89 protein-coding genes, 6 tRNA genes and 1 pseudogene (1 of these 96 running past the window's edge) are annotated in these 115343 nt (G+C 70.3%); 57 read left to right on the top strand and 39 right to left on the bottom strand.

The window, feature by feature from the left end; genetic code table 11:
• The 6 genes from AB0G04_RS15700 to AB0G04_RS15675 form a co-directional block, all read left to right on the top strand.
• Window positions 1–647, top strand: the 3' portion of a protein-coding gene (locus tag AB0G04_RS15700) for a Pecanex-like protein 1 (RefSeq protein ID WP_360982487.1). It extends 577 nt beyond the left edge of the window; only the last 647 of its 1224 coding nucleotides appear in the window; its start codon lies beyond the left edge, outside the window; the stop codon is at window positions 645–647.
• A 257-nt stretch (window positions 648–904) separates the two neighbouring features.
• A complete protein-coding gene (locus AB0G04_RS15695; protein WP_360982485.1) occupies window positions 905–1807 on the top strand; it encodes a DNA-3-methyladenine glycosylase 2 family protein in 903 nt (300 codons plus the stop codon).
• Between the two features lie 57 nt (window positions 1808–1864).
• Complete coding sequence (locus AB0G04_RS15690) at window positions 1865–3142, top strand: hemolysin family protein (protein WP_360982483.1); 1278 nt, start codon at window positions 1865–1867, stop codon at window positions 3140–3142.
• Between the two features lie 47 nt (window positions 3143–3189).
• Entirely contained in the window at window positions 3190–3756 is a 567-nt protein-coding gene (locus tag AB0G04_RS15685; RefSeq protein ID WP_360982481.1) for a GAF domain-containing protein, read from the top strand.
• 26 nt (window positions 3757–3782) lie between these two features.
• Window positions 3783–3983, top strand: a complete 201-nt coding sequence (locus AB0G04_RS15680) for a hypothetical protein (RefSeq protein ID WP_360982479.1) — start codon at window positions 3783–3785, stop codon at window positions 3981–3983.
• Window positions 3984–4017: 34 nt separating this feature from the next.
• Window positions 4018–4929, top strand: coding sequence for a YegS/Rv2252/BmrU family lipid kinase (locus AB0G04_RS15675; protein ID WP_360982477.1), 912 nt, complete (start codon window positions 4018–4020; stop codon window positions 4927–4929).
• A gap of 137 nt (window positions 4930–5066) precedes the next feature.
• Here the strand turns inward: AB0G04_RS15675 and AB0G04_RS15670 are convergent, their stop codons facing one another.
• Complete coding sequence (locus AB0G04_RS15670) at window positions 5067–6164, bottom strand: MBL fold metallo-hydrolase (protein WP_360982475.1); 1098 nt, start codon at window positions 6162–6164, stop codon at window positions 5067–5069.
• A gap of 149 nt (window positions 6165–6313) precedes the next feature.
• On the opposite strand from AB0G04_RS15670, the gene AB0G04_RS15665 reads away from it, so the two are divergent.
• Both AB0G04_RS15665 and dgt read left to right on the top strand, forming a co-directional pair.
• Window positions 6314–6832, top strand: coding sequence for a hypothetical protein (locus tag AB0G04_RS15665; protein ID WP_360982816.1), 519 nt, complete (start codon window positions 6314–6316; stop codon window positions 6830–6832).
• A gap of 10 nt (window positions 6833–6842) precedes the next feature.
• Window positions 6843–8309 (top strand): dGTP triphosphohydrolase, encoded by a 1467-nt coding sequence (dgt, locus tag AB0G04_RS15660; protein WP_360982473.1) that lies wholly within the window; start codon window positions 6843–6845, stop codon window positions 8307–8309.
• Window positions 8310–8940: 631 nt separating this feature from the next.
• Here the strand turns inward: dgt and AB0G04_RS15655 are convergent.
• The 6 genes from AB0G04_RS15655 to AB0G04_RS15630 form a co-directional block, all read right to left on the bottom strand.
• Window positions 8941–9663 carry an SDR family oxidoreductase gene (locus tag AB0G04_RS15655; protein ID WP_360982471.1) on the bottom strand — a complete coding sequence of 241 codons (723 nt, stop codon included), beginning with the start codon at window positions 9661–9663 and terminating at the stop codon, window positions 8941–8943.
• A 41-nt stretch (window positions 9664–9704) separates the two neighbouring features.
• Complete coding sequence (locus AB0G04_RS15650; protein ID WP_360982469.1) at window positions 9705–11345, bottom strand: GMC family oxidoreductase; 1641 nt, start codon at window positions 11343–11345, stop codon at window positions 9705–9707.
• 40 nt (window positions 11346–11385) lie between these two features.
• The gene (locus tag AB0G04_RS15645) at window positions 11386–12984 is read right to left on the bottom strand and encodes a phospholipid carrier-dependent glycosyltransferase (RefSeq protein WP_360982467.1); all 1599 of its coding nucleotides are present in this window, start codon (window positions 12982–12984) and stop codon (window positions 11386–11388) included.
• 24 nt (window positions 12985–13008) lie between these two features.
• Window positions 13009–13437: a hypothetical protein gene (locus AB0G04_RS15640; protein ID WP_360982465.1), complete on the bottom strand. Its 429-nt coding sequence runs from the start codon at window positions 13435–13437 to the stop codon at window positions 13009–13011.
• A 107-nt stretch (window positions 13438–13544) separates the two neighbouring features.
• Window positions 13545–14324, bottom strand: coding sequence for a CDP-alcohol phosphatidyltransferase family protein (locus AB0G04_RS15635; protein WP_360982463.1), 780 nt, complete (start codon window positions 14322–14324; stop codon window positions 13545–13547).
• A 283-nt stretch (window positions 14325–14607) separates the two neighbouring features.
• On the bottom strand, window positions 14608–15609 hold the full coding sequence (locus AB0G04_RS15630) for an acyl-CoA desaturase (RefSeq protein WP_360982461.1): 1002 nt from the start codon (window positions 15607–15609) through the stop codon (window positions 14608–14610).
• A gap of 108 nt (window positions 15610–15717) precedes the next feature.
• Between AB0G04_RS15630 and AB0G04_RS15625 the strand changes: the two genes are divergently transcribed.
• Complete coding sequence (locus AB0G04_RS15625; protein ID WP_360982459.1) at window positions 15718–17004, top strand: sensor domain-containing protein; 1287 nt, start codon at window positions 15718–15720, stop codon at window positions 17002–17004.
• Complete coding sequence (locus AB0G04_RS15620) at window positions 16956–17594, top strand: response regulator transcription factor (protein ID WP_360982457.1); 639 nt, start codon at window positions 16956–16958, stop codon at window positions 17592–17594. The genes AB0G04_RS15625 and AB0G04_RS15620 overlap by 49 nt, the downstream gene beginning before the upstream one ends.
• On the opposite strand, the gene AB0G04_RS15615 is transcribed toward AB0G04_RS15620, so the two are convergent.
• The 3 genes from AB0G04_RS15615 to AB0G04_RS15605 form a co-directional block, all read right to left on the bottom strand.
• Window positions 17584–18621 carry an oxidoreductase gene (locus tag AB0G04_RS15615; RefSeq protein ID WP_360982455.1) on the bottom strand — a complete coding sequence of 346 codons (1038 nt, stop codon included), beginning with the start codon at window positions 18619–18621 and terminating at the stop codon, window positions 17584–17586. The genes AB0G04_RS15620 and AB0G04_RS15615 overlap by 11 nt on opposite strands.
• A gap of 18 nt (window positions 18622–18639) precedes the next feature.
• On the bottom strand, window positions 18640–18831 hold the full coding sequence (locus AB0G04_RS15610) for a hypothetical protein (RefSeq protein WP_360982453.1): 192 nt from the start codon (window positions 18829–18831) through the stop codon (window positions 18640–18642).
• A 302-nt stretch (window positions 18832–19133) separates the two neighbouring features.
• The gene (locus AB0G04_RS15605; RefSeq protein ID WP_360982452.1) at window positions 19134–20867 is read right to left on the bottom strand and encodes an alpha/beta hydrolase; all 1734 of its coding nucleotides are present in this window, start codon (window positions 20865–20867) and stop codon (window positions 19134–19136) included.
• A gap of 190 nt (window positions 20868–21057) precedes the next feature.
• Between AB0G04_RS15605 and AB0G04_RS15600 the strand changes: the two genes are divergently transcribed.
• The 3 genes from AB0G04_RS15600 to ligD are packed head-to-tail and all read left to right on the top strand — an operon-like array spanning window position 21058 to window position 25576.
• Window positions 21058–22845, top strand: a complete 1788-nt coding sequence (locus AB0G04_RS15600) for a sensor domain-containing diguanylate cyclase (protein WP_360982450.1) — start codon at window positions 21058–21060, stop codon at window positions 22843–22845.
• A 43-nt stretch (window positions 22846–22888) separates the two neighbouring features.
• Window positions 22889–24607 carry an acyl-CoA dehydrogenase gene (locus tag AB0G04_RS15595; RefSeq protein ID WP_360982448.1) on the top strand — a complete coding sequence of 573 codons (1719 nt, stop codon included), beginning with the start codon at window positions 22889–22891 and terminating at the stop codon, window positions 24605–24607.
• Between the two features lie 9 nt (window positions 24608–24616).
• On the top strand, window positions 24617–25576 hold the full coding sequence (gene ligD, locus AB0G04_RS15590) for a non-homologous end-joining DNA ligase (RefSeq protein WP_360982446.1): 960 nt from the start codon (window positions 24617–24619) through the stop codon (window positions 25574–25576).
• Between the two features lie 222 nt (window positions 25577–25798).
• Here the strand turns inward: ligD and AB0G04_RS15585 are convergent, their stop codons facing one another.
• The gene (locus AB0G04_RS15585) at window positions 25799–26842 is read right to left on the bottom strand and encodes a LacI family DNA-binding transcriptional regulator (RefSeq protein WP_360982444.1); all 1044 of its coding nucleotides are present in this window, start codon (window positions 26840–26842) and stop codon (window positions 25799–25801) included.
• A 303-nt stretch (window positions 26843–27145) separates the two neighbouring features.
• On the opposite strand from AB0G04_RS15585, the gene AB0G04_RS15580 reads away from it, so the two are divergent.
• The 10 genes from AB0G04_RS15580 to AB0G04_RS15535 all read left to right on the top strand — a co-directional run bounded on the left by AB0G04_RS15580 (window position 27146) and on the right by AB0G04_RS15535 (window position 41680).
• On the top strand, window positions 27146–28444 hold the full coding sequence (locus AB0G04_RS15580) for an extracellular solute-binding protein (RefSeq protein WP_360982442.1): 1299 nt from the start codon (window positions 27146–27148) through the stop codon (window positions 28442–28444).
• Window positions 28444–29370, top strand: a complete 927-nt coding sequence (locus AB0G04_RS15575; protein ID WP_360982440.1) for a sugar ABC transporter permease — start codon at window positions 28444–28446, stop codon at window positions 29368–29370. The genes AB0G04_RS15580 and AB0G04_RS15575 overlap by 1 nt, the downstream gene beginning before the upstream one ends.
• Window positions 29367–30212, top strand: a complete 846-nt coding sequence (locus AB0G04_RS15570; RefSeq protein ID WP_360982438.1) for a carbohydrate ABC transporter permease — start codon at window positions 29367–29369, stop codon at window positions 30210–30212. Before AB0G04_RS15575 ends, AB0G04_RS15570 begins: the two co-directional genes overlap by 4 nt.
• 49 nt (window positions 30213–30261) lie before the next feature.
• Window positions 30262–31785, top strand: a complete 1524-nt coding sequence (locus AB0G04_RS15565; protein ID WP_360982436.1) for an alpha-N-arabinofuranosidase — start codon at window positions 30262–30264, stop codon at window positions 31783–31785.
• A 199-nt stretch (window positions 31786–31984) separates the two neighbouring features.
• Entirely contained in the window at window positions 31985–33661 is a 1677-nt protein-coding gene (locus AB0G04_RS15560) for a beta-1,3-glucanase family protein (RefSeq protein WP_360982434.1), read from the top strand.
• A gap of 238 nt (window positions 33662–33899) precedes the next feature.
• Entirely contained in the window at window positions 33900–35372 is a 1473-nt protein-coding gene (locus AB0G04_RS15555) for an aspartate aminotransferase family protein (RefSeq protein ID WP_360982432.1), read from the top strand.
• Window positions 35372–36652, top strand: a complete 1281-nt coding sequence (locus tag AB0G04_RS15550; protein WP_360982430.1) for a SidA/IucD/PvdA family monooxygenase — start codon at window positions 35372–35374, stop codon at window positions 36650–36652. Before AB0G04_RS15555 ends, AB0G04_RS15550 begins: the two co-directional genes overlap by 1 nt.
• Window positions 36649–38844 (top strand): GNAT family N-acetyltransferase, encoded by a 2196-nt coding sequence (locus AB0G04_RS15545; RefSeq protein WP_360982428.1) that lies wholly within the window; start codon window positions 36649–36651, stop codon window positions 38842–38844. Before AB0G04_RS15550 ends, AB0G04_RS15545 begins: the two co-directional genes overlap by 4 nt.
• Window positions 38841–41198: a GNAT family N-acetyltransferase gene (locus AB0G04_RS15540; protein WP_360982426.1), complete on the top strand. Its 2358-nt coding sequence runs from the start codon at window positions 38841–38843 to the stop codon at window positions 41196–41198. Before AB0G04_RS15545 ends, AB0G04_RS15540 begins: the two co-directional genes overlap by 4 nt.
• A 32-nt stretch (window positions 41199–41230) precedes the next feature.
• Complete coding sequence (locus tag AB0G04_RS15535; RefSeq protein WP_360982424.1) at window positions 41231–41680, top strand: YdeI/OmpD-associated family protein; 450 nt, start codon at window positions 41231–41233, stop codon at window positions 41678–41680.
• A gap of 23 nt (window positions 41681–41703) precedes the next feature.
• Here AB0G04_RS15535 and AB0G04_RS15530 read toward each other — a convergent pair whose 3' ends face one another.
• Window positions 41704–42855 carry a hypothetical protein gene (locus AB0G04_RS15530; protein ID WP_360982422.1) on the bottom strand — a complete coding sequence of 384 codons (1152 nt, stop codon included), beginning with the start codon at window positions 42853–42855 and terminating at the stop codon, window positions 41704–41706.
• A 159-nt stretch (window positions 42856–43014) separates the two neighbouring features.
• Here AB0G04_RS15530 and AB0G04_RS15525 point away from each other — a divergent pair, with 159 nt between their 5' ends.
• Window positions 43015–43659, top strand: coding sequence for a SemiSWEET transporter (locus AB0G04_RS15525; protein ID WP_360982420.1), 645 nt, complete (start codon window positions 43015–43017; stop codon window positions 43657–43659).
• Window positions 43660–43724: 65 nt separating this feature from the next.
• Here the strand turns inward: AB0G04_RS15525 and AB0G04_RS15520 are convergent, their stop codons facing one another.
• The 5 genes from AB0G04_RS15520 to cbiE are packed head-to-tail and all read right to left on the bottom strand — an operon-like array spanning window position 43725 to window position 47734.
• Window positions 43725–44303, bottom strand: a complete 579-nt coding sequence (locus tag AB0G04_RS15520) for a hypothetical protein (RefSeq protein ID WP_360982418.1) — start codon at window positions 44301–44303, stop codon at window positions 43725–43727.
• Complete coding sequence (locus tag AB0G04_RS15515) at window positions 44300–45010, bottom strand: hypothetical protein (RefSeq protein WP_360982416.1); 711 nt, start codon at window positions 45008–45010, stop codon at window positions 44300–44302. Before AB0G04_RS15515 ends, AB0G04_RS15520 begins: the two co-directional genes overlap by 4 nt.
• A gap of 53 nt (window positions 45011–45063) precedes the next feature.
• Window positions 45064–45789 (bottom strand): cobalt-precorrin-6A reductase, encoded by a 726-nt coding sequence (locus AB0G04_RS15510; RefSeq protein ID WP_360982414.1) that lies wholly within the window; start codon window positions 45787–45789, stop codon window positions 45064–45066.
• On the bottom strand, window positions 45786–46529 hold the full coding sequence (gene cobM, locus AB0G04_RS15505; protein ID WP_360982814.1) for a precorrin-4 C(11)-methyltransferase: 744 nt from the start codon (window positions 46527–46529) through the stop codon (window positions 45786–45788). The genes AB0G04_RS15510 and cobM overlap by 4 nt, the downstream gene beginning before the upstream one ends.
• On the bottom strand, window positions 46526–47734 hold the full coding sequence (gene cbiE, locus AB0G04_RS15500) for a precorrin-6y C5,15-methyltransferase (decarboxylating) subunit CbiE (protein ID WP_360982413.1): 1209 nt from the start codon (window positions 47732–47734) through the stop codon (window positions 46526–46528). Before cbiE ends, cobM begins: the two co-directional genes overlap by 4 nt.
• 155 nt (window positions 47735–47889) lie before the next feature.
• Here cbiE and AB0G04_RS15495 point away from each other — a divergent pair, with 155 nt between their 5' ends.
• Genes AB0G04_RS15495 through AB0G04_RS15485 form a run of 3 tightly spaced genes read left to right on the top strand, consistent with a single transcriptional unit; the run spans window position 47890 to window position 50798 of the window.
• Window positions 47890–49482, top strand: a complete 1593-nt coding sequence (locus tag AB0G04_RS15495) for a ferric reductase-like transmembrane domain-containing protein (RefSeq protein ID WP_360982411.1) — start codon at window positions 47890–47892, stop codon at window positions 49480–49482.
• Window positions 49483–49518: 36 nt separating this feature from the next.
• Window positions 49519–50037: an FMN-binding protein gene (locus AB0G04_RS15490; RefSeq protein ID WP_360982409.1), complete on the top strand. Its 519-nt coding sequence runs from the start codon at window positions 49519–49521 to the stop codon at window positions 50035–50037.
• A gap of 32 nt (window positions 50038–50069) precedes the next feature.
• Window positions 50070–50798: an FAD:protein FMN transferase gene (locus AB0G04_RS15485; RefSeq protein WP_360982811.1), complete on the top strand. Its 729-nt coding sequence runs from the start codon at window positions 50070–50072 to the stop codon at window positions 50796–50798.
• 151 nt (window positions 50799–50949) lie between these two features.
• Here the strand turns inward: AB0G04_RS15485 and AB0G04_RS15480 are convergent, their stop codons facing one another.
• Window positions 50950–51546, bottom strand: a complete 597-nt coding sequence (locus AB0G04_RS15480) for a GNAT family N-acetyltransferase (protein ID WP_360982407.1) — start codon at window positions 51544–51546, stop codon at window positions 50950–50952.
• 108 nt (window positions 51547–51654) lie between these two features.
• Here AB0G04_RS15480 and AB0G04_RS15475 point away from each other — a divergent pair.
• The 3 genes from AB0G04_RS15475 (at window position 51655) to AB0G04_RS15465 (ending at window position 51924) form a co-directional block, all read left to right on the top strand.
• Window positions 51655–51726: transfer RNA gene (locus tag AB0G04_RS15475), tRNA-Gly, on the top strand.
• A 27-nt stretch (window positions 51727–51753) separates the two neighbouring features.
• A tRNA-Cys gene (locus AB0G04_RS15470) sits at window positions 51754–51824 on the top strand.
• 28 nt (window positions 51825–51852) lie between these two features.
• Window positions 51853–51924: transfer RNA gene (locus AB0G04_RS15465), tRNA-Val, on the top strand.
• 404 nt (window positions 51925–52328) lie between these two features.
• On the opposite strand, the gene AB0G04_RS15460 is transcribed toward AB0G04_RS15465, so the two are convergent.
• On the bottom strand, window positions 52329–53177 hold the full coding sequence (locus AB0G04_RS15460) for a DUF1028 domain-containing protein (protein WP_360982405.1): 849 nt from the start codon (window positions 53175–53177) through the stop codon (window positions 52329–52331).
• Window positions 53178–53293: 116 nt separating this feature from the next.
• Window positions 53294–53773, bottom strand: coding sequence for a hypothetical protein (locus AB0G04_RS15455; protein WP_360982403.1), 480 nt, complete (start codon window positions 53771–53773; stop codon window positions 53294–53296).
• A 60-nt stretch (window positions 53774–53833) separates the two neighbouring features.
• Here AB0G04_RS15455 and AB0G04_RS15450 point away from each other — a divergent pair, with 60 nt between their 5' ends.
• Window positions 53834–56977 carry a BTAD domain-containing putative transcriptional regulator gene (locus AB0G04_RS15450; RefSeq protein WP_360982401.1) on the top strand — a complete coding sequence of 1048 codons (3144 nt, stop codon included), beginning with the start codon at window positions 53834–53836 and terminating at the stop codon, window positions 56975–56977.
• A gap of 21 nt (window positions 56978–56998) precedes the next feature.
• On the opposite strand, the gene AB0G04_RS15445 is transcribed toward AB0G04_RS15450, so the two are convergent.
• A complete protein-coding gene (locus tag AB0G04_RS15445) occupies window positions 56999–57748 on the bottom strand; it encodes an ABC transporter permease (protein ID WP_360982399.1) in 750 nt (249 codons plus the stop codon).
• On the bottom strand, window positions 57745–58674 hold the full coding sequence (locus AB0G04_RS15440; RefSeq protein ID WP_360982397.1) for an ATP-binding cassette domain-containing protein: 930 nt from the start codon (window positions 58672–58674) through the stop codon (window positions 57745–57747). Before AB0G04_RS15440 ends, AB0G04_RS15445 begins: the two co-directional genes overlap by 4 nt.
• A 141-nt stretch (window positions 58675–58815) precedes the next feature.
• Here AB0G04_RS15440 and AB0G04_RS15435 point away from each other — a divergent pair, with 141 nt between their 5' ends.
• Both AB0G04_RS15435 and AB0G04_RS15430 read left to right on the top strand, forming a co-directional pair.
• Window positions 58816–59976: an oxygenase MpaB family protein gene (locus tag AB0G04_RS15435; protein WP_360982395.1), complete on the top strand. Its 1161-nt coding sequence runs from the start codon at window positions 58816–58818 to the stop codon at window positions 59974–59976.
• Between the two features lie 186 nt (window positions 59977–60162).
• Window positions 60163–61311, top strand: coding sequence for a dipeptidase (locus AB0G04_RS15430; RefSeq protein WP_360982393.1), 1149 nt, complete (start codon window positions 60163–60165; stop codon window positions 61309–61311).
• Window positions 61312–61349: 38 nt separating this feature from the next.
• On the opposite strand, the pseudogene AB0G04_RS15425 reads toward AB0G04_RS15430, so the two are convergent.
• A pseudogene (locus AB0G04_RS15425) lies at window positions 61350–63959 on the bottom strand (BTAD domain-containing putative transcriptional regulator); the annotation flags it as partial.
• Window positions 63960–64391: 432 nt separating this feature from the next.
• Between AB0G04_RS15425 and AB0G04_RS15420 the strand changes: the two are divergent.
• Window positions 64392–64814: an acyl-CoA thioesterase gene (locus tag AB0G04_RS15420; RefSeq protein ID WP_360982391.1), complete on the top strand. Its 423-nt coding sequence runs from the start codon at window positions 64392–64394 to the stop codon at window positions 64812–64814.
• A gap of 79 nt (window positions 64815–64893) precedes the next feature.
• On the opposite strand, the gene AB0G04_RS15415 is transcribed toward AB0G04_RS15420, so the two are convergent.
• The gene (locus AB0G04_RS15415) at window positions 64894–67182 is read right to left on the bottom strand and encodes an EAL domain-containing protein (protein ID WP_360982389.1); all 2289 of its coding nucleotides are present in this window, start codon (window positions 67180–67182) and stop codon (window positions 64894–64896) included.
• A gap of 278 nt (window positions 67183–67460) precedes the next feature.
• Between AB0G04_RS15415 and AB0G04_RS15410 the strand changes: the two genes are divergently transcribed.
• The 4 genes from AB0G04_RS15410 (at window position 67461) to AB0G04_RS15395 (ending at window position 68049) form a co-directional block, all read left to right on the top strand.
• Window positions 67461–67649 (top strand): hypothetical protein, encoded by a 189-nt coding sequence (locus tag AB0G04_RS15410; protein ID WP_360982387.1) that lies wholly within the window; start codon window positions 67461–67463, stop codon window positions 67647–67649.
• Between the two features lie 116 nt (window positions 67650–67765).
• A tRNA-Gly gene (locus AB0G04_RS15405) sits at window positions 67766–67837 on the top strand.
• Window positions 67838–67875: 38 nt separating this feature from the next.
• Window positions 67876–67946, top strand: a tRNA-Cys gene (locus AB0G04_RS15400).
• Window positions 67947–67974: 28 nt separating this feature from the next.
• Window positions 67975–68049, top strand: a tRNA-Val gene (locus AB0G04_RS15395).
• Window positions 68050–68287: 238 nt separating this feature from the next.
• On the opposite strand, the gene AB0G04_RS15390 is transcribed toward AB0G04_RS15395, so the two are convergent.
• Entirely contained in the window at window positions 68288–71836 is a 3549-nt protein-coding gene (locus AB0G04_RS15390) for an AAA domain-containing protein (protein WP_360982385.1), read from the bottom strand.
• The gene (locus tag AB0G04_RS15385) at window positions 71836–72207 is read right to left on the bottom strand and encodes a hypothetical protein (RefSeq protein WP_360982383.1); all 372 of its coding nucleotides are present in this window, start codon (window positions 72205–72207) and stop codon (window positions 71836–71838) included. Before AB0G04_RS15385 ends, AB0G04_RS15390 begins: the two co-directional genes overlap by 1 nt.
• Before the next feature lie 277 nt (window positions 72208–72484).
• On the opposite strand from AB0G04_RS15385, the gene AB0G04_RS15380 reads away from it, so the two are divergent.
• Genes AB0G04_RS15380 through AB0G04_RS15370 form a run of 3 tightly spaced genes read left to right on the top strand, consistent with a single transcriptional unit; the run spans window position 72485 to window position 79438 of the window.
• Window positions 72485–74365, top strand: coding sequence for a trypsin-like peptidase domain-containing protein (locus tag AB0G04_RS15380; protein WP_360982381.1), 1881 nt, complete (start codon window positions 72485–72487; stop codon window positions 74363–74365).
• A complete protein-coding gene (locus tag AB0G04_RS15375) occupies window positions 74352–75356 on the top strand; it encodes a MoxR family ATPase (RefSeq protein ID WP_360982379.1) in 1005 nt (334 codons plus the stop codon). Before AB0G04_RS15380 ends, AB0G04_RS15375 begins: the two co-directional genes overlap by 14 nt.
• On the top strand, window positions 75353–79438 hold the full coding sequence (locus AB0G04_RS15370; protein ID WP_360982377.1) for an SAV_2336 N-terminal domain-related protein: 4086 nt from the start codon (window positions 75353–75355) through the stop codon (window positions 79436–79438). The genes AB0G04_RS15375 and AB0G04_RS15370 overlap by 4 nt, the downstream gene beginning before the upstream one ends.
• Window positions 79439–79441: 3 nt before the next feature.
• Here the strand turns inward: AB0G04_RS15370 and AB0G04_RS15365 are convergent, their stop codons facing one another.
• Entirely contained in the window at window positions 79442–84304 is a 4863-nt protein-coding gene (locus tag AB0G04_RS15365; RefSeq protein WP_360982375.1) for a pentapeptide repeat-containing protein, read from the bottom strand.
• A 335-nt stretch (window positions 84305–84639) separates the two neighbouring features.
• Here AB0G04_RS15365 and AB0G04_RS15360 point away from each other — a divergent pair, with 335 nt between their 5' ends.
• The 6 genes from AB0G04_RS15360 to AB0G04_RS15335 all read left to right on the top strand — a co-directional run bounded on the left by AB0G04_RS15360 (window position 84640) and on the right by AB0G04_RS15335 (window position 90778).
• Window positions 84640–86481, top strand: a complete 1842-nt coding sequence (locus tag AB0G04_RS15360; RefSeq protein ID WP_360982373.1) for an SCO2524 family protein — start codon at window positions 84640–84642, stop codon at window positions 86479–86481.
• 1 nt (window position 86482) lies between these two features.
• A complete protein-coding gene (locus AB0G04_RS15355; RefSeq protein ID WP_360982371.1) occupies window positions 86483–87415 on the top strand; it encodes an SCO2523 family variant P-loop protein in 933 nt (310 codons plus the stop codon).
• Entirely contained in the window at window positions 87412–88443 is a 1032-nt protein-coding gene (locus AB0G04_RS15350) for an SCO2522 family protein (RefSeq protein WP_360982369.1), read from the top strand. Before AB0G04_RS15355 ends, AB0G04_RS15350 begins: the two co-directional genes overlap by 4 nt.
• Window positions 88427–89371, top strand: a complete 945-nt coding sequence (locus AB0G04_RS15345) for an SCO2521 family protein (protein WP_360982367.1) — start codon at window positions 88427–88429, stop codon at window positions 89369–89371. Before AB0G04_RS15350 ends, AB0G04_RS15345 begins: the two co-directional genes overlap by 17 nt.
• A 124-nt stretch (window positions 89372–89495) precedes the next feature.
• Window positions 89496–90305 carry a GNAT family N-acetyltransferase gene (locus AB0G04_RS15340; protein ID WP_360982365.1) on the top strand — a complete coding sequence of 270 codons (810 nt, stop codon included), beginning with the start codon at window positions 89496–89498 and terminating at the stop codon, window positions 90303–90305.
• Between the two features lie 89 nt (window positions 90306–90394).
• The gene (locus AB0G04_RS15335) at window positions 90395–90778 is read left to right on the top strand and encodes a hypothetical protein (protein ID WP_360982363.1); all 384 of its coding nucleotides are present in this window, start codon (window positions 90395–90397) and stop codon (window positions 90776–90778) included.
• On the opposite strand, the gene AB0G04_RS15330 is transcribed toward AB0G04_RS15335, so the two are convergent.
• Window positions 90769–91503, bottom strand: a complete 735-nt coding sequence (locus AB0G04_RS15330; protein ID WP_360982361.1) for a class I SAM-dependent methyltransferase — start codon at window positions 91501–91503, stop codon at window positions 90769–90771. The genes AB0G04_RS15335 and AB0G04_RS15330 overlap by 10 nt on opposite strands.
• A 138-nt stretch (window positions 91504–91641) precedes the next feature.
• Here AB0G04_RS15330 and AB0G04_RS15325 point away from each other — a divergent pair, with 138 nt between their 5' ends.
• The gene (locus tag AB0G04_RS15325; protein WP_360982359.1) at window positions 91642–92748 is read left to right on the top strand and encodes a glycoside hydrolase family 19 protein; all 1107 of its coding nucleotides are present in this window, start codon (window positions 91642–91644) and stop codon (window positions 92746–92748) included.
• Between the two features lie 158 nt (window positions 92749–92906).
• Here the strand turns inward: AB0G04_RS15325 and AB0G04_RS15320 are convergent, their stop codons facing one another.
• From AB0G04_RS15320 to AB0G04_RS15295, 6 genes are all read right to left on the bottom strand, one after another.
• Complete coding sequence (locus tag AB0G04_RS15320; protein ID WP_360982357.1) at window positions 92907–93461, bottom strand: phospholipase; 555 nt, start codon at window positions 93459–93461, stop codon at window positions 92907–92909.
• Between the two features lie 156 nt (window positions 93462–93617).
• Window positions 93618–94067 (bottom strand): SitI3 family protein, encoded by a 450-nt coding sequence (locus AB0G04_RS15315; RefSeq protein WP_360982355.1) that lies wholly within the window; start codon window positions 94065–94067, stop codon window positions 93618–93620.
• Window positions 94068–94079: 12 nt separating this feature from the next.
• Window positions 94080–94445: a hypothetical protein gene (locus tag AB0G04_RS15310; protein ID WP_360982809.1), complete on the bottom strand. Its 366-nt coding sequence runs from the start codon at window positions 94443–94445 to the stop codon at window positions 94080–94082.
• A 334-nt stretch (window positions 94446–94779) separates the two neighbouring features.
• Window positions 94780–95472: a hypothetical protein gene (locus AB0G04_RS15305; protein WP_360982353.1), complete on the bottom strand. Its 693-nt coding sequence runs from the start codon at window positions 95470–95472 to the stop codon at window positions 94780–94782.
• On the bottom strand, window positions 95469–95783 hold the full coding sequence (locus AB0G04_RS15300) for a type VII secretion target (protein WP_360982351.1): 315 nt from the start codon (window positions 95781–95783) through the stop codon (window positions 95469–95471). Before AB0G04_RS15300 ends, AB0G04_RS15305 begins: the two co-directional genes overlap by 4 nt.
• Window positions 95780–96166: a YbaB/EbfC family nucleoid-associated protein gene (locus AB0G04_RS15295; protein ID WP_360982349.1), complete on the bottom strand. Its 387-nt coding sequence runs from the start codon at window positions 96164–96166 to the stop codon at window positions 95780–95782. Before AB0G04_RS15295 ends, AB0G04_RS15300 begins: the two co-directional genes overlap by 4 nt.
• A 263-nt stretch (window positions 96167–96429) precedes the next feature.
• Here AB0G04_RS15295 and AB0G04_RS15290 point away from each other — a divergent pair, with 263 nt between their 5' ends.
• Window positions 96430–97782, top strand: a complete 1353-nt coding sequence (locus tag AB0G04_RS15290; protein ID WP_360982347.1) for an FAD-dependent oxidoreductase — start codon at window positions 96430–96432, stop codon at window positions 97780–97782.
• Window positions 97783–97833: 51 nt separating this feature from the next.
• Here AB0G04_RS15290 and AB0G04_RS15285 read toward each other — a convergent pair whose 3' ends face one another.
• Complete coding sequence (locus tag AB0G04_RS15285) at window positions 97834–100845, bottom strand: EAL domain-containing protein (RefSeq protein WP_360982345.1); 3012 nt, start codon at window positions 100843–100845, stop codon at window positions 97834–97836.
• A gap of 178 nt (window positions 100846–101023) precedes the next feature.
• Here AB0G04_RS15285 and AB0G04_RS15280 point away from each other — a divergent pair, with 178 nt between their 5' ends.
• On the top strand, window positions 101024–102646 hold the full coding sequence (locus AB0G04_RS15280) for a chitinase (protein ID WP_360982343.1): 1623 nt from the start codon (window positions 101024–101026) through the stop codon (window positions 102644–102646).
• 56 nt (window positions 102647–102702) lie between these two features.
• On the opposite strand, the gene AB0G04_RS15275 is transcribed toward AB0G04_RS15280, so the two are convergent.
• Together AB0G04_RS15275 and AB0G04_RS15270 are read right to left on the bottom strand one after the other, a co-directional pair.
• Window positions 102703–104589: an acyl-CoA dehydrogenase family protein gene (locus AB0G04_RS15275; RefSeq protein WP_360982341.1), complete on the bottom strand. Its 1887-nt coding sequence runs from the start codon at window positions 104587–104589 to the stop codon at window positions 102703–102705.
• Between the two features lie 115 nt (window positions 104590–104704).
• Entirely contained in the window at window positions 104705–105073 is a 369-nt protein-coding gene (locus AB0G04_RS15270; protein ID WP_360982339.1) for a hypothetical protein, read from the bottom strand.
• A 212-nt stretch (window positions 105074–105285) separates the two neighbouring features.
• Between AB0G04_RS15270 and AB0G04_RS15265 the strand changes: the two genes are divergently transcribed.
• The 5 genes from AB0G04_RS15265 to AB0G04_RS15245 are packed head-to-tail and all read left to right on the top strand — an operon-like array spanning window position 105286 to window position 110095.
• Window positions 105286–106134, top strand: a complete 849-nt coding sequence (locus tag AB0G04_RS15265; RefSeq protein ID WP_360982337.1) for a trypsin-like peptidase domain-containing protein — start codon at window positions 105286–105288, stop codon at window positions 106132–106134.
• A gap of 42 nt (window positions 106135–106176) precedes the next feature.
• Entirely contained in the window at window positions 106177–107169 is a 993-nt protein-coding gene (locus AB0G04_RS15260) for a MoxR family ATPase (RefSeq protein ID WP_360982335.1), read from the top strand.
• Window positions 107170–108054, top strand: a complete 885-nt coding sequence (locus AB0G04_RS15255; protein WP_360982333.1) for a DUF58 domain-containing protein — start codon at window positions 107170–107172, stop codon at window positions 108052–108054. It abuts the gene before it with no gap.
• On the top strand, window positions 108051–109022 hold the full coding sequence (locus tag AB0G04_RS15250; protein ID WP_360982331.1) for a VWA domain-containing protein: 972 nt from the start codon (window positions 108051–108053) through the stop codon (window positions 109020–109022). The genes AB0G04_RS15255 and AB0G04_RS15250 overlap by 4 nt, the downstream gene beginning before the upstream one ends.
• Window positions 109022–110095, top strand: a complete 1074-nt coding sequence (locus AB0G04_RS15245) for a VWA domain-containing protein (RefSeq protein ID WP_360982329.1) — start codon at window positions 109022–109024, stop codon at window positions 110093–110095. The genes AB0G04_RS15250 and AB0G04_RS15245 overlap by 1 nt, the downstream gene beginning before the upstream one ends.
• A gap of 335 nt (window positions 110096–110430) precedes the next feature.
• Here AB0G04_RS15245 and AB0G04_RS15240 read toward each other — a convergent pair whose 3' ends face one another.
• The gene (locus AB0G04_RS15240; protein ID WP_360982327.1) at window positions 110431–112278 is read right to left on the bottom strand and encodes a TIM barrel protein; all 1848 of its coding nucleotides are present in this window, start codon (window positions 112276–112278) and stop codon (window positions 110431–110433) included.
• Window positions 112279–112286: 8 nt separating this feature from the next.
• Window positions 112287–112940, bottom strand: a complete 654-nt coding sequence (locus AB0G04_RS15235; RefSeq protein ID WP_360982325.1) for a TetR/AcrR family transcriptional regulator — start codon at window positions 112938–112940, stop codon at window positions 112287–112289.
• Between the two features lie 104 nt (window positions 112941–113044).
• On the opposite strand from AB0G04_RS15235, the gene AB0G04_RS15230 reads away from it, so the two are divergent.
• Together AB0G04_RS15230 and AB0G04_RS15225 are read left to right on the top strand one after the other, a co-directional pair.
• Window positions 113045–113887 (top strand): shikimate dehydrogenase, encoded by an 843-nt coding sequence (locus tag AB0G04_RS15230; RefSeq protein ID WP_360982323.1) that lies wholly within the window; start codon window positions 113045–113047, stop codon window positions 113885–113887.
• Complete coding sequence (locus AB0G04_RS15225) at window positions 113865–115253, top strand: Nramp family divalent metal transporter (RefSeq protein WP_360982320.1); 1389 nt, start codon at window positions 113865–113867, stop codon at window positions 115251–115253. Before AB0G04_RS15230 ends, AB0G04_RS15225 begins: the two co-directional genes overlap by 23 nt.
• The last annotated feature ends 90 nt before the right edge of the window (window positions 115254–115343 follow it).

Here is a 115343-nt window from a genome sequence, read left to right as displayed (position 1 = left end):
AGGGCGGCAACAACCAGGGCGGCAACAACAACGGTGGTAACCAGGGCGGCGGGAACCAGAACCCGGCTCCCCAGCCCACCGCCACCACGCCGCCGCCCGGCGCCGGCCTCGGCATCCTCACCAACAGCTGCGACACCTCCGACCTGGAGGACCACGACGGCTTCCAGCGGGGCAACCGCTGCGTCTCCACCGAGTTCGGTGAGGTCGGTGCGGCCGCCAACAACCCCACCCTGCTGATCACCGGCGCGCCGCGCGTGGTGAACCGGAACCAGCCCTTCACCCTCCAGGTCAGCACCCGCAACCTGATCCGGGACCGCTTCCTCGCGGCCGGCCAGGGCGGTTACTACGTGGAGAGCAGCGTGCTGCAGGGCGGCCTGGTCCGCGGTCACTTCCACACCGCGTGCCGGATCCTGGACAACCGCAACGCGGCCCCCGCCGGTGACCCGGTTCCGGCGTTCTTCGTCGCGACCGAGGACAGCCGCGGTGGCGCCCAGCCGGACACCGTCGCCATCCAGGTGCCGGGCCTGCCCCAGTCCGGCGAGTTCCAGTGCTCCTCGTGGGCGGGTGACGGTTCGCACCGTATCCCGATGATGGAGCGCGCCAACCAGACGCCGGCCTTCGACTCGGTTCGTATCCGGGTCCGCTGACCGTCGATCACTGATCGCGGAGCCGTACGTCGCTCCGCCGGGAACCGAACCGGACCGGGTTCTCCCAACCTGGTCCGGAACCCCCCATCGGTACCGGCGGCCGTCCTTCCCCCTGCTGGACGGGACGGGCGGTTCCGCAGAGGGTGACCGGACCTTTCTCGGGTGTCCGGTCACGGCCCGATGGCCCTGACCCCGGAGCATGGTCAGGGCCATCGGCGTGCCCGCGTGAACCGGCCGCGGGGTGGCATAGTTGCGCGGTGACCGTGACCCGCCGGCTAAGCCTTCCGGAGCGCTACGCCTTCGGTTCGTCGGTGCGGCCGCTCCTCGTGCCCAAGCACGACCCGTGCGGCACGGTCCGGGAGGACGGTTTCTGGCTCGCCATGCGTACCCCGGACGGCCCGGCCACGCTTCATCTGACCCGCGACGCGGGGCAACTCGTGGCCACCGGGCACGGGCCGGGCGCGGGATGGGCCGCCGACCGCGCGGACGCGGTGGCCGGTCTCCGCGACGATGTGAGCGGATTCCCGGCGCTGGCGGCGCGGCATCCGCTGGTCGGGCGTCTGGCCAAGACCTTCTCCGGCGTACGGCTGCCCGCCACCGGCCTGCTCTTCCCCCGGCTGCTGCGGGCGATCCTGGAGCAGAAGGTCACCGGCAAGGAGGCCCACCGGTCGTACCGGGCGGTGTGCCGGCACTTCGGCGAACCGGCGCCGGGCCCCGCCGGGCTCGTGCTGCCACCGGACCCGGCCGCCGTGGCGGCCACCGCCTACTGGGAGTTCCATCCGTTCGGGGTGGAGCAGCGCCGCACCCAGGCGTTGCTGCGGGCCGCCCAGGTCGCTGCCCGGCTGGAGCGCTGCGCCGACGCGGCGGAGGCCACGGTTCGTCTGACGGCTCTGCCGGGGATCGGCCCGTGGACCGCCGCCGAGACGGTCCGGCACGCGTACGGCGACGCGGACGCGGTGAGTGTCGGCGACTTCCACATCCCGAACACGGTGGCGTTCGCGCTGGCCGGTGAGGCCCGCGGGAGCGACGATCGGATGCTCGAGCTGCTCGAGCCGTTCCGTGGCCATCGTGGCCGGGTGTGCGATCTGCTGGCGATGGGCGGGATCAGCGCCCCGAAGTTCGGCCCGCGGATGCCCCTGCGGTCGTTCTCCCGGTTCTGAACCCGTACGCTCGCTAAATTGTTCGGGAATGTGTCATTTGTCCCGAAAGGCGTCGTGATGGATGGCATCGGTGTGCCGGTCCTCCTGGTGTTCCTGCTGATCCTGGTCAACGCCGTGTTCACCGGCAGCGAGATGGCCCTCATCTCACTGCGCGACGGCCAGGTGCAGCGCCTGGAACGGGAATCCCGCTCCGGGCGGGTGCTGGCCCGCCTTACCCGGGACTCCAACCGCTTCCTGGCGACCATCCAGATCGGCATCACCCTCGGCGGCTTCCTCGCGTCCGCGGTGGTGGCCATCTACCTGTCCCAGCCGCTCGTCGAACGACTCGGCTTCCTCGGCGCCGCCGCCAACCCGGCCGCCACCTTCCTGACCACCGCGGTGCTGACCTTCGTCACCCTGGTGCTCGGTGAACTGGCGCCGAAGCGGATCGCCATGCAGCGCGCCGAGGGCTGGGCACTGCTCATGGCACGGCCGCTGGACCTGCTGTCCCAGATCTCCCGCCCGGCGGTCTGGCTGCTCGGCAGGGCCACCGACGGCGTGGTCCGGCTGGCCGGGGTCGACCCGCACGCCCAGCGCGACGAGGTCACCGCCGAGGAGATCCGCGACCTGGTCGCGGCCCAGCAGGAATTCTCCGTCGAACAGCGGACCATCATCTCCGGCGCGTTCGAGATCGCCGACCGCATCCTGCGGGAGATCCTGGTGCCCCGCCGCGACGTGCTGACTCTGCCCAGCGGCCGGCCGGCCGCCGACGCGCTGCGCGCGCTGATCGACGGCGGGCACTCCCGGGCACCGGTGATCGGACCGGCCGGCCTGGACGACGTGATCGGCGTCGTGCACCTGCGTGACCTGGTCGGCGCGGACGGACCGGTCGACGAGCTGGCCCGCCCGCCACTGTTCCTGCCGGAGACACTGCGGGTGACCGACGCCCTCAAGCAACTGCGGGCCGAACGCCAGCCCCTCGCCCTGGTCGTCGACGAGCGCGGGGCCATCGACGGCATCGTCACCATCGAGGATCTGGTCGAGGAGATCGTCGGGGAGATCTACGACGAGACCGACCGGGACGTGGCGGCGACCGTACGCGAGGCCGACGGCGCTCTGCTGATGCCCGGCTCGTTCCCGATCCACGACCTGCCGGACGTCGGGTTCCACGGCCACCACCAGGAGGAGGGCGACTACACCACGATCGCCGGGATGGTGCTTGCCAAGCTGGGTCACATCCCCACCGAGCCGGGTGAGGTGGTGACCCTGCCGGAGTTCACCGCCGAGGTGACCGAGGTGACCGGCCGGGCCATCACCGAGGTACGGGTCCGCGCCCTGCCGGAACAGGACGACTGACGATCTGTGCGACCCTCAGGGCGGTCTCCGGGAATAGGCTGCCATCCATGACAGAGTCGTCGAGCGCCTACGAATACCTGGACAACGTGGACCCGCGGGAACAAGCCCGCCTCGAGGCCGTGCGCCGCTACCGGCTGGTCGACCAGCCGGTCGAGGAGGCGTACGACCGGATCGCCTTCGTGGCCGGCGCCCTCTTCGGCACGCCGATCGCCACCGTCTCGCTGGTCGAGCGGGACCGCGTCTGGCTGGCCGCCTGCCAGGGGCTGAACGGCGTACGCGAGGTCGGCAAGGAGCCCGGCCTGTGTGCCTCGGTGATCGCGCAGGATGACGTGTACGTGATCAGCAACGCGGCCGTGGACCCGCGCACCCTGGAACACCCGCTGGTCCGCGGGGAGCTGGGCCTGCGGTTCTACGCCGCCGCACCGATCCGCACCCACGACGGCTACCGCCTCGGCACCGTCAACGTGATCGACAGCGTGCCGCGGCAGCCGGAACCACGGCAGCTCAAGGCGCTCGAGCACCTGGCCTCGATCGTCGCGGACGAGCTGGAGCTGCGACTCATGGTGATCCGCAGCGCGGCCGCCGAACAACGTATGCGGGAATCGGTGAACTGATCGCGCGGGCTGGGTATTACCCGGCCATGATCTGGAACCTTCTTCGCCGCATCGTCCTGACCGCTGTACTCGTCCCGCTCGGCGTCGCGGGAGCCCGCAAGCTCAGCGACACCGTCGAGCGTCGCCGTGGACCCAACAATCGGCTGTCGCGTTACCTCCGCCAGGGCGCGGGTACCGCGGAGACCCTCTTCGGCCGCAAGAAGCGGCGCCGCTTCGGCTTCCTCTGATTGATTTCCGCGGCCATCGGGTAACGGCGGCGACATGCGAACCCCCCGCACGATCGCCGTCGTCGCCCACCAGCGGAAGACCCTCGGCGGCGGCCTCGACGAGCTGCGCCGCCTCCTCACCGGGCGCGGCGTCGAGAAACTGATCTGGCACGAGGTACCGAAGAGCCGCAAGGCCCCCAAGAAGGTGCGCAAGGTCGTCGCCGCCGGTGTGGACCTGCTCGTCGTCTGGGGCGGCGACGGCATGGTGCAACGCTGTCTGGACGTACTCGCCCAGGAGAAGGGCGGCAACAAGATCCCGGTGGCGATCATGCCGGCCGGCACCGGCAACCTGTTCGCCGGCAACATCGGCATCCCCACGGACCTTCCGGAAGCCGTCGACATCGCCTTCACCGGTGACCGCCGCCGATTCGACCTCGGCCGGCTCGCCGGTGAGCACTTCGCGGTGATGGCCGGTGTGGGCTTCGACGGCGCCATGATCAAGGACGCGGACGGGGCGCTGAAGGATCGGCTCGGCAAGCTCGCGTACGTCTGGACCGGCATCCGCCACGTCAACGGCGAAGCGCCGCAGGCAAGGATCAAGGTGGACGGCACCGACTGGTTCGAGGGTGAGGCCAGCTGTGTCCTCATCGGCAACGTCGGCACCATCACCGGCGGCATCCACGCCTTCGACGACGCCGCTCCCGACGACGGCTGGCTCGACGTCGGAGTCGCCACCGCCCAGAACGCCCTGCAGTGGGCCCGCGCCCTCGGCACCATGGCGGTCACCCGGTCCGACAAGTCGCCGTTCGTCCGTACCACCCGGGCACGCCGTATCGACGTCACCCTGGAGTCGAAACTCGAGTACGAACTCGACGGAGGCGCCCGGTCGAAGACGAAGAAGTTCACCGCCGAGGTGGTCCCGGGAGCCGTACAGATCTGTGTGCCGCGGGAACCGAACGGCGGATAGCCGGGGCCCGGCCGGCATGCGGGGCGAGGGCCCGGAGCGGGCGATGCGCCGGCACACCGGCTGTCCACCCCGGGCCGCCGACCGGCGCGACGCGCCGCTGCTCCGCGCCCGTTACGGGATCCCGCTGCCCGCATCGTTCAGCTGATCTGCTGCCACCAGCCGTCCACCGGCGGCGGGTTGTCGACGTCGACCCGCTCACCGGGCCGCGGCACGGCCAGCCGGACATCGCGGGCCTTGGCCTCCCGCCAGGTGCGGTCGGCCGGTTCCGACCAGTCGTGCAGGGCCAGGTTGAAGGTCGCCCAGTGCACCGGGATCATCAGTCCGCCGCGCACGTCGACGTGGGTGGCGACGCCGTCCTCCGGCGTCATGTGGATGTCCGGCCAGGCGTCGCCGTACGCCCCGATCTGCACCAGGGTCGCGTCGAACGGCCCGTACGACTCGCCGATCCCGGCGAATCCGGGGAAGTAGCCGGTGTCGCCGGAGTAGAACACCTTCCGGGTCGGTCCGTTGATCACCCAGCTGGCCCAGAGCGTCTCGTCACGGGTCAGCCCACGGCCGGAGAAGTGCCGGGCCGGCGTGGCCACGAACTCGACCCCGGCGACCGTGGCCGTCTCGTTCCAGTCCAGCTCGACGATCCGGCCGGCCGGGACACCCCAGCGCTCCAGGTGCGCCCCCACCCCCAGCGGAACCAGGAACTTCGCCGCCTGCAGATCGGCAAGCGTCTGGATCGTCACCATGTCCAGGTGGTCGTAGTGGTCGTGGGAGATCACCACCGCGTCGATCGGGGGCAGCTCGCGCAACGCCACCGGCGGCTCGTGCAGCCGGCGCGGGCCGGCCAGCCGGGACGGCGAGCACCGGTCGCTCCACACCGGGTCGAGCAGGACCCGGCGGCCCTCGATCTCGATCAGGGCGGACGAATGGCCGTACCAGGTGATGTGAAGACCGGAAGCGTCGCCGCCGGGAGCCGGGGTGACAAGCGGGACCGGAAGGTGCGGCCGCCGGGCCTCCCGGCCGGTGGCCGCCGCGGCCGCGAGCCGTGGCATCGACGCGGCGACGAGTTCGGTGGCCGGCACGGTGTTGCGGAACTTGCCGCCGGAGAACTGCGGCGACGACTCGACCCGGGTCCGGCGGGAACCGGCTGCCCGGCCGCCGAGCTGAGCGGGAATGTCACGGGCGGCCCAAGCCGCCGCGGCCGCCAGCGCCAGTGCCATCACGGTACGCGTTCGTTTCGCCATGGTCTCCAGTCTGGCCTGCCCCGGTAGATGACGGCCAGCGCCTGCCTCAGCGTCTCCTCAGCAAGTGACCGGTATGACACACTGCCGCGGTGACGCAAGACACCCTTCAGGCGCAGACCCACCTCATCGTGCGCCAGCGCATCCGCCTCATGGTCAACCAGTACGAGGTCCACGCCGTCTCACCCGACGGTCAGGAGGCCGGCATCCTCGCCTTCGCCCAGCAGAAGCGGCTGGCGTTCAAGGAGCAGGTGACCCTCTACACCGACGACACCAAGCAGACACCGCTGCTCGGTTTCAAGGCCCGGCAGGTCATCGACCTCGGCGCGACCTACGATGTGACCGACGCCAACGGGCAGCCCATCGGCCTGTTCCGGAAGAACTTCGCGGCCTCGCTGCTGCGCTCCAGCTGGATCGTGGAGCAGCCCGGCTACGGCGAGATCGCCGGCCAGGAACGCAACCAGTGGGTGGCGATCCTGCGACGGTTCGTCGACTACCTGTCGTGGCTGCCGTACCACTTCGACTTCACCATCCAGGGCCGTCCGGCCTTCTCGGTGGTGCGTAAGTGGGGTCTGCGCGACACGTACCAGGTCAGCGTCCATGACCAGTACCTGGACCGCCGCCTCGTGATTGCCATGGCCGTCGCGCTGGACGCTCTGCAGAGTCGGTAGATTCACAGGGATGGACGATCCACGTGCTCAGCGCCTCTTCGGTGACAGTCTGGTAGCTCCCGGAGATCTGGCGCAGAGCCCGTTCCGGGTCGACCGGGACCGGATCGTCAGCTCACCCTTCCTGGCCCGTCTCGCCGGGGTCACCCAGGTGATCAGTCCCGGCGGGGCGGGGCTGCTCGTGCACAACCGGCTCACCCACAGCCTCAAGGTGGCACAGGTCGGCCGGGCCATCGCCGAACGGTTGCGGGCCTCCGACCCTGATCTGTCGGAGAAGCTCGGGGGCTGCGACCCCGACGTGGTCGAGGCCGCCGCGCTCGCCCACGACCTGGGGCACCCGCCCTTCGGTCACCTCGGCGAACGGGTCCTGGACCGGCTGGCCCGGCAGCGGCTCGGACTGCGTGACGGCTTCGAGGGCAACGCCCAGTCGTACCGGATCGTCACCAGTACCGAGATCGGCGCCCAGGCCACCATCGGCCTCAACCTGACGAACGCGGTCCGCGCCGCCATCCTGAAATACCCGTGGACCCGGCGCACCCACCCCGACCCGCATCCGCGCTTCATGGATCCGCCGCCGCGCGGTGCCGCCGCCGTCCCCGACGACCCGGACGGCGGCTCGCAGAAGTTCGGCGCCTATTCCACCGAGATCGCCGACGTCCGCGCCGCCCGGGCCCCGTTCGCCGGGCGGGTCGCCGACTGGCAGCAGACCGTCGAGGCCTCGGTGATGGACACCGCCGACGACATCGCCTACGCCATCCACGACCTGGAGGACGTGCACCGGGTCGGCGTCCTCCAGCAGGGCCTGGTCGCCACCGAACTGATGGCCTGGCAGCGCTGGGGCAGCGAGTCCGACCTGACCAGGGCCGGCGGCGCCATCGAGTCCCTGCGCCGGCAGCTGCGCCGCAAGGAGGGGTGGATCGCCGACGACGAGGCCTTCGCCGACGCCGTCGAACTGGTCCGCGCCGAACTCGTCGACGGCCTCCTGGCCCGGCCTTTCGACGGCTCCCTCGAGGCCGAGGCGCGGGTGGCCGCCTTCTCCGCCAACTGGACCCGCCGCCTCGTCGAATCCGTCGAGCTGATCGGCCAGCCCGCGATCCGCAGCGGTCACGCCCAGCTGGCCCGCGCCCAGTGGCACGAGGTGCAGATTCTCAAGTTCGTCCAGAACCGGTTCGTGCTCGAACGGCCCGACCTCGCCCTGCACCAGCGGGGTCAGGCCCGCCTCCTGGCGTCCCTGGTCGAGGCCCTGTCAGCCTGGCTCACCGACCCGGACGAGGAACAGCGCCTTCCCCGCCGCCTCCGCGACCTGGTCGAGCTCGCCGTGGCCGAACTGCCGGCCGGCACCCCGGAACGCCTCACGCGGGCCCGCGGTCGAGCCGTCATAGACTTCGTCGCCGGTCTCACCGACAGCCAGGCCGTCGGCCTCATGGAGGCGCTGTCCGGCCGTTCCCGGCAGCTGTGGACCGACGCCTTCGTCCTCTGACCCCGCCTCCCGGTGCGGTCGCTTCCGTCCGGCGAGCTGCGTCTCCCGGTGCGGCCGCTTTCTCCCGGCGGCCCCGGCCAGGCGCCAGATCCCTCAACCCCTTTTCCGGTACGGGCTCCGCCGCCCCTCAACCGCACCTCAGACCGTCCCGTGGCTCCGCCCGCGAGGTGGCTCACTCCCGCCACCAGGGCCCCTATCGGGCTGAATCCGTGCTCCCCCTTACCCCACCCCCGGCCAGACCTCAGCGCTGTATCGGGGCCCTGAATGCAGCGCTGGGTTCTGGCTCGCCGGACCCTGGGCTGTATCGACGTCCGGCCAGCAACGCTGGGTTCTGGCCCGCCGGACCCCGGGTTGTATCGGCGCTCGGCCAGCGATGCTGGGGTCAGGCCGTCGGACCGCGGCCAGACCCCAGGGCTGTATCAGCGCCCGCGAAACGGCGCTGGGTTCTGGCCGCCGGACCGCCAGAGCCCTGGGCTGTATCGGGCCTTGGATACAGCGCTGGGCTCTGGCCGCGGGGCCCACCGCAGCCCGGCGGGGGCCCTGGGGGTGGGAGTGGGCAGCCACGTCGCTGGTGTGTCACGGGACGGTCTGAGGTGCGGTTGGGGCGGCGTAGCCCGTACCAGACGAAGGGTTAGACCAGGAAGCCACCGCCTGCGTGGATGTTCTGGCCGGTTATCCAGGCGGAGTCGGGGCCGGCCAGGAAGGCGATGACCGCAGCGACGTCGGCCGGGGTGCCGAGGCGCTGCAACGCGGTGAAGGCCGCGACTCGTTCGAGCCCTTCGGGAGTGTTGACCGAGCGCAGCATCTCGGTGTCGGTGGCGCCGGGCGAGACGGTGTTCACGGTGATGCCGCGCGGGCCGAGCTCGCGGGCCGCGACCTTGGTCACCTGTTCGAGGGCCGCCTTGCTCGCGCTGTAGAGGGCACCGCCGGGGCCCGGCACCACGGTGTTGATGCTGGAGATGTTGATGATGCGGCCGCCGTCGCGCATGAGCGGGGCGGCGGCCTGCAGGGCGAAGAGCGGGAACTTCGTGTTGATCGTCATGATCCGGTCGAAGTCGGCCGGGGTGATCTCGGTGATGGGCTTGGCGAGGGCCACCCCAGCGTTGTTCACCAGGATGTCGAGGCCGTCCCGGACCGGTTCGAAGACGGCCGGGAGGGTGTCGAGGTCGGCCTGGTCGCAGCGGACCGCGACCGCACCGGTCTCGGCGGCCAGGGCGTCGGCGGCATCCCCGGCCGAGCGGTAGGTGAACACGACCCGGGCGCCGTCGGCTACCAGACGCAGCACGGTGGCCCGCCCGATGCCGCGGGACCCGCCGGTGACGAGGGCGGTCTTTCCGGTCAGAGCGAGTGTCATACCCGTCGATGCTAGGGGCCGGAGGCCGGGACGGTGGGCGGTCAGGCGGGGCGGAGCCGGAGGGCTGCGGGGGCGTGGGCCGGGACGGCGGGGGAGCGCGGCGCGACCGGCGTGACCCGCTGGTAGGCCTCCCCGAGTCCGGGCCGCGGGTCGGGTTCGCCCTTGTTGGGCCAGAGGGCGACGGCCCGTTCGGCGAGAGCGGTGATCGTCAGGGACGGGTTGACGCCGAGGTTGGCGGGGACCGCGGAGCCGTCGATGACGTGCAGGCCGGGGTATCCGTAGACCCGGTGGTACGGGTCGACGACCCCGGTCGCCGGTGAGTCGCCGATGGTCGCGCCGCCGAGGATGTGCGCCGTGAGCGGGATGTTGAAGATGTCGCCGACGGTGCCGCCGGGGTAGCCGCCGATCCGGTCGGCGATTCTGCGGACCGCCTCGTGGCCGACCGGGATCCACGTGGGGTTGGGTTTGCCGTGCCCGAGTGAGGTGGTGAGCCGGCCGGTACGGGTGCGCCGCACCGTCAGCGAGTTGTCCACCGACTGCATGACGAGCGCGATGATGGTCCGCTCGCTCCATCGGCGTACCGACAGCGAGTGCCCGAGCATGACCGGATGCCGCAGGGCCTGCCAGAGGAAGCGCAGTGGTCGCGGCACCCGCCCGCCGCCGTCGACGAGGATGGTCGAGAGCAGGCCCATGGCGTTGCTGCGCGGCCCGTACCGGACCGGTTCGATGTGGGTGTCGGCGTCCGGGTGGAACGACGAGGTGATCGCGATGCCCTGGGAGAACGGCTGTTCGGGTACGTCCTTGGTGGCGGCGCCGAGCAGGGCTTCCGAGTTGGTCCGGGTCAGCTGCCCGAGCCGGCCGGAGAGTCCGGGCAGCACGCCGCGGTCCTTCATGGTGTGCAGCAGCCGCTGGGTGCCGAGCGCCCCGGCGGAGAGGATGACCTGCCCGGCGGTGAAGACGCCACGCCGGGTGCCGATGCGCCAGCCGTCGCCTTCCTGATGGAGCGCTGTGACCTCGGTGTCCGGGTGGACCGTGACTCCGGCGCGTTCGGCCAGGTAGAGATAGTTGACGTCGAGCCGGTTCTTGGCGCCGATCTTGCACCCGATCATGCAGTTGCCGCATTCGATGCAGCCGGTGCGTTCCGGGCCGGCGCCACCGAAGTACGGGTCGGGCACGGTCTTGCCGGGTTCGCCGAAGAACACCCCGACGGGGGTACGCCGGAACGTGTGCCCGACGCCCATGTCCTCGGCGACCTGTTTGATCACCACGTCCGACGACGTCATGGTCGGCTGTTCGTTGACGCCGAGCATCCGGGAGGCCTGGTCGTAGAAGGGTGCCATCTCGGCGGACCAGTCGGTGATGTGCGACCAGTTCGGGTCGGCGAAGAACGGTGCCGGCGGCACGTACAGGGTGTTGGCGTAGACGAGCGAGCCGCCGCCGACGCCGGCCGCGGACAGCACCATGATGTCCTTGAGCAGGGTGATCCGCTGCATGCCGCGGAACCCGAGCCGGGGTGCCCAGAGGAAGTTGCGCAGGTCCCACGAGGTCTTGGGCAGGGTCTCGGGGGTGAACCTGCGGCCGGCTTCGAGCACGGCGACCCGGTAGCCCTTCTCCGCCAGCCGCAGTGCGCTGACGCTGCCACCGAAGCCGCTGCCCACGATCACGATGTCGAAATGCGTCATCGGGTCACCTAAGCATTACCGGCTGGTAACCATCAAGGGGTCAGCGTCGATATATCCTGATCGAGTACCCGACGTGGTCTATCTCCCGGGATGTGGCGATCATCTGTTTCAGGCGGGGCCCGGCCAGGGCCACCCGCGAGTCGGAGACCACCAGCAGACCGCGGACCTCGTCAAGCGGCACGGTGTACGGATCACGCGCCGCGATCCCGTAGTAGGAGGGCACGCCGGAGCCCTTGTAGATCAGCCACACCCGCTCACCCGGATATCTCGTGCGCAGATGCCGCCCGAGCCGGGCCAGGTCCTGCCCCCAGTCGACGTTGGAGTCGTGCAGGTTGAGGTGGGTCCGGGAGGTCCCGCCGAACGCCTCGTTGGAGTACGGCAGGTAGTACGGGAAGGTCAGCACCGAACTCGCCGCGACCCAGAGCACGAGCAGGCCGGCGGCGATCCGCGACCACTTCCACTCGATCAGTGCCACCGCCCCGGCGGCGACGGCCAGGAACATCGGCAGGTGGATGGCGTACCGGGTGCCGTAGTTGCGTGCCCCGGCCATCGTGACCAGCAGGAGCCCCACCGAGACCGGCAGCAGGTAGAGCAGCGCGGCGCGCAGCCGTGGCACCACCAGCATGGTGACGATCCCGCCGGCCCAGAGCGCCAGCATCGCCAGCGGCGTCTTGATCAGGATCGCGACCGGCATGTAGTACCACAGCGACCCCTTGTAGGACTCGCCCAGGAGGAACCCGTTGAACACCCGGTTCTCGAACTTGAATTGGATCAGCATCCCGTCGCGGTAGGGCTGCGGGAAGGGCAGCAGGTTCACCGCCAGGCCCTTGAGGCCCTCGACGTCGGGCAGGCCGGGCGGTGCGGCCCAGCGCAGGCGGGGGTCCACCGCGAGATAGACCAGCCACACCACGGCCACCGCGATCACCCCGGCACCGAGCGCCGCTCCCGCGGAGATCAGCAGGCGGCGCCTCAGCTCATCGGTCCGCGCCCGCCAGACCGACAACCCGGCGAGCAACACCACCAGCGGTACGGCCGGGAGCACACTGGCCCGCGTCGCGAGGGCCGCACCCAGCGCGGCCCCGGCCAGGGGCACGTACCGGCCCGGCCGGGTCCGGGCGCGCCAGGCCAGCCAGAAGGCGGTGAGCAGCATCCCGGCGGCCGGCACGTCGAGGGTGGCGAGTGAGCCGTGCGCGATGACGTCGGGGGAGAAGCTGTAGAGCGCGAGCGCGATCAGCCCGGCCCACATCCCGGCCAGGTCGCGCGCGAAGAAGAACACCACGAGCCCGAAGGCCAGCGTGAGCAGGATGACCGGCAGCCGGGCCAGCAGCATCAGCTGGAACGGGTTGTTGCCGCTCTCGTACAGCAGATGTCGTCCGAGCCTGGTCTGGTTGCCGGGGTAGGCCGGGTCCAGCTCGGCGCCGGCGAAGGCCGTCCCGGTCGCGATGATCAGCTTGCCGAGCGGTGGGTGCTCCGGGTTGTAGCGCAGGCTGTGCTGCTGCCGGTAGACCTCGGCGGTGGCCACGTAGACCGGCTCGTCGATGGTCGGCGACTGCTGCATCGCCGTGGTGACCATCGCGAACGCCATCTGCCCCAGCATCGCCACGACCGCGAGGATCTGGAGCAGGCGGTGGCGTTGCATCGGGCCAATCTAACCGTGGTCGTCTCAGACGCCCACTGTACGGGTCGCCACCAGCCCGCGTGTCGCGTCGCCGGTCACCGACGGTATCTGCAGGGCCCATCCCCCGGTGAAGCAGTCGTCCCGGGCGATGGTCATCGCGCCGAGGCGGCGGCGTTCGTCCGGCGGGTACGCCTCGGCGCACGCGTCCTGCGGCAGCGCGAGTTGCGCGGCGTGCAGGAGGTCGTCGTCGGAGTGCACCGCGAAGTGCACGTGCGGCCAGTGCCCGGCGTGCGCACCGGGGAAGGCTCCGCTGAACGCGACCCAGCCGGCCGCGTCGACCGGCTGCCGGCTCAGGGACCGGTGGCCGCCGCAGTGCCAGAGGCTGACCGTGCAGCCGGTCCGTGGCCGGCCCGAGTTCGAGCTCACCAGCCGCAGTTTGACGGTCAGCGGCACACCGGAGGCAGGTTCGGTCATGGCGGTCCGTTCGGCAGCTCTCCCGGCTCGGTGAACACTTCGCCGGTGGCAGAACGGGAGCACCCCCGGCGCGGCGTGCGCGCCGGGGGTGCCGGGTCCGGGTGACCTCAGACCGAGGACGGAACGCGGTCCGTCTCCTGTTCGTCGTGGGCGGCCCGGGCGGCGGCCAGCTTGCCGGGGAACTGCTGGCAGGTCCGGAGCAGCTTGTAGATCAGGAACATCTCGAAGGCGAGCAGCGCGGCACCGGCCGCGATGGTGACCCCGAAGATGAGACCGGTGATCGGGCCGATGATGAAGACGAACATCTCGTACTCGATGCCGCTGAACAGGTGGGTGCGGATCCGGTTGCGGCGCAGCGTCGCGCCGATCCGGTTCTTCAGCGAGCCGCCGCCGGCCGGGGCCGGAGCGGGAGCGGGCATCTCGTCGCCCGGCTCGCCCATGTTGGCGCCCGGCTCGGCCTGCGGCACGACCGGCAGACGGTAGGCGGCGATCTGGTCGCGCATGCTGGCGCGCACCTTGGTCATCTGGGCGCTGTTCAGGTAGCGGAACAGGTCCAGGAAGACGGCCACGGCCATCAGCCACAGGTACGCCACGTTGCCGGTCTGTACGTACTGGCCGCCGAAGAGAGCCAGCGCGATGAAGAAGACCCGGACCCGGTCGAGCACGAAGTCGAGCCACTGCCCGAACATCGTCCCCGTCCCGTTCAGCCTCGCGATCTTGCCGTCCATGCAGTCGACGACGAAGCTGATGTGGAACAGGATGCCGCCGGCGACGAGCGCCCACCGCTCACCGGTGGCGAAACAGGCGGCCGCCCCGAACCCGAAGATCGAGGCGACAAGGGTCAGAACATTCGGTGTGATCCATCGGTACGGCGCAACCAGACGCACCAGCCGAGCCGCCAGTGGATCGACCAAAAGCACGGTCCACCACGCGTCAACCGGTTTGTAAGTCCGTTCCCGGATTTCCTGCAAGGTCACCTTCACGCGCGGCACTTTAGACCTTAATCCCATGAGAACGCTACGTGGCCCGCCGGTGAACCGGGGCCGCTACCTGCGGTGATACCGATCAAGGCGGCCCGTAGTCGGAAATCTCGGCAAAGTCACAACACGGTCTCGCTCGTTGTTGTAGAGCACAATCCTACGCGCGCTCCCCCGGGTCGGCACGGCAACCTCACCCGGCGCGCAGCTCGGCGCCGACCTCGTGCAGATGCCGGAGCGCCTGGCGATAGGAATCCACCAAACCGGTCATCTCGTACGTGACGCCGATCTCGGCACAGTAGTCGCGCACGATGGGCTGGGCCCGTCGCAGGTTCGGCGTCGGCATGGCCGGGAACAGGTGGTGCTCGATCTGGTAGTTCAGCCCGCCCAGCACCGCGTCGACGAACCACCCGCCACGCACGTTGCGGGACGTCAGTACCTGTTTGCGGAGAAAGTCCTCGGTGCCGTCCGGGTGCGGCATGCCCTTGTGGTTCGGGGCGAACGTCAGGCCCAGGTAGAGCCCGAAGAGAGCCTGGTGCACGACCAGGAACGCCAGCGCCTGGACCGGTGACAGGACCAGGAGCAGCGCGGCGGCGTACGCCAGGAAATGAACCGCGAGGAGCGCGGACTCGAGGCCGCGTCGCTTGACCGACCCCTCGCGGAGCGCGCGCACGCTGTCCCGCTTGAGGGAGACACCCAGGAGGGTGAGCAGCGGGAAGAAGAACCACGCCTGATGCCGGACCAGGAAGCCCTTGCCGCGGGCGCTCTCGGCGGACCAGACCAGCACGTCCGGGCTGACGTCCGGGTCGAGGTCGTCGTGGTTCGGGTTGGCGTGGTGCTTGGTGTGCTTGTCCATCCAGTAGCCGTAGGACATCCCGATCGCCAGGTTCCCGGCGATCATCCCGGCCCGCGCGCTCGGCGTGTTCCGGCGGAACACCTGCCGGTGCGCCAGGTCGTGCGCCACCAGTGCCACCTGCGCGAACGCCACCGCCAGGAACGCCGCCACGGCGAGCGTCCACCAGGAGGCGCCGACCAGGAAGAAGGCGGTCCATCCGCCGGCCAGGGCGAGGGTGACCAGGCTCAGGCGGACGGCGTAGTGGCCCGGCCGTCTGCGCAGCAGCCCGGCCGCGTTGATCCGGCGGTTGAGTTCGGCGAAGTCGCTGCCGGTGGCCCGTGTCTCGGCTGTCGTCGTCATGCTCCAAGCGAACCGGCGAAGTGATCGGCGGGCAGGAGTGCCAGGCCACCGGATCACGGTAGTGCTGGCACTACCGACAACCTGGCGCCCGCTGGCGAGGATGGTGACATGGACTCCCGTGACTGGATCCGCGACGGCGTTCGCGCCGTGGCCGGCGGGTTGATCGCCGTCCCGCTCGCCATCGTCAACCTGCCACTTTTCGTGTTGTTCGCGGTCGCACTCGTGCTGACCCCCGTGCTCGGTATCGGGCTGGTGCTGCTGCCGCTGGTGACGATGCTGATCCGGGCCCGCGCCGACCTGGCCCGCCGGCTCGCCGCCGGCCGCGGCGTGCCCGTCCCCCGGCCGTACCGCCCTCGTCCGGAGAAGGTGGTCTTCGGCAGCCTGCGCCACTACCGGTGGCTGGTCACCGACCCGGCGACGTGGCGTGACGTGGCGTGGCTGGTGCCGGGCGCGGCGGTGGGCCTGGTCCTGGCCATGCTGACGCTCGCCCTGCCCGTCTACGGCGCCGAGGGCATCCTGCTCATCCCGCTCTGGATCTGGCTCGGCACCGACGAGTACGGCTACGGGATGATCTGGCCGATCGAGACCATCGGCGAGGGCTTCCTGTCGCTGCCGCAGGGTGCGCTGATCCTGGCGATCGGCATCGCCGCGGCGCCCTACCTGCGACGTGCCGACGCTCTGTTCAACCGGTTGTTCCTGGCCCCCACCCGGGCCGCCGAGCTGCGCATGCGGGTCAGTCAGCTCACCGTCACCCGGGCCGACACGGTCGACGCCCAGGCCGCCGAGCTGCGCCGGATCGAACGCGACCTGCACGACGGCGCCCAGGCCCGGCTAGCCGCCCTCGGCATGACGATCGGGCTGGCCGAGGAGATCGTCGACGCCGACCCGGCGATGGCCCGCAAACTGCTTGCCGAGGCCCGCGAGACCAGTTCGGCGGCGCTGGTCGAGCTGCGTCACCTGGTCCGCGGCATCCACCCGCCGGTGCTCGCGGAGCGGGGTCTGGAGGGTGCGGTGCGGGCCCTGGCGATGGCCCTGCCGATCCCGGTCACGGTGACCGCGGCGCTGCCGGGGCGGCTCGACACCCCGGTCGAGTCGGCGGCCTACTTCGCGGCGGCCGAGGCCATGGCCAACACGGTGCGCCACAGCGCCGCGTCGAACGCCGCCGTGGAGTTGTGGCACACCGGGGAGACGCTGCTCCTGCGGATCAGCGACGACGGCCGTGGCGGGGCCGACCCGTCGGGCGGCACGGGACTGCGAGGCATCGAACGCCGACTCGCCGCCTTCGATGGCACGATGAGCCTGTCCAGCCCGCCGGGCGGACCGACCGTCGTGACCATGGAGCTGCCGTGCGCGTTGTCCTCGCCGAAGATCTCGCCCTCCTCCGGGACGGCCTGACCCGTCTCCTCGAGGCGTTCGAGTTCGAGGTGGTGGCGTCCGTCGACAACGGACCGTCGCTGCTGCCCGCCCTGCTGGAGCACAAGCCGGACGTGGCGGTGGTGGACGTACGGCTGCCGCCCACCTTCACCGACGAGGGACTGCAGGCGGCGATCACGGCCCGGCAGCGGGTGCCCGGTCTCCCGGTGCTGGTCCTGTCGCAGCACGTCGAGCCGCTCTACGCCCGGGAGCTGCTGACCGACCGGGCCGGCGGGGTGGGCTACCTGCTGAAGGACCGGGTGGCGAACGTGGCCCAGTTCGTCGACGCGGTGCGCCGGGTGGCGGCCGGCGGCACCGCGATGGACCCGGAGGTCGTCTCGCAGTTGCTCGCCCGCCGCCAGTCGCCGCTGGCCGCACTTACCGCCCGGGAGCGTGAAGTGCTGGGGTTGATGGCCGAGGGCCGGTCGAACGGGGCGATCGCCGCCAAGCTGTTCGTCGGGGAGAAGGCGATCAGCAAGCACATCAGCAGCATCTTCACGAAGCTGGGCCTGCCGCCCTCCGACGACGACCATCGCCGGGTCCTGGCCGTCCTCGCCTACTTCAACGTGTGAGTCTCGCGATCCGCCCGTCGCGGCCCGACGCCCAGCAGGAGCCGTCGCCGGTGCAGGCCACCGCGTCGAAGCTGCCGGTGTCGAACCGGCGCCAGGTGACGCCGCCGTCGAAGGACACGTCGCTGCCGGTCGGCCCGACCGCCAGCGCGGTACGCCCCCGCCACCAGGCCACCCCGGACCGGTACTCGCCCGGAACCTTCCTCGACACGGTCCAGTGCCGGCCGCCGTCCCGGGTGACCGCCGATCCGTCCGGCGCGGCCGTCTCGGCGTTGTAGTCGCCGCCGACCGCGATCCCGTGCCGGCTGTCCCGGAACGCCAGCGAGTAGATCCCGGCGCTGGGCCCGCTCGGCACCGGCGAATCGGTCACCCGCCAGGTGCGGCCGCCGTCGCGGGAGCTGAACACCCGTGCGGTGGCGCCGCCGCCGGTGGCGAACCAGGTGTGCCGTCCGGATGAGACGATGCAGGTCCCGCTGGCCGCGAACGCGAATTCACCGGGCAGCGCGTCGGGCATGCCGCCGGTGGGGCGGACCTGCCAGCTGCGGCCGCCGTCGCGGGTGGCCAGGATGCGGAACTTCCCGCCAACCGGGTCGGACAGGGCCAGGCCGTGCCGCCGGTCGGAGAACGTGAGGCAGTCGTAGAAGGCCGTCGGCTCGTCGTTGCGGAAGGTCTCGGTCCAGGTGCCCCCGCCGTCCGAGGTGGCGTAGACGCGGGAGTCCGGGCCGTTGCCGATGGTGAGTGCCACCGCGTTGCGGGAGTCGAAGGCCTCGATGTCCCGGAACTGGAGCGCGGCTGCCTCGGGCGGCCCCACCGAGGACCAGTTGCGGCCGCCGTCGACGGTCCGCAGCACCGTTCCGGCGGATCCGGCCGCCCACGCCACGTGTGCGTTCACGGGCGCGAGCCCACGGAACCGTGCGGTCGTGCCGGTGTCGGTGAGCTGCCAGGACAGTCCGGGGCCCGGGGTGAATCCGGTGCCACCGGCCACGACGAGGGCGAGCACTGCTATGGACAGCTTTCGATGCAACGTCATGCCGGGGAACCTACCGGTTCAGACGGTGGATCTCGACGGTCCCGGTGACGGTACGGGCGCGCGCGCCGGACCGTCGTCAGCGAGGAGCCGCCCGGCGAGCAGGCCGCAGCCGAGGACCAGTACCGCGGCGATCATGGCGATCACGCCCTGGAGCACGGGGCGCCGCCGCCGGCCGGGCAGACGCTGGAACCCGCTCAGCGCGTCGTTCATCGCCGCCTCCTCTCCGCATCCCACCTCGATTCTCAACGTGCGGGCCGCTTCGGGGGATGTCACTCGTTCCGGGTCAGCCGAACAACCGGGTACCAACCCCGTGTCCGTCGCTTCACGATTGAGGCGGGTATTCGCTGATAAGAGAGGCCTGCCGATGGACGACCGGTTCAGGGCGGATTTCCGGCGCGGCGCTCTCACCGTGCTGATCGTGTCGACGATGGCGGCGATCCTGGCCGGGCTGGCGGTCCGCGCGTACGCGGAGGAACGGCCGGTGAACGAGCGGTTCGGTGACCGGCCGGCGGTCAGCCCAGCAGAGCCCTCAGTCGCAGACTGTCCTGTGTCGTCCAGCCCGGTGGCGGGGCGATAGCGGCCCACCCGTCAACCGTCTCGGACTTGTACGAGTGCCCGTGCCCGGTCGGCACCTTGTTGGAGAAGACCAGGTCGCAGGTGATCTGCCAGAACGTGATGCCCGGGTACCAGTGCATGTCCGGGGTGACGTCCGGCGCCCGCCGCCCGGTCAGCCACTCCGGCTTCTTCCACAGCAGATCCCAGCTCCACCAGACCACCGGGTCGGTGGCGTTCTGCAGGTAGACCACCTTGGGCCGGGAGCCGGTCGGATCGCGGAGCTCGGCCGCGTCGTCGGCGAACTCGACCGGCAGGCCCGGATAGCTCGGATCCCAGACCGGGCTGCCCGGCACCCGGCCGGCGGTGAGCTCGCGATGGGTCGGGTTGGCGAACGTCGGCCCGAGCAGCAGCGCGCCGTCCGCCCCGTCGACCAGGCGTTGCGGCGTACCGAAGGTCATCTCCATCCCGTACGTCCCGAGGCTCTCCCCGAACAGCAGCAGCCGTGGCCGGGTCGCGGCCGGCAGCCGGGACCAGCGCTCCCGGACCGCGCCGATCAGCGCGTCGGCCGCGTCCGCCACCTCGGAGCGGTCACCCATGAAGGCGAAGAAACTCGGCAGGTACGAGTACTGCATGGACACCAGCGCGGTGTCCCCGGCATACATGTACTCCAGGGAGCGGGTCACCTTGTTGTCGACCCAGCCGGTGCCGGTCGGGGTGAAGACGGCCACCACCGAGCGTTCGAACGCCCCGGTCCGGTCCATCTCGCGGACCACCAGCTCGGCCCGTTTCTCGACGGTGCCGGCCGAACTGAGCCCGGCGTAGACCCGGATCGGCTCCAGCGCGGGCCGCCCGGCGAACTCGGTGAGTTGCTCGCCGGTGGGGGCGCCGGCCACGAACGCACGGCCCTGCCGGCCCAGCGTGTGCCATGGCACGAACGACTGCGGGCCGCCGGAGCGCAGTGCGGAGGCCGGAACGGTCACGCCGTTGCCGGTCCCGCTGTTCTCCACGGCGGCGAGCCGGTCGGCGGTGGCGAACAGGTTGGCGACCAGCAGGCCGTCGAAGGCACCGTACGCCAGAACGGCCACCACCAGCGTGCCGGCGCAGTAGGCGGCCGGTATGGGGAACACCCGCCGGAACACCAGGGAGCAGCCGTGGGTGGCGAGCCGCAGCATCCGGGCGATCAGCAGCAGCAGCCCGAAGGTGAGCAGGCTGATGCCGACGGTGCGGGCCACGTCGTACTCCGGGGCGGGTGGCATTCCGAGCCGGAGCCGCAGATCACGCTGCCACCGGGTGCCGAGCCAGAGGAAGATCGCCACCAGGACGGGAAGCGCCGCGGCCAGTAGAAGCCACGCGATCCGGGTGGTCCCGGCGCGGAAGGGCCCCCGCACGCGGCGGACCAGCGCTCCGGCCGCGGCGCCGGACGCGTACCCCATGGCTGCCGTGATGCCGGCCACCACGCCCTGCAGGAACCAGGCCCGGGGCAGCAGTGACGGAGTGAAGGAGAGGCAGTAGAAGACAGCGGCGAGGCCGGCGCCGGCGAGGCTCAGACCGGACCGGACGATCCGCCGCCGGGGTGGTGGGAGAGCCGGGAGGACGAGGGGCGAGTCGGCGAGGGGGCGGCGAGGGGAGGGGATCCGGGCGCGGAGCGCCGCCGGCCAACTGGGCGGGGACGCCACTACCCGTCTTCGCATCCGGTGCTCCGTTCGTCGGACCGGTCGCACCGGGCGTGACGACCTCCACCCGACGCGCTGCCTCCCCATTCTCGTGGCTCGATGCCGCTGGGCGCCGCCCTATTTCTCTCCGGGTATTCCCTGGTTTCCTGCCCGGGGATCGTTCACTCCGCGCCGCGCCTGCCGATGACAAGCGGTGAGGAGGAACGCGATGCGGCTGCGTAACTGGATCGCGGTGCTGGTCAGCGTGTTGTTGCTGGCTGGTGCCGGGGTCGCCGGCATTCTGGTGAACCGCTCGACCGTCAAGGCGGTCGAGACCGTTCACCAGAACGACACCACGGCGCTCGGCACCAACAACGGCACCCTGACCGGGCAGTTGCAGAAGAACTCCACGCTGGAGCTCGGCAAGCTGCTCGGTTCCGGCTCCATGCGCCTGGGCGCGAAGGATGCGAAGGACCGGATCACGTTGTCCGTCCTCGCGGCCAAGAGCACCACGTTCCAGTACGGCATGGCCACCGCGAGCCAGGACCGCGATCTCCTCACGGCGAGCCGGGCCTCAGGCCTCCCGCCGGCGTCCGACCCGGCCTGGGCGCCGATGTGGGAGTCGCTCGAGACGCGTGACTTCGGCTTCTCCGGTGTCATGCCGGCGGGCGAGACGTTCGTGACCGCGGTCGCTATCCCGATCAAGGTCGGTGGCGGGCTGGTCGGATACCTGATCGGTTTCAACCAGGTCGCCGCGACCCCGCTGCACGGCTACATCCGCGAACTGCGCAGTGACGTCCACAAGACGATGATCGTGGACACCGCCGGCCGGATCGGGGCCGCCAGTGACGACGCGCTCGTGGGCGGAGCGGTCAACGGGGCGATCCGGCCCGAACTGGGAAGGCCCGGCAGCCGTTTCGTCGAGTACGTCGAGAACGACGTGAAGATGATCGCGGTGGTGGTCGGGGTGCAGCCGAGCGGCTGGTCCTATGTGCGGACCCAGACGAAGGCCTACTTCGACGGTGCGGTCTACAGCCGGAGCCAGACGCTGAACCTCACCCTGCTCGTGATGCTGGTCATCGGTGTGGTGGGCATCACGGTGCTCGGTTACCGGACCCAGATCACGCGGCGGCGCGCCGACGAGCGGTTCCAGGCACTCTTCCAGCACGCCCCGGACCTGGTCTCGGTGCTCGACATCAACGGCCGGATCATCTTCAGCAGCCCGAGCACCACCTCGGTGCTCGGCTTCAAAGCCGGCTCGCTGGCCGGGCACGGCGTCTTCGACGTGGTGCACCACGAGGACCAGCCGCAGATGCGCGAGCAGCTCGGCGCCCTGGTCGCCGACCCGGACGGGGTGCTGCGGCTGCAGTGCCGGGTGCGGACCGCGGGCGGCGAGTTCCGCTGGTTCGACTTCACCGCCTCCAACCAGATGCACAACCCGGCGCTGAACGGTGTGGTGATCAACGCCCGGGACATCTCGGAGAACCGGGCGTTCCAGGAGCGGCTCGAGCACGAGGCCCAGCACGACCCGCTGACCGGTCTGCCCAACCGGCGCCGGATGCAGGACAAGCTCAACTCGACGCTGCGCGCCGGCGCGGTCGCGGTGCTCTTCGTCGATCTGAACGGCTTCAAACCGGTCAACGACGCGCACGGCCACGAGGTCGGTGACGAGCTGCTGCGTCAGGTGGCGGACCGGCTCAGCGCGTGTGTACGGTCCGAGGACGTGCTGGCCCGCGTCGGGGGCGACGAGTTCGTCATCCTGATGCCGGGCGTGATGACGGCCGAGGACGCGGTGGGCATGAGCGGCCGCGTACGGTACGTCCTCGAGCTGCCGTTCCGGATCGACGGGCACGAGATCGGGATCGGGGCCAGTGTCGGGGTCCACCTGGCACCGGCCGCGACGGACCCGGACGAGGCCCTGCGCGCCGCCGACCACGCGATGTACGAGATCAAGCACACCAGCCGGATTCCGGCCGGGGTGACCGTGAGGGTGGGCCGGCACCGCGCGGTGGACTAAACTTCGTGCACACTGGGTGCATTAAGTTTCGACCGAAACGGTGGTGACCGCGGTGTCAAAGGTGTTCTCCCGGCGGGATCTCGACTTCCTGCTCTACGAATGGCTCGACGCCGAGGCGCTGACCGCCCGGGAGCGGTTCGCCGAACACTCCCGGGAGACGTTCGACGCCTTCCTGGACGTGTCCCAGCAGATCGCCGAGCGGGACTTCGCGCCGCACAACCGGACCGGCGACCTGAACGAGCCGACCTTCGACGGCGAGCGGGTCACGATGATCCCGGAGGTCGGCCGGGCGCTGAAGGTCTTCGCCGAGTCCGGGCTGATCGCCGCCGGCTTCCCCGCCGAGCACGGCGGCCTGCAGTTGCCACACGTGGTGCAGCGGGCCTGCTTCCTCTGGTTCCAGGCCGCCAACACCGGCACCTCGGCGTACGCCATGCTCACCTCGGGCAACGCGCACCTGCTCCTGACGCACGGCACCGAGGACCAGATCCGCCGCTACGTCCATCCGATGCTCGAGGGCCGGTTCACCGGCACGATGTGCCTGTCCGAGCCGCAGGCCGGATCCTCGCTGAGCGACGTGGCCACGAGGGCCGTCCGGCAGGACGACGGCACGTACCTGGTCAACGGCGGCAAGATGTGGATCTCCGGCGGCGACCACGAGTTGAGCGAGAACATCATCCACCTGGTCCTGGCCCGGGTCGCCGGCGCGCCGGCCGGGGTCAAGGGCCTGTCGCTGTTCATCGTGCCGAAGAAGAACCCGGACACCGGCGAGCGCAACGGCGTGGTGCTGGCCGGGCTCAACCACAAGATGGGCTACCGCGGCACCACCAACACGGTGCTCGCCTTCGAGGACGCCGTCGGCGAACTGGTCGGCGAGGAGGGCCGCGGCCTGGCGTACATGTTCCTGATGATGAACGAGGCCCGGATCGGCGTCGGCTCGGGCGCGGTCGCCCTCGGCTACACCGGATACCTGCACGCCCTGTCCTACGCCCGCGAGCGGCAGCAGGGCCGCCCGGTCGCCGGCAAGGACCCGGCGGCGCCGCCCGTCCCGATCGTCGAGCACCCCGACGTGCGCCGCATGCTGCTCGCCTCGAAGTCGTACGTCGAAGGTGGCCTGGCCCTCGTTCTCTGGGCGGCGAAGCTGCTCGACGAGCCGTCGCCGGAGAACGACCTGCTCCTCGACACGCTCACGCCGATCGTGAAGGCCTGGCCGTCGCAGTGGTGCCGGCTCGCCGACGACCACGCCATCCAGGTGCACGGTGGTTACGGCTACACCCGCGAGTACCCGGTCGAGCAGTTCTACCGCGACAACCGCCTGAACTCGATCCACGAGGGCACCGACGGGATCCAGGCCCTCGACCTGCTCGGCCGCAAGGTCATCCAGAAGGGCGGCGCCGGCCTCGCGCTCCTGCTCGACCGGATCCGGGTTACCGCCGTGCGGACCCCGGAGCTGGGCGCCCATGTCTCGAAGGCAGCCGACCGGCTCGCCGCTACCACCGCCAAACTATGGGCCGACGGTGACGCGGCAAAGGCGCTGGTCAACGCCACGGCATATCTGGACGCCGCCGGCCATCTGGTGATCGCCTGGCTGTGGCTGGAACAACTGCTCGCCGCCGAGGGCAAGGAGGGTGACTTCTACGAGGGCAAACGCCTCGCCGCACGGTATTTCGTCACCCATGAGCTGCCCCGGATCGGGCCCATGCTCGACCTGCTCGACTCGGGCGACACCCTGCTTCGGGACATGGACGACGCCTGGTTGGGCTAGTTTCAGGGCATGGCAGGTAAAGCCACGATCATCGAAGTCGGCGACTACGAGGTCCGGGTCTCCAACCCAGACCGCGTGTACTTCCCGGAGCTCGGCGCCACGAAGCTCGACCTGGTCGAGTACTACTTGGCGGTGAGCGACGGGATCGTCCGCGCGCTGCGCGAGCGACCCTGCATGCTGCACCGGTTCCCGGACGGCCTCTCGGGGGAGAAGGTGCACCAGAAGCGGGTGCCGAACGGCGCCCCGCCGTGGCTGGAGACGGTCCGGGTCAAGTTCCCGCGCTACAACCGGCACGCCGACGAACTGTGCGTCACCAAGCCGGCCGACGTGATCTGGGCCGTGCAGATGTCCACCGTGGAGTTCCACCCGTGGAACTCCAGGCGGGCCGACACCGAGAAACCCGACGAGTGGCGCATCGACCTCGACCCGATGCCGGACTGCCCGTTCGACACGGTCCGCCGGGTCGCGCCGGTGGTCCGGGAGGTCCTCGGCGAGCTGGGCATCACCGGTTTCCCGAAGACCTCCGGCGGCAAGGGCCTGCACGTCTACGTGCGCATCGATCCCCGCTGGGACTTCTCCGACGTACGCCGGGCCGCGCTCGCCTTCGCCCGCGAGGTGGAGCGGCGCGCCCCCGACGACGTGACGACCACCTGGTGGCGCCGCGACCGCGACCCGAGCGCGCTGTTCATCGACTACAACCAGAACGCCCGCGATCACACCATCGCGAGCGCCTACTCGGTGCGGGGCGTGCCCACGGCCACCGTCTCCACCCCGGTCACCTGGGACGAGATCCAGGACCTCGACCCCCGGGACTTCACCATCCGTACGGTCCCCGCGCGCTTCGCCGAACTCGGCGACCTGCACGCCGCCATCGACGACCACGCGTACTCGCTGGACACCCTGCTGGAGTGGGCCGACCGCGACGAGAAAGCGGGCCTGACCGTTCCCGACGAGAAATCCCAGGACTGACCGGGAACCGATCACCGGCCACCCGAACGCCGGACCGAGTCTATCGCGCGCTTGCGGTCACCCTGCGCCGTGACGACCGGGCGTCCGAAGCGACCGCCGAGGCGATGTCCCGCGCCTATGCTCGCTGGTCCACGGTCCGCCGGCTGGACAACCCGGCCGTCTGGGTCTTCCGGGTGGGCCTCAACTGGGCCACCTCGTGGTGGCGCATGATCCAGGGGTTGATCACCGCGGCGAAGCCGTGCCGGCAGCCCGTCCGGCGGTGCTCTCCCGGACGATCAGCCGGTGCGGAGCGCGTACCTCAAGGCCCTCGGGGGGTGTCGCACTGGTGATGCGCAGCAGCAGCCTCTCCACCGCGGTGGTCGCGATCATCTCCTTGTCCGGGGAGATGGTGGAGATCGTCGGGTTGGAGAACCGCCCGTCCTCGATGTCGTCGTAACCGATGACCGCAACGTCCTCGGGCACCCGCAGTCCACGCGACACGAGCGTGCGGATGGCGCCCAGCGCGACCAGGTCGGAGTAGCAGAACACGGCGTCCGGTGGTTCCGGGAGGTCGAGCAGGTGGGCCATGGCCCGCGCGCCGTCCGGCCGGTTGAACCGGGGTGTGCTGATGATCAGGTCCTCGCGGGGGGTGAGCCCGCGGGCCGCATGGGCCTCGCGGAAGCCCTGGGTGCGCCGCTGGGCCGCCTCGCCGGTGGCGTACGGCTGGTCGCCGATCGCGGCGATCCGCTGCCGGCCCAGGTCGAGCAGGTGCTCGGTGGCCTGGCGGGACGCGGCGACGTCGTCGATGCCCACGTGGTCGAAGGTGCCGTCGCTCGACCGTTCGCCGAGTATCACCAGCGGCAGGTCGGGGTCGCGGTCGGCGAGGGCCTGCTGGTCGAGACCGAGCGGGCTGAAGATGATGCCGTCGAACAGCAGCCGGCGCGAGCCGTGCGCGATGAACGCCCGCTCGTGTTCCGGGTCGCCGTCGGTCTGGTCGATCAAAACGTTATAGCCGCTGATCCGCGCCGCTCGGATGACGCTCTGCAACAACTCGGAGAAGTACGGGGTGTCCAGGTACGGAACGACGACCGCGATCTGCCCCGATCGGCCCTGTGCGAGGTTGCGGGCCAGCACGTTGGGCCGGTAGCCGAGCTGCTCGACCGCACGTTGAACGCGCTCTCTCGTGTGTTCGGTGACGTTGGCGTAGCCGTTCACCACGTTGGAGACGGTTCGGCTGGAGACGCCGGCCAACTCCGCGACGTCACGCAGAGTGACTTCTCGACGCATTCTTGCCCCCTCTGACCGCCCCAAGTTTCCGGCAGGTTACCCCTTGCCGACGTTCGGGGTGCCGTGCATGCTTTGCTTTGCAGCGCTGCAAAAGCGTAGCAACATCGCTCGACCAGCGGTGAAGACCGTTGGGCGTGCGAGCCCCGGCCTCATGGCCGACCCCCGGTGTGCCAGCACCGGAGGTCGGCTCTCCGAGCCCTTACCAGGCCCGGAAATGATCAACTGGATACGCATCTACTCGTCTGTGAGGACCCAGTGAACATCGGCAACTTTAGTGCACGGAAAGTCAGTCGGCGATCAGTTGTGGCGGCGGTCGCGGCGACGGCCCTCGCGCTGACCGGGTGTACCAGCGGTGGCGACGACAAGCCCGCCGAGAAGCCGGCCGGACCGGTCACCATCAAGGTGTGGGCCTGGTACCCCGAGTTCCAGGGCGTCGTCGACAACTTCAACGCCACGCACACCGACATCAAGATCGAGTGGACGAACGCCGGCACCGGCCAGGACCAGTACACCAAGCTGCAGACCGCGCTGAAGGCCGGCAAGGGCGCGCCCGACGTGGCGATGCTGGAGTTGCAGGAGATCCCCACCTTCGCGCTCACCAAGCACCTGGTCGACCTGGGCAAGTACGGCGCGAACGACGTCAAGGGCGACTACGTCGAGTGGGCGTGGAAGCAGGTCAGCTCCGGCGACCAGGTCTACGCGATCCCGGTCGACGCCGGGCCCATGGCGATGATGTACCGCGAGGACATCTTCAAGAAGTACGGCCTGACCGTGCCGAAGACCTGGGACGAGTACAAGCAGCAGGCCGAGAAGCTGAAGACCGCCTCGGCCGGCAAGAGCTTCATCACCGACTTCGGCGCCAACGACGGCGGCTTCATGAGCGGCCTGTTCTGGCAGGCCGGCGCCCAGCCGTACAACTACGACCTGGCGAACCCGACAAGCATCGGCGTGAACGTCAACAGTGCCGAGGCCAAGAAGGTCATCGAGTACTGGGAGGGCATGGTCAACGCGGGCCTGGCCGACACCACCGCGTTCCACACCACCGACTTCTACAACGGGCTCGGCTCGGAGAAGTACGCCACCTACCTCGCGGCCGGCTGGGGCCCCGGCTACATCCAGGCCAACGCCGCCAAGTCCTCGGGCAAGTGGAAGGTCGCCCCGCTGCCGCAGTGGGTCGCCGGCGAGAACAAGCAGGGTGACTGGGGCGGCTCCTCGTTCGCCGTCACCGACCAGGCGAAGTACCCTGACGTCGCGGCCAAGGTGGCCATGGAGCTCTTCGGTGCCAAGAACACCGAGGCCTGGAAGATCGGTATCGACAAGGCGTTCCTGTTCCCGACCGCCACCCCGGTGCTGGAGTCCGACACCTTCAAGAACAAGCAGTACGACTTCTTCGGCGGCCAGAAGGTCAACGAGGTCTTCGTGCCCGCCTACAACGCGATCGGCCCGTTCTCCTGGAGCCCGTTCAACAGCTACAACTTCAACCAGCTGACCACCAACATCAACCAGGCGATCGAGAAGAAGACGTCCTGGACGGCGGCGCTCGACACGGCGCAGGCGAACGTCAAGACCTACGCCACCCAGCAGGGCTTCAAGGTCCAGTAATGACCGAGGTACAGAATTCCCCCGCGGTCGCTCCGGCGGCCGCGGGGCCCTCGGTGAAGACCGGACGGCGCTCCCACCTGCGGGAGGCCGCCACCGGCTGGCTGTTCGTCCTGCCCTTCGCGGTGCTGCTCGTCGCGTTCCTGCTGCTGCCGATGGCGTACGCGTTCAAGATCAGCCTTTATCGGTCGACCCTGATCGAGGGCGAGGTCTTCGCGCTCTTCGACAACTACAAGCAGGCGATCGACGACCCGCTGGTCCGTGAGGGCGTCGTCCGGGTGCTGATCTTCGGACTGATCCAGACCCCGGTCATGATCGGGATCGCGCTGCTCGCGGCGCTGCTGATCGACGCGGCCACCTCGCGGTTCTCCCGGTTCTTCCGGCTCGCGGCGTTCGTCCCGTACGCCGTCCCGGTGGTCATTGGCACCCTGATGTGGGGCTTCCTCTACAGCGACAGCATCGGCCCGTTCTCCGCCCTGGGCATCGACTTCGTCTCCAGCGACACGGTGCTGGCCTCGCTCGGCAACATCGTCACCTGGCAGTGGGCCGGTTACAACATGATCGTGCTGTACGCGGCACTGCAGGGCCTGCCCCGGGAGACCTACGAGTCGGCCCGCATCGACGGCGCGACCGAGGTGCAGATCGCACTCCGGATCAAGACACCGATGATCGCCTCGGCGCTCGTGCTGGCCACCCTGTTCACGATCATGGGGACCCTGCAGTTCTTCACGGAGCCGCTGATCCTGCAGCCGCTCAACCCGGGCGCGATCACCCAGCACTACACCCCCAACGTGTACGCCTACCAGCAGGCGTTCTCGTTCCAGCAGTACAACTACTCGGCGGCGATCTCGTTCCTGCTCGGCGCGGTGGTCTTCATCGGGTCGTACATCTTCCTGTTCGCCACCCGGAAGCGGAGCGCGCTGCGATGACGTTCAAGAAAGGCAGCGTCGCCGCCCACATCGTGATGGGCCTGCTGGCGATCTACTTCCTGCTCCCGTTCTGGTGGCTCCTGGTCGCCGCGACCAAGAACAACGACGGCCTCTTCCAGTCCGCGTCGCTGTGGTTCAGCGACTTCCAACTGATCGACAACCTGAAGCTGCTGTTCCAGCAGGACGGCGGGGTGTACGTCACCTGGCTGCGCAACTCGGCGTTCTACGCGGTGGTCAGCGGTGTCGGCGCCACAGTGATCTCGGCGCTGGCCGGGTACGCGTTCGCCAAGCTGCGCTTCCCGGGCCGCAACGCCCTGTTCGCGCTGCTGCTGGGCCTGATCATGGTGCCGGCCACGGCGCTCGTGCTGCCCACCTATTTGCTGATGTCGCAGGCGAACATGGTCGACACGATCTGGGCGGTGATCCTGCCGTCGCTGCTCAACCCGTTCGGCGTCTACCTGCTCCGGGTGTACGTGCACGACTCGATCCCGGACGAGATGCTCGAAGCGGCCCGCATCGACGGTGCCGGCGAGTTCCGGGTGTTCCGCAGTGTGGCCCTGCCCGCGATGAAGCCGGCCCTGGTCACCGTCCTGCTGTTCAGCATGGTCGCGTCCTGGAACAACTTCTTCCTGCCGCTGGTGATGCTGAGCGACGACCAGCTCTACCCGCTCACCGTCGGCCTCCGGGCCTGGTACATGTCGGCGATCATGGGCAACGGCGGAGCGGCCACGTTCAACGTGATCGTGACCGGCGCTCTCGTGGCCATCGTCCCCCTGATCGTGGCCTTCCTGATGCTCCAGCGGTACTGGCGTGGCGGCCTGACCATCGGCTCGGTCAAGTAGCCCTCCCGTACCCGCGCATCTCGTCTTCTTCTTGGTAAAGGGAACAACCATGCTCCGTGCGCGTGTCGCATTGAATCCGGCTGCCGTCGTGGCGCCCGTCAGCCGCCGCACCTTCGGCTCGTTCGTCGAGCACATGGGCCGCTGCGTCTACACCGGCATCTACGAGCCGGGCCACCCGCTGGCCGACGAGGACGGCTTCCGCACCGACGTGCTGGCGCTCGCCCGGGAACTGGGCGTCACCATGGTCCGCTACCCGGGTGGCAACTTCGTCTCCGGATACCGCTGGGAGGACGGCGTCGGCCCGCGCGACCAGCGGCCCCGGCGGCGTGACCTGGCGTGGCGCAGCATCGAGACCAACGAGGTCGGCATCGACGAGTTCGCCAAGTGGGCGGAGAAGGCCGACGTCGAGATCATGTACGCGGTCAATCTCGGCACCCGCGGCGTGCAGGAGGCGCTCGACGTCCACGAGTACATCAACCACCCGGAGGGCACGGCGCTGTCCGAGCAGCGCCGCGCCAACGGTGCCGAGAAGCCCTACGGCGTCAAGATCTGGTGCCTGGGCAACGAACTGGACGGCCCCTGGCAGACCGGGCACAAGACCCCTGAGGAGTACGGCCTGCTCGCGGCCAGCACGGCGCGGGCTCTCCGGTCCGCCGAACCCGACCTCGAACTGGTCGCCTGCGGAAGCTCGTCCTCCACGATGCCGACGTTCGGCACCTGGGAGTCGACGGTGCTCGAGCACGCGTACGACGTGGTGGATTATGTCTCCTGCCACGCGTACTACGAGGAGCACGACGGGGACCTGGGTTCGTTCCTCGCGTCCGCCGTCGACATGGACTTCTTCGTGAACAGCATCGTGGCCACCGCGGACGCGGTCGGTGCCCGGCTCAAGAGCACCAAGAAGATCAACCTGTCGTTCGACGAGTGGAACGTCTGGTACCTGTCCCGCTTCCAGAACGCCCCGCTGCCCGAGGAGTGGAAGGTCGCCCCGCGGGTCATCGAGGACTGCTACAACGTGGCCGACGCGGTGGTGGTCGGGAACCTGCTGATCTCGCTGCTGCGGCACAGCGACCGGGTGACGGCGGCCTGCCAGGCGCAGCTGGTCAACGTGATCGCCCCGATCATGACGGAACCGGGCGGCCCGGCCTGGCGGCAGACCATCTTCCACCCGTTCGCCAAGACCGCCGCGCTCGCCAAGGGCGACGTGCTGCGCCTGCACATCGACGCCCCGGCCTACGAGACGGCGAAGTACGGCATGGCGCCGCTCGTCGACGCGGTCGCCACCCACGACCCGGCCACCGGGGACGTGACCGTGTTCGCGGTGAACCGGGATGTGGAGAACCCGGTCGAGTTCGGCGTGGATCTGAGCGCCTTCGGTGCCGGTCTGACCGTCGCCGAGTCGTGGACCCTCACCGACGACGACGTCTACGCCAGCAACACCAGGGACGACCCGGAGCGCGTCTCGTTGCGCGCGCTCACCGACGTCCCCGGCGGCGCGATCGCCGTCGACGCCGGCGCCGTCACCCTGACCCTGCCCCGCGTCTCCTGGTCCGCGATCCGCCTCACCCGCTGACCGAACCCCGGCTGTGCGCTACCGCTGTCTCAGCGCGCCTGAGACAGCGGTGTGGGCCGGCTGCCGAGAACGGGCGGCTGAGGCAGCGGTGGGGGACGGGTGGGGAAGTTTTTGTTATCGGGGTGCGGCGAGAACGTCGGCGAATTTGACCTTAAAAGAACGTTAAAGCCTCTGTGAGAGCGGTTTCTCGCGACGAATAATGGGCGACCTACCCCCGACAGCCCCCCACGGAGGTCACATCCCCATGCGTCGCAAAAGGAGCCTGATACTCGCCTCGGTGGCGACTGTCGCAGCGCTCGCCACCGCCTGGATCGCCCTGCCCGCCTCGGCCGCCGCGCCGACCGCCACCCTGCGCACGGTCTCCGACTGGGGCAGCGGCTGGCAGGACGAGATCACCATCAGCAACACCGGAACGTCCGCTATGACGTCCTGGAAGGTCGAGTTCGATCTGCCGGCCGGAAGTGCGATCGGCAGTTTCTGGGACACCGACATGACGGCTTCGGGCAGTCACCGTACATTCACGAATCGTGCCTGGAATGGTTCCGTTCCGGTGGGTGCGAGCGTGACATTCGGATTCGTCGGAGCCGGCGCGCAGCCGGTGAACTGCAAGCTGAACGGCAACCCGTGCAGCGGTGGGGCGACTGCCACCACGCCGCCGGCGACCGTGCCCGCGACGACGGTCCCGGCCACGCGGCCGACCACGGTTCCGACGACGGCCGCACCGACGACGAAGGCTCCGGCCACCGCGCCGGCCACCACACCGGCCGCGACCGTCCCGCCGGCGGGTGACCTGCTGCCGGTCACCGTGACGAACCGTAGCGGCCGTGACGAGCCGGTCTACCTCTACGTGCTCGGCGTGAACCTGCAGACCGGCAAGCTGGGGTACGTCGACGCGGGCGGCGGGTTCACCCCGTGGACCGGTGGCGGTCCCGTGCCGGTGCCCGCGCCGGACGTCTCGATCCCCGGCCCGGCGAACGGTTCCAGCACGACGATCAAGGTGCTGAAGAACCTCTCCGGCCGGATCTACTTCTCGTTCGGCCGCAAGCTGGAGTTCCGGATCACCGGCGACGGCCTGGTCCAGCCGGCCCCGTGGGCGGGCGGCGACCCGAACCGGGACATCCTGTTCGACTGGAGCGAGTTCACCCTCAATGGTTCCGGCCTGTGGCTGAACAGCTCGCAGGTGGACATGTTCGCGGTGCCGCACGTCGTCTCGGTCACCGGTGGCAGCGGCCGGACCTCGAAGACCGGCGAGCTGGTCGCGAACGGCCGGCAGAAGGTCATCGACGCTGTCCGGGCCAATCCCGACTTCGCGAAGAGTGTGGTGACCGGTTCCGACGGCACGGTGCTGCGGGTCCTCGCCCCGGGCAAGGCCGCCGACGCCGGCCTGATGAGCCCCACCTACCTGGATTCGTACATCACGAGCGCGTGGAACGCGTACGCCTCGAAGACTTTGACCGTGGTGCCGTTCGGTGACCGGCCGGACGTGAAGTACCTGGGCCGGACCAGTGGCAACGTCATGAACTTCACCGACGGCAGCGGCCGGACCGTGGCGTCGTTCACGAAGCCGTCGACCGCGAACGTGTGGGGTTGCGACGGCGCCCTCGGAGCGCCGAACGACCAGGTGGTCGGGCCGATCGCCCGGACGCTCTGCTCGGCGCTGTGGCGGACCACGCTCGGACGGATCGACACGCAGCCCGGTGGTACGGCCGCGGACTTCTACACCGGCGGCCCGGCCAACCCGTACGCGAAGGCCGTCCACGACAACATGGTCGACGGCCGGGCGTACGCCTTCGCCTTCGACGACGTGCTGGCCCAGGAGTCGCTGGTCCACGATGGAGATCCGCGCGCGGCCGGGATCATCCTGAGCCCGTTCTGATCTTCTACATCGACGAGGCCCACTCTGAAAAGAGTGGGCTTCGTGCGCTATGTGGCACTCGTCACTCGATATCCGTCGAAGCAGTTCTCAAGAGCAGTTACGCAGGTCGGGCCGGGCCCCGGGCGGTATCGACAGGTGTGCGGAACCCCTCAACGCCCGGTGCGCAAGTTTCCTTCCCGTGTCGGACGGGTTAGCCTCCCCTCAAGTTAGGTAAGGGTTACCTTATTGGAGGCCTCCCTTGGAGCGGTCCGAGTCCCCGCATCTGTTCTCCGGTTCCACGCTGGACGCTTACACGTCCGGGGTGTGGCACGCGTCGGCGCTGCTCGCCGACCGGGTGAAGGCGGTGCGGCAGCCGTACTCAGGTGCGGGCGTCGCCGATCTGCAGGAGCAGGTCGACGCGGTTGATCTCGACCGGCCACTCGGCGACACCGGCGCGGCGCTGCACGAGGCCGCCCGGCTCTACCTGGACAACGCGGTCTGGTTCCACGAGCCCACCTACGTGGCGCACCTGAACTGCCCGGTCGCCATCCCGGCGCTCAGTGCCGAGGTGCTGATCTCGGCGGTCAACTCCTCGGTGGACACCTGGGACCAGAGCACCGCGGGCACCCTCATCGAACGCCGCCTGATCGACTGGACGGCGGGCCGGATCGGGTTCGGGCCGGGTGCCGACGGCATCTTCACCAGCGGCGGCACCCAGTCCAACCTGCAGGCCCTGCTGCTGGCCCGGGAGGAGACCCTGGCCGGTCCGGTCGAGGACCGGGCCACCGCGATCCCGAAGCTGCGGATCTTCGCCACCACCGAGAGTCACTTCAGCGTGAGCAAGTCGGCCGGCATCCTCGGGATGGCCGCCGACGCCGTGGTCGGCGTGGCCACCGACGGCACCGGCCGGATGGACCCGGAGTCGCTTGCCGCCGCCATCGACGACGTGCGCCGGGACGGCGGGATCCCGATGGCCGTGGTCGCCACCGCCGGCACCACCGACCTGGGCCGTATCGACCCGGTCGGCGCCATCGCCGCGATCTGCGAGAGCCGGGGCATCTGGTTCCACGTCGACGCCGCGTACGGCTGCGGCCTGCTCGTCTCCACCCGCCGCCGGCACCTGCTGGACGGCATCGAGCGGGCCGACTCGGTGACCGTCGACTTCCACAAGAGCTACTTCCAGCCGGTCAGCTCCAGCGCGATCGTGGTGCGCCGGGGCGAGACGATGCGCCGGATCGCGGTGCACGCCGACTATCTGAACCCGCGTACCGCCGCCGTGCCGAACCAGGTGGACAAGAGCCTGCAGACCACCCGCCGGTTCGACGCGCTGAAGCTGTGGATGACGTTGCGGACCATGGGCGCCGAGCAGATCGGTGACATGTTCGACGCCGTCGTCGACCGGGCTCACGAGGCCTACCTGCAGATCTGCGACGACCCGGACTTCGAGGCGGTGGCCGCGCCGACGCTGAGCACGGTGCTGTTCCGCTACCGGCCGGCCGGGATGACCGTCGCCGAGTGCGACGAGCTGATGCCACGGCTGCGCCAGCGGCTGTTCTACGGCGGCCGGGCGATCGTCGCCGGCACCACCATCGGTGGCCACTACTGGCTGAAGTTCACCCTGCTCAACCCGAACACCACGATGGACAACCTGCGGGACGTGCTGAGCCTGATCCGGGAGATCGGTACCGAGATGACCGGCGAGCGGGACGAGGCCGCGGCGGTGATGGCCTGATGCACACCTACGACTTCGCCGCGATCGGGGTCGGCCCGTTCAACCTGGGCCTGGCCGCGCTCACCGAGGACCTGCCGGACGTGGACGGGATCTTCCTGGAGCAGCAGGCCGAGTTCGACTGGCATCCGGGTCTGATGCTCGACGGCGTGACGATCCAGGTGCCGTTCATGGCGGACCTGGTCACGATGGCCGACCCGACCTCGCGCTTCTCGTTCCTCAACTACCTGAAGCAGGTCGGCCGGCTCTACCCGTTCTACATCCGGGAGAGCTTCTACCCGCTGCGGGCCGAGTACAACGAGTACTGCAAGTGGGTGGCCCGCCAGCTTCCGTCGATCCGGTGGAACACCCGGGTGGACACCGTCACCCACGACGGCGAGGCGTACCTCGTGCACACCGGCGGCGAGACGTTCCGGGCCCGCAAGCTGGTGCTCGGCATCGGCACGGCGCCCCGGATCCCGGCCGCCGCCGACCAGGGTCCCTACGTGCACAGCGCCGACTACCTGCCGAACAAGGCGGAACTCCAGAAGCTCGACTCCATCACGATCATCGGCAGCGGGCAGAGCGCCGCGGAGATCTACCTCGACCTGCTGAACGACATCGAGACGTACGGGTACCACCTGAGCTGGATCACCCGCTCGCCGCGGTTCTTCCCGATGGAGTACACCAAGCTCACCCTCGAGATGACGTCGCCGGAGTACATCCGGTACCACCAGGGCCTGCCGATGGAGGTACGCGACCGGCTCGGCCGCGAGCAGCGCAACCTGTACAAGGGCATCAGCGGTGACCTGGTCGACACCATCTACGACACGCTCTACGCCAAGAGCCTGGCCGGGCCGGTCGCGACGACCCTGCTCACCGGGACCTCGCTGACCGGCGTCATCTGGGACGGCGACCGCTGGACGCTGGCCCTCGAGCACCTGGAGCAGGGCAGCTCGTTCACCGCCACCTCGCGGGGTCTCGTCCTGGCCACCGGGTACGCCCCGCGGGTCCCGTCCTTCATGGACCCGGTCCGGGACCGGATCAAGTGGGACGCCCGCGGCCGGTTCGACGTCACCGTGGACTACGCCGTCGACCGGTCCGGCAACGAGATCTTCGTCCAGAACGCGGCCGAGCACACGCACAGCGTGACCGACCCCGACCTGGGCATGGGCGCCTACCGCAACAGCGTGATCCTCCGGGGCATCACCGGCCGCGAGATCTACAAGGTCGAGGAGTCGATCGCCTTCCAGCAGTTCGGGCCGCCCACGGCCGACATCCCCAAGGCACTGGTGACATCGTGAGACTCGTACCGCTCGACCTCGATCGTGATCTTGATCTTCTCTTCACCTGGGTGACGCACCCGCGGGCGCACTACTGGGGCCTGCAGGGCGCCACCGTGGACCGGGTCCGCGAGGAGTACCAGGGCTTCCTGGACAACCCGCACTACGACGTGTGGCTGGGCCTGGACGACGACGGCGTCCCGCTGTTCCTGGCCGAGACCTACGATCCGGCGCACAGCGAGCTCGCCCCGCACTACGACGTGCGTCCCGGTGACATCGGCATGCACGTGCTGGTCGCGCCGCCGACCCGGAAACGCTCCGGGCTCACCTCCGCGGTGATGCGCGCCGTCATGGACTTCTGCTTCGCCGATCCGCGGATCGAGCGGGTCGTCGTCGAGCCGGACGTGCGCAACGACGCCATCCAGCGCAAGAACGCCGAGGTCGGGTTCGTGCCCGAACGTGACGTCCCGCTGCACGGCAAGACCGGCCGGCTCAGCTTCTGCACGCGTACGGCGTACGAGATGAGCGTCCCGCACCTGCGTCCGGAGGCCATCGAGTTCGCCCACCGGCGGCTGATCGCGAAGGCGATCGCCGAGTTCAGCCACGAGCGCCTGATCTCGCCCGTGGCCGAGGGCGACCGGTACCGGTTCGGCGCGAACACCTTCACCGCGAAGCGCTACCCGCTCGAGCACTGGGTGATCGACCCGGAGTCGCTCGACGGGCCACTTGACGCGCTCGACTTCATCGCCGGCCTGCGCGAGACGCTCGGCATCCCGGAGAAGCTGCTCGGCACGTACCTCGAGGAGATCTCCGCGACGCTTGCCGGGACGGCCTGGAAGTACGCGCACCGCCGGGAGACCGCCGACGACCTGGTGCACGCGAGCTTCCAGACCATCGAGGCGGCGATGACCGAGGGCCACCCCGGCTTCGTGGCCAACAACGGGCGGATCGGTTACGGACTCGGCGACCACGAGGCCTACACGCCGGAGGCCGGGCGGCCGGTCCGGCTGCGGTGGGTGGCCATCCGCAAGGACCAGAGCGTCCTCGTGTACGACGGCGACGAGCGCGAGCACTACCGGGCCGAGCTGGGCGGCCTGCTGGACCGGTTCGAGAAGCAGCTCCGCGGTCAGGGGCTGGACCCGGCGGACTACCGCTACCTGCCGGTGCACCCATGGCAGTGGGAGCACAAGGTGACCGTCACGTTCGCGCCCGACGTGGCCCGCCGGTCGATCGTCCCGCTCGACGCCGGTGATGATCGTTATCAGGCGCAGCAGTCCATCCGGACGTTCTTCAACCTGGACCGGCCGGAACGCCACTACGTGAAGACCGCGATCGCCGTGCAGAACATGGGCTTCCTGCGCGGGCTGTCGCCGAAGTACATGAAGGCCACGCCGCCGATCAACGACTGGGTGGCGGGGCTCGTCGAGGGTGACGAGGAACTGCGGGCCTGCGGGTTCGGGGTGCTGCGCGAGCTGGCGGCGATCGGGTACACCGGGGACGCCTACCACCGGACCGGTACGCCCAGCGCGTACACCAAGATGCTCGCCGCCCTGTGGCGGGAGAGTCCGCTGCCCCGGCTCGCCGACGGAGAGCGGCTCGCCACCATGGCCAGCCTGCTGCACCGTGACCGCGACGGGAACTCGCTGGCCGCCGCACTGATCCGCGAGTCCGGCGTGACGCCGGCCGCGTGGGTGGCGACCTATCTGCGCGCCTACCTGCGGCCGGTCGTGCACTGCCTGCTCAAGCACGACCTGGCGTTCATGCCGCACGGCGAGAACCTGATCCTCGTGCTCGAGAACCACGTGCCGGTCCGGGTGTTCATGAAGGACATCGGTGAGGAGGTGGCGGTCATGAACGATCAGCCGCTGCCGCCGGAGGTCGAGCGGATCCGGATCGACGTCAGCGACGAGTTCAAGGAACTGGCGATCTTCACCGACGTGTTCGACGGGTTCCTGCGGCACCTCGCCGGGATCCTGGACTCGGACGGGGTGCTGAGCGCTGGCGAGTTCTGGGCCCTGGCCGCCGACTGCGTGCGCGAGCACGCCAAGGACCACCCGGAGCTCACCGGGCGGCTCGACCTGCTGCGGCCCACGTTCAAGCACTCCTGCCTGAACCGGCTCCAGCTGCGCAACACGCTGCAGATGGTGGACCTCACCGACCAGGCCAGCTCGCTGATCTTCGCCGGTGAGCTGGACAACCCGATCGCGGCATGAGGGTCTACCGCGACGCCTACGGAATCCCGCACCTGCGCGCCGGCTCGGTCCTCGGCCTGGCCTGGCTGCAGGGGCGGGTGACCGCTTCCGATCGGGGCCGGCAGATTCTCGTCGAACGCCTGCGGTCCGAGGGGCGCCTCGCCTCGATCGCCGGGGCCGCCGAGGTGGGATGGGACCGCTTCGCACGCCGGGTCCGGCTGGACGACACCGCGCGACGGTCGTTCGCCGGCCTGGACGCCGCGACGCGGCGATGGCTGGAAGCGTATGCGGCCGGCGTTCGCGCCGGTGGCATCGAATGGCACCCGTGGTCGTCGCTCGGTGTCTTCCAGGTGCAGCACATCCTGTTCGGGACGTTCGGCAACAAGATGTGGCGTGCGCACGTCGAGCGGACTCTCGGCCCCTCGGCGGTCGCGTGGTTCGCGAACGAAGGACCCGGCGGCTCCGGCAGCAACGCCTGGGCCGTCCCGGGGGAGATCGCCGGTGACCCGCACCGGCTCCTCGAACTGCCCGGCGTATACCAGCAGATCCGCCTCGCCTGCCCGTCCTTCGACATCGCCGGGCTGACCTTCCCCGGCGTTCCCGGTGTGCAGCACTTCGGGCACGCCGGGTCGGTGGCCTGGGCGATCACCAACGCGATGGCCGACTACCAGGACCTCTACATCGAGGAACTGCGCGCCACCGAGGACGGGCTCGAGGCGCGCGGCGCGACCGGCTGGGAGCCGGTGGTCACCCATCAGGAGACGATCGACGTACGCGATGAGCACCCGGTCGTGGTCGATGTCATGGAGACGCCACGTGGACCCGTCATCGATGGGAACCTGAGTCTTCGTACGCCCGCGCGGTCCGGTTCCGACCTGGGTTTCGACGCCCTGCTGCCACTGCTGCACGCGTCCACGGTGGACGATGTGGCCGACGCCCTGTCCCGCTGGGTCGAACCGGTCAACAGTGTCCTGACCGCCGACAGCACCGGCCGTACCCTGCAGCTGACCGTCGGCCGTGTCCCGCAACGCGACGACCGCAACCGGCTCGTCCCGGTGCCCGCCTGGGAGGCCCGTTACGCGTGGCGGCCGGGGTGGGCGCCGATGTTCCGCGCCGAGGTGCCGGCCGCGGTCAACGCCAACGACCGGCGGCCCGACACCGAACCGTACGGTGCCGACTTCGCACCGCCCGCGCGGGCCCGCCGGATCCGCGACCTGCTCGCCGCGGGTGTGCCGCACGAGTCGATCCACATGGACACCGCGCTGCCGGCCGGCTCGGCCGAGGCCGGGCGGCGGATGGCCGAGCGGTCCGCGGTGGCTCGTGCGCTGGGTGATCTGCCCGCCCTGCGGCCGCTGTTCGAACCGTCCGGCCACGATCCGCTGTTCGCCCCGTGGACCGACCCCCGCGCGCGGATCGGCCTGGCCCTCGACGGGGTGCTCGCCGGCCTCGGCCTCGACGGGCCGGCGCTGATCCCCGGCTCGCTACCGGACTCGACGTGGGGTTCCCGGCATCTTCTGCACCCGATCCAGCTGCCCGGCGACGAGGTTGTCGTGCCGCGGGTGGAACTGTCCGGGTCGGCCGCCTGCGTGCTCAACACGTCGAGCATCCCCGGAGTCAGCGACCTGTGCTGGCGCGGACCGGTCGCCCGGTACGTCTGGGACCTCACCGACCGCCGGCGCAGCCGATGGGTGGTGCCGTTCGGGGCCTCCGGCGACCCCTCGTCGCCGCACTTCCTCGACCAGTTGCCGCTCTGGGCGAACGGGTCGCTCGTCCCGCTGATCACCGACTGGGAGAACCTGATGGAAGAACCCCTGATCATCCTCGCCGAGAAGCTGCCGGGGCTCGGTGAACTCACCATGATCCCGCTCGATCCGGCGCGGCACGCCCCGGTCGTGCACGGCTGGGTGGTCAAGGAACGCAACCGGTACTGGGGCATGGGCGGGCACTCGGCCGCCGACGTCGAGGAGATCTACGCCTACCTCGACACCCTGGACAGCCACCACGCCTACCTGCTGCTGCTCGACGACGGTCCGATCGGGATCTTCCAGACGTACGAGCCGTCGTCCGACCCGGTCGGCGAGTGCTACGACGTGCTGCCCGGTGACTTCGGCCTGCATCTGCTGATCGACGCCGAGGGCCGCGATCTGCCGCACCTGACCAGCGCCGTCTTCCCGGCCCTGCTCCGGCATCTGTTCGCCGCCGATCCGGCACGCACCCGCATCATCGCCGAGCCGGACGTCCGCAACGACCGCATGATCGACCGCCTCCGGCGGGAGGGCTTCACCCTGGGTCCGCAGGTCGACCTGGGTCACAAGAAGGCCCAGCTCACCTTCCTCGACCGGACCCGGTTCGCCACCGCGAGCCGGACGGCCTGACCCGCAACGTCCCGGTTGGCTATCGTCTGGGCATGGAGTACCGAGGCGAGCTGGTGCAGACCGGGGGCAACACCACCGGGTTCCGGATTCCGGACGCCCTCGTGGCGGAACTCGGCGGCGGTGGGCGGCCCAAGGTGGTCGTGCGGACCGGCGGGTTCGAGTTCCGGTCCTCGATCGCGCGGATGGGCGGGGAGTACTGGCTCGGTGTCAGCGCCGAGCGGCGGACGGCCGGCGGGCTCGAGGGCGGCCGGACATACGACCTCGAGATCGCGCTCGACGACGCCCCGCGTACCGTCGAGGTGCCGGAAGATCTCGCCGCGGCCCTCGCCGCGGAACCGGACGTGCAGGCCTTCTGGGACCGGATGTCGTTCAGCAACCAGCGGTGGCACGCCGACCAGCTGAGCTCGGCGAAGACCGGCGAGACCCGCGCCCGGCGGCTCGCGAAGTCACTCGACCTGCTGCGCGCCGGCAAGGCCCGCTGACCCGCGGGCCTGCTGGCCGGACCTCACAGCGGGCGGTACGCCACCTCGGGGTCGAGCAGGGACACCCACGACGGCCGGTACGCGGGCAGGCGGGCGTCCATCTCCTCGCTCAGGTTCGTCCGCCACGGGCCGGACACACCGTCGTCGCGCCACCAGAGCGGCCAGGAGTCGTAGCGCCGCTCCACCCGTACGCCGGTCGCGGTCGTCTCGACCCGCAGGAACAGCCACCGGCCGTACCGCGGATCCGACTCCGCCCGCCGCAGCGCCCGGACCAGCTCGGTGAGCCGCCGGAAACCCGCATACCGTTCCTCGTCCGGCCGGTCGGCGGGCGGACGATCGCCGGGCTGGACGCTGAAACTGGTCGCGTCCGCGTAGGCCAGCAGCGAGCATCGTCCGTCACCGCGCGGTGCCCGGTCCTGCAACCAGCTGACCAGGGTGTCCAGCTCGGCGGTCGTCGGCGGCGCCCGCCGGGACAGCTCGACGGAGTCCCGCATGGCCGACCAGACCAGACGATCGTGCTCGCCCTGGCTGAGCCGGCGGATCCGGCGCATCGGCGGCCGCCGGCCGGGATCGATCCGCGGCGCGGTGCTGCCGGGTACCAGACCGCCCCGGACGGCCGTCACCATCGCCGCCGCGAGGTCCGGTGGTGGATCGGTCAGCAGGTCGCTGAAGTACCCGGCCGACACCTCGGCCCGTACCGCGGCGAACAGCAGCCGCTCGGCCGCCGCCCGGGGACCGAACCGGGACAGCGCCACGATCGTGCTCTCCCCGGTCAGCAGCCGGCCGGCCAGGGCGGTCATGCCGTCGTCCAGCCCGTCCCGGTACCGCACCCGGGACCAGCGGCCGTTCTCGTGCCAGATCACGAAACCGAGCCCGTCCCGTTCGGCGAGCGGTGACAGGGAGTCCCAGGGCAGCCAGTCCGGGGCGCCGGTGAGCAGATCGATCGGCGGGTCGGCCCGGGTGGTGGCGCTGTCCTCGCGATGGTGGCCGTACAGCACCGCGCGACGCCCGTCGAGCAGCGCGAACCGGGCCCAGCTGCCGTCCACCCGATCCCTGACGGCCCCGCGCTCGTCGATCGACCATCCGAGGCGGCCCATGGCGGTGTACGTGGCGCTCAGCGTCGCCCACCGGGTCCAGAGCAGCCCGGGTGCGGGCAGATCCACGTCGGTAAGCACCTGTCCACTGTGCCAAACGGAACCGGATCCCCGTCACCCCCGGGTGCCACCGCCCGGCCGTGCCCGGATCCGGCCGCGCCGGGTGCGGATGAGGTGCGGACAGTAGCCGTGTGGGTGCGTGCTGTCAGCGGTCGGTAAGACGGGCCGAACTGCACCGCGATGCTTATCCACGCCTTCGGGATCCTCGGTGCTGCCCTGTCCATGTCGATCGCCTGGCCGCAGGTGTACCGCTCGTGCATACGCCGGCGTACCAGCGGCTTGTCGGCCACCGCGTGCATGCTCGGTGTGGCGATGCCGCTCGGCTGGGTAACCTATGGACTGCTCATCGGAGACCGGTTCCAGGTCGTGACGAACACGGTCAGCGCCTCGACCGGAGTCGCCATCCTGGTAGCTCTGCTCGTCACCCGCCCCGCCGCGCGAACCGGGCGTGCCCTGCTGGCCTCGGCCGGCGCCGCCGGTGGGGTGCTGCTCGCGATCCTCGGCATCGCGGCGTCCGCCATGTCGTCGCACGTCACCGGTCCGCGGGCGGCCGCGGTGCTCGGCATGGTGCTGGCCGCGGTGTCGTTGGTGTCCGCGGTGCCGCAGCCGCTGGCCCTGCTCCGCGACCGGAACCAGGACATCTCCGGGCTGTCCCCGCTGCGCTGGACCCTGGCCGCGTCGGCGTGCGGTTCGTGGCTGGCCTACGGGATCGGTGTCGGCCAGCCCGCCGTGTGGGCGTCCGCGCTGGTGGGCCTGACCAGTGCCCTGATCGTCTGCGCGGTCCTGTTCACCCGGCGCGGCGTCCTGGTGCCGGCCACCGCCTGACGATCCGGGCGGAACGGACTGCCGAGCCGCTCCGCCGGTGCGGGCGACGCGCCGGGGGACGCCGTTCAGCGGCGGGGGAGTTCGCTCTGCGCGGCGGCGAGCCAGTCGAGGGCGTACTCGAGGTCGATCGCGGCGGCCCGGCGGCGGTGCGAGCGCTGGGCACGGGCCCGGGCCGCACAGGCCTCGATGCGGCGGCGGAAGGCCGCGTACCGATAGTGATCTTCGATCGGTGCCGGACCGTCCTCGTCGTGATCGCGACGCAGCCGGAGGCGCCGCAGTGCGGCGAGGACGAGCAGCGCCGTCCAGAGACCGGCGACGGCGGCGAGGGCCAGCGGCAGCGGCCGCGTCGCCGGATCACCGGCCACCGCCGGCACCGTGCTGGCGACGAGAAGGCCGGCGGCCGCGCTGAGCGCCATCGCGACCGGGCCGGCGACCAAGCCGGGCGTCGTGCGGCGACCGGTGGCCGCCCGGACCTGGTGCCGGGCCTGACCGAGCCGGGCGAAGACCACCCGGTCCGGCCGGTCGGCGGACCAGTCCCGGCTCTGTGCGTCGGTGATCACGGCGTCGAGGTCGCGGTCGATGGCCCGCAGCCGGGGCCGGGCCTCGCCGGAGAACGGGTCCTCGCGAATCCGGGAGGGCGTCACGCGGTGTCCTTCCGCTGATCGCGCAGATGCCGCTCCAGACAGTCGACAGCCTGGCAGAGCAGCTGATCCGCGTGCGCGAGGCGGCGGATCACCGGATCGCTGCGGATCGCCCGGCGCAGCCGCGGCGCGTCCCAGTTGCCGGCGCCCGCCTGCCGCAGGCCCGCCGACACGAGCCGTACCCGGGCGCGCAGAAGACCGTCGGAGACCCGCACCAGTGCGGCCTCGGAACGCCGCCCGGGTCCCGGCGGGACGGCCGGCTCGTGGCCGTTTCGCGGGTCCGATGGGGACGGTGCCGGAAGCGCGGTCACCGGGAGCCGGGCCGGTGGGGAAGCGGCTGCCCGCGCCAGGCGGCGCAGGCCGACCATGGCGAAGACCCGGCGCCCGGCGTACGGCAGAGCCGTGAACAGGATCAGCAGAGCCACCGCGGAGACCGCCGGCATTCCGGCGCCGCCGAGCCCGAGGGCACCGGCGACGGCCGCCGATCCGGCCACGACCAGGAACGTGGCCACCGTGACTGCCGCGATCTGCACCGGTGCGGCCAGAACACCCGTGGCTTCGGTGAGCACGCCGTCGAGCGCGGTCAGACGGGCGCACGCGGTGCGGACCCACACCTGGCCGGCGTCGCCGGTGTCGCCGATCTCGGCGAGCCCGTCGGCGACCAGCGCGCGCACCACGGCGAGCTCGGCGGGCAACGTGCGTCCGGACATGTGTCGAGCGTCGCATCGTGACGCTCGTCGCGCAGCTCCCGGAGTGTCGTGTTTCAGCGCCTCAGGACCCGCAGCCACCGTGCGGCAGCGTCCGGTGTGGACACCGACGCGGCGTCCGGAAGCGGCGGCCGATCCACCATGAGTACCGGAACACCCAGCTCACGGGCCGCGACGAGTTTGGCGTCGGCGCCGCCGCTGTCCTTGGTGACGAGCACGTCGAGGCGATGCCGGGTGATCAGGTCCCGTTCCCCCGCGACGGTGAACGGCCCCCGATCGAGCAGCACCTCGAGCCGCCGCGGCACGGGCGGTGCCGGCGGTTCCACGGAGCGGGCCAGGAACCAGCATTCGTCAAGGCCGGCGAAGCAGGCCAGGCCCTGCCGCCCGGTGGTGAGGAACACCCGCCGGCCGAGCCGGGGCAGCACAGTGGCGGCTTCCGGCAGGGACGCGACGCGGTGCCACTCGTCGCCCGGTCCGGCGGTCCAGCCGGGCCTCCGCAGAATCATCAGCGGTACGCCCGTAGCGGCGCACGCTCGGAACGCGTTCTCACTGATCGCGGCCGCGAACGGATGGGTGGCGTCGACAACCGCGTCGATCCGCTGCTCAGGCAGATATCCGGCCAGCCCGTCCACCCCGCCGAACCCGCCGATCCGGACCTCCCCGGCGGGCAGCAGCGGGTCGCGGGTACGGCCGGCCAGCGAGGTGATCACGGTGACCTCGCCGGCGATCATCCCGGCCAGGCGCCGGGCCTCGGTGGTACCGCCGAGCAGGAGAACCCTCATGGCCGGCAGCGGTCCACCGAGTACAGATGGCTGTCCGGGAACTGTCCCGCGGTCAGCGCGGCGCCGACCACGATCACGGCCGTACGCCGTACGCCCGCCTCTTCGACCTTGGCCGCGATGTCGGCGAGCGTGCCGCGGAGGATGAGCTCGTCGGGCCGGGAGGCCCGGGCGACGACGGCGACCGGGCAGTCCGGCCCGTAGTTGCCGGTGAGTTCGGCGACCACCGCGCCGATCCGCTGGACCGCGAGGTGCAGCACCATGGTGGCCCGGCTGGCGCCGAGAGTGGCCAGGTCCTCGCCGGGCGGCATGGCGGTGGCCCGTTCGGCGGTGCGGGTGAGGATGACGGTCTGCGCCACCTCCGGGACGGTGAACTCGCGCCCGAGGGCAGCGGCCGCCGCGGCGAAGGCGGGCACCCCGGGCGTGACGTCGTACGGCACCCCGGCCGCGTCGAGGCGGCGCATCTGCTCGGCGACGGCGCTGAACACCGACGGGTCGCCCGAGTGCAGCCGGGCCACGTCCAGTCCGGCACCGTGGGCGGCGGCCATCTCGGCGATGATCTCGTCGAGGTTCAGGTTCGCAGTGTCGATCTTCCGGGCCCCGGGCGGGCAGGCGTCGAGCAGTTCGGCCGGGACCAGGCTGCCGGCGTAGAGACAGACCGGTGACGCGGCGATCAGCCGGTGACCGCGCAGGGTGATCAGGTCGGCGGCGCCCGGCCCGGCGCCGATGAAGTGGACGGTCATCGGATCACCGTCGACCAGATCGTCACCGGCATGAACGAGCGCCACCCGGTGAACCCGCCGACCGGCGAGCCGCGTTGCACGGTGATCCGGCTCAGTTCACCGCCGAGCTTCGCGTACGCGGCGGCGAGCACCGCCTCCGATTCGACCGTCACCGCGTTCGCCACCAGCCGGCCGCCGGGGCCCAGCGCGGTGAGACAACGGTCCAGGACGCCGTCGCGAGTCAAGCCGCCTCCAATGAAGATCGTGTCGGGCCGGGGGAGTCCGTCGAGGGCGTCCGGGGCACGACCGTGCACCACCCGCAGACCGGGTACGCCGAGCGCCGACGCGTTCGCGGTGATGACGGCGGTCCGGTCGGCCGACGATTCGACGGCGATCGCCCGGCAGGACGGGTGCGCGCGCATCCATTCGATGCCGATGCTGCCGGAGCCGGCTCCGACGTCCCACAGCAGTTCGCCGGGTGCCGGGGCGAGCGCCGCCAGCGTGACGGCCCGTACCTCGCGCTTGGTCAGCTGGCCGTCGCCCCGGTAGTCGTCGTCGGGCAGGCCGGGCACGACCGCTCGCGCGGGGCCGTCCCCGCACTCGATCGCCACCACGTTGAGGGGATCGCCGTCCGGAACCGTCCAGCCGTCGGCGGTGCCGGTCACGAGTCGTTCGGCCGGCCCGTCCAGCTGTTCCAGGACGGTCATCGTCGCCGCACCGTGCCCGTGCCGGGTGAGCAGCGCCGCGACCGCCGCCGGGGTGTGTGCGCCGGCGGAGAGCACCAGGACGCGGCGTCCGGGATTGATCAGCCGGCCCAGCGTCTCCACCGGCGCGGTGACCAAGCTCACCACGTCGGTGGTGGCCAGGTCCCAGCCGAGCCGGGCGGCCGCGAGCGACACCGACGACGGGTGCGGCAGGACACGGAGCCGGCCGGCGCCCGCGATCCGGGTCAGGGTGGTGCCGATGCCGTGGAACATCGGATCACCGCTGGCCAGCACGCACACCCGGCGGCCGTGCTCCGCCTCGAGCAGTCCGGGCAGGGCCGGGACCAGCGGGGACGGCCACGGGACGCGGCGGGCTCCGACGTCGGACGGCAGCAACTCCAGCTGGCGGGCGCCGCCGAAGATCACCTCCGAGCCGATCAGGGTGCTCTGTGCCGTACCGGAGAGGTCCGGCCAGCCGCCGGCACCGATGCCGATCACGGTGATCGGGGGTTCGGATCGCATGCGCAGAACCTAACCTCTGGGAATTTTGCGATCTCGTTGAGCCAACTCGGCGTGATGCGCGTACCCAACCATGACGACCTTTCCGCGCACGGGTCGTCACGTCGGCCGCATGGGGTGGCAGGCGCCGTGAGACGACTGCTGAGCAGGTGAGGACGTTGACCATTCCGGCTTTCCGGGATCAACGCGAACTTCCCGACGACGACGGGTACTTCTCCGACCTCCGGACCGATTCCCGGCCGAGCTGGGACAACCCGTCCATGCCGTCGTGGCCTGAGGCCCAGGGGCAATACGCCCAGCCTCAGCAGTACGGGCAGCCGTACGCGGCACCGGACAACTACCGGCGCGGGGAGGTCACCGAACCGTCGATGACCGACCCGACCGGCTGGAAGGCCGGCGCCGGCGTCCCGGTCGTCGACGAGCGCCCGCCCGGTGAGTCCACCAGCGGCAACCGGCTCCTCACCGTCCTGCTGTTCTTCTCCGGGCTGGCTACCAGCGTCGCGTTGTGGCTGTTCAACACCCAGCCCGGCGCGATCAGCAACGACGCCACCCTGATGATCGCCGCCGGCCGCGTGACCGGCCTGATCGGCGGCTACCTGCTCTTCATGCAGCTGCTGATGATGAGCCGGGTCTCGTGGCTCGAGGAGTGGGTCGGCTCGCGCGACCTGCTGCGCTGGCACCGCTGGCTCGGCACCTCACTGCTGACCTTCGTGGTCGCCCACGTCGTCTTCATCGTGTACGGCTACGCGCTCACCGCCGGCACCGGCGTCGTCGAGCAGGGCTGGACCGTGATCACCACGTTCCCCGAGATGATCAGCGCGACCATCGCGACCGGTCTGCTGGCGTTCATCGCGCTCATCTCGATCCGGGCCGTCCGCAACGTGCTCAACTACGAGCTCTGGCACCTGATCCACCTGACCAGCTACGCCGTCCTGCTGCTGGGGTACGGCCACCAGATCGCCGCCGGCGCCGACATGAGCGGCAAGTTCGCCTCGGTGTTCTGGCCGGCGCTCGGCTGCATCACCATCGCCGCGCTCTTCTGGGGCCGGATCGTCGAACCGCTCTGGCTCAACGCCCGGCACCGGTTCACCGTGGCCGAGGTGGTCGGCGAGGGCGCCAACACGTTCTCGATCTACATCGAGGGCAAGCGGCTCGACAAGCTTCCCGTGCAGGCCGGGCAGTTCATGCGCTGGCGGTTCCTGACCGCGAACGGCTGGTGGCAGTCGCACCCGTTCTCGCTGTCGGCGGCCCCGAACCCGCAGTGGCTGCGGCTCACCGTCACCATCGCCGGTGGCCACACCCGCAAACTGGCCACCATGCGCCCCGGCACGCCGATCTGGGCCGAAGGGCCGTTCGGGACGTTCACGGCCGAACGCCGTACCCGCCGCCGTGCCCTTCTGATCGCCGGCGGCAGCGGCATCGCCCCGATCCGGGCCCTGCTCGAGGACATGCCGCCGGACACGATCGTCATCTACCGGGCCAGCCGCCCCGACGAACTGGTCTTCCGCACCGAGCTCGAGGAGCTGGCCGAGGAGCGGGACGCCTGGGTGCGCTACATCGTCGGCGGCCGTAACGACCCCGGACCGCGGCGGCTGTTCACCCCGGAAGGGCTGCGCGGCCTGGTCCCGGACGTGAACCGCCGCGACGTCTACCTGTGCGGCCCGCCCGGACTGGTCAACGCCGCCGTCGACACGCTCAAGGAGCTCGACGTGCCGGACAGCCAGCTCCACCTCGACCCCTTCGAGTTCTGAGTCCCTTTCCCCACTCGAGACCCAGGAGTTCTCGCGATGCGACGTAGTACCGCAGCAGCCGTCGGCACCCTCACCGGCGCGGCCCTGATCCTCGGGGTCCGCCTGAGCGTCCAACCGGCGACCGTCCCGGTGTCCGCCGCCGCGGCCGGCAACACCGCCGAAGAGCCCGAGATCGACGAGGCCGGTGAGAAGACCGCCGAACCGGAGGCCACGGCCACCAAGAAGCCGTCCGGCAAGAAGACCACCGCACCGGCCGAGCAGGACAAGCAGGAGGAGGCCGGGCTGAAGTCCGGCACCTTCAAGGGCAAGGCGGTGCAGCACACCTACGGCACCGTCCAGGTCACCATCAAGATCAGCGGCGGCAAGATCACCGCGGCGGACGCGACCTTCCCGAAGGAGGGCTTCAGCGGCACGATCAACCCGAACGCGGTCAAGTCCCTGAACTCCTCCGCGCTCAAGAAGCAGAGCGCCGACGTCGACGCGGTCTCCGGAGCCACGCTGACCAGCGGGGCGTATGCCAGCTCCCTGCAGGCGGCTCTCGACAAGGCGGCGTAGGGTTCCGATCCGTGCGGCACGTCGAAGAGGTCATGGGTACGGTCGTCAGCATCGAACTGGCCGACGATCTGCCCCCGGCCCGGCTCACCGGGCTCGTCGAGTCGACGTGCGCGTGGCTCCACGAGGTCGACGCGCGGTTCAGCACCTACTCCGACGACAGCGAGGTGTGCCGGTTCCGGCGCGGTGAGATCGCCCTCGCCGACTGCTCCGACGACTTCCGGCACGTGCTCGACCGGTGCGCCGACCTGTGGCGCGACACCGGTGGCTACTTCGACGCCCACGGTGGCGGTGAATACGACCCGTCCGGGTACGTCAAGGGCTGGTCCGTCGAGGTGGCGTCCCAGCGGCTCGCTGACGCCGGATCGATGCGGCACTACATCGGCGCGGGCGGCGACATCCGGATGCGCGGCTCCGGGCCTGGCGGCCGCCCCTGGCGGGTGGGCGTCCGTCACCCGTGGGAAGCCGACAGCCTGGCGTGGGTCCTTTCGGTCACCGAGGGCGCGGTGGCGACCTCCGGGACGTACGAGCGGGGCGCGCACGTCTGGAACCCGCTCACCGGGAAACCGGCCGAGGGCCTGCGTTCGGTCACCGTGGTCGGTCCCGACCTCGCCGTCGCCGACGCCTACGCGACGGCCGCCCTGGCCATGGGCGAGAGCGGCCTGGCCTGGCTCGCCCAGCGGATCGACGAGGGCTACGAGTCCGCCGCGGTCACCGACGACGGCCGTGCCTTCACCTCACCGGGCCTCCCCGTCGTCGACTGACCCGCACACCGCCGTCCTCCCACCCCCCCAGCTGGCTCTGGCCGGTGTCTCAGCCGCGCTGAGACACCGGTGGTGGCCAGCCGGTGAGTGGGCAGCAGCCCGGCGGTCGCGGTGGGACCGTGAGCCGGGCGGACGTCGCGGGGTAGGCCCGTTACTCTTCGTGTTCCGTACCGAAATTGGATCTTGATCTTCCGGCGCCGGGCCAGGGGCCGGGTGCTGAGGGCTGCGAGTCGGCCGGCCGGGTCTCGGTGCGCTGGACGGTGAAGCCGCGGGCCTGGTAGTTGGGCAGCGCGGCCGGGCCGTCGAGGCTGCACGTGTTGACCGTGACCCGCTCGACCGGCGGGATACCGTCGTGCCGCTCCGCGAGAGACCAGGCATTGCGCAACGTCACCGTGAGCAGGTGCCCGCCGATGCCCAGCCCGGCGAAGCGCGGCAGCATGCCGAAGTACGCGATGTCGACCACACCCGGCCGGCTGCCGTCCAGTTCGGCGTACCCGGCCGGGGTGCCGCGCACGTAGGCGACCCAGATCTCCACGCCCGGCCGGTCCAGCCAGTCGTGCCACTGCTGCCAGGTCCAGGACAGCCGATCGGACCAGGACCAGTCGCCGCCGACAGCCGTGTAGAGGAACCGGTTCAGCTCGGGACTGGGCACCTCCGCCCGGATGATCTCCACCGGCTCGGCGGGCGGCCGGGCCGGACGGATCAGGGCCGCGTCGTCCTGCTCCAGGTACCACGTCGTGATCTCCACGCCGCCCATGATGGCCCGCTCCCGGGCGACACGCGGGGTACCCCGGTTTGGCGTGCGGTCGGTGGACCAGATAAAGTTCTGTCGTCGCCGGGGAACACCGGGTGACACGCGGAAGTGGCGCAGTGGTAGCGCATCACCTTGCCAAGGTGAGGGTCGCGGGTTCGAATCCCGTCTTCCGCTCGGAGAGGCCTGATCGAGGGCCGGCTCGGTGGAGTGGCCGAGAGGCGAGGCAACGGCCTGCAAAGCCGTGTACACGGGTTCAAATCCCGTCTCCACCTCGCGAGCCTCTTCGGAGGCGAGTTGCAAGGGCGATTGGCGCAGCGGGAGCGCGCTTCCTTGACACGGAAGAGGTCACTGGTTCGATCCCAGTATCGCCCACTTTCACCGTTTTCGTGGGTCGGCCCCGTGGTGGGATTTCGCCTGATCCGAGTGCCGACTTTTCTGGGATTGATGTCGTGGGCATCCGGCATCGAGGTCACCGAGTGTGCGACCCCGGACGGGGTCGTGGACCTTTATGCCTGCTCCACACTGTGGCACTCCACCTTCACCTGCGATCCGGATCCGCTCCTCTCGTTCAGTCTCACCGACGACGAAAGGCAGCGGGCCTTCCTGCTCGAGTGTCGAGTACACGACGTCAGAGAACGCGCCGCTCTTCGAGGTGCGGACCATCGTCGGCAACCATCGGTTCCACTGCGGCACGGTCCAGTTCCGGTGGGCCGCGCCGGGCTGAGGTCCCCGGCAGCTGCTCTGTGCCGCCGGAGACCGCGAGCCCTGTCACACCCTCATCGAGGGCTCAGCGAGCCGTTCGATCGCAGCTGGGCCAGCACCAGCGGGTCGATCGCGCCCGGCACGATCCGCTCCTCGAGGTTCTCGATGCCGGCCCAGTCCGCCAGCGCCGCGTCCAGGTCGGCTGCGGCGTGACCGGCCGTGACGAGCCTCGCGCGGACCTCGTCGGCGACCTCCCCGATGAGCGGGATGAGCGTGGCCGGATCCGGGCGCTCGAAGTAGAGCGTGTGCAGCTCCAGCAGGCGGGCCAGCTCGGCCACCGGGTCCGGATGATCGTCGACACGCAGGTCGGCGAGGACGTCGCTGGTGCCGCCGTAGCCCATGCCCTTCGCCACCACGAGCAGGGCGGCGCTCTGCCGGCCCCGCCGGTCCCCGCCCGCCAGGTCACCGGCGCGCAGTGCGTCGACCAGCCGGTACGGCAGCCGCGGCTGATCCGCGCAGGCCAGCCAGGCGGTCGCCATGTCGGCGACCACCTGCGGGCCGGCCAGCATGTTGCCCTGGATCGCGTAGCCGTCACCGGCCGCGCCGCCCGCCCAGGCGTGACAACGGTCGCCGGTGAACGTGGCACCCGGACCGTGTGTGCCGACCACGCCCACCTGCCGCTGCGCGACCGGGCCGGCGTCACCGGCGATCAGCGCCCGCACCGTGTCGGTCGCGGCGACGCCGGTGCCGAGCAACGTCAGCGCCTGCGGGCGGTAGGCGAGGTTCGCGTACGACTGGGTGGCGATCGCGCCGACGTCGGCGAGCGCGGCCGGAACAGCCGCTCCGGCACCGAGAAACTTGCTGGCCACGGCAACGCCGAGGGCGGTGCCGTCGGCGGAGCGGGCAACGATCGAGAAGGTCATGGCGAGACGTTAACCGGACTGCCCGCCGGCCCGCTGGGAGGCGCCCGATATCGGTGGCGGCGGATTCGTACCGTCCGGCCACTGCGGTCGACGACGGATGCCGGGCCGGAGTCCGCTCAGTCCCAGGAATTGAACACCGTACGGCCCACGGTTTCCGGCCGCCACGAATGGATCTGCAGCCATTCGCCCTTGCCCAGGGCGGTCGTGTCAGCCGTGTCGAGCGGTGAGTCGAGCACGGTACGGCCGAGGACGCCGAAATCCGCGGCGCTGAATGCCGCGGCCCACGGCGGTGGATCCAGGAACGTACCGGGATCAGCCACGTCGCCGGTGTTCTCCTCGACGAAGGCGATCCACGGGTGCACAGCGTTGCACAGGATTGCGGACCGCCCGGCCGGCGTCACGATGACGGCGGAGTGGAAGTTGGCGGGGTAGGCCCGTTCGGTGACGCGTTCGACGGTTCCGCCGGCGGCGCGGGCGGCCTCGTGACAGGCGCCGCGGAAACGGCGGACCGGAACCTCCGGCAGTTGCGGTTCCCTGCCGTGGCGGAACCCCGTGATTCCCTTTCCCAGCCGCAGCATCGCATCATCGTCCCGCACCCGGCGATGCTGACGTCGGTGTATGGCTGGCCGATCATCGGCCGTGACAGAATCTGCCGGATGCGGATCGGGGTGCTCGGATCGTTCGAGGTACGTACGGACGACGGCCTCCTCGCCGACGTCCCGGGTGCCCGTTTGCGTGCCCTGCTGACCGCTCTGGCGCTGGAGGCCGGCCGGGTGGTCCCGAAAGCGGCACTCGTCGACTGGATCTGGGGTGAGAACCCGCCCGCGGAGGCCGCCAACGCCCTGCATCGCCTGGTCTCCCGGCTGCGGAAGGCGTTGCCGGACGGTTCTGTCGAGGGCCATCCGGACGGCTACCGGCTGCTCGTGGAGCCGGACGCCGTCGACGCCGTACGGTTCGAACGCCTGACCGCCGGGGCGCAGTCCCGCGGGGACGACCCCGGCCGGCGCCTCCAGTTGCTGCGGGACGCGCTCGGCCTGTGGCGTGGTGCGCCCCTGCAGGACGTCGGCCCGCTGGACAGCCCGGCCTTCGAGGCTGCCGTCACCAGGCTCAGGGCCTTGCGCCTGACCGCCCTGGAGGACCGGTTCGATGCGGAGGTCAGGGCCGGTCACGGCGCGGAGCTGGTCACCGAGCTGACCGATCTGGTGGCGGCGAACCCGGTCCGTGAACGGCTGGTCGCCGCGCTGATGCGGGCCCTCGTCGCGAGCGGCCGGGACACCGAGGCGCTGCTGGTCTTCCAGCGCACCCGCGAGGTGCTGGCCGAGGAGCTTGGCGTCGACCCGTCACCGGAGCTGGCGGCGTTGCACCTGGCGCTGCTGCGCGGCGAGTCGGGCCGGCGGCAGGAGAACCGGAGCACGAACCTGCGGGCCGAACTGACCAGCTACATCGGCAAGGATTCCGATGTCGCCGCAGTGGGCGGGCTGGTCGGCGAGAGCCGGCTCACGACGCTGATCGGACCGGGCGGTTCGGGGAAGACGCGGCTGGCGTCGGAGACGGCACGGACACTGCTGGGCGCGTCGCCGGACGGGGCCTGGCTGGTGGAGCTGGCGGCGATCGGGCCGGACGGTGACGTGGCGCAGGCGACGCTCGCCGCGCTCGGGCTGCGGGACGCGCTGCTCGGCGAGGCGCCGGACATGGAGCCGGCCGAACGGCTGGTGGCGGCGCTGCGGGACCGGGAGACCCTGCTGATCCTGGACAACTGCGAGCACGTCATCGAGCAGGCCGCCGCGTTCGCTCATCGGGTGCTCGGCGAGTGCCGCCGGGTGCGGATCCTGGCGACGAGCCGGGAGCCGCTCGGCATCACCGGTGAGGCGTTGTGGCCGGTGGAGCCGCTGACAGTGCCGGACGGTGACGCCGGTCCGGAGGCGATCGCGTCGGCGCCGGCGGTCCGGTTGCTGCTGGACCGGGCCCGTGCGGTGCGGTCCGACCTGGTGGCCGACGCCTCGACGCTGACGACGATGGCGCGCATCTGCCGGGCGCTGGACGGGATGCCGCTGGCGATCGAGCTGGCCGCGGCCCGGTTGCGCACGATGTCGGTCGATCAGCTCGCCAACCGGCTGGACGACCGGTTCCGGCTGCTGACCGGTGGCAGCCGGACGGCGTTGCCGCGGCACCGGACGCTGCGCGCGATGGTGGACTGGAGCTGGGAGCTGCTGTCCGAGGCCGAGCGGACGGTGCTGTGCCGGTTGTCGGTGTTCGCCGGCGGGGCGAGCCTCGAGGCGGCCGAGCGGGTCTGCGCCGGGGACACCGTCGATCCGGACGAGGTGCTCGAGCTGCTCACCGCGCTTGCCGAGAAGTCGCTGCTGGTCACCCGGGGTGGCGGCGCGCCACGGTATCGGATGCTCGGCACGATCAAGGAGTACGCCGGGCATCGGCTCGCCGAGGCGGGCCAGACCGGCATCGCCCGCGGGGCGCATCTGGCCTGGTGCATCGAGCTCGCCGAGGCCGCCGAGCCGCATCTGCGCCGGGCCGGGCAGCTGGAGTGGCTGGCCGTGCTGGAGGCCGAGCACGACAACATCGGCGCGGCGATGCGCGGGGCGCTGGCGGCCGGGGACGCGTCCGGCGCGATGCGGCTCGCGGCCGCCGCCGGATGGTACTGGTGGCTGGGTGGCTACAAGGCCGAGGGCATCGAGTTGATCACGGCGGCCACCGAGGTGCCCGGCGAGGTCGGCGACGAGATCAGAGCCTCGGTGTACGCGCTGGTCGTGCTCTTCGCCGGCTCCGGCCGGTCGGATGAGCGCCAGGCGGCGGAATGGATCCACAAGGCGTACGAGATCGTGGTGCGCGGTGGTGGTTCGCGGAACCCGATCCTGGACCTGGTCGTGCCGCTGGAGAGCCTGCTGCGGGAGCCGGGGTCCGCCCTGACCGCCTGGGAGCCGCTGCTCGGTAACCCGGATCCCTGGGTTCGTGCACTGGCCCGGTTGCACCTCGGCAAGATGCGGATCGCGCTGGGCCACGGCGGGCGGGACGCGGACGAGTACCTGGAGGCGGCGCTCGCCGAGTTCCGCGCGCTGGGGGAGCGGTTCGGGACCTACTTCGCCCTGACCGAGCTGGCCGACCGGATCGCGGGGCGTGGCGAGTTCGCCGGTGCCCGCGAGTACTACGAGCAGGCCATCGCGGCGGTCACCGAGGTCGGGTCGATCGAGGACGTCATCGCGATGCGGGCGCGGCAGGCCCAGCTGTGCCATCTGATGGGGGATGCGGCGGACGCTGCCGCCGCGATGGCCGAGGCGGATCGGCTGGCGGCCCGGGTGACCTGGCCCGACGCGCTCTCGGAGCTGGCGCTGGCGAAGGCGGACCTGGCCCGCTGGGGCGGTGACGTCGCGGACGCCCGGCGCCACCTCGACGCCGCGACGGTGATGCTCGGCGGCAAGGCGGAGCAGCCCAACGTCCGGGCACTGCTGCAGGATCGGATGGCGTACCTGGTCGAGGATCTCGCCGAGGCCCGTGCCCTGCGGGCGGCGGCGGTCGCGGAGGGCACCGACGCGGGACACGCCCACCTGTCGGCGCTGGTCCTGGTGGGGGTCGCCGACCTGGCCCTACGGCGCGGGGAGTACGCGCAGGCCGAACGGCTGCTGGCGGCGAGTGCCGGGGTCCGCGGCCTGCCGGACCGGTCGAACCCGGATGTGACGCGGATCGAGCGGGAAGCACGCGGCCGCCTCGGCGACACGGGGTTCGCCGAGGCGGCTCGGGAGGGTGCGGAGGGAAACTGGCGTCAGCTGGTTGCGGTCACTCTGGGCTGACGGCGGTGGAGACCGGGATCGTCACGCTCGCTTCTTGAAGGTGGCGGACGCCCACAGGTAGCCGGCGAGGGCGAGGCCGGCGCACCAGGCGACCGCGGCGATCAGGTCTCCGGTCTGCGGAGCGCCGTTCAGCAGCCCGCGCAGCGTCTCGATGATCGGGGTGAAGGGCTGGTACTCGGCGAACTGCCGGACACCCGGCCCCATCATCTCGGCCGGCACGATGGCGCTGCTGAAGAACGGAAGCAGAACCAGCGGTACGGCGGCCATGCCGGCGGTCTCCGGTGACTTCGCGGCCAGGCCCAGCGCGACGGTGATCCAGCCGGCCGCGAAGCCGAGCAGGACGATCATGCCGGCCACGCCGAGCCAGTCGAGCGGTCCGGCCGCCGGGTCGAAACCGAGCAGGAACGCGACCCCGACGAGGGCCGTGATGGCGATGACGTTGGTCAGCACGCTGGCGATGACGTGGCCGTTGAGCACCGCGCCGCGGGAGACGTCCATGACCTTGAAGCGGTTGATGATGCCCTTGGTCATGTCGGAGTTGACCGATGTCGCGACGGCTCCCAGCCCGTAGCAGACGGCCAGCAGCATGAGTCCCGGTGTGGCGTAGTCGATGTAGTCGACGCCCACGTCGAAGGCGTCGCCGAACACGTACACGAACATCAGCATCATCACGATCGGCATCAGGACCGCGTTGAAGACGGAGGTGGGGTTACGGGTGATGTGCCGGAAGTTGCGGCGCAGCATCACGGCGGAGTGGGACCTGGTGCTCATTTCGCATCCACCTTCGTGGTGTGGCCGGTCAGGGCGAGGAAGACGTCGTCGAGGTCGGGGGTGTGCACGGAGAACTCCTCGGCGTGCAGGGAGTACTCGTCGAGCCGGTCCAGCAGGGCCCGCAGTGAGGCGGTTCCGCCGTCGCTCGGCACCCGCAGGGTCAGGGCTTCGGTGTCGCTGGTGGAGCCGCCGAAGAGGCGGGCAGCCGCGTCGAGCCGTTCCGCGGCGGCGAACCGGAGCCGGACGTGGGTGCCGGGGAGCCGGCGTTTGAGCTCGCCGGGGGTGCCCTGGGCGACCAGGCGGCCCTGGTCCAGCACCGCGATCCGGTCGGCGAGGTGGTCGGCCTCCTCGAGGTACTGCGTGGTGAGGAAGATGGTCACGCCGCCGGCCACCAGATCGCGGATGATGTCCCACATCGTGCGCCGGCTGCGCGGGTCCAGCCCGGTCGTCGGCTCGTCCAGGAAGATGATCCGCGGGTCCCCGACCAGCGTCATCGCCAGATCCAGCTTGCGGCGCATGCCACCGGAGTACGTCGCCGCGAGCTTGTCCGCCGCCTCCGTCAGGTCGAACCGTTCCAGCAGTTCCCCGGCGGTCCGTTTGCCGCCGCGGCTCAGGTCCACCATGAGCTGCAGGTTCTCCCGGCCGGTGAGCAACTCGTCGACCGCCGCGAACTGGCCGGTGACCCCGATCGACCGGCGGACGGCCTTGGCCGAGGCCACGATGTCGTGGCCGGCGACGCGGACCGTACCGGCGTCGGGGTTGATCAAGGTCGTCAGGATGTTGACCGTCGTGGTCTTGCCGGCTCCGTTGGGACCGAGCAGGGAGAAGACGGTGCCGGCCCGAACCGTCAGGTCGATGCCGTCGAGGACGGTCTTGTCACCGAAGGCCTTCCGGAGCCCGGTCGCTTCGATCGCTGAATCGCTCATGCCGACAACGATCGGGGCCGGCCCTGTTCCGGCTCTGACACGCGTCTGACACGGCCGCTGACAAAGATCAGGCGGCATGCTGGGCGCGGCCACCGGAAACCGTCGAGCCGGGCGGGCGCTCGCCCGGCTTATCGTCGATGCATGACTACGCACGCCGATCTACGGGTGCCCAGCCGCTTCGGGGCCGACCGGCCGTGGGCCGAACGGGCTGCCCGGCCGCTGCGCCTGGTGGCCGGGCGCGGCGCCGCCCCCACCGAGGCGGAACTGGCGGCCCTGCGGATTGGCCTGATGCGCCGCGACGAACTCGCCGCCGGGCTGATCAGGGCGGTCCGCCCGGACGACCTGCACCGGGCGCTGGCCGCCGGGCCGTCCGCGGACGCCCCGGAACCGGTGCGGGCGTTCTGGGACGCGTGCTCGCAACGGCCGGACTGGGTCGACGACGAACTGCTCGCCCGCGGTGCCGAGGCGTGCCGGGCGTTCGGCATGGACGCCGGACTGGTCCTCGCCTACGGTTCGCTGCTCGGCGGATACCGGACCGCGGCTGCCCTGGAACCGCTGGTCCGGACCGGGCGGCTGGCCGGCGGTGAGACCCTGCGCCGCATCCAGGAGACGTCGTTCTGGTGGCGGGCCGTCACCGCGCCCGGCGGGATGGCGCCCGGCGGCGCGGGCTTCCGCGCCACCGTGCACGTCCGGGTCATGCACGCACTGGTCAACGCCCGCCTGGAGGCCGACCCCACCTGGGAGTGGGACCTGCGCGGCGTGCCGATCAACCAGTACGACCAGGCCAGCACCCTCGGCGTGTTCAGCACGAGCTTCCTGTTGCACCTGCGCCTGCTCGGGGTCCGGGTGTCCCGCGCCGACGCGGCCGCGGTCATGCACCTGTGGAGTTACGTCGGCTGGCTGATGGGCGTCGACGAGGAATGGCTGCCGCACACCGAGCGGCGGGGCCGCCGCCTGCTGTACCACTTCCTGGCCAACGATCCGCCGCCGGACGCCAGCAGCGTCGCCCTGGCCCGCGCCCTGATCACGATGACCGACGACGTGGCGACCGGTCACCGGCGGTGGTACGAGCGCGAACGCGCCCTGTCGGTGAGCTGCTGGCTGCTCGGCCCGGCCGCCATGCGTGACCTCGGGCTGCCCTACCGTCCGCCCTGGTACGGCCTCACCCGGGTGGCCGCGAACCTGCTGGTCAGTCACGTCCTGGGCCGTCTGCCGGGTGGCCGGGCCCGGTTGCTGGCCCGCTCCGGGCGCCAGGCCCGCGCCCAGTTCGCCAGGTGGGGAGCCGAGCTTCCCGACGACTGACAGAAACGTGCCAGAAGTACGGCAGACGCGGCTGTCAATCTTGGAGCCGGCGCCGGACGGGACGACGACGTGACGCGCTGGCGGCGCCCACATCGACGTTCCTCGCCTGTAGAGCGCGGGCGGTGCGGGATCAGTAACAAGGGGGGATGCCGCACCTTCCGCGTTCATCAAGGATCAGGGTGACCAATGTGGCCGATCGACGAGTCGGTGCGTGACGAGACCGCCGGTGACCGCATCGCCCGGCTGCTGGCACAGCACCCGCTCGTCGACGGGCACAACGACCTGCCGGACGCCCTGCGAACCCTGCACGGCGGCGCGCTCACCCCGGCGGACCTGGACAAGTTCGCGCTCGACCGGCGCCAGCCTCTGACCCGTACCGACCTGCCGCGAATGGCCGCCGGACGGGTGAGTGCCCAGTTCTGGTCGGTCTACGTGCCCGGTGACCTGCCGCCCGCGGCGGCCGTGGTCCGTACCCTGCAGCAGATCGACCTGGTGTACGCGCTGCATCGCCGTTTCCCCGGCCGCCTCGAGCTGGTGTCGACCGCCGACGGCGTGGAGTCGGCGTTCCGGGCCGGGCGGATCGCCGGACTGCTCGGCGCCGAGGGCGGGCACAGCATCTGCGACTCCCTCGCCGTCCTGCGGATGCTGAGGGAACTGGGCGTGCGCTATCTGACGCTGACCCACAACCAGAACGTGGCGTGGGCCGACAGCGCCACCGACACGCCCCGGCTCGGCGGGCTCAACGACTTCGGCCGCGAGGTAGTCGCCGAGATGAACCGGATCGGCATGCTCGTCGACCTGTCGCACGCCGCCGACACCACGATGCGCGACGCACTCGCCGTGACGACCGCGCCGGTGATCTTCAGTCATTCGTCGGCACGGGCGCTCTGCTCGCATCCCCGCAACGTCCCCGACGATGTGCTCACCGCGCTGCCCGGCAACGGCGGGGTGTGCATGGTGACGTTCGTGCCGGACTTCCTCTCCGACGACCGCTGGGCCTGGTCACGCGAGCCGGAGGGCCCGCCCCCGCCGGTGACCGTGGAACAGGTGGCCGACCACGTCGAACATGTCCGCGAGGTGGCCGGGGTGCAGCACGTGGGGCTCGGCGGCGACTTCGACGGCTGCGCGGACACGCCCGCGGGGCTCGACGATGTGTCGCGCTATCCGCGGCTGTTCGGCGAGCTGGCGGCCCGCCGCTGGTCCGACCCGGAACTGGCCGCCCTGGCCGGCGGCAACATGCTGCGGGTGATGCGCAGCGCCGAGGCCGGGCAGGTGCAACCGGAAGCGGCACGCCAGGCGGTGAGTTCGGCGTTCTCCCGTACGCCCAGCCGGTGAAAGATCTCGCCGGCCGTCGCCCAGCAGGAGTGTGCCGCCTCGTGGTCGCCGGACGCGCAGCGGACGGCACCGAGATCACGCAGGGTGCGGGCCCGGCCCAGGTCCATGCCGATGTCCCGCCACTGGGCCGCCGCGGACTCCAGCAGCTCGGCGGCCTCGGTCAGCCGGCCGGCGGCCAGGTGCAGCTCCCCGAGGGTACGGGTGACCAGCGCCGTCCCGTGCCCGTCGCGCCTCGCGCGGGTGGCGGCCAGCGCGACCCGCAGCGATTCCAGGCCGCGGTCCGGGTCGCCCTGCCGGATCCACACCTTGACCAGCGCCTGCGCGGTGTAGGCGGCCAGGTGGGTGTCCCCGACGGCGGTGGCGATGGTGTGCGCCGCCGAACAGAGCTCCTCGGCCTTGTCGAGCTCACCGCGGGCCCGGTGCACCAGACCCATGCCGCGGATCGCGATCAGTTCGCCGCGCCGGTGGCCGAGCCGGCGGTAGAGGGCGAGGGCCGACGCGAGATGGCCGAGCGCCACGTCGTCGTCGCCGAGTTCCCGGTGCGCGAAGCCGAGGCTGTAGTGGGCGTGCGCCACCCCGGCCTCGTCGCCGAGCCGGTCCAGCACCTCGCGGGCCCGGTTGATCTGCGGCAGCGCGATGGCGTGCTCGCCGAGTTCGCGGCTGACCGTGCCGAGGCCGTTCAGCGCCACCGCCCGGCCGCGGTCGTGGCCGGCCGCCTCGAACAGTCCGGCGGCCCGGGAGAAGTGCCGTCGCGACTCGGGAAACCGGTCCTGGGCGTAGCGCAGCTGCCCGATGCCGCACTCCATGGCGGCTTCGGCGAGCCGGTCCCCGGCACGGCGGGCGGCGGCGCTCGCGGCGGTGTGCGTCCGTTCCCAGCCGTCGAAGTTGTTGCGCGCCGCGAACGACGCGAACACCAGCGCGTCGGCGAGCCCGCAGGCCGGGGCCACCAGGTCGAGCGCGGCGGCCCGCTCGACCGCGGCGATCAGCGCCGGCTCCTCGTTGTCGAACCAGCGCCGCAGGTCGACCCGGTCGATCGTGGCCGCCCAGTGCTCGGGCGGCTCGGGCAGCCCGTCCGGGTGGTAGAGGCGCGGCGTCGCCACCGGCAACTGGTGCGCCAGGTGCTCGACCAGGCGCAACAGCGCGGCCAGCGCCCCGGTCACCATGATCCGGATGCCGTCCGGGTCCTCGCGGGCCAGCTCCCCGGCGTAGAGGCGGACCAGGTCGTGCATCCGGTACCGGGTGCACGGGCCGTCCACGCCGACCACGTCCAGCAGCCGCGCGTCGGTGATCTCCTCGACCAGGTCGTCGGCCTCGTCCAGCCCGACGTCAAGCAGCGCCGCCACGGTGAGCGCGGTCAGCACCGGCGGGTCGAGGCAACCGAGCGCCCGGAACGCCTGCCGCGCTCGCGGGCTGAGACCGCGGAGACCGACGGCCAGGCCGGCGCGCACCTCCAGATCGTCGACGGCCAGCTCGTCGAGCCGGCGCCGTTCGTCGTCGAGCCGGTGGACCAGCTGGCTCACCGTCCAGTGCGGCCGGGCCGCCAGGCGGGCACCGGCGACCCGGACCGCGAGCGGCAGCCGGGCGCACAGGCCGATCAGGCGGGTGGTCTGCTCCGGCTCGGCCCCGGTCCGCTCCGCGCCGACCACCCGGGTGAGCAGCGCCCATGCCTCCTCGACGGTCATCGTGCTCAGCTCGACGCGGCTCGTCGCGGGCACCGTCACCAACCGGTTCCGGCTGGTCACGAGCAGCGCCGAACCGGCGTCGCCGGGCAGGAACGGGTGGATCTGGCGGGCGCCGACGGCGTCGTCGACGACCACCAGGATCCGCCGCCCGGCCAGTTCGGCACGGTAACGGGCCTCTCGTTCACGCAGGTCCGAGTTGCCCTGCGCGTCCGCGTCGGTGACACCGAGCATGCGCAGCAGCCGGCTCAGTGCCTCGGCCGGTTCCAGCGGGTCGGCGCCGCCCACATCGAGGAAGAGCGACCCGTCCGGGTAGTGGTCGCGGACCGCATGAGCCACGTGCACCGCGAACGCGGTCTTGCCGGCGCCGCCCTGCCCGGAGACCACCACGACCGGGCTGGCGGCGGTGGTGCGCAACGCCTCCACGGTGGCGGCGAACTGCCGGTCGAAGCCGGTGTAGTCGGGCAGGTCGGGAGGCAGCAGGAACGGGCGGGGCGCGGGCGGGTCCCCGGCCGGTGCGGCCGGCTCCCGCAACACGCTGGTGTGCGCGTCGCGCAGCAGCGGGCCCGGCTCGGTGCCCAGCTCGTCGACGATCCGGTTGCGGGACCGGGCGAAGAGATCAAGAGCTTCCGCGGTACGTCCGGAGGCGTGCAACGCGCGCATCATGGCCGCGACCAACGGCTCGCACAGCGGATCCCGGGCCAGTGCCACCGCCAGCCGGTCGGCCGCCTCCGCGTGCCGCCCCCGGGCCACCGCGGTGAGCGCCCAGTCGGCAAGCGTCGCGAGCCGGTGCTGTTCCAGGCTCTCCCGGCTGCGCTGGGCCCACTCGCCGGGCAGCCCGGCCAGCGCATCGCCCCGCCACAGCCCGAGCGCTTCCTCACAGGCGGCGAGCCGCTCGTCCGGCCCCGCGGTCCGGGTGGACTCCACCAGCTCACGGAACCGGTAGAGGTCGACCGAACCGGGTGGCACCTGCAGTGTGTAACCGCCCGACCAGCGGACCAGGGTGACGCCGGTGCTGTCCTTGACCACCCGGCGCAGCCGGGCCACGTAACCGTAGAGAGCACCGCGGGCGTCAGCGGGCGGCTCGTCACCCCAGAGCCGGTCGATCAGGGTCTCGAAGGTGACCGGGTGCCCGCCGTCGAACAGCAGTGCGGCGAGCAGATGCCGCTGCTTGAGTGCGCCCAGCGCGACGACCAGATCCCCCTCGGCAGCCTCGACCGGACCCAGAAGCCGGAACCGCACCACACTCCCCTTCGGACACCGAACGCGCCGGCCCAGCCTAGGTGGGAGAGTCGTCACCGTCTATGTCGATCCCACCTGCGGGGAGTCACCTCCGGGCGGCGTTGACCAGCCGGTCCGTGGGTGCGGCCGGCCGGCGTTCGGGTGTGCCAGGATGGCCCGATGGCAGACCTGTTCCGGGTACGCATCGCGGTCCGCGGATATGAGCTGGACCTTCAGGGGCACGTCAATCAGGCCGTCTATCTGCAGTACGGCGAGCACGCCCGCTGGCGGGCCTTCCTCGCCGCCGGGCTGGGCCCGGACACCCTGGTCACGGCGGGGGTGGGCCCGGTCGTGCTGGAGACCACGATCCGGTACCTGAAGGAGCTGCGGGCCGGCGACGAGGTCGACGTGACCTGCCGTTTCCTCTGGGGTACGGGGAAGACGTTCCAGGTCGAGCAGGACTACACGCGGGCCGACGGCACCCCGGTCGCGGCGGTCACCGGGGTGGCCGGTCTGCTGGACCGGTCCACCCGTCGTCTGGTCGACGACCCGGCGGGCCGCCTGCGCGCCCTTGCCGCCGACCCGTCCTGGCTGGGCCTCTGACCGCCCGGCCTCAGGTGCCTCAGACCTCGGACAGGGCGGGCGTCCGGCCTCAGACCTCGGACAGGGCGGGCGTCCGGCCTCAGACCTCGGACAAGGCGGGCGTCCGGTCGATCCAGGCGGTGAGGTTCGCTGGCAGGTCGGCCTTGCTGTAGAGCCAGCCCTGCACCAGGTCGCAGCCCTGCTCGCGGAGCCAGTCCCGCTGCACCTCGGTCTCCACCCCCTCGGCCACCACCCGGTGTCCCATCGCCCGGGTCATCGCCAGGACGGCCCGGACGATCGGCTCCTTGGCGCCGTTCTCACCGACGCCCGAGACGAACGACCGGTCGATCTTGACGATGCCGACCGGGAGCCGGTGCAGGTAACTGAGCGACGAGTAGCCCGTGCCGAAGTCGTCGACACACAGGGTCACCCCCATGGTCCGCAGCGCGTTGAGGGTGAGCAGGGCCGCCTCGAGGTCCTCCATCACGCCCGACTCGGTGATCTCCAGCCATAGCGCGGCAGGCGGCAGGTCGTTCTCCCGCAGCGCCTCGTCGACGAGACGTACCAGGGAACCGTCGCTCAACTGGCGCACCGCGACGTTCACCGACACGTGCAGCGGACGGGCGTCCGGTCCGCGCCGGGCGGTCCACTCGCCGAGCTGGCGCACCGACTCGCGCAGCAGCCACGCGCCCATCTCCTCGATCATGCCGGTCTCCTCGGCGATCGGGATGAAGTCCACCGGCGACACGAAACCCAGCTCCGGCGAGTGCCACCGCATCAGTGCCTCGAAGCCGTCCAGCTCGCCCGAGGCCAGATCGATGATCGGCTGGAAGTGGGCGGCCAGCTCACCACGCTCGAGCGCGCCGCGCAGCGCCTGCTCCACCCGGACCCGGTCCTGCACCTGGACCCGCATCGAGGCGTCGAAGAGCGCGTAGACGTTGCGGCCGTTGCTCTTGGCCTTGTACATCGCGGTGTCCGCGTCACGGATCAGGTCCAGCGCGTGCACGTCACCGGCGGACTTGGCCACCCCGATCGACACCGACGTGACCACATCACCGATGGAGAGCGAGAACGGCCGCTTGAACTCGGCGATCAGCCGTTCGGCGAGCTGCTCGCCCAGACGCTCGTGCGGCGGCCCGGACAGCGCGACCACGAACTCGTCGCCGCCGATCCGGCTCACCACGTCCTCGGTCCGTACCACCTGGGTGAGCCGATCCGTCACGGCCCGGAGCAGTTCGTCGCCGACCGGGTGGCCCCAGTTGTCGTTGATCATCTTGAACCGGTCGAGGTCGAGGAAGAGCAGGCTGATCTCGTGCCGTTCCGTGGCGGCCCGGCCGGCCCAGCCGGCCACCGTCTCGGTGAGCAGCTCCCGGTTCGGCAGATCGGTGAGCATGTCATGGGTGACGCGCCGTCGGCTGAGCCGCTCGGCCCGGGCCCGCGAGTTGTTCGAGCGGATCACCCGGATCAGCACGGTCAGGACCAGAGCGACGCAGAGTACGGCGCGGATCGTGTTGTTGACCGTGCTGCCCTGCGGCATCACCGCCGTCAGCGCGACCGGGAAGATCACCATCGCGCCGATCAGCGCGGTCCGAACCCGGCTCAGGTCACGGGCCACGGCGTGCTGCGGCTCGGTCAGCTCCCGCATCGACGGATGCAGGGAGGCGCCGGTCACCAGGGCGAACATGAGCATCAGGAACGTGTCCACGAACCGTTCGGGAACGCCCACCCCGAGCGCCTCACGCAGGCAGTAGAGCAGGTCGCCGGCGAACAGCGCCCCGCACGCCACGATCATCGTCCACAGCGCCGGCTGCCGGGTCCCCCGGGCCAGCATGAGCCGGGCGGCCAGCACCAGGATCGCCACGTCGATGATCGGGAAGAACACGTTCACCAGCTGTGAGCCGGTCAGGTGGACGGTGGTCCGTGGCCCGATCAGGAACGTCCAGGTCAGGAACGTGGTACCGAGACCCATCAGCAGCGCGTCGATGCGGGCCGAATCGTCGTCGGTGGCCTGCCGCTGCCGCAGCATGACCACGAAGCAGAGCCCCACCAGCAGGTACGCCGGAATGGTGAGCAGGTCCGGCAGCAGCGTCAGCCAGTCCGGCAGCCCGCCTTCCATACGTACCACCCGTAGCAGGCTGCAGACGACGAAGATGTACGAAGCGGAGCGGATGTACCGCCACGGCGTCTCGTTGTCCGGCCGGTTCAGCCGCGGGCCCCGATGGATCGCCACCAGGCTCAGCGCCAGGAGCAGAACCATCACCGGGGTGGCCACCGCCTCCGGGCCGGTCAGCAGGAGCCCGACCAGGGCAACGCTGAGGCCCAGGTGCACGCGAAACTCGAAATTCGCCCGGGAAGCGGGTGCTGGGGCGGTGGCCTGGCCGTGGTTCATGTCCCTCCATCGGCCGGATCGGGCCCGGCTTTATCGAAGCGGCGCCATCCTTCACCGGGCACTTCTGTGTGATGGAGCACGTGCGGGCCGGGGCCGGCGCCCTTTCCGCGTGAACCGCCCGCGGCGGCTGTGCGTGAACACTGGCGAGCACGTCTGTCCGGGCGCCGGCATCCGGCTGACGCCGTACTGCCGGATCGGCCGAACCTCTGCGACGGGCGACCGGTATTGCGGCAAGCGGCTGACGTGCGAGATTGTCGCGCGTGTCCGAGGAGGCCCCCATGGAAGAAGCAATCGCGGCGTACACCGCCGGCCACGTCGACGGCTCCACCGGAGTCCGCGACGGATCCCGCGCGAACGACCCGGAAACCGGACCCGACTACCGGATCGGTGTCGTCGACGGCAGCGTGGCCGCATTCCAGGCCCAGCTGATCGCCGAGGTCCGCCGCCTCCTGGGCGAGACCCACTGACACGTCTGGGAAGCGCGCTGACCTGCGGAGCAACGCGCGAAGCGGGGGGTGCTTTGGCATCGGGCCGGTGGCTCAGCTAAGGTTTCATCCGTCGCCGGGGAAACCAGGCGGAGCAAGCGGAAGTGGCGCAGTGGTAGCGCATCACCTTGCCAAGGTGAGGGTCGCGGGTTCGAATCCCGTCTTCCGCTCGGAGAAGGCTGCTGCTGATCCTTGCATCGGCCGCCACGGTGGAGTGGCCGAGAGGCGAGGCAACGGCCTGCAAAGCCGTGTACACGGGTTCAAATCCCGTCTCCACCTCGCTCGCTTCTTCGGAAGCTGGGTGCGAGGGCGATTGGCGCAGCGGGAGCGCGCTTCCTTGACACGGAAGAGGTCACTGGTTCGATCCCAGTATCGCCCACCAATAGTGTTATGAAACCGGATGCCCTTTGGGGTATCCGGTTTTCTCTGTGGTGGATCCTCACGGTGGCCTCATCGAGGCTTTCGAGGTTGCTCTGATTTGCGAGATCGTGCGCCGATCAATGCCGCGAACGATCGCCTGGTCAAGACGCAGTTCGACGCGGGCGCTCGGATCGCGTGGTACTTGCTGGTGGTGCCGCCCGGCCCAGGAGGGCGGTAACAAGCCGTTGGGCCACCTGTATTTACGCGTCTACCTCGATTGCGTTGCGTAGCTCGGCCACGACCAGTTCCGGTTCGGCGAGACAGCGCCAAGCAGGCACCCGCTTCACTGTCACGACCGAGGCGACGACGTCCAGTCGGCTCAGCACTCTTCGTAGCGAGCGGCCGTCCGGATCACCTTCGGGGTCGTCGACCAGCAAGGCCAGTCGTTTGCCGCCGAGGCTGATCGTGAGATCGACTGAGTAACCCCGCAGTGGCGTTTCCCAATGTACGGTCAGACCGGCGTCTCGGAGCCCGGTGACCAATCGGTCGACCGGCCGGGGGCCGGCATGAACACCAGTGGCGATCGATGCGGCAGGGCAGGCGAGATCGGCCAGCAGGCCGCGCTGCCCGGACCACCATGACCGGTCGCCGGCCACCACCAGTTGGGAGCGGGCGCGGGTGATGGCGACGTTCCAAAGGTTCGTCTGGTTGACGAGCCAGCCGCGGGTGCGTTCGCTGATGCCCTGGGCACCGACCGGCGAGACGACCATGATGTCCTTCTCGCTGCCCTGAAACTTGTGGATCGTCGCGCACAGCAGGTTGTCGGCGAGACCGAGATCCTGGAGGGCGCGATGAAGGGCACGTTGCTGCTCGGCCAGCGGCGTCACGACCCCGATCGAGGCGTCCGGGTACTCCTTCCGCAACCGCTGCACCTCGGCCACCACGGCGTGTACCTCGTCGGCGTTACGGCCGGATCCCGTGGCGCCCTTGGTGAAGTGCCCGGGCACGTCCACCCAGCGGGTGGCGGGTTCGGCCGGTGCGGCGAGCCGGGCCGGATCCGTCAGCACGGTCAGCCGGTTCTGGTAGACGACCCGGTTCGGCGCATCAATGATCTCCGGGTGGCAGCGATAGTGCTCGTCGAGCAGCACGGTGCTTCCGGCAGCGGCGGCGAACGCCTCGTATGCTGAGTGGTCGCGGTAGCTGAGCCGCCGATTCGTCAGCCACCCGTGTCCGAGTCCCGCCCGGGCCTGCTCTCTGCGGTCGTCGTCGCCGGAGAGCTCGACGACCGGGGTGAGCTGTCGTGGATCGCCGATGATCAGGGCGCGTCTCGCTCGGTAGAGCATCGGCAGGATGTCCGCGACGGTGCATTGCGCGGCCTCGTCGATGATCACCAGGTCGAACAGGCCGGGCCTGGGTTGCAGCCGGCGCGCCGATTTCGCTGTGACCGCCCATCCGGGGAGCACGGACAGGAGCGCCGCCATGTAGGTCCAGCTGCTCCCGTTCGGCTTGGCCATCTCGTCGGCGCGGTTCCGGAGAAGGGTGGTGTTCCCGGCCACCCGTGCTGCGATCTGGGCGCGCAGCAGCTCGACGCTGTGCGTGGGTCTGCTGTCGTGTTGCAGGGCCTGCAGCCGCTGCCATGCCTCCTCGGCGGTGTCCGGCCGGGATGCCAGTTCCCGCTGCCGCTCGCGCCAGCACTGCTCGATGACCGCGCTCTCCCCGAGGGCGGTGATCGCCTCCCGGTCGAAGGCCCCGTATGACCTCAGTTGCCTGCGATACCACCATCCGAACCACCGGCTCCGTAGTGCCCGGTCGGTGCGGTCGGCCAGCTCGGCGAGCGTGCGGTCGTCGATGCCGGTGAGCGCGGCGTCGCGTTCGAGGGCGAGGTCGACGAGATCTCGCTCGAGTCGCCGATGCCGGCCGAGTTCTTCGCGCAGCCGGTCGATCTCGTGTGTCACCAGGCGAATCTCCTGGAAGGGGCCGCGAGCGTCCGGTGCCGGTGGTGGCCACGCCTGCATCACCTCGGCGAGGTACTGCGGCTCCTGTTGCCGGTACTCCTTGTTGCCGGTACGCAAAATCAGGCCGGGGCCGACCATGGCGGTGACTCGCTCGACCACCTCGTCGACGGCCCGGTTGTTGGTCGAGCCGATCAGTACGCTCTGCCCGGCTGCGGTGGCGGTGGCCAGCAGCGCGGTCACCAGTTGGCTCTTGCCGGTGCCGGGAGGTCCTTGGGCAACCGTCAGCGGCCGGCTCATCGCGGCCCGGATGATCTCTTCCTGGGTCTCGTTCACCGGACTCGGCGCCACCGCCAGGACTCCGGTGTCCGGCGCGGCGTCCTCATCGCCTTTCGCCGACAGCGCGCCGAGGGCGGTCGACGCGATCTTCCCCGCGTTCTTGGTGATCTCCTGCAGGTCCTCGATCAGCTGCCGCTCCGGGGACTCGGTGCTTCCGGCGGCGAACAATATTCCCGCGTTCTGAACACGGTTGAGCGGTCCTCGCTTGACCGTCCCGGCCAGGTCCTGCGGGTCGAGAGCGGATGCCGGCTTGAGGCCGAACGCGTTCGCGACCAGGTTCACGGCCTCGGCGAGGGATCGTCGATCACCGGGAACGAGGCGCTCCGCCACTGCCTCGCGTAGCTCGTCGGCCTCCACCGCGGCCAGCTGGTAGAGGTCGATGAGAGCGGGACTGGGCTGCGGCGGCGCGGAATGTGCCAACCCGTCATCTCCCACGGTCAGGTCGCAGACGAGCAACGGCGCCCAGCTGACCTGCTGCCGGCCTTTCTGCGGCAGTGCCACCACCGGGTAGCCGTACTGCAGGGAGCGGCCGCCGGCCTCGGCTGACTTGGCGAGTTGCTGCCCTCGTTCCCCGAACCGGACCGGTTCGCCGGCCGAGAACACCACCTCTCGGCCGGCAGGAGCGTGGACGTACGAGTCACCGGCTGCCGGATTCACGAAGAACTGCAGGACGGCTGAGCGTCGCAGGCAGTTGACGTAGTAGGCGATCAGGCGCCGCCACCGCTCGGTGTCGAACGGGGCGTCGTCCGGCTCCTCCGCCGGTACGCCGGGTTCGTGTTGCCGGCGATCGATCGGCCCGCCCACCAGGGGGATCGGGTCGGTGACGCCCTCGCTCGACTCGACCGGCTTCTCCTCCCGGCGGCGCGACATCTCGGTCATCGCGTACCTGGAAAGGTCGCTCGTCGTGATCCAGCCATCCTCGGCGGTGCCTTGGGCCGCACCGCGAAGTCCGGTGAGCAGCACCTCGGTGAAGACCGACGGCCGGTCCGGGCCCTGAGCCTTCGAGGCCTTCAGGTGGCTGCTCGATTGCAGCATGAACGTGCCGCGTTCCCGCTTGAGACGGCGGGGCTCCTGCCGTACGCCGCCGGTGAACCGATGGCGCGCGGTGAACGAGCCGGAGAAGCAGCAGTCCAGGAGGACCACCTTCTGGCTGGCCTTGGTGTGATTAAGCATGTGGCGCAGGACGCCCTCGACGTCGAACGCCGTGGTGTGCGGGATCGCAGTGTCGGTGTCGATCGTCCCGAGGAACAGGGATTGCCGGTCATCGTGCTGGACGCCGTGGCCGGAGTAGTAGAAGACCGCGAGGTCACCGGTGCGCCGCGATCCGTAGAACTCCTCCACGAGCTGCTTCATCTGTACCGAGGGAAGATCGATGCGTGCCGTGACGCTGTCGAAGTCGCCGTCGGTCTCCAGCACGGTTCGCAGCTGTTCGATGTCCTGCCGGACACCGGGCAGGGCGGTGAGCTTCCGGTCAGCCTCATAGGTCGCTGTGCCCAGCACAAGGGCGTGTCGACCCATCAGCGGGAGCGCTCGATCGCGTCACGGACGAGGTCGATCATCTTGGTGGTCTCCGCCTTGGTCGCCTGCTCGATGGTGAGCTCGACGTCCCCGATCCTCAGGTGTGCCTTGCGACCCTGATTGCGGTTGAGGAAGCCGACGACCAGGTCGACGAGCGCCTGCACGTAGCCCGGGTCGGTACCGGCGACCACGGCAACGGTAGCGAGCACGACCTCTCCGACGCCCTTGTCCCCGGGGCCGGCGGGCGCTTCCAGCCGGCGTACCTCGCCTATGTCGCGGAGGTCCTCTTCGAGCTCGTCGGTCAGCTGGTCGAGAACGAAGTCGTCGTCCTCCGGCAGCGGCGTGAAACTGACTTCGACGACCTCGGACATGCATGCCTCCCGCAGACACCAACCAAAAGCACCCGAAAGGCTACGGAATGTTAGAGCGGCACAGGTAAATGTGTCGTGTTCCCGACTATCGCCGACGGGGAGATCTGCCGGGTGACCGGTGGCACTACCGTGCTCTTCTACGAACGGTCACCCGATGAATACGGAGGACGCGGAGTGGGCGAGCTGATCGAGGTCGAACGTCCACCTGGGCGCACGATGCGGGCCCCGCTCGAGCCGGCCGGCCGGCGGCCGCCCGCCCGGGAGCTGTGGTGACCGCATGCACGTGCCGGATGTCATCGACGACCTCACCGCACACCTGAGGAACAGCCTGGTCCGCGTCGAGGGACACACCGAGGGCAGCGGGTTCTTCATCGCGCCCAACATGATCGCGACCTGCGCTCACGTGGCCGGCGCCCGGTACGACGAGATAAGGGTCTTCCGGCAGGGGGCGGAGTTGCCGGCCGTCGTCCGCTGGGCGTCACCGCTGGGCGGCCGCGTCACCGACTACCCCGATCTCGCGGTGGTCGAGGTGAGCACCCCCGACGACAACCGCTCCACCGTGTGGCTCGACGACCACGTGCCTCGCAACGATGCGAAACTGCTGGTGGCGGGACACGCTCGGGTGTACGGGCCGTCGGCCGCGCGGACGTCCGGCTGGTTCACCAGCGGTGGTGACTACGACGACATGATTCGGCTGACCGGAGACAAGGTCGAACCCGGGATGTCTGGCGCGCCCGTGCTCAACGCGACGACCGGAGGTGTCTGCGCGGTCACCAAGGCGACCCGGCACTCGGGACAGTCGGCCGGTGGGGTGGCCGTCCCGGTCCGGGCGCTCCGCATGATCATGGATCCGGAGTCGTACCGGCGGCTACGACGCGACCATGATGAGCATCACCGCATCGACAAGCAATGGCTGCGCCTGGCCGACCAACTGCCAGATCGGCCGGATGCGATCGGCCGGGCCGCCGAACGGCTACTGCGGCACATCGTGCACGATCTGCCGGCGGCGGAGCACTACGAGCACCTGGCCGACTATCGCGCGATCGCCGGCGAGTACGCCCCGCCGGTGCGGCACCCGCTGCACGACCACGGCGACGTGATCACCGAGCTGGCCGGCCTGATATCGGCCGCCGACAACTTCCCGCACGTCCTCTCGTACGCGATCCGCCTGGCCATCAAGGCGGGATCCGGGTCATTGACCGGCAGCCGGCTGGAGACCTGGGCACGGTCGGCCGGTCAGGCGATCCGTGCGGGGGATCGTGTCGACGACCGGCTGGCATCCGGACGGGCCAGGGTCACCGCCGCGGCGCCGGCGCGGCCGGAGCCGAGGTCTTCCGTTCTGGTGTACGTGCGGCCGGTCGGCCGCGACCAGCAGCGATACCGTTGCGAGATCTGGCGCGACGACAGCGGCGGCCCGGAGCAGATCGACCCCCAGAGCCCCGACCTCGACGAGGAAGAGCTCTGGGAACACTTGCGTGGACGCCTTCCCGGTCTGGTCAGGCGGGACGCGGCCGGCTACCCGAGGATCGAGCTGGTGCTGCCCCCCAACCTGCTCGACGCCGATGTCGAGCATTGGCCGCGGGCCGGCCGCGTCTCCACCGAGCTCGGGCAGACGAGCCCGGTGGTGGTCCGCGACCAGGAGCGGTTCGACGCGACCGACGACGAGATCCTGGGCGAGTGGCAGGATCGCTGGGACGCCTTCGCGGACCGGGAGATCGGCGCCGCCCTGATGCGGGTGCGGTGCGCGGAGCATCGGGCGGACAAGGAGCTCTTCTCCACGTTTCACCTCGCACCCGATCTCGGCGCCCTGGTGCTGCCGGACTCACCGCGGAACCGCAGCGAGATCACCGCTGTACTCGACATCGCCCTCTACTGCGGGTTTCCGATCGTCGTGTGGCGGCGCAGAGGGTGCGCCGGTGGCGACGAGGATCATCGCGAGTGCGCGGGTGCTCGCCTCGCCGACGCGGTGACAGCCGCGCTGACCCGGTCCAGGCGGGAGGACGTTCCCGATCAGATCATGCGAATGCGTAATCAGGCGCTGTCCGACGGCTCGCCTGAGTGCGGGCGCGACATCGTGGTGCTCTGGGACGATCCGGGCCGCCGACTGGGGCGGGAGCTGCTGAGAACACCGACGAAGGGACGCCATGACGGCGGGTGAGTTCCTCATCTATCAGGGCACCGGGGTCTCCGACCCGACGGGCGACCGGATCAGGAGGCGAGGGGAGCCGCCGCCGTGGCGCAGGTTTGACGGCGAGCCCGTGACACCGCTGGAGCGGGACGGGGCCGCCGGCCGCCGACTGCCGGAACGCGCCCGGGCGGTGCCCTACGAGGCCGATGCGGCGACCGTACGGATGGTCAATGTGGCGCTTCATCTGCGCCGCCCACTGCTGGTCACCGGTGACCCGGGTACCGGGAAGTCGACGCTGGCCTACGCGGTCGCGCACGAGCTGCGGCTCGGCACGGTGCTGCGCTGGCCGATCACCAGCCGATCGACACTGACCGCCGGCCTGTACCACTACGACGCGGTGGGCCGGATCGAGGAGGCCACCACCCGGCAGGATGTGCAGCCTTCCGACATCGGACGCTATCTGCGCCTCGGGCCGCTCGGCACCGCGTTCGCACCCTACGAGCTTCCGCGTGTGCTGCTGATCGACGAGATCGACAAGGGTGACATCGACCTGCCCAACGAGTTGCTCGACATCTTCGAGGAGGGGGAGTACCGCATCAGCGAGCTGGAGCGGATCTCGGACGCCACCCCGCTCGTGAAGGTCCGCCCGGCGGACGACGGCCGGCAGGTGACGATCCAGGACGGCCGGGTGCGGTGCCGGGAGTTCCCGTTCATCGTGATGACCAACAACGGGGAGCGTGAGTTCCCGCCAGCGTTCTTGCGCCGATGCGTGCAGCTGCGCCTGGCACAGCCGGAGGAGGCGCGGCTTCGAGCCATCGTCGAAGCGCATCTGGGATCTGACGTGCTCGCCGGGTCCGATGAACTGATCGCCGACTTCCTCAGTCGCCGGGGACGTGGCCAACTCGCCACCGACCAACTGCTGAACGCCGTCTATCTGCTGCTCAGCGCCGGCGTGGAGGACCGGCCGGACCGCGAGGACCTGATCGACGTCGTGTTGCGCGAACTGAACGGCTCGCCGTGACGACGGACGGGCTCGACCGGCTGCTGGCCGTTCTGGACGCCGCGGGAGTGCGGCTGACACCGGTCGAGGTGGCCGAGGCGTTGTGGCTCGCCACCCGGGAAGGCCTCTCCGGCCCGGCCGCCGCCGGCCCTGCCGTGGAGGAGCCGCCGACGGTCCCGCAGCCTGTTGCGGAACCGGTGCGGTCGCGCCCGGACGCGGGGACCGAGCTGCGGTTGCCCGAGCCGGGAACGCCGCCGCCGGCACGGCCGGACTCCGACACGGGAACCGGCGAGGGCGAGGGCGAGGCCGGGCCCGTCGCCGGTGACGAGGTCCGGCTGGAGGCGGTACCGGGATGGCCGCTGCTGGCCCGTACCGCACCGGCACTACCGAACAGCGGACGGACGTTGCACGCGTTGCGGCCGTTGAAACGCAGGTCGCCCTCCGGCCGCCGGGTGATCCTCGACGAGGACGCCACGGCACAGCAGACAGCCGAGCGCCGGATGTGGACACCGGTGTGGCGGCCGGCGCCGGACCGCTGGCTGGACCTGACCCTGGTGCTCGACCACAGTTCGATCGACGGGGTGTGGAACCGGCTCGGCCAGGAGGCCGGGACGATGCTGGAACGGCTCGGGGCGTTCCGCACGATGCGGGTGGTCCGGCTCGGCCTTCAGCCGGACGGCACGGTCGGCGTGGTGCGGTCCGCGGCGGCACAACGGTCGCCGGCACGCCTGGTCGACCGTCCGGGCCGGCATCTGGTGCTGTTGCTCAGTGACTGCATCGGCCCGCCTTGGCACGACGGCGAGATGGCCCAGCTGCTGGGGCGGTGGTCGTCCCGCGCCCCGGTGGCGATCCTGCAGCCGTTGCCTGAACGACTCTGGAACCGTACCGGGCTCGCCCCGATCGCCGGGCGGCTCTCCGCGCCGCGGGCCGGTGCGCCCGGGGCGGACTACTCGTTCTCCTCGGCGATGCGCCGTCGGCGCCTGCCGGAAGCCGGCCATCCGACGCCCGTGCTGGAACTGGATCCACACTGGCTGCGACCCTGGGCCGATCTGGTGGCGGGCCGGGCGGTGGGTGGCATCGACGCGATCGTGACGGCTGCGGGCGAGACCGGGCGAGGCCGGGGCAGGCTCGAGCCCGCTGCGGAGGCGACCGCCGAGCAGCGTGTGCGCTTGTTCCGGGCCGGCGCGTCGGCTCCCGCCTGGTACCTCGCCCGATATCTGTCGGCTGCGGTACCGCTCAACCTGGCCGTGATGCGCCTCGTCCAGGCCGTGATGGTTCCCGGCTCACGGCCTGTGCATCTGGCCGAGGTGCTCTACGGCGGCCTGCTCGAACCGGACGGGGAGCAGTTCGAATTCCTGCCGGGCGTCCGGCAACTGCTTCTGGGCACCCTGCGGCAGTCCGAGGCGGGCCGTGTGTTCATGGAGGTTTCCGACTATGTCGAACGGCATCTGGAACTGCCGGGGGCTTCGTTCGCCGCAGTGATGTCGGCACCCGGGGGCAGCCTGACGGTTCCGGCGCTGCGGCAGCCTTTCGCGGCGGTCCGGGCCGACGTGCTGCGCCGATTGACCGGCAGCGCGGTTGCCGTGCCCGCCACACCCGTCGCGCTGCCGGCGCGCCGGGCTCGCGAACGTCTCACGATCCTGCACCTGGACGCACTCGAGGCGGATCCGTGGCCGTACCTGCCGCCCGATGTGCGACCCGATCTGGTGGTGGTCACCGGTGGCGTCGCCCGGGAGGCGATCCAGCCGGAATACCAGGGGGCCTTTTCCCGGCTGGAGAGCCTTCGGACGCGGATGCGGCTGCCACCCGGGCGAATCGTCGTGGTGCCCGGCGACGGTGACGTCAACCTGGGCCTGTGCGCGCTCTATTTCGAGCGTTGCCGGGCCGACGGCCTTGAACCGGTGCCGCCCTACTGGCCCAAATGGGAGCCGCTCGCCGGCTTCCTCGGCCGGGTCCCCGGCGGCACCGCTTTCGAGCAGCACCAACCCTGGCAGCTCTTCGAGATTCCGGCCCTGCGTACGGTGGTCGCCGCGCTCAACTCCACGGTGCCGGCCAGCCACGAGGCCGAGCTCCCGCGTGACGGGCTCGGGGACGCCCAGCGGGCCTGGTTCGCCCGGCGGTTGCGTGACTACGAGGGTCGCGGCTGGCTGCGTGTCGGTGTGGTGCACCACGACCCGGCCGACGAGGCCACGGACCTCGCCGCGCATCTGGATGTGCTGCTGACCGGGCAGCCGGGTGGGATCAGGGAGCTCGGTTCCACCGGGCTGCCGGTGGTCGGCGCGTCCCTGCCGCACCAGGTGCTCGACCTGAGACCGGGAACGCTGCAGGTGTCGTCCGGGACGGAGACCGTCGAGCATGTGTACGGCGACCACTGGTGGCTGGCCGAGACTGGCCGGCCGATGCCACCGCGGGCGGCCGACGACCCGGCAGATCCGGCCCGTACGAGCCTGCTCGCCAGGGTTGCGCGGGCCTACCGGGCTCGGCACCCGCAGGTTTCGATGGTGGAACGTCGCTGGCTGGCCGGACAGGCGGGCTACCTGATCGTCTCGGCTCCCGGCAGACGTGAATGCATCGGGGTCCTCGACGGCGAGCCGGATACGGGCGTGGTCCGGCGCTTCCTCGACGAGGTGGTCCGCCAGGAGAGCCCAGGCCGGGACGCCACCCTGGTCAGCCGATCAGCGCCGGTCGGCCCTTTGCTTCCCGCGCAGGCGTCGGCGCAGGGGATCAGGCTGCTGGGCTTCGCCGACTTCCAGGTCGGCGAGGACGTGCTCCGCTACGCCGCCGACCAGGCGGCGTCGCTCGAGGACGACGAGCCGGCCCTCACGCCCGGGTTCTACGTGCCCCGGCCGTACACCTTGCTGACGGGTGAAACCGGCGGCGCCGATCTGCGGGACGTGCTGCGCGGCTGGCTGTCCGGACCGGACGGCCGCCTCGTCGCGGTCGCCGCGGACACCGGCATGGGTAAGACCTTCCTGCTGCGGGAGCTCGCCCGGCAGTTGCACACCGACCGGGATCCGGTGGTGCCGGTCCTGGTCGACCTTCGTGACCTGGACTGGCGGGTCGACATCGACGAGCTGGTCGCCATCCGGCTGTCCCGTGGTGGCGTCCATGGGATCGACCGGGAGCGCAGCCGCTACCTGCTCGGCGAGGGCCGGGTCGCCCTGCTCTGCGACGGCCTCGACGACCTTGTCGCCCGTGCCGCCCGGGACCGGCTGCGGGAACGGCTGGAAGGCTGGCGTGCCTGGGCGCGGCCGGACCGGGCGAAGCTGGTCCTGGTCAGCCGTGACCTCGACCTGCTCACTGACGCGTTCGCGCCCTACAGGACTGCGGACCGGGTGCAGCGGATCCGTCTGCACGCCTTCGAGCGGGGACAGATCCTCGACGCTCTCACCAGGCGGCTCGGCCCGGACCGTGCACGGCAGCGGCTCGACCTGCTCGACCGCGTGGGCGGGCTGGCCGGGATGGCCCGCAACCCGCGGATGTTGGCCCTCATCGCCGACATCGACGATCGGCTGCTCGCCTCCGCCGCGTCCGGCGGCGACCCCGAGATCGTGGCGAGCCTCTACCAGGGTCTGATCCACGACTGGCTGGATGGCGAACGCCGCCGGGCGATGCCCGGCGAACTGCTGCTCGAGGATCTGTGGCGTGCGGTCACCTATCTGGCCCGGCGGCTCTGGGAGTCCGATGAGGCAGCTCTCGGTGTGGATGCGCTGGGCGCTGCGGCCGATGTCCTGACCGGACTCACCGACTCTCGCGGGGTCGCGTCGCCGAGCCGCAGCGCGACCGCGGCGCTGCTCGGCACCGGCGCGTTGCTGGTCCGCGACGAGGACTACCGCTTCCGTTTCCTCGACGACTCCGTCCTGGACTTTTTGGTGGCACAGGAGATCGCCGGACGTCTCGATCCGGGGCGGCCGGCGGCCGTCGCCCGGCTGCTGCGCCCGCGGATGTCGCCACTCATGCTCGAGTTCATCGCCGGCCTCGGCGGCCGCGAACGGGCGCGGTCGTGGGCACAAGCGGCGCTCGGGGCTCCCTCGCCGGCCGGGATCGTGGCCGATGTCGCACGGCGGCTGCTCGCTGGGCCGGCCGGCCGCGACGCGACCTGAACCTCACCAGAGCCGTTCGCCCGGCGGCAGTATCTTGCATTCGGGCACGTACGGGTCGAGTTCACCGGGCTCGAACCGGCACATGCCGAGCGCGTACCAGTACTCTCCGTCCGGCCGGCCGCGGAGAACATGACCCCGGCCGGGCAGCAGCACCGCGACGTCCTGCCCGGTGAGCGGTACCAGGATCGCATGCGTCGTGGCGTGGCCGGCGTCCCAGATCCGGACTGCGCGGTCACCGCCGGTGCCCGCGAGCCGGCGGCCGTCCGGGCTGAAACTCAGCGAGCCGATCGCGCCGCACCGGCCGTCGAGCGCAGTGACCTGACGGCCTCTGCTGTCCCAGAGCCGGACGGTGCCGTCGGCGCCGCCGCTGGCCAGCCGGTCGCCGGTAGGGCAGAAGGTGATCGCGGTGACCGCGCCGGTGTGGCCGTGAAGGCGGCTTTGCGCTCCGCCGGTGGAGCTCCGTAACCGGATCACGCCGTCCTCGTCGGCGCTGGCCAGCACGTCTCCGGACGGGGAGAAGGCGATCGCGCGTACGGCGCTGGTATGCCCGGGGTGGGAGAGTCGCTGGTTGTCGGCAAGAGACCAGAGGCGCACGGAGCCGTCGGTGCCGCCGCCGGCGAGGTGCCGCCCGTCGGGCCCGAAGGCAATCGCGGAGCACCCGAAAGCGGCCATGATGCGGTGCCGGCCGTCGGACAGGCCCCACACCCGCACGCCGTCAGCGGCCGCACTCGCCAGATGCCGGCCGTCCGGGGAGAAGGCGAGACGGCACACCGCGCCTCGGTGACCGCTCAGGGTCGAGACGGCCGTGCCGGAGTCGATGTCCCAGATCCGGATGTGGCCGTCGGCGGTAGCGGTGGCGAGGTGGCGGCCCCGGGGCGACGCGGCCACGGCGGTGACAGCCGGGTCGGCCACGCCCGGTTCACACACGACGCGGGTGGGCTCTCCGGCAGTTGATCTCCACAGGCGTACGCCTCCGTCGGCTGAGCCGACCGCCAGCCATGGGTCGTCCGGATCGCCCAGGAAACAGAGTGCTCCGGCCGCGGTGTCATCGGCTCGCAGGGTCTTCAGTGGCACACGGTCGGTCGTGTCCCAGATCCGGACGGTGCGATCGTCACCGCCGCTGGCGAGGAGCCGGCCGTCCGGGAAGTAGGCGAGTGCGTGGACAGTGCCGTTGTGCCCGGTCAACGTGTGCAGGTGCCGACCGGTGACGTGGTCCCAGATCCGGACGGTGCCGTCGTCTCCGGCACTGGCCAGCTCCCGGCCGCCGGGCTGGAACGCGATCGCACGGATCCACTGCCGGTGGCCGGTCATGGTGTGTGCGATCGATTCGCCGGCGACGTCCCAGACGTGGATGCTCCGGTCGTCGCCGGCACTGGCGATGTGATCGCCGGCGGGCGCGTATGCGATGGCGTGCGCTGTGCCCGTGTGTCCTACGAGGACGTGTGCGGCCCGGCCGGTCGTCGTGTCCCAGACCCTGACGGTCTCGTCGTCCGCCGAACTGGCGAGGAGAGCACCACGCGGATGCCAGGCGAGCGCGTGGATCCGGCCGGTGTGGCCTTCCAACGTCTGGACGGTCCTGCCGGCATCGGTGTCCCAGATGCGGATCGTCTCGTCACCCGCGCTCGCCAGGAACCTGCTCAGCGGGTCGAAGGCGAGCGCGCGCAACCGGCCGGTGTGCCCGGTCAGGATCTGGACGGTCCGGCCGCTGGTGGAGTCCCAGATGCGGATCGTCTCGTCGTCGCCGGCACTTGCCAGGAAACGGCCGTCCGCCGTGAAAGCGAGCGCGTGCAGTGGCCCGGTGTGGCCGGCGAGTGACCGCAGAGGGGCGCCGCTGAGAGCATCCCAGATACGGATCACGCCGTCCGCGCCGGCGCCGGCGAGCATCTGGGTACCGGCGGCGACCGCCACCGCGTGTACCACGGCGGACGACAGCATCTGCGGCTCCGGCGGGCCTCCGCCGGGCAGCGCCGCACCCAGCGTGTCCAGGTCGCGCAACGTCGAGCCGTCGACGCCCCGGGTGTCGATCAGGGCGGCCCGGGGGAACCGGGCCCCGGTGAGTTCGGCGCCGGTCAGATCGGCGCCGAGCAGCCGGGCGCCGCTGAGGTCGGCGCCGGTGAGGTCGGCGCCGCGGAGCACGGCTCGGTCGAGGCGTGCACGGACGAGGGCGGCACCGGTCAGTGTGGCCCCGCTGAGTTCAGCGCCGATCAGTTTGGCCCCGGTCAGGTCAGCGCCGCTGAGGTCGGCACCGGCCAGATAACGACCACTAAGATCTTCGCCGCGCAGGTCGAGGCCGGCCATGTTCACCGGTGACGCGGACCGGTTCACGCCGAGGAAGCGCAACACCTTCAGGGCATTGCGCCCTGTTCCGCTCTGGGCCGGCCTGTCAGCCAGGACGCCCTCGGCCCAATCCTTCATTGCCTCGGGGCCGGCGATGCCACACAGGAACTCGATCATGAGCGGGGACCACGAGCGGCCGGCCGGTCCGGGGGTCGCATCGCTCCGGAGCTGCTTGGCGAGGTGGTCGGCGATCAGCCATTCGCGAACCGAGTGGTGCACGAAAGTGAACCGCTCGTCGCCGGAACGGACCAGCAACGTGCTGGAACCGAGCAGGTGGGCACTCTCCTGCGGTTCTGGCGTGACGCTGGTCGTGGTCATCCGGGACAGGTGCTGAGCGGCCTCGTTGAGGTCGTCGAGGCTGAGGCTGTCCTGGGCCAGGTCCCACAGGCGCAGAGCCAGCAGGGTCACGGCGGCGTGCAGCTCGGGTCGGCCCGGCGCGTCCCGGCTGAGGTTCTGGAGCCGTGCGGCCTCGAAACTCAGCCACCTGTCGATGACCTGCCGGTAGAGGTCGGCCGTGGTGACCCGGCTCTGGGCCTGGTCGGCCGATCGGAGCTGTTCCTCGCCGAGTTCGGTGATGAACCCGAGCATCCGTGGGTTGCGGGACAGGCCGAGCAGGTCCTTCACCCGATGCAGGAGCTGGAACTGCTTCTCGGCGCGCTCCGGGTCGCCCAGCTTGTGGGTGAGGAAGTCGACGATCTGCGTGTCGTCGAAGTTGGCGAGCCGTACCACCCGGCGGTCCTTGCCGAGCTGGGTGCCGAGCGCGGTGAGGACGTCCGAGTCGGTCAGGAAGTGCTGGTCCCGGCTCGTGACGATGACCTTCGCCCGATCCTCGGCGGCTTGGACGATGGTGTCCAGGTAGGCGGTGGCCCGATCGTAGGTGACCCGGGTGGCGAGCTCGTCGAATCCGTCGAAGAGCAGCGCGACCCGGCCCTCCCGCCGCAGGTAGCGGATCATGTCCAGGTCGAACTGGCGCTGGCCCTGCCGGTACAGCTGCACCGCCACCAGTTCGTCCAGGCTGCAGGTCTTCTCGAAGCCGCGCAGGTCGATCAGGATCGGCACGGTGGGCGAGGGTTCCGTGCTCAACCGCCGGGCCAGTTCCCGCAACAGGAAAGTCTTGCCGTGCCCGAAAGTGCCGAGCACCACGACGAGCCGGCCGCGCTCGGACTCGATCCATTGGCGCAGCCAGGTGAGCAGATCGTCGGCGGGCGGTGCCGGAGAGGGTGCGGCCGGCCCGGACAGGAACTCGGTGTAGCGCTGGGAGACGTAGGCGTCGGCGCGGTAGACGATGTTGGCGTTCAGCTCCGCGAACTGGTTGCGAGAGAAATGGGCGAGCTCGGGGCCGATCTGGAAGGCGGGGAAGGCAACCAGGTCCACGCCGCGTCCCGCAGCCCAGGTGCGCAGTTCGCCGTTCACCTCCGGGCCGTCATGGACCAGCTCGACCGTCCGATCCGAGCCGTCGGTGAGAAAACGCGCCCGCACCTCGACGAACCAGTCGATGTCCTCCCGGGACACGGCGGCGGCGCACACCCCGACCGGTTGTTGCTCCGCCGGCCCGCGGTTGCCGCGCTTCCGGTCCAGGGAGACACGCAGGTACGCCACCCGATCCGAGCCTCGCCGCGTCACCAGTGTCACGTCGGCGTGCGGGTGGCGCACGCGGCAGACCTCCTCCACCCGCCCGGCGAACCGGCGCAGGACGGACGGCTGGACCACGGTGGAGCGGCGCGCGACAGGGTGCGGCAGCCGGACCGGCTCGCCGTCGCCGGGAGTGATGAGTACCCGGCCCTCCCGCCCGTCCCGGCTCTCCTGGGTCTCCAGCAGCTGCCAGGCGCCGTGCCCGCCGAGCACGGGCGCGCCGGTGTGCCCCAATGGGCTGACCGTCGGATCGCCCGCCTGGCCGTGCACTATCAGGTCGAGGTGCGGGCCCAGCAAGGTCTTGAACGCGTCGGCGTCGTCCAGTCCGGGGTGGCCTTCGGGACGGTGATGCAACACGCCGATCCGCAACCATTCCTGACGGCCGCCGGTGCTGAGCTGGTGCGCGAACCATTCGAGCTGATCGTGACCGAGCCGGCCGGCAGGGCTGCCGGAGAGGTGGGAGAGCGCCATCGTGGAGTTGAGCCCGGCGACGACCACCCGCAGGTCGGGGCATTCGGTGAGGAACCAGGGCTGGTCCTTGGGGAGTTCCACGCCGTGGAAGCGGCGCAGCATCGTGGCGTACGGCTGCCACTTCTCCCAATAGGGGGCCATCGGGGAGGTGTGGATCGCCTCGCACTGCATCGCGTAGATCGCGGACTTGGACCGGTTCACATCGAGATCTCCGGGAACGAGCACGATGCGCCGTTCGTCGATGCCGAGCTGATCCCGCAGCGTGCTCAGGACCTGGTGGGCGAGCTCGTACTCCCCGGATGCTGCGTTCCCGGCCAGATTGCCGGTGACGAGCACGAGCGCGGGCGATCCGCCCTGCCCTGCCGAGGTCACCTCGTCCAGCAGCCGGGCGACGAGGTCGGACGGTGTCGACTTCCCCTCGCGCACGGGTCGAATCATGGCCAGGAAGTCCCGGCAATGCAGAATAGTGATCTTCGGCGTGGCGTAAACGGGTCTCTCCCCACCCGTGGGAGCCTCTCCGGATTGCTCCGGATCGATCTCGGATGACAATACCCACTGGGAGATTACCCCGCGGCGACTGCGTGAGGCGGAAGCGTTCCCCCATATGGCCCAATGTGAAACTGGTCCACTATGTACACCTCCCCCGTGGGGAGTGCGACGAGATAAGCTACCCGCACTGTACCTGTGTGTTCCTGGTCGGCCGACTGTTGGATGTCACTCTGCGGGCTGCCCAGGCTGAATGAACGGTGGGTAGTCAGCCGATGATTCTTCAGCCCCGCCAGGAATTGCTGTCGGTGTGGAAAGCGATCTCGAAGTGGTGTGGTCCGGCGCAGTCGTTCATGTGGGAGGACCGCAGCGGCAGCAACTCCATCAGTGACGCCGAGTTGCTCCTCTGCCTGCTCCTGCCACCGCAGAAGTTGCCGGCGATCCGCTACGACCAGCCGGACCAGACCAGGGACGACGTCGTCGGCGCGCTCGCCGGTTTCGGCGGTCCGGTCGAGATCCCGCAGCGCATCGTCGGCCTGGTCGGCACCTACCTGTCCAGGTACACAGACGCGGAGACGCAGGTACCCACCTTCGCCGGCGGCAGCTATCTCACCACCGCGCCCGAGGACAAGACCGAACCGACCCCGGAGCAACTCAAGCTCGAGGTGGTGGACTCGTACGCCGCCTCGGTCGTGCTCTGCATCGCGGTCCTCCGGTTCCTGCGCGGCTACCGCCCCCAGGTGCAGCGAAAGTTGTATCTGGACGAAATTGCGAAGGTCGAGGCGGACACCCAGAAACGGCTCACCGCCGCGATGGCCGGACTGAAGCGCAGCTTCACCATCAGCGTCTTCAAGGCCGACAGCCCGGAGGGCCGATCCCTGCGTGAGGTCGTCTACCCCGGCTCCAACCACCCCGACATGGTCGACCGGATCCGCCGCGACCTGCGAGAGGTGATGGCGGGTCTCCGTGGGCTCGGCATCAGCAGCGACGAGGTGGACGACCTGCTGCAGAACCGGGAGAAGCTGTTCGAGTGCGGCTGGTCCTGGGGTGTCGTGCAGGGCGCCGAGGAGGTCAAGACCGCCTCGGGGGTGTACTCGCAGCCCGGTTACGCCGAGCCGTTCCCGTATCTCTACTTCACGGTGGTGGCGGTCGACGGCATCCGTGACCTGTTCTCCTCGGAGAGCCGCCTGGCGGGTCTTCTCAACGACGAGCAGCAGGCGCTCGCCCAGGTTCTCAACCTCCAGTGGGATCTGGCGCAGCGGTACTGGTCGACCGTCGCCACCATGGGCGACCAGCGCTGGCCGATCGAGGAACTGCCCTGGCGAGCCACCGACGAGTCGGAGAGCGACTACTACAGTCTCCTGGTCGTCTCGCTGGTCCGGCACACGCTCGGCGACCGCAATGCGCCCGACGCCGACCTGTCGCGCGTCGGTCGGGTCCTGGAGGAACTGGCCGACCGGGGCCGTATCCGGCGCCGTCCGCTCGCCGAGGACCCGGCCCTCGGCCTGCACCAGCCGGGTTGGTGGATCACCCTGGTCGGGGCGGAGCAGATCGCTCCCGACGCCCCGCGGCTCGGCTGGCGGCTAGGTGAGCTGTCCAGCCTTCTGTTGCACCGGGTGCTGGCACTCGCCGAAACGGTCAACGACTCGGAGGAGTACGCGCGGCTGGTGGCCTTGGCCGACACGGTGTGGCGACACCTGGAACGCCGGCGGCTGCGGGACGGACGGGGGGCCGGCCTGTGGGACGACCCCGGCAACGTCTTCCCGAGCCTCGTTCACCGCAACGAACCGAGCTGGTACCACACCGCCCGGGTGGTGCAGTGCATGGGCACCGCAGCCGAGATGATCCTGAAGAGCCCACCATCGGGCGCGAACGTGTCGGCCCTGGCCGCCGAACTGCTCGCCGAGGCCGACAAGCAGTTCGACAAGGAACAGCTACGGGGTTCGGGCGAGGCCGGACCGGCACTGCGGGAAAGCCTCGCCCGGCAGTCGATCAACATGCGGCGGGCTCGCCAGATGATGCAGACCCATCCCGGTACGGCGGCGGCGCATCTCCTCCAGGTTCTGCGCGAACTCGACAAGCTTTCCGCGGCACGCGAGTTCCAGGACGGGGACTAGGGTGCTGGTCTTCGCGGCTTCCGACAAGGGAGGCACCGGAAGGTCGGTCACGAGTTGCAACGTCGTCTACCGGAGCGCCCTCGACGGCTCCGACGTGTGCTACCTGGATTTCGACTTCGGATCCCCCACAGCGGGGTCGATCTTTCAGATCGCCGACGCGACACGGGGTGTCCAGGGAGGTGGTGGCCTGCACTCGTACCTGCTGGAGTCGGATGTGACCTCGACCGGGGAACCGAGGCGCATCGATGTCTGGAGCCGGTCGACGCGGTCGAGTCTGCGGCAGCGCCCGCCCGGCTCCGGGAAGTTGATGCTCTTCCCCGGCGACCAGGACGGCGGCGAGTTCGGGCCGGACAAGGAGGCACTGCGCCGGTGCGTGCTCCTGCTCCAGCGGCTCGACGAGGAGTTCGACATGTGCCTCGTCGACCTGAGTGCCGGCCGGTCGTACGCCACTCAGCTCGTGCTGGAGGCGACCGCTGACCCGGCACTCCGTGGCGTGGCCGTGCGCTGGCTGATCTTTCACCGATGGACCCGCCAGCACATCCCCGCGGCCTCCGGCCTGGTCTACGGCAGGGACGGCATCCTCGACGTCGGTGAGCGCGCCGGGCACGACCGGGATCAGTTGCAGTCGGCGATCCGGTTCGTCCGTACTGCGGTGGTCTACCCGGACTCCATCGAGTTGAGCGGTCTGCGCCCGGCACAGGTCGCGTGGCTGCGGGACTGCGACGAGGACCTGCGCCGCCTGGCGGCTCAGCACCGGGTGGGGCGCAGCGCGATGCTCGGTGCGGTACCGCTGGATCCGGTGCTGCAATGGCGGGAACAGCTGATCTCCGACAACGACGTGGTGGCCCGGGAGATCGCCAACGGTTCGACGGTGGAGGCGTTCGGTGAGTTGTCCCGCAAACTCACCGAGGACGAGGAGTGGACCGGACTATGAAGGCCAGCGCCGAGTTCTTCGAATCGACCGCCGACGCCCGTGTCGAGTCGGTCCCGCTCGCTCACCTCTCCGTCGAACTGGGCCACTTCTACTCCTACGACCTGCGCAAGGACGAGGAGTTCTTCGTCGAACACTTCCGGCGGATCGGGGTCTGGTATGCCACCGCCCGGTCCGCCTATGAGGCGGTGAACCCGAAGGGCCGCCCGCGAATCAGCACCTGTGTCCTGATCGACGACTACTTCGGCAAGCTCGACCCGCCCGCGGTACTGGTGCCCAAATTGCTGGCGGCGGCGAACAAGGCCGGCCTGGAGATCGACTACCTGGCGCGCGAGTCGGGGTGCGCCGACACCGCGCCAGCCGCACCCGATCCGGTGGACCCGTCCGAGGACAGCCGGCCCGGCCTGTCACCTGCCGAGCTGGTCGTGGCTCGGCTGGTGGACGATCCACCGCCGAACACGACCGGCGCCCGGCCACCGGTCCGCCAGACCGGCTGGCTCTGCAACGGGCAGCGCTCGCCGGCGACCGAGACCCACGAGGCGATGAAACGGCCTACCCAATGGCGCCCGCCCGCGGAGAACGCGGCGGTGAACCATTCGATCTTCGCCGACATCGAGTTGTGGCGGGACGATCCTGGCGGCCGGCTCTGGTCCTGCGCGATGCTCGCCGCCGTATGGCAGCTCCTCAGGCTGGGCGTGCTGCGCGACAACGGCCGCCAGGTCGTGCGGCCTGAACGGCTGCCCGCCGAACTGCCGGACGACTGGCGGGCGTTGCCGTTGGTCCTGCAGGTGAACGACCGGGCGGCCCCGTTCCAGTCATACCGGACCATGACCATCTGCGCCCCTCTGTTCCTGCCGGTCGAAAACGCCGTGCGGACGATCCTGCAGCAGGTGGCGGTGGATCCGGCGGTGGCCGGCCAGATCAACCAACGGGCGGGGGACGAGGGGCTCGCCCTTCCGTTCGAGGTGGTCGACCGGATCGAGTACCTGTTCGTGGACACCGGGCCGGTGCGCGGTGCTGATCCTAGGTGAGGTGCAGACCGCCGCGCTGCGTCACTCCGGCGGCATGTCCCCGGCGATCGCCGAGAACGCCCTGGCGTTGATGGCCGGCGAGCGGGTCCGGACGTCGGAACGGCCGATCAGCTACGCGGTCAGCCCGAAGACGTTCACCGGGGTGGACTGCGGGATAGCCGCCCGTTCCGGGGCCAGGGTACGCGGCGTCGGCACTCTGATGGGCCGGGCCTCGCTCACCGGTGGCCGGGTGCTGCAGAGCTCCGCCGTCGCCCGGGTCGACCCGATCGTCGGCGGTTACCGGCGGGCCTGGTCGCACTACCTGGCCCGGCTCGGTGTGGTCGAGGCGCTGGGCCGGACCGACCTGCTCGGAATCGCGGCCGAGCACCTGGCCGCGGAGCGCCACACCTCCACGATAGGGATGGGGGCGTTCTGCGCTCGCCTTATCAGCGAGGTGCAGGGATCGCCGGCGCTGGATCGGCAGCCGCCGTTGCGCACCAGCCGGACGGTGCTTCGCTGGGCAGCCATCCTGGATGAGGGTGCCGACGAGACTCGGATCCGATTCACGGTGCGTGAGGAAGGGTTGCGTACCGTGCGCCTGGTTCTCGCCCCTGCCGACATCGACGACATCATCGAACTCTTCGAGGATCTCGCGCTGCACGACTGGCTGCTGACCGCGTTGCTGTCGGTCATCGAGCAGAGCCAGATCGGGGTGGAGCAACCGGCGCAGAGCGTGGTGCGCCTTCGCCCGGCGGTCGACCATCTGCTGCATCTCTGGATGCCGGCGGCACGGCTCGGCGATTTCGCACTGAGCGTCTGGGAGGCACTGGAGAGCAGGCCGGGGCTGTCCAGGCAGTGGGACGTCTCGGTACGCCGGGTGCGCGACCAGATGGCGATGGCGGCCGCATCCGTCAGCCGGCCACCGGACAAGCCTCAGCTGTTCCGGTGAACTCTGGCGCCGTGAGCCACGCACCGTCGTACCGGCGTGCTCTGCCGAGTCCGATGATCGCTGCCCACGGGTACGCTGTCGGTCACGATCACGCAGGCCCGGGATTGGGGTTCGGCAGTTGGCGGTGGCGGGGACCAAAGGCGCTGTGGGCGGACGGCTCACCACGTCCGGCACGGACGTCCAGGTCGAAATGCTGGACGGACATCAGCATCTCGAGGCGGCCGCACGCCTGCTGTGGGAGGTCTGGGGCGCCCGAACCATGGCGGCACGCGACGAGGTGATCAACACCTCCCTGCTGCGGGGGTTGCGTTGTTCGGGCAACTATGTGGCCGGTGCCTATCACGAGGGCCGGCTCGTCGGCTGCACGGTGGGCTTCTTCGGTGCCAGAGCCCTGCACTCGCACCTGGCCGGAGTGGTCGCGTCACACCGGGACCGCGGTGTCGGCTTCGCGATGAAGTGCCACCAGCGGCAGTTCGCCCTCGACCAGGGCTTCGACACGATCACATGGACGTCCGACCCGCTCCTGTTCAGGAACGCCTATTTCAACCTCTGCAAGCTCGGGGCTACCGCCGTCGCCTACGAGCCGGATTTCTACGGCCGGATCGACGACGGCACCAACACCGATCAGCACACGGACCGGCTGCTGATGGAGTGGCGGCTGCACGCCGGCTGGCCGGCCGTGGGGACGCCCGGAAAGGCGCGGTTCGTTTCGGTGGTCCCCTCGGCGGAACTCATCCACGTACCGAGGAACATCGACATGCTGCGAGACGCTGATCCGGGGTCGATGGAACGGGCCCGGACCCGGATGCGAGCACAGTTCGTGACCCTCCTGGCGGAGGGATACACGGTGGCGGGCATGAGCAAGGCGGGGGCCTACGTGCTGCTTCCCGCCGGTGTGACACCGGAGTACGAGTCCTCTCGACTGCGACGCTGAGGTGATTCCGGGGTCGCGGGCGCCGCGCCGGCCATGTGCAGGTACCCGCCGCCCTTGACCCGCGTGAGCGGGTGAATCAACATGGGTCGATGGAAGAGCCGGATGTGCCGCAGTCCGACGGTCTGTCTCCCGCCGAGTCGAGTTACCTCATCGACTTCGAGCGAGCGGACGCCGTCTCGTTGATGATCTATCCTCCGCCGCCGCCGATGCTGATCGTGTCCGGGCAGAAACCGTTCGCGAACATGGAGGTCACGCTCAACCCGCTGCGTTTCGTGCAGCAACCGGAGTACTGGGGCATCGAGGTCATCGGGACCATGCCCGCGACCGGCCAGCCCGCGATCGTCCCGTACGCCGTCGAACTCGATCTGAACGGCCTGCTCGGCACGCGAGGTGTCGAGGTGATCGGGGCGAACGGCACGGAACGGATCGAGATCCCGGCCGCCACCGTGGGTACCGGCGAGCCTCAGAACTGATCGGGCCTGGCCAGCACAAGGGTGGTGCGCAGGTCGAGGACGATCGTCCCGCCGAGGTCGTCGACCAGCCGGCCGAGTGCGGTCAGTGCGGCCCGCTGCTGTTCCGGTGTGCGGGACAGGAACGGGCCGAAGGTGCGCACCAGGGCCAGATACTCTTCCCGGTTCAGTGGCAGCTCCCGGTGGAGCACCTGCTTGCGTACGTCAGTGAACTGACCGTGCTCGACCACGTCCCGGTGGAACCAGTCCACCGGCCGTTCGCCGACGGACGGGTCGACGGCGTGCAGGACCGCCTTGACCGCGTCCCCGGCGCCGGGTTCCGCGTAGTCGTACCGATGTCCGAAGATCGCCAGAGTGCCGGTGGGTGTGAGGGCCCGCCGGGCGTGTGTGTTGCGGGTGGCCGGGTCCAGCCAGTGCCAGGCCATCGCGCACGCAAGCACGTCGACGCCACCCGCGGGCGGTGTCCAGTCCTCGAAGGTGCCGGTGTGCACGGTGGCGGACGGGAAGCGCCGGGCCAGCAGCGTGGCCATTCGTGGATCCGGTTCGATGCAGGTCAGGGGTGCGCCGAGGGTGGCCAGGACCTCGGTGCCCTTCCCCGTGCCGGCGCCGATCTCGGCGACGGTGTCGGGACGGCCGCCGTGGTAGTCGACGATCATGGCCGAGATCGCCGCCGGGTATCCGGGCCGGGCTGTCTCGTACAGATCCGCCACTGATCCGAAGACGTCCATGATTCGCACTCTATGCGCTTCACCTTTTCTGAACTTTCTTAACAGATGGCTTGACTCCGGCCGCCGGGATCTAGTTGAGTCGATGTACCTCTCATCCCTCTCGCTCCAGTGCGTCCCCCGGCGTACGGAAGGTGAACCATGCGCAAAAGACGTCTTCTGTCCATCGTGGCCGCGGCCGGTGTCGCCGTGGCCGGCGCGGCCGCCGCGATCCTGCCCATGACGGCGTCCAGCGCGGCCGAGGCCTGCGTCGCCGCCTACAACAACTCCGCCGTCTACACCAGCGGCCAGAAGGCCTCCCACAGCGGCCGCAACTGGACCGCCAAGTGGTGGACGCAGGGCGAGACGCCCAGCACCGGCGGCACCGGCGTGTGGGCCGACAACGGCGCCTGCGGCAGCGGGGGCGGAGGCGGAGGCGGCACCACCACCCCGCCCACCACCACCTGTAACCACCCGAACTGGGTCGCCGGGCAGTTCTACCCGGCCGGCTCGATCGTGCGGTACACCAACGGGCAGTATTACCGGGCCACGAACGAGAACCCGGGCTACGACCCGGTCATCAGCACCTGGTACTGGTCGCCGTACACCTGCACCGGCGGCGGCACCACCAACCCGCCGGCCAACCCGGGCAGCTTCCCGGTCAGCGAGGCGCAGTTCAACCAGATGTTCCCGAACCGGATCCCGTTCTACTCGTACGCCGGCCTGATCGACGCGGTCAAGAAGTACCCGGCGTTCACCGGCACCGGCAGCGACACGATCCGCAAGCAGGAGGCCGCGGCCTTCCTCGCGAACATCAACCACGAATCCGGTGGCCTCGTCTACGTCGAGGAGATCAACCAGGCGAACTGGCCGCACTACTGCGACCGCAACCAGCCGTACGGCTGCCCGGCCGGCCAGAGCGCCTACCACGGACGCGGGCCGATCCAGCTGAGCTGGAACTTCAACTACAAGGCCGCCGGTGACGCCCTCGGCATCGACCTGCTCAACAACCCCGACCGGGTCAAGAACGAGGCGTCGATCGCGTACCAGACGGCCGTCTGGTACTGGATGACCCAGCGCGGCCCGGGCACCATGACCCCGCACGACGCGATGGTCGGCAGCCGCGGCTTCGGCGAGACGATCCGCAGCATCAACGGGTCGCTCGAGTGCAACGGTGGCAACCCCGCCCAGGTCCAGAGCCGGGTCACCGCCTACCAGCGGTTCGCCGGAATCCTCGGCGTCACCCCCGGGGCAAACCTCTACTGCTGATCCGGTACGCCCAGCGCGGCACTCAACCCCAGCCGGCTCCCACCGCTGCCTCAGCTTGGCTGAGGCAGCGGTGGTGTGCAGCCGGTTGTTGGTGGGCTGGTTCTGGCCGTGGTCTCAGCGGTGCTGAGACCACGGTGAGAGCCAGCTGGGGGTTGGGGTCAGATCAGAGCGGCGGCTGCTTCCACGTCGGCGGAGTCGACCGAGGCCAGCGAACCGAAGCGCGAAACCGCCTGATAGTACGTCCACGCGAGGCTGTCACAGGCCGGGCGGACCGCCGCCGCGTAGGTAGCGCATTTGCGCTTCAGGTCGGCGTAGAAGGCGGAGTCGATCCGGTTCTTGCTGGCGTCCGTGAACGCGCCGACCGCCTTGTGATTCCGGTAGCCGAAATCGTGCCGATGACAGGACAGGGTGAAGTCGAAACCGAGCGGCTTGTCCGGGCTCGACGAACAGAGGTCGGTGCTCCAGTCGAAGCCGTACTCCGCCCACGCGGCCTGGTTCTGACGGGCGGCGTTCCAGTCGTTGTAGGAGACGGCCGAGTTCTGGGTGAACGACTGCAGGACGGCCAGCTTCTGGGCGGGGGTGACGGCGTACGCGGGGCCGCTCACGCCGAGGACGACGGCGAGGGCAAGGGCCGCAGTCAGCAGGGCGCGAAACGGTGTGACCCGGGTGGGGTAGTGATGAGCGGCGGTCGCAACCGGTGGTGTCGCGGACATCGGAGCTCCTTCGAACGGTCCGTCGGGCGGGGACGGGCTGCCGGTGGGCGCTCGAGCTGCCGGTTGGTAACTCGAACGATCACTAAGTCTGGAGCTCCGAACTGGACGCAAGCCCAGCACGAGATTGACGTTTGTCGATCACCGCGCAAACAGGAACTACCCGGGGATCAACTGGTCAGCGGCGGGAAAGTGATCCCACCAGCCGTCCCGGTCGTGTTTGGCAAGTGTGCCACCGTGCCGTGCCAGCAAGAGAGTGTCGTGGTCCAGGATCAACAGGGCGTCCTCGCTGCCGGTTTCCAGGAGCTGATGGACGACGGTGATCATGTTCGTTATGTACCAGTCGGAATCGGCTGACTCGTCCATTCGGAAGGTCAGCGACACGTGCTCCAGAAGTTTTCGGTCCCACATCCCACCATTCGTCTCGACCTCGATGTAGTCACTGGCCTTAGCGCGAATTGTCACGTGAAACCCGAGCCGCTCCTGAAGGTCGGCGGTAAGTAGCGGCGGGATTTCGACGAGCTCATCCTCGCGACCAGGGAATGCACGTTGGCGGACCTGCTCGGGGGAGGTGGCTCCGATGAGAACGAGTTTGTATTCGAGGGCCATGGTGAAGAACTTTCATCCGTTCGTGCGAGGCAGTGCTATCTGGACCACTCTGCCGTCCGGCAGGATCGCCTTGACTTCCTTGAGATTGTCGATGGGCCAGTCGGTGAACTGCTGCTGGAGGTCAGTGATGTCATTTCGCCAGTCCCTCAAATTGAGCACGACGCGCTGCGTTTGCAGGTCGTCGACCTTCTCCTTGGCGACGCGCCAGATGCCGTAGGGCGACTTTCCCTGTTTGGGGGCATAGCAGTCAAAGACGCGACCTTCGACAAGGTAATCAGGATCCTTGGTCGGGTTGCCAAAGTCGCCAGTCGCCGTTCTGGCCTTCGCGACTTCGGGCTTCGTGGGCCTCTGCTGCACTCGATAGCCCTGATCGGCCATGATCACTGCTGCCTCGTTCTCGCGCTCGGCGGAGCGCCTGTTGTCGCTCTTGTCGTCAAGTTCGAGCTTTCTGCTGATCCGGACCGGGAATCCGGTCGGCGTGCCGCCTGGCGAGCCGGTGGGGTGGGTGAACAGGTGCTGGGGCTGGCCGTTGGCGATGTCGGCCGGGGTACTGGCAGGGCCGTTGCCCGCCCGCCCGGCCCGGGCGATCGCACTCGCCGTCACCTCATCGGAACGAACGCCGCCACCTCCGCCGGCTCCGCCGTGCGGGCGGGACGGTCCGGAACCGTCGGAGTCGCTGCCGTGGCCTCGGGGTCTCGGGGTCATCGGGTGGTCAGCCGTTGAGGAGGCGAGTCAGGTTGCCGAGACTGGTGATGAGGGCGCTGACATAGCTCGCGATCCTGGTCGCCCACTTGGTCACCGCCACCGCGATCTGCGCCGCCACCACCGGGATGGTGACGACCAGCAACGCTTCGGCCGCCCAGACGATGACGCGGGCGACCAGGTCGCAGATGAGGTCGCGGACCAGGTCGCGGGTGAAGGTGACCAGGTTGCCGGCTGCCTGGGTGGCCGCCGACATGGTTTCGGCCAGGACGCCGAGGCCGCCGAGTGCGTTGACGTTGTTGGCCATCAGGCTGCGGTACGTGTCGGCGGCGGCGCCCTGCCAGTCCGGCAGGTCGGCGTGCAGGCAGTCCTGCAGGTCGACGGAGATCGAGCCGAGTTCGCGGGCGATGTTCTGCCAGGTGGCGGCGTGGGCGGCGACGAGGTCGGGCAGTCCGGCGAGTTTGTCGAGGATCTCGCGGAGCGGGTCGAAGTGTTCCATCGCCCAGCCAAGGCCGTTGGCCAGCAGCGCGCTGAACGGGTCGAGGACGGTGGCCGCGGCCTCGGCGGCGAACGCGCCGCCGGCCAGGGTGCGATCGGCCCAGCTGCCGCTGTCGACGGCCTGCAGGGTGCCCTGGAAACTTTCGGCGAGGGACAGCCCGGTCGTTCCGGTGGTGGTGGACGCGGTGGCGGCGATGAGGCTCATCGGCGGTTCCCCGCGTCACGGATGCGGTTGGCCGCGGCCGTGTCGGCGTCGTCGTACTCGCGGGCGGTACGGATCAGGGAGTCCTCGGCGAGGCGGAGGTTCTCCTCGACGTACGCGTGGATGGATCTCTGGGCGGTCAGCCGTTCGTCGAGGATGCCGGCCATCCAGCCGCAGAGCAGGCCGTATGCGGCATCGTCGCGGGTGATGGCCGCGCTCGCGGCGGTGATGGCGCCGAACCGTTCGCGGATGGCCGCCACCTTGGCGGTGTGTGCGCGGATCTGTGCGGGGTCCGCGGTGAAGCCGTCGCTCACGGAAGGTCTCCCGGGTGTTCCGGCCGGCGGGCGATCTGTGCGGTGATGGCCCGGCCGGCGACCGAGCCGGGGCCGAGGGTGTCGTCGATGATGCGGCGGGCTTCGTCGGCGGCGCGGCGGCGGGCCGTTTCCGCGGCGGCCATCACGGCGCGGGCGACGGCGTCGGGTGGGACCCGCTGGATGCGGTCGGTGAAGCGGATGTCGAGGAGGGTTCCGGCCGAGTCGACGGTCACCTCGGTGAGGGCGTTGCCGTCGCGGGCGGCGGCGCGGATCGCGGCGATGCGGTCGCCGGCTTCCCTGGTGTTCGCGGTGGTCCGCTCGATGCGGTCCTGCCAGTCGCGCAGGTACGCACGGGAGGCGTCCGGGTCCAGCAGCTCATCCATAGCCGCCGGAGTCTAGCAACGTCTGTCGATGTCCGGCGTCCTGAAGTGCGGGATGTGGACAGTCGGCCGGCCTGGGGGAGACCCGTTACACAGAAATTGGTGTTTTCCCAGCTCAGGCGCCTGCATAAGGACACCCTAAGTGCGGTTTGGGGGTTTTAGTGATTGGGGTCGCTTTGATCTGAACCTAGGTTGAGGTTTTACATTCGCTTCGGCCTGCCGTCGATCTTGGCTGACGGAATCGAAGCGCGAGTTAGGAAGCGACTATGAACCGCCCCCTGCGAGTTGCCGTCATCGGAGCCGGCCCGGCCGGTATCTACGCCGCCGACCATCTGATCAAGGCATCGGAGACGGTCACCGTCGACATCTTCGACAAGCTGCCGACCCCCTACGGCCTGATCCGGTACGGCGTGGCGCCGGACCACCCCCGGATCAAGGAGATCGTCAACGCGCTGTTCCGGGTGCTGGACAACCCCCGGATCCGGTTCGTCGGCAACGTCGCCTACGGCGTCGACGTCAAGCCCGAGGAACTGAACCGATTCTACGACGCCACGATCATCTCGACCGGCGCCGAGAAGGACCGGGCCCTCGACATCCCGGGCATCGACCTGCAGGGCAGCTTCGGCGGCGCGGACTTCGCCTCCTGGTTCAACGGCCACCCGGACGTGCCGCGCGACTGGCCGCTGGACGCCAAGGAGGTCGCCGTCATCGGCGCCGGCAACGTGGCCATCGACGTGGCCCGGATCCTCGCCAAGACCGCCGACGAGCTGCTGGTCACCGAGATCCCGGACAACGTGTACCAGGCGCTCAAGAACAGCCCGGTCACCGACGTGCACCTGTTCTCCCGGCGTGGCCCGGGCCAGGTCAAGTTCACCCCGCAGGAGCTGCGCGAGCTGGACCACTCGCCGAACGTCGAGGTGATCGTCCACCCGGAGGGCATCGAGTTCGACGAGGCCAGCCTGGAGGCGATGCGCCAGACGCGGCACATCAAGATGTGCGTCGACATCCTGCAGAACTGGGCCGTCCGTGACCCGCGGGACCGGCCGCGCCGCCTGCACCTCTACTTCCTGCAGGCGCCGGTCGAGGTGCTCGGCGAGAACGGCAAGGTGGTCGGCCTGCGCACCGAGACGCAGGAGCTGACCGGCGACGGCTGGGTGCGCGGCACCGGCGAGTTCACCGACTGGAACGTGCAGGCCGTCTACCGCGCGGTCGGCTACCTCAGCACCGCGCTGCCGGACCTGCCGTTCGACACCCGTACCGGCACTGTCCCGCACGCCGCGGGACGGGTCATCGACCTGGACGGCGAGCACGTCCCCGGCACCTACGTGGCCGGTTGGATCAAGCGCGGCCCGGTCGGCCTGATCGGCCACACCAAGGGCTGCTCCGGCGAGACGGTCGCGAGCCTGCTGGAGGACCAGGCGCAGGACCGGCTGCCGATCGCGCCGGAGGGCGACCCGGACGCCCCGATCATCTACCTCGAGCAGCGCGGCCTGCCGATCACCACGTGGGCGGGCTGGCAGCGGCTGGACGCCCACGAGATCGCCCTCGGCGAGCCGCACGGCCGCAAGCGGATCAAGGTCGTCGACCGGGACGAGATGACCGCGATCTCCCGCGGCTGATCGACGCGACGAGAAGGGGGGCCTCCCGGCTGGGAGGCCCCCCTTCGCACGTCAGCGGCTGGCCGCGTCGGCCAGCGCACGCTCCACCGGCACCGGCTTCCCGAGATAGAAACCCTGACCCAGCGGTACGCCGCAGGCGGCCAGCGCATCCCGCTGAGGTGCCGACTCGATCCCCTCGGCGATCACCGTGCAGCCGTTCTCCCGGGCGAACTCGACGAGCGACCGGATCGAGGCCCGCCGGGCACCCTCGGCCTCCACCCCGGCCAGCGTGTGGCGGCCCAGTTTGAGGAACGCCGGCTTCAGCGCCTCCATCCGGGCCAGGCTGTCGTAGCCGGCACCGGCGTCGTCCACCGCGATACGTACCCCGGCCGGCAGATCGACGAGATCCTCCGGGTCGGCGCCGTCGATCTCCAGGACGATCGGCCGGTCGCTCTCGGCGACCAGCTGCTCCAGCTCACGGGGCCGGCGCAGCAGCCCGGCCGAGACGTTCACCGCGAGCCAGGTGCCCTGCGGCAGCGACGCGGCCGAGGCCATCGCGGCCCGGACCAGTGCGGCGTCCAGGTCGATGTGCCGGCCGTGCTCCTGCGCGTCGGCCAGGCCCTGATGGGGGCTGCTGCCGTCAGCGAACCGGGTCAGCGCCTCGTAGCCGGCCACCTCGCCGGACTCCAGCTCGAAGATCGGCTGGAACACCGTGAAGAACGTGTACTCCTCGAACGAGCTGGACACCTGCGGGGCGCGGGCGCCGCGGCGGCTGGCGGCGGCCTGTGACGCCCGGACCGCGACCATGCCGGGGGAGTTGCCCTCGGCGCCGTAGTGCAGCACCGATGCCCAGTCACCGATGGCGCCGGCCATCGCGCGGTTCTCGCCGTGAGCGGTCGTGGCCGGCTTCGTGGCCGGGGCGGCGGAGCGGGACTTCTTCGGCTGCACCGGGCGGTACAACCAGCCCTTCAGGTGGGTGAGCAGGTCGACGACGGTATTGCCGAGGCCGACGAAGGCGATCATCGCGTACGAGGCGAGGACCAGGTTGATCACCGCGAAGATCAGGTTCGCCCACTGGCTGAGCTGGACGTCCCGGACCACGGTGTAGGCACAGAGCGCGATCAGGGCGAGCGGGGCGAGGAGGTAGCTGGTCGCCGCCGTCGTCCGGTTGCGGACCTTGGGCGTACGTTTGAACTGGCTCTTCTCACCGGTGAGCAGTTGCAGGATCGAGGCGAAACTGCCGGAGAGGTTGACCGGCAGCAGGATCAGGTTGAAACCGTAGATGCGCAGGATGTCCATGCGCTTGTAGCCGACGTACTTCAGGTCGGCCGCCATCATCATGAAGTACGGCACCGACACCAGCAGCAGCACCGGGTTGAGCAGGTCGGCGTTGAACGGGTACGCCAGCATGACCAGCAGGCAGATGGAGCTCCAGAAGATGGAGGCCATGTAGTTGACCCGGAGGAACAGTTCGCCGAAGCGGTTCTTCTGCCCGCGTGCCGTCTTGGCCCGGAACTGGTCCTTGAGCCGGGACAGGATGAGCAGGCCGCCGTTGGCCCAGCGCTGCCGCTGGATGGCGAGGGAGCCGAAGTCCGGCGGAGTGGCGCTGTACGCCATCCGCTCCGGGTAGTTGTGGAGCGTCCAGCCGTGCACCCCGAGGTCGATCGTCGATTCGGTGTCCTCGATGACCGTACGGTCCTGGATGTACCGCTTGATCTCCCAGTCGCCCTCGTAGGCTGCCTCGCAGATGTCGTCGAGCGCCTTCTTGCGCAGCACCGCGTTCGCGCCGACCCAGAACGTCGCACCGTAGTGGGTCATGCCCTGGTGCACGATGTGCTGGATGTCGGTCGTGGCACCGGAGATCCGCTCCAGGCGGGTCGCCGCGCCCGGGAACGCGCTGTACGGCGTCTGCGTCACCGCGCAATGGGCGTAGGCGCCCTGCTCCATCAGGTGCACCAGCCGCAGCGTGTACTCCGGCAGGAGCACGCTGTCGGCGTCCAGGGTGAGCACGTAGTCCGGGTTCGGGATGGTCAACTCGGCCCGGCCGGCCCCGGCGGAGACCAGGGCGATCCCCATCGGGGTGCTCACCTCCTGGTAGCTGCCACCCATCAGGCCGATGTAGCTGTTCAGGTTCATCGCCTTGTTCGGCTCGGCGGACAGCGACACGTACCGCTTGCGCTCGAAGCTCGTCACCGTCGCGTCGAAGATCGCCATCAGCCGCTTGTAGAGCTGGGTCATCCGGTCGACCGGGAGGACCGCTTCCTCGGCCGCGCCGCGCTCCAGGGCCTCGGCGATCGTGCCGAGGTCACCGGCGAGCCGGTTGACGATGTGCTCGACGAAGAACGTGTCGGTGTGGTCGACCATCTCCTGCCGGTGACCCAGGCCGTAGAGCCAGCCCACCGCGGACTGGTACTCGGCCGCCAGGTCGCGCATGTCGTCGACGGTGACGACGGGGGTGTCGCGGCTGTCGAGGCCGTTCTCGAACCTGTCGTACGCGGCCTGCGCTCGGGTGAACGGCACGGTCAGCTCGGACTCGATCGTGCCGGGCAGGGCGCGGGCCGCGAGCAGCAGGTCACGTGCGGCCCGGGTCTTCGGCTGCTGCGGATCATCGATGAGCAGCGTGACCCGCAGCCCCGGGTACTCCTGCAGCGCCGCCGACAGCAGCGTGGTGCGGATGACCCGCTCGTCCTCCTGGTACGAGGGCACCAGCACGGTCACCGACGGCGTCGGCCCGGCCAGGAACGGGTCCAGCGCGATCCGCGGCGCCCGGTGGTGTGCCCGGCTGCGGTAGAAGAATCCGATCCGCGTGATCAGGTAGGCCATCGCCGAGCCCATCAGCGCGGTGACCACGAGCATGTAGACGATCGCCTCGACGACCAGCTTCGCGCTGCTCGCCCTGCCGACGACGAACTGCTCGAACACGGTGTAGGCGATGTAACAGGCCCAGACCGCGATGGTCAGGACGATCGCGAGCCGGCCGCGGGCGATCCGGCCTTCGGAGACGGGTGGCGGAATCAGCGGATGGGGATCCGACCGCCGGTCCGAGCCCCACTGCCGTGGGGTGTCGAGCCGGTGTTGGTCCACCGGTTTGCGCTGCATCTGGGATGGCCTCTCACTGGGAATGGGACGCCGGTCCCGGCGCGTTTCCGCCGGTGTCCGTCGACCGGAACCATCGGCCGGCGCGCTGGGTGGCTTGAAGGTTTCCGCCCGGTTGCCTTCAGCGCGCAGCCGAGCTGCCGATTCGAGAAGCCGACGACGATCCGTGAACGAGAGGGCAGCCATGCAGACCGCCACCCCGCAGTTGGTGCGGCCGGAACCGGACGACCCGCTCGCCGACCCGGACTGGCAGGAGCCCGAGGGCCCGGTCCAGAAGCTGTCCTGGCTGCGGCTGAGTTTCCTGATCCTGGTGGTCGCCGGGCTAGGAGCCGGCGGCACGGCCGCGGTGATCCACTACCGGGACAACGCCGGCCCGACCGTCAAATCGTGGGCGGTGCCGTACGTCGACGTCACGCTCACCCCCACCTTCGAGTTCCAGGACCCGGCCGTGAACCCGGCCAACGACGTGGCTCTCGCGTTCGTGGTCGCCGACCCCGAGGACGGATGTGCGCCCAGCTGGGGTGGCTTCTACACACCCGATGAGGCAGCCGCGTCGCTGGAGCTGGACCGCCGGATCGAACAGCTGCGGGCAGCCGGCGGCGACATCATGCTCAGTGTCGGCGGCCTGACCAACACCGAGCTGGCGGTGGCCTGCACCGACCAGGCGCGGCTGACCGACGCCTACCGGCAGCTGGTGAGCCGCTACCAGCTCGACACCCTCGACCTGGACATCGAGGGTACGGCCGTCGCCGACCAGGCGTCCCTGCAGCGCCGCGCCCTCGCGCTGAAGACGCTGCAGGCCGAGCGGAAGGCGGCCGGCGAGAACCTGGACGTGTGGATGACCCTGCCCGTCGCGCCGACCGGGCTCACCGTCGACGGCGTCGCCGCGGTGCGGGCCACCCTGGAGGGCGGGGTCGCGCTGCGCGGCGTCAACGTCATGATCATGGACTACGGCACCGCCGGTTCCAGCCCGGACATGCTGGAACTCGGCGAGAGTGCGCTGGAGGCCACCCACAAGCAGCTGTCCGACCTCTACCTGCGACTCGGTGTGCAGCTGACCGGCCCCGAGGTGTGGTCGCGGATCGGTGCGACCCCGATGATCGGGCAGAACGACATCGACGCCGAGCGGTTCACCGTGGCCGACGCGCAGGGGCTTGCCGCCTTCGCCGTCGACAACGGCCTCGGCCGGGTGTCGATGTGGTCGCTGAACCGGGACTCGCAGTGCACCGGCACCTTCACCAACGTCGTCGTGCACTCCAACACGTGCAGCGGCGTCTCCCAGGAGAAGCTGGCGTTCTCCAAGGTCTTCGCCGACCTGCCGGGCGCGATCGTGGGCGACTCCGGCCGGGAGGCGGTGACCATCCCGGCGCAGTCGTCGGTCACCGACGACCCGGCGAAGAGCCCCTACCCGGTGTGGCGTCTCACCGCCCAGTACGTGCGCGGCTACAAGGTCGTCTGGCACGGTGTCGTCTACGAGGCCAAGTGGGCCAACCAGGGCACCGACCCGTCGGCCGGCGGAGACTCCACCACACCCACGCCGTGGTCGGTGATCGGCCCGGTGACCTCGTCCGACGTGGCGCCGGCACCGAGCCCGACGGTCACCGGGGTGACCGACGAGTGGAAGCCGGAGACGATCTACTCCCGCGGGCAGAAGGTGCTCTTCAACGACCTGCCGTACGAGGCCCGCTGGACCAGCACCGGCGACGCGCCGTCGACCGAGTACCCGATCAGCCCCGACGACCCGTGGAAGCCGCTGTTCGTCGTGCCGGGTGAACCCGTCACCAGCTGAGAAGAGAAGTCCCCGGGCCGGTCAGGCCCGGGGACTTTCCTCATTTCAGGCACCGCTCATTTCAGGCGCCGGCGCACGTCCTCGGCCGTACTCGGGCCGGGCGTCCACTGCGACACCCAGGGCGCGTCCGAGGACGGTGCGATCACGCCGTCCTCCAGGAACCGGTAGCGGCCGCCGACGACCCGCTTCGCGGCCGCCACGTCCAGGTTGTCGGTGTTGTCCCACAGCGCGCCGAACCCGGCCTCGATCCGCAGCCGGGCCTGCTTGCAGAACAGGTCGGCCAGCTCGCGGCCCTCCGGACGGTCCGGAAGCTCGGCGTTGGCGCGCACGCACACCGACGACATCGCGAACAGTTCGGCGCCGATGTCGACGATACGGCCCAGGAAGGCCTGCTTGCGTTCCAGCCGGCCCTGCCAGCGGGACATCCCTAGGAACGTGGAGCGGGCCAGTTTGCGCGAGGCGCGTTCCACGTACCGCAGATGCGCCGCCAGGGGACCGAACTCACCGTACGCCCCCGGATTCTGACCCTGACCCACCGCCAGCGTGGGCAGCCACCTCGCGTAGAACGCCCCGGCCCGTGCCCCGGCGCGGGCCTTGCGGCGCAGATCCGCCTCCGGGTCGATGATGTCACCGGCCACCGAGAGGTGCGCGTCCACCGCCTCGCGGGCGATGAGCAGATGCATGATCTCGGTCGAGCCCTCGAAGATCCGGTTGATCCGCAGATCGCGCAGGATCTGCTCGGCCTCGGCCCCGCGTTCGCCGCGCGCGGTGAGCGAATCGGCGGTCTCGTAGCCGCGGCCGCCGCGGATCTGGATCAGCTCGTCGGCCACCTGCCAGGCGATCTCGCTGGCGAAGAGCTTGACGAGGGCCGCCTCGATCCGGATGTCGTTGCGCTGGTCGTCGGCGATCAGGCAGCAGAGGTCCAGCATGGACTCCATGGCGTAGGTGGACGCCGCGATGAACGCGATCTTCTTGGCCACCGCCTCGTGCTCGCCGACCGGCCGTCCCCACTGCACGCGGTCCGCCGACCATTCGCGGGCGATCGCCAGCGCACGTTTGCCGGCGCCGACACACATCGCCGGCAGCGACAGCCGGCCGGTGTTCAGCGTGGTCAGCGCGATCCGCAAGCCCTTGCCGAGGCCGCCGATGACGTTCGCCTCCGGGACGAAGACGTCGTGGAACCGGGTGACGCTGTTCTCCAGGCCGCGCAGGCCGAGGAACGCGTTGCGGCGTTCCACGGTGATGCCCGGCGAATCGCCCTCGACCACGAAGGCGGTGATGCCCTTCTCCGGGACGCGGGCCATCACCACGAGCAGGGTGGCGACCGTGCCGTTGGTGGCCCACAGCTTCACGCCGTTGAGCTTGTAGCCACCCTCGACCGGCTCGGCCACGGTGCCCAGGCGGGCCGGGTCCGAGCCGACGTCCGGTTCGGTGAGCAGGAACGCCGACACCTCACCGGCCGCCAGCCGGGGCAGGAACGCCTTCTTCTGCTCCGGCGTGCCGAACGTCTTCAACGGCTGCGGAACACCGATCGACTGGTGTGCGGAGAGCAGTGCGCCGACCGCGGCATTGACCGAGCCGGTCATCGTCAGCGCCTGGCAGTAGTGCAGATTGGACAGTCCGAGGCCGCCGTACTCCCGGTCGATCTTCATCCCGAACGCGCCGAGAGCGGCGAGCCCGTGGAAGACGTCGTCGGGAATGCGCGCCTCGCGCTCGATGAGGGGCCCGTCCACCTCGGAGCGAAGATAGGCCTCCAGGCGGTCGAGGAACTCCGGCCGGGGCTCGGCGGCCGGCCGTGGATGGATGAGGTCGAGCCGGAATCGTCCGAGGAACAATTCCTTGCCGAAGCTGGGCCGGCTCCACTCGGACTCGCGAGCGGCCTCAGCGGTCTGCCGCGCCTGCTTCTCCGAGACATGGGCGTTGCTGCGCTGTGTGGTGCTCATGAAAGCACGCTACCCATCTCCGTTACCGAGCGGTAGCCGTCGGTAGGCATTCGGTGTCCGCGCCGGGCACCCGCGGATCGGGGCGGCACCGTCAGGGCGCCGCCCCCGTTCGCGTTCAGGGCCGGGTCAGGGTGACCGAGTTGCAGGTGCCGGACGGTGCGCACAGGCGTACCGTCAGGCTCTGGTCGGTGGCCGCGATGGTCTGGGTGAAGGTGCGCCGGACGCCGCGGGCCAGGCTGACCCGGGTGACCCGGCTCGTGGTGGAGACCGTCACGGTGACCGAGGTGTAGGCGTTGTTGACGCCCGTGGCGGTCAGGTTCCCGGCGGTCCAGTCGACCGTGCCCGTGACGGACGCCGACGCGCACGTCGACGGAGGGAGGCACAGCGTGAAGGAGTCGGCGGCCTGTGCCGGGCCGGTGAGCAGCCCGGCCGAGAGGATCGTGCCGGTCACCGCGGCTGTCGCCAGATTTCGTGCCGTTCTCATCGTTACCTCCGATTGTTCCCCGTATACATCGGACTTCTTCGATACCTAAGCATCCGTGGCACGGTGCGGCAAGACCGCAGGGTTGGGGCGATATGCCACCTTCAGGAACCTGTGGAGGTTTTTGCGTCCCGGAAACCATCAGAACTCTCATGGCGGATTCCTAGGAAACGCTTCTAGGGTCGATGAATGCAGAGTCTGGCGGTCGTGTCGTGATGACGGTGCTCCGCCCGGACTGCCCCGCCGAGCCGGAGCCCGTCCCGGCGGAGCCGAAGACTCGGTGGAACACCGCTGAGCTGCGCCGCAAGGTACTCATCGGCGCCATCGTGGCCTGGGCTGTGGCGATCACCGTGGTCGTGGTCGTCCGCGGTGGTGGAGACGACCAGGCGCCCGCCACGGCCCGCCCGTCGGCCTCCCCGTCCGCCTCCGAGACGCCGTTCACCGTCGCCGAGGTGTATGAGGCTCTCACCCCGTCCGTGGTCCTCATCGAGACCACCGGGCTCGACGACCGCAACCGTCTCGAAGCCGGCACCGGCACCGGCGTGATCGCCAACGCCGACGGCACCGTGCTCACCGCCCTGCACGTCATCGACGGTGCCGAGAGCATCCGGCTCACCTACGCCGACGGCACCAAGGCCACCGCCCGGGCGGCGAGCGAGGACCCGTCGCGCGACATCGCCACCCTCACCCCCGACAAACTGCCGGAGACCCTGGTCCCGGCCGTGCTCGGCGGCGGCACACAGGTCGGCGACGACGTGGTGGCGATCGGCAACCCGCTCGGCCTGACCTTCAGCACCAGCAGCGGCGTCGTCTCCGGGCTCGAACGCAAGCTGAACCGTGACGAGGGGGAGGCCGACATCGAGGGCCTCATCCAGTTCGACGCGGCCGTCAACCCCGGCAACTCCGGCGGGCCGCTCATCAACGACCGCGGCCAGGTGGTCGGCATCGTCATCGCGCTTGCCAACCCGAGCGGCGCGGGCACCTTCATCGGCATCGGCTTCGCCGTCCCGATCGGCGCGGCCCTCGGCGGCGGGGAGGGTGAAGGACAGGCGCCACCGCTGTGATTCCGCTCCGGACAGCAAGGCCACTACAGCAAGGATGGACGAATGAGCTGGACCGACGCCCCGCCCGCCTCCGCCGGCCCGATCGAGAAGGTGCTGTACGAGGTCAAGAAGACCATCGTCGGCCAGGACAACCTGCTCGAACGTCTCATCGTGGCGCTGCTGGCCCGCGGGCACATCCTCGTCGAGGGCGTTCCCGGCCTGGCCAAGACGCTTGCCGTCAAGTCGCTGGCCGAGGCGGTCGGCGGCGACTTCCACCGGGTGCAGTTCACCCCCGACCTGGTGCCCGCCGACATCGTCGGCACCCGGGTCTACCACCAGCCGACCGGCGAGTTCCAGGTGCAGCTCGGCCCGGTCTTCACCAACCTGCTACTGGCCGACGAGATCAACCGGGCGCCGGCCAAGGTGCAGAGCGCCCTGCTGGAGACCATGCAGGAGCGGCAGGTCACCATCGGCCGCGAGACCCACAAGCTGCCGAACCCGTTCCTCGTCATGGCCACCCAGAACCCGATCGAGAACGAGGGCGTCTACCCGCTGCCCGAGGCTCAGGTCGACCGCTTCATGATGAAGGTCGTCGTCGGCTACCCGAGCGTCACCGAGGAGTTCGTGGTCGTCGAGCGGGCTCTGACCCCGCCCGCGGTGATCCAGAAGATCATCGACCCGGCGGTGCTCACCGGCCTGCAGGAGGAGGTCGACCGGGTCTACGTCGACCCCTCGCTCATCGAGTACGCGGTCAACCTCGCCCACGCCACCCGCGACCCGGGCCGGACCGGCCTCACCGACATGGCCCGTTACGTCACCTTCGGCGCCAGCCCACGGTCCTCGATCAGCCTGGTGCTGGCGGCACGGGCGCTCGCCTACATCCGCGGCCGGGAGTACGTCGTACCCGAGGATCTCGGCGACCTTGCCCTCGACGTGCTGCGGCACCGGCTCGTGCTCTCCTACGAGGCGCTCTCCGACGAGGTGACCGCCGATCTGATCATCTCGAAGATCATGGCGAACATGTCGTTCCCGGAGCCGGCCGGCCGGGGCCGCTAGATGACCACCGCCCCGGACCGCCTGCTGCGGCGCCTCGAGTGGAAACTCGGGCGCAGGCTCGACGGCCGCCTGCAGGGCTCCTACCGGACCGTGTGGCACGGCGCCGGGCTCGACTTCACCGACCTGCGCTCCTACACGCCCGAGGACGACGTCCGGCACATCGACTGGAACGTCACCGCGCGCCTCGACGAGCCGTTCGTCCGGCAGTACACCGAGGACCGCGAGATGACCGCCTGGCTGGTGGTCGACCGGTCGGCGTCGATGCGCTTCGGGTCCGGGGCAGGGAAGGAGTCGACCGCCGCCGCACTCGCCGTCAGCGTCGCCCGGCTGATCTCGCAGGGTGGCAACCGGGTCGGGGCGATCCTGTTCGACAACGGAACCCACCAGATCATCCCGCCGCGGACGGGACGGGACCAGGTCCTGCGCATCACCCGCGAGCTGACCGCCGACAGCCGGACGAGGTCGGACCGGACGACGGATCTGGCGGCGATGCTCAAACTGGCCGCCACGACGACCTCGAAAAGACGCAGTCTCGTCTTCGTGATGTCCGACTTCATCGGCGACCCCGGCTGGGACCGCCCTCTCGCCCAGCTCACCCACCGCCACGAGGTCGTCGTCATCCGCGTCGTCGACCCCGCCGAACTCGACCTCCCCGACCTCGGGCTCGTCCTCGTCGAGGACGCCGAGACCGGGGAACAGCTGCTCGTCGACACCAGCGACCCGCTGCTGCGCGCCCGCCTCACCGAGCAGGTCACCGCCCGCGAGGACGAACTGGCCGCCGGCATGCGCCGGGCCGGTGTCGACGCCCACCGGATCACCACCGACCAGGACATGCTCGCCGCCCTGGTCGACATGGTCCGCCGATCCGGCCGGAGGCGCCGATGACCTTCCTCCACCCGGCCGTCATCGCCATCGCCGTCCTGCTCACCGTGGCCGCGACAGCCGGTTACGTGGCCCTGCAGAAGAGGCGTGCGGACGCCCTGCGAAGCGCTGGCTTCGCCACCCTGAACCGCAGCGGCCTGCGCCAGCACCTTCCGCCCGCGCTGCTGCTGGCAGCCCTGCCGGTCATGCTGGTCGGCCTGGCCCGCCCGCAGGCCGAGGTCGCCGTTCCCCGCGTCGCCGGTACCGTCCTGCTCGCCTTCGACGCCTCCAACAGCATGTCCGCCGGCGACGTGACGCCCAGCCGGCTCGGCGCCGCCCAGGAGGCCGCGAAAGCGTTCGTTCAGAACCAGCCGGACACCGTCGACGTCGGCGTCCTCGTCTTCGGCGACCAGGCCCTGCTCACCCAGACACCCACCGACGACCACGCCGCCGCGATCGCCGCGATCGGGCGGGTCACACCCGGCGGCGGCACGTCACTCGGCCAGGCCATCCTGGTGGGGCTCGGCACCATCACCGGCAAGCCGGTCAGCCTCCCGTCGCCGGAAGGGCCCGCCGCGGGCACTCAGGATCTCGGGTACTGGCCGTCGGCCACCATCGTCGTCTTCTCCGACGGCGAGGAGACCGGCGGACCCGACGTGCAGGCCGCCGCCGAACTCGCCGCGGCCGCCGGCGTGCGCATCCAGACCGTCGGCGTCGGCACCGCCAGAGGTGCCACCGTCGAGGTCGACGGCTTCCAGCTGGGGACCGCCCTCGACGAGACCCTGCTGACCACGGTCGCGCAGGTCACCGGCGGGTCGTACCAGCAGGCCGGTGACGCCGCCGCCCTGGCCGCGAGCACCGGGTCGATCGACCTGCGGCTCACCACCGAGAAGGAACCGATCGAGCTGACCGCGCCGTTCGCGGCTGCCGCCCTGCTGCTCCTGACCCTCGGCGGCCTGCTGGGCGTCCGCTGGCACGGAAGGATCATCTGATGTCGCTGAGCTGGCCGTGGGCACTGCTGGCGGCGCTCGTCGTCCCCCTCCTGCTGACCGCGCGCTGGTGGCTGAACCGGCGCCGTAAACGCACCGCCGTCACCGTGTCCAGCATCGCGCTGATCCGGGCCGCGCTGCCCGGCCGGACCGCCTGGCGCCGCCGCATCCCGGTGTACCTGTTCCTGATCGGCCTGCTCGCCCTGGCCACCGGCGTGGCCCGGCCACAGGCGTCGGTCGCGGTCCCGTCGAACGACACCACGATCCTGCTGGCCATCGACGTGTCCGGGTCGATGTGCAACACCGACATCGCCCCCAACCGGCTCGCCGTCGCGGTCGATGCGGCCCGCGGCTTCGTCGAGTCCCAGGAGGGCGACACCCGGATCGGCCTGGTCGCCTTCTCCGGCATCGCGGGCCTGCTCGTCCCGCCGACCACCGACAAGAAACCCCTGCTCGCCGCCATCGACAACCTCAAGACCGCCCGTGGCACCGCCATCGGACAGGCCATCCTCACCTCGATCGACGCGATCGCCGAGATCAACCCCGAGGTGGCCGGAACCGGCGTCGAACTCAACGGCGTCACCCCCGACGGCACACCCGTCGACTATCACGCCGACACCATCGTCGTGCTCACCGACGGCTCCAACACCACCGGCGTCGACCCGGTCACCGCCGCCGAACAGGCCGCGGCCCGGCGGCTGCGCGTCTACACGATCGGCTTCGGCACCATGAACCCGCAGCAGATGGTCTGCACCGCCGACCAGGTCAGCGGCGACTCGGCCTTCATGGGCGGCGGTTTCGGCGGCGGCGGTTTCGGAGGAGGCGGTCGCGGCGGCAACCGGGAGATCGACGAGGAGGCGCTGACGCAGGTCGCCGACCTGACCGGCGGCCGCTACTTCAAGGCCGAGGACGCCGAACAGCTCACCGGCGTCCTCGCCGACCTGCCCCGCGAGTTCGGTCTCACCAAACGGAACGTCGAGGTCAGCTTCTGGTTCCTGCTCCTCGGCACGCTGCTGGTCACGGCGGGCGTCACGCTCTCGCTCTGGTGGAACCGGGGGCCGGCGATCAAACGCTGACCCCTTCTCCGGTACGCCGGCCGTCCCTGCCCGATGGTGTGGTGGTTGACGGCTCGTATGGGGGCGTAGGTCACCACGGCATGCAGGTTCGTCCGCTCGGGTGGTGATTGGCGGTGTGGGCGGGTCGCAGTTCACCACACGGGCCGGGCTCAGTGGACGTGTGGTTGTCCGCGGGCCGACGGGTCGGGAGTTGCCACGCGAGCTGGTTCTTCAGGGGGAATCAGCCTGCGAGGCGCGGTGGTGGGCTGGAGTGGCGCCCGCGTCGCGGGTGGTGGAGTACGGGACGTGCTGGTGCGGTCGGGGGCGCGTGGGGCGTACCCGATGAGGGGTGGAAGTCAGCCCGCGGTGAGGCGGCGGTGGCGCTGGGCCGCCATCCGGACCGGGGCGTTGGGTTCGCCGGAGCGGTCGTAGCCGTGGCGGCGTTCGACGATCTCGAAGAACACGCGGCCGCCGAAGACCGGGGTGTAGAGGTGCAGCAGTTCGCTGCCGGACGGGTCCCGGTCGTAAAGGATGCCGTGGCTGCTCAAGGTGGTGACGAAGTCGTCGGGCAGGCCGAAGCGGGCCGCCAGGTCGTCGTAGTAGTTGTCGGGTATGCGCAGTTTCGGCAGGGTGAGGGCGGACGCGGTGGCGACGATGTCGGCGGTGGTGAACGTGACGTGCTGCGGATCGGCCACGGCGGGGGCCCATTCGCCGCGGCGCAGCAGGGCCACCGTGAGCGCCAGGCGGACCGAGCGGGACGGGTTCGCCACGGCGCGGGAGCGCATCAGGCCGTACGGGGCGGCGTACTCCTCGGTGGCGAGATGGTCCAGGCCGAGCACCGAATGGTAGAAGAGCCCGGCCTCGTCGAAGTGGTCGAACGGCTGGGCCAGGCCCAGATGGTCGACCGTGAGCAGTCCGGCGCCGGGGGTGTCGCCGGCTCCGGTGGGCAGGAAGTCGGAGCGCCAGTCGTCGCCGGGGTGCGTGACCAGGACGCTGGTGCCGTCGGGTGCGGTGATGGCGGCCAGTTCCGCCTCGCCCGGCTCGCGGACGTTGGGGTGGGCGGGGGCGAGCAGCGCTTCGGCGCGGGCCAGCGAACGCAGCGGATCTGATGAGGCGACCGCGAAGGCGCTGATCGTGGCCGGGCCGGGATGGGTGACGGCGCTGTTCAGGACGATGCGGCAGGCGGCCTGCTCCCAGAGTTCGACGGGTTTGGTGCGGTGCTGGCCGGTGTGCGCGAAGCCGAGGCCGCGCAGGGCGGAGCGCAGTTCGGGTCCGGAGTGGCCGTCGACGGCGAACTCGGTGAACGCGTGGCCGGTGAGTTCCGGGGCGGGCGGAAGGCGGCGGCCCGCCCGCCGGCGCACGGGAACGGCCTCGACAGCGGTGGCCGGGGGAGCGGTGGCGATCCGGTCCTCCAGGGCGATCAACGACCGCATCGCGTCGACCGCGGTGCGTGCCGGGTCGGCTTGGCGGAAGACGTCGTTGAAGACCTCCAGGGACAGCGGGCCGTCGTAGCCGGCGGCCAGCACCAGTTCGACGAAGCCGGGCAGGTCGAAGGCGCCCTGGCCGGGGAAGAGCCGGTGGTGGCGGCTCCACTGGAGCACGTCCATCCGCAGGTGCGGCGCGTCGGCCAGCTGCAGGAAGAAGATCTTGCCGGGGGTGATGCCGGCGATCCCGTCCGGGCTCACCTCACGCGACAGTACGTGGAACGAGTCGAGGCAGAGCCCGAGCGCCGGGTGATCGGCGCGCTTGACGATCCGCCACGAGTGGTCCCATGTGGAGACCTGCCGCCCCCAGGCGAGCGCCTCGTAGGCGATCCGCATGCCGTGCCGATCGGCCCGGTCGGCCAGCTGCGCCAGTTGGGACGCGGCCAGATCGTCGTCGTCGGCCGCGTCGGGATGGACCGACGAGCAGACCAGGACCGTGTCCACGCCGAGTTCGCGCATGACGGCGAACTTGCGTTCCGCACGTTCCAGGTTTCTCGCCAGGAGCTCGGGTCCGACTCCCTCGAAGTCGCGGAACGGCTGGTACAGGTCGATGCTCAGGCCCAGATCGGTGCAGCGTTCCCGGATCTCCGACGGTGACCAGGGGGAGACCACGAGATCGTTCTCGAAGAGTTCGATGCCGTCGAATCCGGCTGCGGCCGCCGCCGTCAGCTTGTCGTCGAGGGTTCCGGAGATGCAGACCGTGGCGATCGACCGCCGCATTTGTTACCTCATTTCCGTAGGTATCCCGTGACCAGGTCGCCGAGCATCGTGCGGTAGTGCTCCCGGCGTTCCGGGGCGAGCAGGTCCCGGTCGAAGAGCGCGCCCCACGTATGACGGTTGGCGACGCGGAAGAAGCAGAACGAGCTGATCATCATGTGGACGTCGAGCGCGTCGACGTCGTCGCGGAACACGCCGTCCCGCACACCGCGGGTCAGTACGCCGGCCAGCAGGTCGACGGCGGAGCTGTTCAGGTCGACGAGCCTGGCCACGTGGTTCATGTGTTTGGCCTGCTGGGCGTTCTCCACCCCGACGAGCTTGATGAACGCGGGGTGCGCCTCGTGGTGGTCGAAGGTGACCTCGGCGAGCCGGCGGACCGCCGCGGTGGGGTCGAGGTGGTCGACGGCGGCGGTCCGTTCGGCGGCACGGATCTCCGAGTACGCCCGCTCCAGCACGGCCAGGTAGAGCTGTTCCTTGCCGCCGAAGTAGTAGTAGATCATCCGTTTCGTGGTCCGGGTCCGGGCGGCGATCTCGTCCACACGGGCGCCGCTGTAACCGCGCTCGGCGAACTCCTCGGTGGCGACGTCGAGCAGTTCCGTGCGGGTGCGCTCGGCGTCGCGCCGCCGCTCTCCCGTTTCTTCCACCGTCGTCTTCTCCTGCGTCATGAAGGCAAGTCTGCCGTGGGACTTGACAGTGTCCGCCGTCACACCCGATAACTAACGTACCAGTTCGTACATTAGCGATTGTCAGGGGAAGCGGGGAGACCGAGATGACGGGTTGCCGGTGCGGGTTGATCGGAACCGGGATCGGTGCGTCGTTGTCCCCCGCCCTGCACGAGGCCGAGGGGAGCCACCACCACCTCGGCCTCACCTACACGCTGTTCGACGCGGAAAGCCCCGCGGATCTCGAACGGCTCCTCGACGAGGCCGAACGTGCCGGCTTCGCCGGGCTCAACATCACCCACCCCTTCAAGCAGCAGGTGATCGAACACCTCGACGATCTGTCACCGAACGCCCGGGCCATCGGCGCGGTCAACACGGTGGTCTTCTCCGGCGGCCGGCGGCACGGTCACAACACCGACGCGTACGGGTTCGCCGAGTCCTTCCGCTCCCAGTTGGACGGGGCCGCCACCGGCCACGTCGTGCAACTGGGTGCGGGCGGAGCCGGGGCCGCCTGCGGCCACGCGCTGCGCGGGCTGGGCGCCGAGCGCCTCACGATCGTCGACCCGGACGCCGAGCGGGGGGCCGAGCTGGCCGGCCGTCTCGGCGCGGCCCACGTCCGCGAGGCCGGTCCGGACCTGCTCGCCGACGCCGACGGGTTGGTCAACACCAGTCCGATCGGCATGCACCACCATCCCGGTATCCCGCTTCCCGCAGAGTCGCTCCACCGTGGCCTGTGGGTCGTCGACATCGTTTACATGCCTGTGGAGACGGAGCTGCTGCGCGCGGCCCGGTCCGCGGGTCTGCGGGCGGTCGGCGGCACGGCGATGTGCGCCTTCCAGGCCGCCGCCGCGTTCGAGCTGTTCACCGGGCGTATCCCCGATATCGCGCGGATGTTGCGCAACCTCTCCCACCTCCTGGAGCGCGGCAATGCTGACCGAGACCACCACTAGGGAACTCCCCGAACCACTCCCGTTGCGCCGGATGATCGGCCCCGGCGTCGTCGCCGTCGGCATCGGCATGGCGGCCGGCGAGATCATCCTCTGGCCGTACCTGACCGCGCTCGGCGGACTGGGCCTGCTCTGGCTGGCGTTCACCACGCTGGCCGTGCAGTTCGTCATCAACATGGAGATCGAGCGCTACACGCTTGCCACCGGCCAGACCGTGATCGGCGGTTTCTCCCGCTGGTGGAAGGGCTGGGGCATCATCATCTGCCTGGCCGGGGCCTTCCAGTACGTGTGGCCCGGCTGGGCGACCAGCGGCTCCACCATCCTCACGTACCTGTTCGGCGGTGGCGACCCGGTCTGGATCACCGTGATCGGCCTGGCCGTGCTGGGCGCCCTGCTGTCGCTCTCCAAGGTGATCTACAAGACGGTCGAGCGGGTCGAGACGGTCAAGGTCGTCCTCACCCTGTTCTTCCTCGCTGTCGTGGTCGTCTTCGTCATCTCGCTGAGCACCTGGGGTGAGGGCGCGAAGGCCACCGTCACCGAGTTCGGGCAGATCCCGGACGGCATCACGTTCACCATGCTGCTCAGCGCGATCGGGGCGGCCGGTGCGGGCGGTGTGCACAACCTCGTGCTGAGCAACTGGATCCGGGACAAGCGGTACGGCATGGGCGCGCACGTCCCCCGGCTGATCTCCCCGATCACCGGCCAGGAGGAGGCGGCCGGCGGCACCGACCGGTACACGTTCCCGCTCGACGAGGTCTCGATGAGCCGCTGGACCCTGTGGTGGAAGCGGGCCAACACCGAGCACCTGGTCACGTTCGTGGCGGTCTGTTTCGTCACGATCGGCGTGATGAGCCTGCTGGCGTACGAGACCCTGTTCGGCCGTGACGACCTCAAGTCGGACCCGTCGTTCCTGCGGATCCAGGGCGACATCTTCGCCGCCGAGGTGGGCACCTGGCTCAAGCTGCTGTTCCTGGCGGTGGCGGCGGTCTCGCTGTGGGCGGCGGCGATGGGCCTGCTCGACATCATCGGCCGGGTCGCGTCGGACTTCCTGCGCCGCAACTACCTGGAGGGCTCGGCCCGCTGGACCGAGCCGCGGATCTATCTGATCGTGGTGTGGGCGGAGATCGTCCTCGGTTCGATCATCCTGCTGGCCGGGTTCAGCCAGCCGCTGGGCCTGCTGATCGTCTCGACCTGCGCCGCCTCGGTGGTGACGCTGCTCTACTCGATCCTGCTGGTGCGCCTGAACACCAAGGACCTTCCGACGCCGGTACGGCTGAGGGGCTGGCGCCTGGGCGGCATGCTCGTGGCGATCGGCTTCTACGGCTTCTTCGCCATCGCGATGGTCGTGACCCAGCTCGACAAGCTGTAACCCCGGCTTGGGGGGGAGGGGCCCCACGCACAACCCGGGCACCCCGCGCCCGACCCCCCCCCACAAAAACAGGTGGATAATGACCACGCA

The organism is Actinoplanes sp. NPDC023801 (assembly GCF_040639655.1).
Taxonomy (GTDB): Bacteria; Actinomycetota; Actinomycetes; order Mycobacteriales; family Micromonosporaceae; genus Actinoplanes.
This window is presented reverse-complemented; position numbering and strand designations above follow the sequence as displayed.

Coding starts and splice junctions, on each gene's coding strand:
- AB0G04_RS15485 (WP_360982811.1), top strand. CDS start 50,070: ATGGGTACGGTCGTCAGCATCGAACTGGCCGACGATCTGCCCCCGGCC.
- AB0G04_RS15605 (WP_360982452.1), bottom strand. CDS start 20,867: ATGCGAAGACGGGTAGTGGCGTCCCCGCCCAGTTGGCCGGCGGCGCTC.
- AB0G04_RS15260 (WP_360982335.1), top strand. CDS start 106,177: ATGAGCTGGACCGACGCCCCGCCCGCCTCCGCCGGCCCGATCGAGAAG.
- AB0G04_RS15445 (WP_360982399.1), bottom strand. CDS start 57,748: ATGAGCACCAGGTCCCACTCCGCCGTGATGCTGCGCCGCAACTTCCGG.
- ligD (WP_360982446.1), top strand. CDS start 24,617: ATGGCAGGTAAAGCCACGATCATCGAAGTCGGCGACTACGAGGTCCGG.
- AB0G04_RS15630 (WP_360982461.1), bottom strand. CDS start 15,609: ATGACGACGACAGCCGAGACACGGGCCACCGGCAGCGACTTCGCCGAA.
- AB0G04_RS15305 (WP_360982353.1), bottom strand. CDS start 95,472: ATGAGCCTCATCGCCGCCACCGCGTCCACCACCACCGGAACGACCGGG.
- AB0G04_RS15535 (WP_360982424.1), top strand. CDS start 41,231: ATGGAGTACCGAGGCGAGCTGGTGCAGACCGGGGGCAACACCACCGGG.
- AB0G04_RS15290 (WP_360982347.1), top strand. CDS start 96,430: ATGAACCGCCCCCTGCGAGTTGCCGTCATCGGAGCCGGCCCGGCCGGT.
- AB0G04_RS15420 (WP_360982391.1), top strand. CDS start 64,392: ATGGCAGACCTGTTCCGGGTACGCATCGCGGTCCGCGGATATGAGCTG.
- AB0G04_RS15560 (WP_360982434.1), top strand. CDS start 31,985: ATGGGCGACCTACCCCCGACAGCCCCCCACGGAGGTCACATCCCCATG.
- AB0G04_RS15375 (WP_360982379.1), top strand. CDS start 74,352: ATGACGGCGGGTGAGTTCCTCATCTATCAGGGCACCGGGGTCTCCGAC.
- cobM (WP_360982814.1), bottom strand. CDS start 46,529: ATGACCGTCCACTTCATCGGCGCCGGGCCGGGCGCCGCCGACCTGATC.
- AB0G04_RS15510 (WP_360982414.1), bottom strand. CDS start 45,789: ATGAGGGTTCTCCTGCTCGGCGGTACCACCGAGGCCCGGCGCCTGGCC.
- AB0G04_RS15315 (WP_360982355.1), bottom strand. CDS start 94,067: ATGGCCCTCGAATACAAACTCGTTCTCATCGGAGCCACCTCCCCCGAG.
- AB0G04_RS15610 (WP_360982453.1), bottom strand. CDS start 18,831: ATGAACGACGCGCTGAGCGGGTTCCAGCGTCTGCCCGGCCGGCGGCGG.
- AB0G04_RS15670 (WP_360982475.1), bottom strand. CDS start 6,164: ATGGCGAAACGAACGCGTACCGTGATGGCACTGGCGCTGGCGGCCGCG.
- AB0G04_RS15255 (WP_360982333.1), top strand. CDS start 107,170: ATGACCACCGCCCCGGACCGCCTGCTGCGGCGCCTCGAGTGGAAACTC.
- AB0G04_RS15575 (WP_360982440.1), top strand. CDS start 28,444: ATGACCGAGGTACAGAATTCCCCCGCGGTCGCTCCGGCGGCCGCGGGG.
- AB0G04_RS15565 (WP_360982436.1), top strand. CDS start 30,262: ATGCTCCGTGCGCGTGTCGCATTGAATCCGGCTGCCGTCGTGGCGCCC.
- AB0G04_RS15600 (WP_360982450.1), top strand. CDS start 21,058: ATGCGGCTGCGTAACTGGATCGCGGTGCTGGTCAGCGTGTTGTTGCTG.
- AB0G04_RS15680 (WP_360982479.1), top strand. CDS start 3,783: ATGATCTGGAACCTTCTTCGCCGCATCGTCCTGACCGCTGTACTCGTC.
- AB0G04_RS15665 (WP_360982816.1), top strand. CDS start 6,314: ATGGTCAACCAGTACGAGGTCCACGCCGTCTCACCCGACGGTCAGGAG.
- AB0G04_RS15335 (WP_360982363.1), top strand. CDS start 90,395: ATGGAAGAGCCGGATGTGCCGCAGTCCGACGGTCTGTCTCCCGCCGAG.
- AB0G04_RS15325 (WP_360982359.1), top strand. CDS start 91,642: ATGCGCAAAAGACGTCTTCTGTCCATCGTGGCCGCGGCCGGTGTCGCC.
- AB0G04_RS15360 (WP_360982373.1), top strand. CDS start 84,640: ATGATTCTTCAGCCCCGCCAGGAATTGCTGTCGGTGTGGAAAGCGATC.
- cbiE (WP_360982413.1), bottom strand. CDS start 47,734: ATGCGATCCGAACCCCCGATCACCGTGATCGGCATCGGTGCCGGCGGC.
- AB0G04_RS15385 (WP_360982383.1), bottom strand. CDS start 72,207: ATGTCCGAGGTCGTCGAAGTCAGTTTCACGCCGCTGCCGGAGGACGAC.
- AB0G04_RS15690 (WP_360982483.1), top strand. CDS start 1,865: ATGGATGGCATCGGTGTGCCGGTCCTCCTGGTGTTCCTGCTGATCCTG.
- AB0G04_RS15450 (WP_360982401.1), top strand. CDS start 53,834: ATGCGGATCGGGGTGCTCGGATCGTTCGAGGTACGTACGGACGACGGC.
- AB0G04_RS15390 (WP_360982385.1), bottom strand. CDS start 71,836: ATGGGTCGACACGCCCTTGTGCTGGGCACAGCGACCTATGAGGCTGAC.
- AB0G04_RS15415 (WP_360982389.1), bottom strand. CDS start 67,182: ATGAACCACGGCCAGGCCACCGCCCCAGCACCCGCTTCCCGGGCGAAT.
- AB0G04_RS15225 (WP_360982320.1), top strand. CDS start 113,865: ATGCTGACCGAGACCACCACTAGGGAACTCCCCGAACCACTCCCGTTG.
- AB0G04_RS15320 (WP_360982357.1), bottom strand. CDS start 93,461: ATGTCCGCGACACCACCGGTTGCGACCGCCGCTCATCACTACCCCACC.
- AB0G04_RS15570 (WP_360982438.1), top strand. CDS start 29,367: ATGACGTTCAAGAAAGGCAGCGTCGCCGCCCACATCGTGATGGGCCTG.
- AB0G04_RS15295 (WP_360982349.1), bottom strand. CDS start 96,166: ATGGATGAGCTGCTGGACCCGGACGCCTCCCGTGCGTACCTGCGCGAC.
- AB0G04_RS15675 (WP_360982477.1), top strand. CDS start 4,018: ATGCGAACCCCCCGCACGATCGCCGTCGTCGCCCACCAGCGGAAGACC.
- AB0G04_RS15550 (WP_360982430.1), top strand. CDS start 35,372: ATGCACACCTACGACTTCGCCGCGATCGGGGTCGGCCCGTTCAACCTG.
- AB0G04_RS15490 (WP_360982409.1), top strand. CDS start 49,519: ATGCGACGTAGTACCGCAGCAGCCGTCGGCACCCTCACCGGCGCGGCC.
- AB0G04_RS15235 (WP_360982325.1), bottom strand. CDS start 112,940: ATGACGCAGGAGAAGACGACGGTGGAAGAAACGGGAGAGCGGCGGCGC.
- dgt (WP_360982473.1), top strand. CDS start 6,843: ATGGACGATCCACGTGCTCAGCGCCTCTTCGGTGACAGTCTGGTAGCT.
- AB0G04_RS15265 (WP_360982337.1), top strand. CDS start 105,286: ATGACGGTGCTCCGCCCGGACTGCCCCGCCGAGCCGGAGCCCGTCCCG.
- AB0G04_RS15460 (WP_360982405.1), bottom strand. CDS start 53,177: ATGACCTTCTCGATCGTTGCCCGCTCCGCCGACGGCACCGCCCTCGGC.
- AB0G04_RS15310 (WP_360982809.1), bottom strand. CDS start 94,445: ATGGCCGATCAGGGCTATCGAGTGCAGCAGAGGCCCACGAAGCCCGAA.
- AB0G04_RS15615 (WP_360982455.1), bottom strand. CDS start 18,621: ATGACGTTGCATCGAAAGCTGTCCATAGCAGTGCTCGCCCTCGTCGTG.
- AB0G04_RS15240 (WP_360982327.1), bottom strand. CDS start 112,278: ATGCGGCGGTCGATCGCCACGGTCTGCATCTCCGGAACCCTCGACGAC.
- AB0G04_RS15430 (WP_360982393.1), top strand. CDS start 60,163: ATGTGGCCGATCGACGAGTCGGTGCGTGACGAGACCGCCGGTGACCGC.
- AB0G04_RS15515 (WP_360982416.1), bottom strand. CDS start 45,010: ATGTCCGGACGCACGTTGCCCGCCGAGCTCGCCGTGGTGCGCGCGCTG.
- AB0G04_RS15350 (WP_360982369.1), top strand. CDS start 87,412: ATGAAGGCCAGCGCCGAGTTCTTCGAATCGACCGCCGACGCCCGTGTC.
- AB0G04_RS15410 (WP_360982387.1), top strand. CDS start 67,461: ATGGAAGAAGCAATCGCGGCGTACACCGCCGGCCACGTCGACGGCTCC.
- AB0G04_RS15640 (WP_360982465.1), bottom strand. CDS start 13,437: ATGACCGAACCTGCCTCCGGTGTGCCGCTGACCGTCAAACTGCGGCTG.
- AB0G04_RS15275 (WP_360982341.1), bottom strand. CDS start 104,589: ATGAGCACCACACAGCGCAGCAACGCCCATGTCTCGGAGAAGCAGGCG.
- AB0G04_RS15270 (WP_360982339.1), bottom strand. CDS start 105,073: ATGAGAACGGCACGAAATCTGGCGACAGCCGCGGTGACCGGCACGATC.
- AB0G04_RS15440 (WP_360982397.1), bottom strand. CDS start 58,674: ATGAGCGATTCAGCGATCGAAGCGACCGGGCTCCGGAAGGCCTTCGGT.
- AB0G04_RS15585 (WP_360982444.1), bottom strand. CDS start 26,842: ATGCGTCGAGAAGTCACTCTGCGTGACGTCGCGGAGTTGGCCGGCGTC.
- AB0G04_RS15625 (WP_360982459.1), top strand. CDS start 15,718: ATGGACTCCCGTGACTGGATCCGCGACGGCGTTCGCGCCGTGGCCGGC.
- AB0G04_RS15645 (WP_360982467.1), bottom strand. CDS start 12,984: ATGCAACGCCACCGCCTGCTCCAGATCCTCGCGGTCGTGGCGATGCTG.
- AB0G04_RS15380 (WP_360982381.1), top strand. CDS start 72,485: ATGCACGTGCCGGATGTCATCGACGACCTCACCGCACACCTGAGGAAC.
- AB0G04_RS15330 (WP_360982361.1), bottom strand. CDS start 91,503: ATGGACGTCTTCGGATCAGTGGCGGATCTGTACGAGACAGCCCGGCCC.
- AB0G04_RS15435 (WP_360982395.1), top strand. CDS start 58,816: ATGACTACGCACGCCGATCTACGGGTGCCCAGCCGCTTCGGGGCCGAC.
- AB0G04_RS15650 (WP_360982469.1), bottom strand. CDS start 11,345: ATGACGCATTTCGACATCGTGATCGTGGGCAGCGGCTTCGGTGGCAGC.
- AB0G04_RS15230 (WP_360982323.1), top strand. CDS start 113,045: ATGACGGGTTGCCGGTGCGGGTTGATCGGAACCGGGATCGGTGCGTCG.
- AB0G04_RS15250 (WP_360982331.1), top strand. CDS start 108,051: ATGACCTTCCTCCACCCGGCCGTCATCGCCATCGCCGTCCTGCTCACC.
- AB0G04_RS15245 (WP_360982329.1), top strand. CDS start 109,022: ATGTCGCTGAGCTGGCCGTGGGCACTGCTGGCGGCGCTCGTCGTCCCC.
- AB0G04_RS15540 (WP_360982426.1), top strand. CDS start 38,841: ATGAGGGTCTACCGCGACGCCTACGGAATCCCGCACCTGCGCGCCGGC.
- AB0G04_RS15655 (WP_360982471.1), bottom strand. CDS start 9,663: ATGACACTCGCTCTGACCGGAAAGACCGCCCTCGTCACCGGCGGGTCC.
- AB0G04_RS15685 (WP_360982481.1), top strand. CDS start 3,190: ATGACAGAGTCGTCGAGCGCCTACGAATACCTGGACAACGTGGACCCG.
- AB0G04_RS15525 (WP_360982420.1), top strand. CDS start 43,015: ATGCTTATCCACGCCTTCGGGATCCTCGGTGCTGCCCTGTCCATGTCG.